Here is a 115343-nt window from a genome sequence, read left to right as displayed (position 1 = left end):
AAGGCCCAGCAGTCGGCATCATACTCGAAACCCGCCAGGGCATCGATGAACGTCTTGTCGGTAATGCTGTAGTTCAAACGACCCACAACCCCTAGACGCGGTGTGATCGGCCACTGACCGGAAAGTTCGATCTGGTTGATCGGCGTGACCGTCAATGCGGTTTGTCCCACCACCGGCGCGGGGTTTCGCAAGTAGCGGTAGTACACGTTGAACACCCGCCGCTCCCCCGGACGCCAGGTAATGCCGACATCCGAGCGGTTGAACTCCGACGTGCTGGGACTGTACTGCACTGCGCTGCTGAACGTGATGTTTCGGTACAGCAGCGCCGAACCGCCCACCAGGAAGTCGGACACCCCGGCATCTTCGGGCGTGCCGCCCGGCATCGTCACGAGCGACTTCGTGAAGTTGTAACGCTGCGCGTACCAGACGCGGGCGCGCTCCACGCCCGACGCATCGATCAGGCGCGAGGTCAGCGCCGCCGTCACGCGATTGGCATCCTGAATTCGGTCGACACCGACGAACGAGTTCTCGCTGAAGATTTCCGCGAGGTTGAAATCGGCCGTCGCACTATCGAAAATCGGAATGGAACTCTGATTACGATACGGCGTGTAGACGTAGAACAGGCGCGGTTCCAACGTTTGTCGCATGGCCGAGCCGAACAGGCTGACCGGGCGCTCGAACGTCAGCCCGGTATCCAGGCTGACGGTCGGCACCGTACGCGTGATCGACGAGTGCATCGTCGAGCTGTTCGGATAATCGACGTTATACGAGGCCGCGTTGAAGATAACCTTCGGCACGACAAAGTAGCCCGGCGTCAGGATCGGATAGCTCAACGTAGGCTGAGCATAGATACGCTCGCCGTTCGGTTGCCCCGTCGACGACGCGATCTGGAACCGGTTGTACCGGATCGGCATCGTGAAATCGAAGCCGTGGAAGTCCAGCTTGTTGTACGTTGCCGACAGTTCCGGCACCGATTCGTACTGCGGCGCCGTAGGCGCGAGCGTCTGATACTTCAGTACCCGGGCAAGGAACGACCAATTGCCGTAGGCCCACGTCAGGCCGGCTTCGCGGTTGTACACGCGCTGCACGCCGGTCTGGAAGTTGGTACCGGCGCCGAAATCGTCTGGATAGGTGTCGTCCGAAACCTTGGTGAAATTGACGTAGGCGTTCACGCCGTACGCGAGCGATTGGCTGTGCTGCCACGTGAACGTGTAACGGGCGTCCCCCGTCACGCGGTCCTTCGGCAGGTATTCGAGGTGGAACAACCCCGAATAGGTCGGCTCCAGGTAGCGGAAGTCGCCATTGAGCATCACACCGCGCTTGGTCATGAAGCGGGGCGTGATCGTCAAATCACGGTTCGGCGCGATGTTGAAGTAATACGGCGTGGCCAGCTCGAATCCCGTGCGGGACGACTGCGTGAAAGTCGGCGCCAGGAAACCCGAACGGCGCTCGTTCGATGTCGGGAACGACAGATACGGGCTGGCGAGAATCGGCACGCCCTGAAAGAACAGGATGCCGTTGTACGCCGTGCCTTCCTGTTGGTCCTGATCGAACTCGAACTCGGACGCCTTGATATACCAGGCCGGGGTCTTGCCGTCGTCCGTGCACGCGCATGCCGAATAGGTGCCGCGCTGCAGCGTCACCACGTTGCTGGCCTCGACGTCCGCGCGCTCCGACTTGCCGCCGCCGCCCGTCACAAGCCGGTAGGTCGGCGTGAGCATGTAGCCGTCGCCCGCGCCTGTGTACATATGCGCCTCAGGGCCAACGAACAGATTGCCCCCCTGCGACAGACGTGCATTGCCCCGCGCCACGACTTCGTCCGTATCCTCGTCGTACGTCAGGCGGTCGCCTTTGACGAACGAGCGATACTTGCGCGCCTCGGCGTCGCCGTCGACCGTCGCGTCCACGTTCGCACGGCCAGTGAGGTGCATGCCACGCACATACATCGGCACGTCGTCGCCAGCGCCCAATGGGTTGTCGACAAGCGCCGGCACCGTGCGCAACACCAGACCGTCGCTCGTGGCAATATCGGGAGGCGGGGCTTCCTGTGCGCCGGCGAGCGAACACCACACTCCTGGCAGGGAGAGCAGCAGTGCCAGCGGCTTGCGCCGCGCGCGCATCAGGCGCCGCAGCGAAGAAACATCATTCGTATGGACTTGTTTATCCGGCATGTACGCAAACAGCGTGACAATCGTGGCGCCGCTTGCGGGCAGCCAATCCCGCGTGTCTGCACGGCATGGCCGGGACATTCGGGACGGTCGATCGAGGTCGAGAAACAGGGTGTCGGGAAAACATGATCGGGTATTATATGGCAAGACGTTTACCGCCCCCATCATGACCGCACACCCCACCGCCTCCGCGAGCGTTTCCAACGCTTGCGCTTCGCTCCCGGAAGCCACCGATCCGCGTCTGCGAGCCCTCGGCGACTGGCTCGCCGGCGTGGCCGAACCGTTATCGCTCGACATGTCGCAGTGGGCGCCTGCATCGGCAGACGCCAGTTTCCGGCGCTACTTCCGCATCGGCAGTCACGACCCCGCGCATCCAAGCCTGATCGTGATGGATGCGCCACCGCCGCAGGAGGATTGCCGTCCGTTCGTGCACGTCGCCCAATTGCTTGACGACGCGGGGCTGCAGGCACCGAAAGTACTGGCCGAGGATCTCGCGCAGGGCTTCCTGCTGCTGACGGATCTCGGTCGCGAGACGTATCTCGACGTGATCGACGAGGACAACGCCCGTCCGCTCATGCGCGCCGCACTCGATGCACTGATCGTCTGGCAGAAAAGCTCGCGCCCGGGGGTGCTGCCCGCCTACGACCGGGCGCTGCTCCAGCGCGAACTCGATCTGTTCCCGGACTGGTACATCGGCAAGCATCTGAAGGTGGCACTCAGCGCGGAACAACGGGCAACGCTCGACGGCATCAATCGGCTACTGATCGACAATGCGCTCGCGCAACCCCAGGTCTTCGTTCATCGCGATTACATGCCGCGCAACCTGATGCCGGGCCTGCCGGGCACGACGGGGCCGGGGATTCTCGACTTCCAGGACGCCGTCTACGGCCCGCTGACCTATGACGTCATCTCGCTCATGCGCGATGCGTTCCTCAGTTGGGACGAGGAGCGTCAGCTCGACTGGCTCGCGTATTACTGGGAACGGGCCCGCAAGGCCGGCCTGCCGGTCGACGCCGACTTCGGCGAGTTCTATCGCCAGGCGGAATGGATGGGCCTGCAACGTCACCTGAAGGTGCTCGGCATTTTCGCGCGCATCAACTACCGGGACGGCAAGCCGCGCTATCTGGCAGACACGCCGCGCTTCATCGACTATGCCCGCAAGGTCGCCGAGCGCTACCGCCCGCTTCACCCGCTCGCCCAATTGCTCGACGCGCTGACCGGCCAGCAGGCAGGCGTGGGTTACACGTTCTGAGGCGCGCCGCATGAACGGGATGAAGGCGATGAAGGCGATGATCTTCGCCGCCGGACGCGGCGAACGCATGCGCCCGCTCACGGACGCAATGCCCAAGCCGCTGCTGCGTGTCGGCGGCAAGCCGATCATCGTCTGGCAAATCGAAGCGCTCGCACGCGCGGGCTTCACCGACATCGTCATCAATCACGCCTGGCTGGGCGAGCAGATCGAAGCCACGCTCGGCGACGGTCGCGCATTTGGCGTACGGCTCGCATACTCGGCCGAGGCTGAAGCGCTGGAGACAGCGGGCGGCATTGCGCAGGCGCGCCAGTGGCTCGAAGGGGCCGGGCCTGTGTTCATGGCGATCGCAGGCGATATTTTCACGTCGTTCGACTACGCGACGTTGCGCCCGCATGCCGACCGCATGGCAGCGCAGTCCGCTCCGGGCATGCATCTGGTGATGGTGCCGAACCCGCCGTTTCACCCGAGAGGTGACTTCGCGCTGGACACCGCCGGCAAGCTATATCTGCCCAATGCGGCCCCAGCAGCCGCTTGTGCGATGACGTTCGGCAGCATTGCGCTGTACGATCTACGCCTCTTCGACGGCATTGCCCCTGGCACCCGCATGGCGCTCACACCGTTGTACCAGCGCGCGATTGCCGCCGGACTGGCGAGCGGCGAGCGCTTCGACGGGCGGTGGGAGAACGTCGGCACCCCGGCGCAGCTCGCCGCCCTGGACGCCGAGGTACGCGCCCGGCACGGCGCGACGCCCGGCAGTAGAATCGCCTGACTACGCTTGAAATCGTCCGAACAGACCGAAATGGAGCCCGCGATGTCTGATTCCCCTTACCGTGCCCGCCGCGAGCGAGTCATCGAGCAGATGCGCAAGGCCGGTGGCGGTGTCGCCATCCTGCCGACGGCGCCGGAAGTGCCGCGCAACCGCGACAGCGACTTTCCCTATCGCCACGACAGTTATTTCTACTACCTTTCGGGCTTCACGGAGCCCGATGCGGTCGTCGTGCTCGATAGCCGCTCGGGTCATTCGACCCTGTTCTGCCGCGCGAAGAATGAAGAGCGCGAGATCTGGGACGGCTATCGCTACGGCCCCGAAGCCGCACGCGAGACCTTCGGCTTCGACGCCGCCTACCCCATCGACGAGATCGACGTGCGTGTGCCGCAACTACTGGCCGACGCCCCGGCGCTCTTCTACGCGCTCGGAACCTCGGCGCAGCAGGATCGTCAGGTCCGTCACTGGCTGAGCGCGGTGCGCGCACAAAGCCGCACGGGCGTATCGGCGCCGTCCGCCGCGCACGATATCCGTACGATTCTCGACGAGATGCGTCTGGTCAAGGACAGTGCCGAGCTCGACATCATGGCGCGCGCAGGCAAGATTTCAGCCGACGCCCATGTACGCGCGATGAAAGTGTCGCGTCCCGGACTGCGCGAATACCATCTCGAAGCCGAGTTGCTGTACGAGTTCCGCCGCAACGGCTCGCAATTCCCCGCGTACGGATCGATTGTCGCCACGGGCGCCAACGCAACGGTGCTGCACTACCGCGCAGGCGACGCCGAGCTGCGTGACGGCGAACTGTGCCTGATCGACGCCGCGTGCGAACTGGATGGCTACGCGTCCGACATTACCCGAACGTTCCCGGTGAATGGGAAGTTCACCCCGGCGCAACGCGAGCTGTACGACATCGTGCTCGCTTCGCAGCAAGCCGCCATCGACGCCACGCGCGCCGGGGTGCGCTTCGACGCCCCCCACGAGGCCGCCGTGCGCGTGCTCGCTCAAGGCATGCTCGACACGGGCCTGCTCAAACGCGATGCCGTCGGCAGCCTCGACGAGGTGATCGCCAACAAGTCGTTCAGCCGCTTCTACATGCACCGCACCGGGCACTGGATCGGCATGGATGTCCACGATTGCGGCGAGTACCGCGAAGACGCGCCCGATGGCCAACGTCCGTGGCGCACGTTGGCCGCGAACATGGTGATGACGATCGAGCCCGGCATTTACGTACGACCCGCGCCGGATATCGACGAGCGCTACTGGAACATCGGCATTCGCATCGAGGACGATGCCATTGTGACCGCCAACGGCTGCACGCTGCTCACACGCGACGTGCCGGTCGATGCCGACGAGATCGAAGCCCTGATGCGTGGCCGATGACCGACACTCACGCTCCCACGTCCTCGGCACACGCGATACACGCGATACACGCGATACACGCGACACGCGAAACGAACGAGCCTACTGCACCGACTCCGTCGATTGCGCGGCGCTTCGACGTGGCGATCGTCGGTGCCGGCCCGGTCGGCACCGCGCTGGCACTCATGCTGGCACAACGTGCGCCGCAGTTGCGCATCGCGCTTCTGGACGCGCGCGGCCCGCAGGCGGGTTATGACGACCCGCGCACGCTCGCGCTTTCGCATGGCAGCCGCGAAATCCTCGCGCGCGCCGGCGCATGGCCGCACGACGGCTCGGCCGTCGCCAGCACGCCGATTCGGCATATCCATGTATCGCAGGCGCATCGCTTCGGCAGCACGGAGATCGATCCTCTCGATCATGGCGTGCCCGCGCTGGGTTACGTGGTGCGGTACGGCGCGCTGATGCACGCCCTGGATACCGCCTTGTCGCATCTTCCCGCCCGCTTCGAGCATGCGCCGCGCGCACCCGCGTCGCCGGACGCGCCAGGGTTGCATCACTTCCGCCCCTTTCGGGCGATCGCGCTGCATCAGGACGCGGCGCAGGTCACGCTCACCGTCGGCACCTCGCTCGACGACCGCGCGCAAACGCTGCATGCCACGCTGGCCGTGAATGCGGAAGGCGGCCTGTTCGAGGGACAAACGGCCCGCCCTCGCCAACGCGACTACGGCCAGACCGCGCTGGTCGGCTTCGTCACGTGCGAGCGGCCGCGCGTCGGCTGGGCGTGGGAGCGCTTCACGCCCGGCGGTCCGCTGGCGCTGCTGCCGCTCGAAAACGGCTATGCGCTGGTGTGGTGCTGCTCGCACGACGAGGCGAAGCGTCGTCGCGAGATGGACGATGCACCGCTGCTTGCCGAACTGCATACGGCGTTCGGCGACCGTATGGGACGATTCACGTCGATTGTCGGCCGCGCGAGTTTCCCGCTGGGCCTCAATGCCCTCGGTCAGGTCGTCGATGGCCGGATCGCCGCCATCGGCAATGCGGCGCAAACGCTGCATCCGGTGGCTGGGCAAGGCCTGAATCTCGGCCTGCGCGACGCCTTCGATCTGGCCGACACACTCGTGCGCAACGCCCGCGACGGCGTGCCCGGCCCTGCGGCGCTCGCCGCCTTCGCCCGCCAACGCCGCGCCGACCGAGGCCTCACGATCCGCATCACGGACCTGCTGCCCCGCGTCTTCAGTATCGACGCCCCCCCTGTCTCCCTTCTGCGCGGCATGGCACTCGCCAGTCTAGATCTCGTCCCCCCCCTCAAAAATGCCTTCGCCCGTCAGATGATGTTCGGCCAGCGCGGCTGAGCGCCGCCATGACCATCGGGGCGGCCCGATAATTTGCACATTTTTTAGGCGACGGAAATGGGTTTTCGCAGTAAAATGCTCACTTTTTCCCGCCTTACCCCTCATCGTGCGTATCGGCCCCTACGAACTCCGCAACAACCTGTTCGTCGCCCCCATGGCGGGCGTGACGGATCGGCCGTTCCGCCAGTTGTGCAAGCGACTTGGCGCGGGCTACGCCGTCTCGGAAATGGTGGCCTCGAACGCACAGCTCTGGAAGAGCGAGAAGACGATGCGCCGCGCCAATCACGCAGGCGAAGTCGCCCCGATTTCGGTGCAAATTGCGGGCGCCGATCCGGCCATGATGGCCGAGGCCGCCCGCTATAACGTGGAGCGGGGCGCTCAGATCATCGACATCAACATGGGGTGCCCGGCCAAGAAAGTGTGCAACGTGGCCGCCGGGTCGGCCCTGCTGCAAAACGAGCCGCTCGTCGCCCGGATCGTGTCCGCCGTGGTCGGTGCCGTGGGTGATGTCGTGCCGGTCACGCTCAAGATTCGCACCGGTTGGGATCGCGAACACAAGAACGCCCTCACCGTTGCCCGTATCGCCGAAGACTGCGGCGTCACCATGCTCACCGTCCACGGGCGTACGCGCGCGGACCTTTATCACGGCGAAGCCGAGTACGAGACGATCACCGCCGTGAAGGCCGCTGCCCGCATTCCGGTCGTCGCCAACGGCGATATCGACTCGGCGCAAAAGGCCAGGCATGTGCTGGATATCACGGGCGCAGACGCCCTCATGATCGGCCGTGCCGCCCAGGGACGTCCCTGGTTGTTTCGCGACATCGAGCTGTTTCTCACGACGGGCGAAATCGCCTTGGCGCCGCGCGTCGACGAAATCCAGCAAATCATGAACGAACACCTCGAGGACCATTACGAGTTTTACGGGGAGTACACCGGTGTGCGAACCGCACGCAAACATATCGCATGGTATTCGCGCGGCTTGCCGGGGGCAGCCACGTTCCGCCAGCGTATGAATACGCTCGACACCACGCAGGAACAGTTGGCTGCGGTCAACGAGTTTTTCGAACAGCAGAAGGCGCACTCGGACCGTCTCTGCTATGAACAAGAATCGCCGAGGGAGCTATTAGCCGCATGAGCAAAACAAACATAGAACAATGCGTGCGCGACAGTCTGGATTCGTATTTCCGCGATCTGGATGGCGCACGGCCACACGATGTCTACGATATGGTCGTCTCGGTCGTCGAGAAGCCGCTGCTCGAGTTTGTGCTCGGCAAGGCCGATGGCAACCAGTCGCTTGCCGCTGAATACCTGGGGATCAACCGCAACACGCTGCGCAAGAAGCTGCAGCAACACGGCCTGCTCTAGCCGTTGCGCGAGGACCGGTGGCCATCGATGCGAGCCCGCCGTCCTCCCCATCGCGGGGTGCGCCCGATTCGATGACCTCATACTGCGCCCGCCCCTTTCGCCCAACTCGCCTGTTTTCGCCGCTTCACTACCGTCCGTCATGATTAAGCAAGCTCTCATTTCCGTCTCCGACAAGACCGGCATCGTCGACTTCGCCAAGTCGCTCGCTGCCCAGGGCGTGTCGATTCTCTCCACTGGCGGTACCGCCAAGCTGCTGGCGGAAGCCGGCCTGAAGGTGACCGAAGTGGCCGACTACACCGGCTTCCCGGAAATGCTCGACGGGCGCGTGAAGACGCTGCATCCGAAGGTTCACGGCGGCATTCTTGCCCGCCGCGATCTGCCCGAGCATATGGCCGCGCTCCAGAAGCACGACATTCCGACGATCGATCTGCTGGTCGTGAACCTGTATCCGTTCGTGCAGACCATCGCCCGCGACGACTGCTCGCTCGAAGACGCCATCGAGAACATCGACATTGGCGGCCCGACGATGCTGCGCTCTGCCGCGAAGAACCATCGCGATGTCACCGTGATCGTCGATCCGGCCGACTACGCCGTGGTGCTCGACGAAATGAAAGCGAACGGCAACACGGTCGGCTACGCCACGAACTTCCGTCTGGCGACAAAGGTGTTTGCCCACACGGCCCAGTACGACGGCGCGATCACGAATTACCTCACGAGCCTTGGCGAGTCGCTGCGTCACAGCGAGCGCTCTGCCTACCCGGGCACGCTGAACCTCGCGTACACGAAGGTGCAGGACATGCGCTACGGCGAGAATCCGCATCAGAGCGCCGCCTTCTACCGCGACATCATCACGCCGCCCGGCTCGCTCGCGAACTATCGTCAGCTCCAGGGCAAGGAACTGTCGTACAACAACATCGCCGATGCCGATGCCGCGTGGGAATGTGTCAAGACGTTCGATGCGCCCGCCTGCGTCATCATCAAGCACGCGAATCCGTGCGGCGTGGCTGTGGCCGCAACGCCCGCCGACGCCTATGCGAAAGCGTTCCAGACCGACCCGACGTCGGCCTTCGGCGGCATTATCGCGTTTAACCGCGAGGTCGACGAAGCCGCCGCGCAAGCGGTCGCCAAGCAGTTTGTCGAAGTGCTGCTCGCGCCGTCGTTCAGCGAGGCCGCGAAGCAAGTCTTCGCCGCCAAGCAGAACGTTCGTCTGCTGGAAGTGCCGCTCGGCAACGGTGTGAATCAGTATGACTTCAAGCGCGTTGGCGGCGGCCTGCTGGTTCAGTCCCCGGATGCAAAGAACGTTGCACCGCATGAACTGCGCGTCGTGACGAAGCGTCACCCGACGCCGAAGGAAATGGAAGATCTGCTCTTCGCCTGGCGCGTGGCCAAGTACGTCAAGTCGAACGCCATCGTGTTCTGCGCCGGCGGCATGACGTTGGGGGTCGGCGCCGGTCAGATGAGCCGTGTCGATTCGGCCCGCATCGCCAGCATCAAGGCCCAGAACGCTGGACTGTCGCTGAACGGCTCGGCGGTTGCCTCGGACGCCTTCTTCCCGTTCCGTGACGGCCTGGACGTGGTCGTCGACGCTGGCGCGACCTGCGTGATCCACCCGGGTGGGTCGATGCGCGACGACGAAGTCATCGCTGCGGCCGACGAACGCAACGTCGCCATGCTGATGACAGGCACACGCCACTTCCGCCACTAAGCGCTCGCCTCGATCCTCGATGGCCCTTGCCGGGCCATCGATACGCGACGAAGCGAAAGCATGCTCAGGACACCTGCGGGTGTCCTTTTTTGGGTCCCGCTGGACGATCGGCACCGGAACCGTATTCGGAGGCGTGTCGACGCAGGGGCCTCGGGATTTTTAACGGCGCGAGAGCGTCGTCAGGAAAACGTCGGCGGGACCCGCTTCGGCACGCAGTTCACAGGTCTCGTCGCCTTCGATGCGCAGCGCGTGGCCTGCAGGAGCGGTCATGGCCTGGCCGTCGCTGAACGTCGCCCGTACGCGCCCGTGCGTGCAGTAGAGAAAGGCGACGGCATCCCCCCCCGCCGGAAGCGCCCACCTCAGCGCGTCATTCTCCAGGCGATGTTGGGCCAGCGTATGCTGCCAGCCGACGCGGCGCGTCATGACGTTGAAGTCGTCGATCGGCACCCCGGCTGTATCGAGCAGCGGTGTGCAGCGCACGGCCAATTCGCCACCGAAGGCGCAGGGTGGCGTGCGCGTCGTGAGCGTAACGTCGGGACGGCCTTCGATATTGAGCGTGAGCGCCCCGCCCCGGACAATGGCGAGCGATCGGTCGATGCCCGCGAACACGGAGAACGGCCCCGGACTCGCGACCGTGGCCGTGCTGATTCGCCAATCGAAGCCGTCTTCACCGGGACATCGCGCTATTGCCAGTTCCGTCGTCACGCCCAGGCCGTTCTTCCACGGCATCTTCCGAAAATCGGCCGGGCCGAGCGCTTGTCGTTTTTTGGAACGCATTTGACGATTCCGCGCTTACTTGCGAACTTCGCCGTGTCCGAACACGACGTACTTCAGACTCGTCAAGCCTTCGAGCCCGACAGGGCCGCGCGCGTGAAGCTTGTCGTTCGAAATGCCGATCTCCGCGCCCAGACCGAATTCGAAGCCGTCGGCGAAACGCGTGCTCGCGTTGATGATCACGCTTGCCGAATCGACTTCGCGCAGGAACTGCATCGCCGCCGTGTAATCCTCGGTCACGATGGCGTCGGTGTGGTGCGAGCCGTAACGATTGATGTGCTCGATGGCCGGTGCAAGGCCGTCGACGATCCTGATCGCCAGCACCGGCGCCAGATATTCCGTCGACCAGTCTTCCTCGCTCGCCGCAACGACGCCACGCACGCCGGCTTCACCGAGCGCCGCCACGGTGCGTTCGCAACCGCGCAGCTCGACTTGCTTGCTTTGGAACATGCGCGCAATGGCAGGCAACTGATCGATGGCCCGCTGATCGACAAGCAGCGTCTCCATCGTGTTGCAGGTGCCATAGCGATGCGTCTTGGCGTTCTCGCAGATGTTCAGCGCCTTTGCCGGGTCGGCGCGGCCATCAACGTAGACGTGACAAATGCCGTCGAGGTGCTTGATCATCGGCACCCGGGCGTCCTGCATCAGACGTGCGATCAGGTTCTTGCCGCCGCGCGGCACGATGACGTCGACATACTCGGTCATCGTGATGAGCTCACCGACGGCGGCGCGATCGGGCGTGCTCACCACTTGCACCGCGTCGCCGGGCAAACCGCTCGCTGCGAGCGCTTCGGCGATCAGGGCGGCCAGCGCCGTATTGCTTTCGATGGCCTCGGAACCGCCGCGCAGAATGGTGGCATTGCCCGACTTGAGGCAAAGCGCTGCAGCGTCGATGGTCACATTGGGACGCGATTCGTAAATGATGCCGATGACACCCAGCGGCACACGCATCTGACCGACTTGAATGCCGCTCGGCTGCACGCGCACGTTGCCGATCTCGCCGATGGGGTCCGACAGTCCCGCAATCTGGCGCAGGCCTTCGATCATCGTGCGCAGCGCCTTGTCCGACAGCGTGAGGCGGTCGATGAATGCGGCGTCCTGACCGTTGGCTCGGGCCCGTTCGAGATCGCGACGGTTCACTTCCTGCAACTTTGTGCCATCTCGCTCGATGGCATCGGCAATCGCGAGCAGTGCGCGATTCTTGGCAGCGGTATCGGCACGCGCCATGGCGCGCGACGCCTCACGCGCGCGCCGGCCCAACGATTGCATGTAGGCTTGGATATTCATGTCGGTTCTGCAATTCTGTTGGCGACTCACTCGCCAGTGTGTTCGGTGGACGATCGGCGCAGGCAGCGGTCGAAAATTCAGACGGCACCACACAACGCGCCGCCGCTCATTCGCCAGATTGTCCGTCAATTACGGTGATCTTGCTGGCGCGGCTCCCGTGCTCCGGGAGCCGGCGTTGGCAGAAATTCGGGCGCGGTCTACGCGTGCACCGGGCGTGGTGCGCGAGCGGAGCGCGCCATCGGCGGTCGCTCGCCTGCGAGCAGCAGGCCGAGTTGCAGCATGCCGTCCCACGGATCGCCGGACAGACCGTCGGCCCGCAGCCCTTTGACCTGCCGGTCCAGACGGGCAGCCAATTGGAGTGCCTGAGCGAGTATGGCAGGCGTGACGCGGTTTGCTGCCTGTTCCATCAGGCGTTCTCGCGGCCCCCAGACCCGATACTCGCGCAATAGCATCGCGAGTGGCTTGCCTGCGGCCATCCCGCGCGTGATCTTGGCGAGCGTGCGGACTTCCTCGGTCAGCGCCCACAGCACGAGCGGTGCCGCTTCGCCCTCGCCGCGCAGACCGTCGAGCATGCGCACCAGCCGGGCGGCATCGCCGGCCAGCACGGCTTCGCTGAGTTTGAACACGTCGTAGCGCGCGACATTCATCACGGCATCCTGCACCTGCTCGAATGTGAGCACGCCCGTCGGGCCCGACGGATACAACAGACCCAGCTTCTGAATTTCCTGATGGGCCGCGAGCAGGTTCCCCTCGACGCGGTCCGCGATGAACTGCAACACGCGACGCCCCGGCTCACCGGACTCGACACGCTGTCCCTGTGCGGCGAGGCGCTGGGCGATCCAGTCCGGCAGGCGGATCCGGTCGACCGGATCGATCTTGATCGTGACGCCCGCGCGTTCGAGCGCTGCGAACCAATCCGATTTGGTGGCTGCGGCATCGAGACGGGGCAGCGTGACGATCGTCAGCACGTCGCCGTTCGCGGCATCGGCATGCGCCTTGAGCGCAGCGCCACCGTCCTTGCCGGGCTTTCCCCCCGGAATACGCAATTCGATGAGTTTTCGGTCGCCGAACAGCGACATCGACTGGCCTGCGTTAGCGAGCGCACCCCAGTCGAAACTGCGCTCGACACTGAGCACATCGCGCTCGGTGAACCCGCCCTTGCGTGCTGCCGCGCGTATGCGATCCACCGCCTCCTGGACAAGCAGGCTCTCGTCGCCATGAACCATATAGATTGGCGAGAGGGTTTTGGCGAGATGCGCGTCAAGCGCGTCGGGACGCAATTGCATGGTGACGAGGGTTACTCTTCCGGCTTCTTTGCCGGCATCGACTTCACGGCTTCCATGCGGCGGACGATCTGGTCGACAGCGTCTTTCTGCATGTCCCGGTTGAGCAATGCGGCTTCCGTGTCACGCGCCGACGTCTCGCTGTCGCTGTAAGGCAGATTGCGCGTCAGGCGAATCGTGCTCAACGGAATGATCGGTGTGCCGTCCGGCGTCACGAGTTGGAATGTGAACGTGCTGCGCATTTCGTACTCGCGCGCCTGGCCGTTGGCGTCGAGGCTGACGGCCGTGCGCGACGACGTCGCGTTCACGATTTCCAGGCGAGCGTCGGCGTCCTTCGGCTCCGTCACGACGACCGTCCCCTTGCTGCCGTAGCGAATATAGCGCGAGATGTCGGTCGCCATCTGACCACCGCCCGAGATGTACAAACGATGGAACGCATATTCGCTTGCGCCACGCAGTTGGAAACCGCAGGCGGACAGCGCCAACGCGCAGCCCAGCACTGCGATCCAGCCGAAGATCCTGCGCGCCGCACCGACGCCTCGTTGCCCGGATGTCATTTGCACGTGATGTGCCCTCTTGTCACCAAACGTCATTAAATCGTCGACCGACGGCACTGGCTGCCGCCTCAGACCACTACGTTCACGAGACGGCCCGGCACGACGATGACCTTCTTCACCGGCTTGCCCTCACCGAACTTGGTCGTCATTTCGTGCGCCAGCGCAGCCTGCTCGATGGCTTCGCGCGAAGCGTCCTTGGCTACGCGCACGGCGCCCCGCACCTTGCCCGCGACCTGCAATACGAGTTCGATTTCGTCTTGCACGAGCGCCGTTTCGTCGACTTCCGGCCATGGCGCATCCAGCAGATCACCCTGTTGCGCGGCATAGCCCAACTCGGCCCACAGGCCATGCGTGACGTGCGGCACCACCGGGTAAAGCACGCGCAGCAGAATGCCGTAGCATTCGCGCACCGCACCGGCACCCGCTGCCCCCTTGTCGCTCTCGATGGCGTTGAGCATCTTCATCGCCGCCGACACCACCGTGTTGTACTGCACCCGCTGATAATCGTAGTTGGCCTGCTTGAGCACGCCATGAATCTCGAGACGCAGCGCCTGCGCCGCCGGGTTCGCCGTATCGACGACGGCATCCGCCTGACGCAGCAGCGCTGCGTGCGACTGGCCGAAGCCCCACAAACGACGCAGGAAACGGCTCGCGCCCTCGACGCCGGCGCCCGACCACTCGAGCTGCTGCTCGGGCGGTGCCGCAAACATCACGAACAGACGTGCCGTATCGGCCCCGTACTGATCGATCAGCGACTGCGGATCGACACCGTTGTTCTTCGATTTCGACATCTTCTCGATGCCGCCGAGCGTCACGTCCGCGCCGTCGGCCTTCGACGTGGCACCGACCGGGCGGCCCTTGTCGTCGACCTGCACCTGAACATCGAGCGGGTTGAACCATGTCTTCTTGCCCGAGGCGTCCTCACGATAGAACGTCTCGTTGAGCACCATGCCCTGCGTGAGCAGGTTCTGCGCCGGCTCCTTGAAGCTCACCAGCCCCAGATCGCGCATGACCTTAGTCCAGAAGCGCGAGTACAGCAGGTGCAGAATCGCGTGCTCGATGCCGCCGATGTATTGATCCATCGGCATCCAGTAATTGGTGCGCGCATCGACCATCGTGTCGGCGTCCGGGCACGCATAACGCGAGAAATACCACGACGAGTCCACGAATGTGTCCATCGTGTCGGTCTCGCGGCGCGCCGGTTTGCCGCACTTCGGGCAAGTACACTTGAGGAAGGCCTCGGACTTGGCCAGCGGATTGCCGGTGCCGTCCGGCACGAGGTCCTCGGGCAGCACGACGGGCAGGTCCTTCTCGGGGACCGGCACCGCGCCGCACGACGCGCAATGAATGATCGGGATCGGCGTGCCCCAGTAGCGCTGGCGCGAAATCCCCCAATCGCGCAGACGGAACGTGACCTGCTTGTCGCCCACGCCCTGAGCCTTGAGATCTGCCGCGATGGCGTCGACGGCGGCCGCGAAGCCCAGGCCATCATACTTGCCGCTGTTGACCAGCGAGCCGCCTTCCTTGTCACCGTACCAGGCCTGCCAGGCGTCCGTCGAATAGGTCTCGCCCGGCACTGCGACGACCTGCTTGATCGGCAGGCCGTACTTGCGCGCGAATGCGAAGTCGCGCTCATCGTGGGCCGGCACGCCCATCACGGCGCCTTCGCCGTAACCCATGAGCACGTAGTTGCCGATCCACACTTCGACCTTGTCGCCGGTGAGCGGATGCGTGACGAAGAACCCCGTCGGCATGCCCTTCTTTTCCATCGTGGCGATGTCGGCTTCGGCCACGCCGCCCTGCTTGCATTCGGCGATGAACGCCTGCAGGTCGGAACGCTCGGCGGCCAGACGCGTCGCCAGCGGATGCTCGGCGGCAATCGCGCAGAACGTCACGCCCATGATCGTGTCGGCACGCGTGGTGAATACACGCAGCAGATGGCGCTCGCCGTCCAGCTCGTACGGGAAGCCGAAGTTCACGCCGAAGCTCTTGCCGATCCAGTTCTGCTGCATCACCTTCACGCGCTCGGGCCAGCCGAGATCGTCCAGGTCGCCGAGCAACTCGTCGGCATATTCGGTGATGCGCATGTAATACATCGGGATTTCACGCTTCTCGACGAGCGCGCCCGAACGCCAGCCGCGGCCGTCGATCACCTGCTCATTGGCAAGTACGGTCTGATCGATCGGATCCCAGTTCACGGTGCCGGTCTTCAGATAGACGACGCCCTTCTCGAGCATCTTCAGGAACAGCCACTGATTCCAGCGGTAATACTCCGGCTTGCAGGTGGCGACTTCGCGCGACCAATCGATCGCCAGGCCCATGGCCTGCATCTGCTTCTTCATGTACGCGATGTTGTCGTACGTCCACTTGGCCGGCGGCACGCCGTTGGCCATCGCCGCATTTTCAGCCGGCATGCCGAAGGCGTCCCAGCCCATCGGCATCAGTACGTTGTACCCGCGCATGCGCATCTGGCGGTACATCACATCGTTGATGGTGTAGTTGCGCACATGCCCCATATGCAGCTTGCCCGACGGATACGGCAGCATCGAGACGCAATAGAATTTCTGCTTGTCCGCGCGCTCGGTGGTCTTGTAGGCGTCGATCGCCTGCCAGTGAGACTGGGCGGAGGCTTCGACGTCGGCGGGAACGTATTTTTCTTGCATGATGGGTCGGCAGATAGGATTCGGCTCGGCTTCGACCCTGCCGGTGCGCGGCAGCGGGGCGCGCAGCACGTAGGCTTTTCGGGGCAAATCCGGGGAAAACGATGATTATAACGCCGCCGGCAGCGGATTCGGCGCGATGGTGGCGAGCGGATGCGACCTTGAGGCGACTTGGCCGTCGGCGCCAACCGACGCGTCGAGCCATCGGGGAGGGTGAGCGCGCGTGACGTCGGCGTCGTGGGCGACTGCCGGCACGTAGCCGAGTATCACGCTCGACGCCTCGATGCGCGACCGGCGATCCAGGCCGGACGCGAGTGCTGAATCAGCGCAGGCCCAGTACGTCCTGCATATCGAACAGGCCTGTCTCGTGTTGCGCGAGGAAACGGGCGGCGCGCAGTGAGCCCTGCGCGTATGACAGACGGCTCGACGACTTGTGCGTAATCTCGATGCGCTCGCCGATGCCGGCAAACAGCACCGTGTGATCGCCGACGATATCGCCGCCACGCACGGTGGCGAAACCGATGGTCGACGGATCGCGCTCGCCGGTCACGCCTTCGCGGCCGTAGACAGCGCACGTCTTCAGATCACGGCCCAGTGCATCGGCAACGACCTCGCCCATGCGCAGTGCCGTACCCGACGGGGCATCGACCTTGTGGCGGTGGTGGGCCTCGATAATCTCGATGTCGTAACCCGTGTTCAGAATCTTGGCGGCGATTTCGAGCAGCTTGAACGTGGCATTCACACCCACGCTCATGTTCGGTGCGAACACCACCGCCACGTGCTCGGCCCCTTCGGCCAGGCGCGCCTTGTCCGCGTCCGAAAAGCCAGTCGTGCCGACGATCATCTTCACTCCGTGCTTTTGGGCAGCGGCAAGATGCGCCAGCGTGCCCTCGGGACGCGTGAAATCGATCAGATATTGGGCGTTGGCAAGCGCAGCGTCGAGATCGGCGGTGATTTTCACCCCCGTCTCGCAACCTAGAAAGGCGCCGGCATCGTGGCCCAATGCCGGGCTGCCCTCACGGTCGAGCGCGCCGACGAGTTCGGCGTCGTCGGCCGCCAGTACGGTTTCGATCAGCATCCGGCCCATGCGGCCTGAGGCGCCAGCAATCGCAATCTTCATCATGGATGTCTTCAGTCGTCTGACAGCTTACTTGGGCATCGAGAACAAGCCGCCACCGGAGGTCACCCGCGGCGATGGGACAAGCCCTGTGCCCGTCGCCGTGGTCGCGCTGCCCGATGCACTGTCGGCGGCAGCGGGCTGAGCGTTGGACGAAGTGGCGGACGGCGATGCGGTGGTCGCTGCAGCGGCAGCCGTCGAAACGGGGGAACCGGGGGAAACGGCGGAAGCGGCAGAGGCGTCCGAGGCGGCAGGCGTGGCCGTCTGCGACGGCGCTACGTCCTCGGCGGCGGCGGCACTCGCCGTCGACGGTACCGGGGCGTCGGTCTTCACGGATTTGCCCTTCTGGCCATCGATTTCCTGCACCAATTGGTACTCGGTCGGCAGATTTTCGCCGCCCTCCCAGCGCGCCAGCGTGTCACCGTCGAAATACACCTTCAGATGGCGCTCCTGCACCACCGACGTGTTACCCCGCTTGAAATAGAAGACATAGTCCCAGCGGTTCGCGTGGAAGATATCCGTAAGTAGCGGTGTACCGAGCAGTTGGCGGACCTGATCGCGCGTCATACCGGCCTTGAGCTTGTCGTAGGCCTCCTTCGAGACGAAGTTGCCTTGCACGATGTTGATTCGATACGGCGTGACCACGCCGATCACTTTGTCGGTCACGCTGTCATACGTCGAGCAACCGGCCAGCACCAGGAATGCCGCCGCAGCGCAGACGGAGAACGGAAGGGAGAGATAACGACGCAAATCTGACTCGCTTTCAAAAAAATCGACCATGACTCCGGCACGCCGGGCGCGCCGCCACATCGCCCCCGTTGACGGATCAATCCGTCCCGTTTGCCCCGGTTTGCGCCCGGGCAAGGCAAAAAGGCATTATTATTGGGGCTGTATTGTACTCTAGGGACGTAGAGCGATGCCGAATCCCGCCGAACTGAAAAATATCGGACTGAAAGCCACGCTTCCGCGCCTCAAAATTCTGGAGATTTTTCAGAACAGCGAGGTGCGCCATTTAACCGCTGAAGACGTGTATCGTCATCTGCTCAATGAAAATCTCGATATCGGCCTGGCAACGGTGTACCGCGTCCTGACGCAATTCGAGCAAGCGGGACTATTGTCGCGCAGCAACTTTGAATCCGGCAAGGCCGTTTTCGAGCTCAACGAAGGGCGCCACCACGATCACCTGGTGTGCCTGGACTGCGGGCGTGTCGAGGAATTCTTCGACGCCGAGATCGAACACCGCCAGCAGATGATTGCCAAGAAGAGCGGCTTCGCGCTTCAGGAGCACTCGCTCGCGATGTACGGAAGCTGCACCAAGAATCCGTGCCCGCACCGTCAGAAGAACTAGGAATTGTTTTTCCGAAATGCCTTTCGATGGCCCCATTCTGAGATTTCTCCCGCAGCATAGCCGGCCTCCAATCCGAACGCTAACCCGCTTTGTCTATCGTAGACTCCGTCAAAGACGGTGAGACGCGGTGGTGCATGCCATCGCTTTGAAGCACCAATCCTTCATATGAATCACGAACAAGCTCCCAACGACATGGCACAGAGTGACGCAGACGAAATTTCGCTGGCGGATATTCTCGATTTTGCCCGCGACAACCTGAAAGTGATTGCCGGACTCGCCGTGCTGGGGGCCGCCATTGGCGTTGGCAGCACCTTTGCGCTTCAAAAGAAATGGGAAGGGAAGGTCACGCTACAAATTGGGCGTGCAGCTAGCGCCCCCGTTGCCGGCCCTGAAAGTCCGTTGATCGAATCGCCTCAGCAAACGATAGCGCGAATTGAGCTAAACGCGTTCCGCGACAATGTCGCAGGAGAACTATTTCCTCAGTTGAGAAACGACGCGAACGCGCTGCAAACAACAACCGCATGGAAGTCCTTGAAAGCGCGCGCGCTCCCGGGTACGGCGTACGTAGAGATTACAGGGCGCGGCACCTCACCTGAGCAAGCCGAGCAAGTGCTTAATGCTGCATCAAACCGAGTCGAAGCCGAACATGCGGCAATTCTCGAACGCACGCAAATGCTTCCGAAGCAGCAGTTGAGTTTCATTGATGCCGCCATCGCGGCGAACACCAAAGCCCAGGAACAGTTGAGTAAAGCACTCGCGAGTTCAAAGAATTCGGATTCGGTGATAGCGCTCGGCGCATTACAAAGCGCCCGGACGGAGCGCGCGACGCTCAACGAGAGCCGCTATCGTATCTCACAGATGCTTGCCCCGGATCAGTCCTACAACACTCGTGTTGTCAGTGCAACTCAAGTCGGCGTCAACGCGGTCTTTCCACGAAAGTTGTACTTTGGCCTCGGCGGTCTGATGCTCGGTGCCATCATGGGGGTTGTGATCGGACTGTGCCGCAAGGCATGCGTGCGTCGCGCATAAGCATCGGCCTCAGCGACCAAGCCGCTGCGCGCGCGTCAATGAAAAAAGCCGCTGTCTCACGACAGCGGCTTTTTTTCGTCGTTGGCGAACGCGATTACTTCGCGGACATCAGCGCCACGGTCGTGTCGAGCATGCGGTTCGAGAAGCCCCACTCGTTGTCATACCACGAGCTGACCTTCACCAGACGACCGGACACCTTGGTCAGCGTGCCGTCGAAGTTCGACGAAGCCGGGTTGTGGTTGAAGTCGACCGACACCAGCGGTGCCGTGTTGTACGTGGCAATGGCCTTGAGCGAGCCTTCCGCCGCGTCCTTCAGGATCGCGTTCACCTCGTCAACCGTCGTATCGCGCTTGGCAATGAACGAGAGGTCGACAATCGACACGTTGATCGTCGGAACGCGGATCGCGTAACCGTCGAGCTTGCCATTGAGCTCCGGCAACACCAGACCGACCGCCGAAGCAGCCCCCGTCTTCGTCGGGATCATGCTCATCGTGGCCGAACGGGCACGACGCAGGTCTTCGTGATAGACGTCGGTCAGCACCTGATCGTTGGTGTAAGCATGGATCGTGGTCATCAGCCCCGTTTCCAGACCGATCTTCTCATGCAGCGGCTTGACCAGCGGTGCCAGACAGTTCGTGGTGCAGGAAGCGTTCGAGATGACCGTATCGGTCGCCTTGAGCACGCCTTCGTTCACGCCGAACACGATGGTGGCGTCGACATCCTTGCCACCCGGGGCCGATATGATGACCTTCTTCGCGCCGCCCTTCAGGTGAGCGCTGGCCTTTTCCTTCGACGTGAAGAAGCCCGTGCACTCGAGCACGACATCCACGCCCAGCTCGCCCCACGGCAGTTCGGCCGGGTTACGGTTGGCCAGCACGCGAATCCTGTCGCCGTTGACGACCATGAAATCGCCGTCGACCGACACCGTGCCCGGGAACTTGCCGTGCGCCGTGTCGTATTGCGTCAGGTGAGCGTTCGTCTGTGCATTGCCGAGATCGTTGATGGCAACGATTTCGATATCGTGCTTCTTGCCACCTTCGTAATGGGCGCGCAGCACATTGCGGCCGATGCGGCCGTAGCCGTTGATAGCGACGCGAATGGTCATGGGGGTTTCTCCGTAAGGTCTAACGAAATCAGCCAAGCACGGACTTGACCGTCGCGACCACGTGGTCGACGGTGAAGCCGAAGTGTTTGAACAGCACGCCGGCCGGAGCCGACTCGCCAAAGGTGTCTATGCCGACCACGCCACCGTCCAGGCCGACATACTTATGCCAGTACGCCGTCACGCCGGCTTCGATGGCCACACGCGGCACCCCGCGCGGCAGCACGCAGTCGCGATACGCTTTGTCCTGACGGTCGAACACGTTGGCCGACGGCATGGACACGACACGCACCGCAATCCCCTCGGCAGCCAACGCGTCGGCGCCCTTGAGGGCCAGCTCGATTTCCGAGCCGGTCGCGATCAGCACGATCTGCGGATTCGGTACGTCGCGCAGCACGTAGCCGCCACGACGGATATCGGCAATCTGCGCATCGTCGCGCGAGACGAACGGCAGATTCTGACGACTGAGCACGAGGCTCGACGGACCGTCGTGACGCTCCACGGCAGCCACCCACGCGGCGGCCGTTTCCGTCGTATCGCACGGACGCCATACGTCCATGTGCGGAATCAGACGCAGGCTCGATACGTGCTCGATGGACTGATGCGTAGGGCCATCCTCGCCCAGACCGATCGAGTCGTGCGTGAACACGAAGATCGAGCGCAGCTTCATCAACGCCGCCATGCGCAGCGCGTTGCGGCTGTAATCGGAGAACGTCAGGAACGTGCCGCCAAACGGGATGTAACCACCATGCAGCGCAACGCCGTTCATGATCGCGCTCATGCCGAATTCGCGCACACCATAATTGATGTGATTGCCGAACTGAACGCCTTCTGCGTTGGCGCGCACGGCCTTGCTCGCCTTCCAGTTCGTCAGGTTCGAACCGGTCAGATCCGCAGAGCCGCCCAGGAATTCCGGCAGCACAGCGGCCAGGCCTTCAATGGCGAGTTGCGACGCCTTGCGCGTGGCGACCGTTTCAGCCTTCTCGTTGGTCTTGGCGATAAGTGCCGCAGCGGCCGACTTGAAGTTGCCCGGCAACTCACCCTTCATGCGACGCTCGAACTCGGCCGCTTCTGCCGGGAACTGGCTGCGATAAGCGGCAAAGCGCTCATTCCAGGCCGCTTCGGCTTGCTGCCCGGCGGCCTTGGCATCCCATGCGGCATAGACGTCGGCCGGCACTTCGAACGGCGCCAGATGCCAGCCCAGCGAAGCGCGCGTCGCCGCGATCTCGTCGGCCCCCAGCGGCGCGCCATGCACGTCGTGACCGCCTTGCTTGTTCGGTGCGCCCTTGCCGATCAGCGTCTTGCAGCAGATCAGCGTAGGACGATCCGATGTCTTGGCTTGAGCGATCGCGGCGTCGACGGCGTCGACATCATGACCGTCGATGCCGCGAATGACGTTCCAGCCGTACGCTTCGAAGCGCTTCGGCGTGTCGTCGGCAAACCAGTACTCGACGTCGCCATCGATCGAGATACCGTTATCGTCGTACAGCGCGATGAGTTTTTTCAGACGCAATGTGCCCGCGAGCGAGCAGGCTTCATGCGAGATGCCCTCCATCAGGCAACCGTCGCCCAGGAACGCATACGTGTAGTGGTCGACGATGTCGTTGCCCGCGCGGTTGAATTCCTTGGCGAGCAGTGCCTCGGCAAGCGCGAAGCCCACGGCATTGGTAATGCCCTGGCCCAGCGGCCCCGTGGTCGTCTCGACGCCTGGGGTGATGCCCACTTCCGGATGCCCCGGCGTCTTGCTGTGCAATTGGCGGAAGTGCTTCAGCTCGTCGATGGGCAGGTCGTACCCCGTCAGATGTAGCAGCGAGTAGATGAGCATCGAGCCGTGACCGTTCGACAGCACGAAGCGGTCGCGATCGAACCAATGCGGGTTGACGGGGTTGTGCTTGAGATGACGGCCCCACAGAGCAACCGCAATATCGGCCATGCCCATCGGCGCGCCAGGGTGACCGGAGTTGGCCTGTTGGACCGCGTCCATGGAAAGGACGCGAATGGCAGAGGCCATCAGCGCAGCGCTAGCAGGAGAGGAGTTCGTCATGGTGACCAGCAGGAAGAGCGGGCGTGCTCCATTGCCGCGAGCTGCCGCGCGAAATTCAAGTGCAGGATAAAGACGAGGATTTTACCAGATACGGCACTTGCCCGGGTTCTCTGCGGCGAACTTCCCCAATACGCGAGAATGTGGAATCATGCACAGAAGTCGCGTGATCGCCACACATTAGAGGAAGTTGCCTTGCCAATGACGGAAAAACAAGATGCCTCCGACGATGAACCGTCCTCCGTTGGACTGACGTACGCAGCGCCGCTTGGGATTTGGGCGGGTTACAGTTTCGCCGCCCACCCCGTATTCACCACGACGTCGGCCTGTCAGCACATCGAGATCGTGGATTTACCGGCCTTCGGCGCGCTCGGACGAGCATACCGGCTTGACGGCCGGTTCATGGCGTCGCTCGCCGACGCGCACATCTGCCACGAATGCATGGTGCACCCGCTATTGCTCGCGCACGGCAACGCCCGACGCGTGCTGGTGCTCGGCGGAGGCGACGGTGGCTCGGCGCGCGAAATATTGCGCCATGCGAGCGTGCGCGAAGTCGTCGTCGCCGAGTGGGACGCTCAGGTACCCGCCACGATCCTGCAGCATATGCCGGCGCTTCCCGACGGCGCCTTCGACGACCCTCGCACCACACTCATCGTCGGCGATGCGCGGGATCTCGTCGACGCGTCACTGGCTCGGGGCGACCGGTTCGATGCCGTGATCTTCGACCTGACAGACGCCGGCGGCGATGCGGCTGCGCTGCACGACGCGCCATTCTTCGCCAAGGTTCGTGCGTTGCTCAGCCCCAATGGCGGTATCGCCCTGCAATTGGGCGCGCCATGGTTCGAAGCCGATCAAGTGAGACGCATACTCGACGCGTTGCGCTCGGTGTTCAAATTCGTCCAGCCGATGACCGCCTATGTGCCGCTTTACGGCACGCTGTGGGCACTTGCGCTAGCCAGCGATTCACTGGATGTGCGCGGCCGCTCCGGCGGCGCCACGCCGGACACGCTGCGGACCCTGCGCCACTATTCGCTAACTCGCCATGCGATGCTGTTCGACATTCCGCCGGAATTGACAAGCGTACTTGGCGATTCAACGAGCCAGACGGGCGCGCGATAACGTGTGAAAACGTGCGATGACGTGCGATGGGTGAAACGAACCCGCGTTCCTTGTATATTGGGGACTCACCATCTCCGTCGGCGGCAACCCGTTCGCTCATTCGTCGTTCAGAACGTGCACGCGTTACGCCGCGCCGGCGGACTTACCGGAGCGCCGCTGTCATGCCCGATCCCCGCCCATCTCATGTGCCGTGGTTGACGCCCTATCTGACTGTACGTGACGCCAGCGCAGCGGCCACGTTCTATGCGCAGGCTTTCGGTTTCACGGTGCATGACATGGTGAACGACGATGGCGCAGTCATGCACGTCGAGATGTTTTATCACGGGCAGTTGATCGTGATGTTCGCCCCCGAGGGCGCCTTCGGCACGACGGCACGCACGCCACGCACCTCCGGTGTGGAAGCGCCACAGAGCTTCTATGTCTACGTAGAGGACGTCGATGCGTTGTATGCACGGGCGACCGGCGCCGGGGCGAAAGGGTTGATGGCACCCATTGACCAGTTCTGGGGCGACCGCTTATGCCAACTGGAAGATCCTGACGGATATCGGTGGGGTTTCGCCTGCCCGATTGCGCCACGCGGTTGAGCCTGCTCCCCGATGGCGTTGGGGTATGCTTCTGTTCCCGGCACCGCGCCCGACAGCCTTCCTCCGACTTCCGTCCGTATGCCTCGCTTTTTTATCGATGCGCCGTTGCACGCCCATGCATTGCTCGACCTTCCCGAGACCGTGGTCCGTCACGTTCAGGTATTGCGCCTGACGACGGGCGACGCCCTCACGCTTTTCGACGGCACTGGCGGCGAGTATCCCGCTGTGCTCACAACGCTGGAAAAGCGGCACGCCACGGCGCAACTCGGGGAATGCAATGTACGCGAGGCGGAGACGCCCTATCGCGTAACGCTCGCGCAGGGCATTGCTGGCGGCGACAAGATGGACTGGCTGATCGAAAAAGCGATCGAACTTGGCGTATCCGACATTCAGCCGCTTGCGACCGAGCGTTCGGTCATCCGCCTCGAAGGCGATCGCGCTGCGAAGCGGGTTGCGCATTGGCAGGCGCTTGCGCAAGCCGCCTGCGAGCAATGTGGACGCAATCGGGTGCCGCGCATTCTGCCGATCCGCCAGATCGGCGTCTGGCTGCGCGACCAGGACGCGATGACAGACTATGGGTGGCGTGTGCTATTGTCGCCCAGAGCAGACAGCGGTTTCGACTCGCTACCGCTGGAAGCCCCGTCTCGGCCGGGCGTTTTGCTCTTCGGCCCCGAAGGCGGGCTGTCGCCTCACGAAGAGGCGCACGCGCAGGAATGCGGTTTTGCGGCGATTCGCCTGGGCGAGCGTATCTTACGGACTGAAACGGCGGGTATTGCGGTACTCGCTGCTTTGGCTGCACGCTGGGGCGGTTGGTAAGCACAGATGATTCGACAATTGGCCTCTCAAGTCTGAAGGAGTAATCCTCATGGGTATCCTCGATTCCATTCTCGGTGGCATGTCCGGCAATCAGGCCGATGGCAATAACGGCGGCGGCAATACCAAGATGTTGCTGTTGATGGGCTTGTTGACGATGATCGCCAGCCGGTCCGGCGGCGCGCAACAGGGCCAGGGCGGTCAGAGCGGTGACATGCTCAGCTCGCTCGGGGGTGCCCTGAGCGGGATGCTGGGCGGTGGCGCGGCTGCCGGGGGGGCCGGTGGCGGCCTCGGTGGTCTGCTGGGTGGCCTGCTGGGCGGCGCGCAAGCTGCGCAGCCGACGCAGGCGGGCGGCCCGGCAACCCCTCCCGGCGATTTGATCGGCGCGCTGGGTGGACTGGGTGGTCTGACGCAGATGCTGGAAAACGGCGGTTTGGGCGACGCCATGCGCTCGTGGGTCGGTACCGGAAGCAACCAGGCGGTGTCGGCAGATCAGGTGAGCCAGGCGCTTGGCCCCAGCGGACACCTGGCGCAACTGGCCGATACGGCGGGCGTGAGCCAGGACGAGGCGGCGCAACAGTTGTCGTCCCTCTTGCCGGAGGTGATCAATCACCTCACGCCTAACGGCGACCTGCCCCAAGGTCAACTCGATTTGGCGAGTCTTGCGCAGCAATTCCTCGGCGGCCGTACGGGTTGAAACACGGCCGACCGGCTAAAAACGAAAAAAGGTCCGCGCTTGCGGACCTTTTTCTTGACGGCGGGGCACCGTGCCTGCCCGCAGCCGCAGTCTGATCGATGGCCTTAGAGAGGACTTCCGAGGCCACTCACCGCCGATTCGGGCCGATGGCCGTCAGGCAAACGAGTAAAACACGCGAAAACTGATGCGACGCTCCGCCCAGAACTCAGCGGCGTCGCGAAACACGTCGAGCAGGGTTTCGCGGCCGTCCTTGTCGAACTTCGTCACCACCGGCAATCCTTCGAGCACGACAACGAAACCGGGCTGCGGGCCGGCATGGTGCACCAGATCGGTGAGGCAGTCGTGCAACGCGTCGTAATTTTTTCCGAAATGCTTGGGAAACAGGAACGACGTGGCGATCGTCTCCAGCACCTCGGCCTTGCTTTGCGCTTGTGAACAATTGGCGTACAGGAAATGCTGTCCGAGTCGCTCGGCCTCTGCGGCCAATTCCGGCACGCGGAATGCGCGGATCGACTGCACGATATTCGGCCTGACGGTCTTGAAAAGACTCATATCTCCCTCTTCCGATAAGGTATGGCGGCGGCCGGCCCGTGCGACAGCATGCAGGCCCAGCACCTGCTTGAACAAGTTGCCCTCGCCCGCACCGAATGGCTCTGCCATAAGATCTTTCCCGCGTTCCTGTGCGAAAACCGGCTCACTCATACTGCTGTCATTCCCTTATGCGTCTAAAGCTGTTGTAGTGATCGTGGGTGTAGTAACACGGATCGACCACACGCTGGTCGCCGCCGCAAACAATGCGCCTGGCACCCCTATTGCGGGCACCGGGAGTCGGCACCGTGTATTCATGGTAATAGCCGCGCCGCATTTTGGGCAGCAGCTTTTCGTAGTTCCCAAACACAATGCCATCTTTGGCGTAGGGGAACGGCCCGCCCCGGGCAATCAGCGACAGCGTACGCTGCGCCTCGCGCGGCAACTCGGCAACGGACACCGTTACCGTTTGATCCGCGAGGTATGGCGCGGTTTCGCGCGCCACCGCGTTGGACCACAGTAAGACACTACCCGCCGCCGTCAGCGCCACGATGCCCCGGTGAAGCCAACGTGCCATGGTCATAGCGAGTCTGTCGCCCGCCGCCGTTTTGCGCTGCGGGCTAGTTCTGGTGGGTGAAGCCGTAAGGTTATCGCTATTGGTCCCGAGAATCAATGTCGGCTTACATTTTGCAACCAAACCATCCAACAAATAATTGAAAACAAAAGACTTTTTATTGAAGTGTGCGCACACACTCAAATATACGATGTGAAAACGCCTCACTGAAACGACAGATCGCCGCCCCGAACGGGTGCGGCGATCTGTCGATAACGTGTGCCGAACAGCGCCGAAACGCCGCGTGCACTCTCCGGGTCAGCGCGCCTGTTGCTGCGCTGCCGCATCGGCCACCACCAGGGCGGCCATGTTGATGATGCGGCGTACCGTGGCCGATTCGGTCAGGATATGCACCGGCGCGGCAGCCCCCAGCAGGATCGGCCCAATCGCAACGTTATTGCCCGCCGCCGTCTTGAGCAGGTTGTAGGCAATATTCGCAGCATCGATGTTCGGCATGACGAGCAGGTTCGCAGCACCGGTGAGTGTCGATTCCGGCATGATGCGCGCGCGAAGCGCCGGATCGAGGGCACAATCGCCGTGCATTTCGCCATCGACCTCCAGATCGGGCGCGCGTTCGTGCAGGATCGCCAGCGTTTCACGCATCTTGCGAGCGCAATTTGCGTCGCTGGTGCCGAAGTTCGAGTGCGACAGCAACGCGACCTTCGGCTGGATGCCGAAGCGGCGGATCTCTTCCGCCGCCATCAGCGTAATCTCTGCGAGTTCCTCGGCGCTCGGGTCCTGATTGATGTGCGTATCGACCAGGAAAATCTGCCGGTTCGGCAAAATCAGCGCGTTCATCGCGCCGTAGACATGGCCACCGGCGCGCTTGCCGATCACGCGATCAATGAAGTGCAGGTGCCGGCCCGGCGTCGATACCGTGCCGCAGATCATGCCGTCGGCCTCGCCCTTGCGCACCAGCATCGCGGCAATCAGCGTCGTGCGGCGACGCATCTCGACGCGCGCATACGACGCCGTCACGCCCATGCGGTTGGTCAGCTGATGATAGGTCTCCCAGTAATCACGATAACGCTCATCATGTTCCGGGTTGACGATGGTGAAATCGACCCCCGGCGTCAAGCGCAGGCCATATTGCTGAATCCGGTGTTCGATCACGGCAGGACGCCCCACCAAGACCGGCGTTGCGACGCGCTCGTCCACAAGCACCTGCACGGCGCGCAGAACGCGCTCCTCTTCGCCCTCGGCGAACGCAATGCGTTTCTTGTCGGCAGACACGCTGCGCGCCACCGAGAACAGCGGCTTCATCAAACCGCCGCTGTGGTACACGAACTGCTGAAGCGACTGCGAGTAGGCATCGACATCCGCGAGCGGACGGGTCGCGACACCGGCGGCCATCGCCGCTTCGGCCACGGCGGTGGCCACCTTGACCAGCAGTCGCGGATCGAACGGCTTGGGAATCAGGTATTCCGGGCCGAACGACAAGTTCTTGATCCCGTAGGCCGACGCCACGATATCGCTCTGCTCCTGACGCGCCAGCTCCGCCAGCGCGTTGACCGCGGCAATTTCCATCGAACGCGTAATCGTGGTGGCCCCCACATCGAGGGCACCACGGAAGATGAACGGGAAGCAAAGGACGTTGTTGACCTGGTTCGGATAATCGGTGCGACCGGTCGCCATCACGCAGTCCGGACGCGCTTCCTTTGCGAGTTCCGGCGTGATTTCCGGATTCGGGTTGGCCAGCGCGAAGATCAGCGGCTTGTCGCCCATCGTCTTGACCATTTCCGGCTTGAGCACGCCCGCGGCCGACAGCCCGAGGAACACGTCGGCGCCGACGATCACTTCGGCCAGTCCGCGCGCATCGGTCTTTTGCGAGAAGCGGATCTTCTCCGGGTCCATCAGTTCGGTGCGGCCCTCGTACACGACACCCGCCAGGTCCGTTACCCAGACGTTCTCGATGGGCAGCCCCATGTCGACGAGCAGGTCCAGGCAGGCCAGTGCGGCCGCGCCAGCGCCGGAGGTGACCAGTTTCACCGACTTCAGATCCTTGCCGACGACCTTCAGGCCGTTGATGAGTGCGGCGACCACCACGATGGCTGTACCGTGCTGATCGTCATGGAAGACCGGAATCTTCATGCGCTCGCGCAACTTGCGCTCCACGATGAAGCACTCGGGCGCTTTGATGTCTTCCAGATTGATGGCGCCGAAGGTCGGCTCCAGTGCCGCGATGATATCGACCAGCTTCTCGGGGTCCTTCTGGTCGATTTCGATATCGAATACGTCGATATTGGCGAACTTCTTGAAAAGCACGCCCTTGCCTTCCATGACCGGCTTGGCGGCCAGCGGGCCGATATCGCCCAAACCGAGCACGGCCGTACCGTTCGAGATCACGCCGACCAAGTTGCCCCGTGCGGTGTAGCGGGACGCATTGAGCGGATCGACGACGATCTCCTCACACGCAGCCGCAACGCCCGGCGAGTAGGCCAGCGCCAAATCGCGCTGGTTGAGCAACTGCTTGGTCGGTGCGATGGCAATTTTGCCGGGGGTGGGGAATTCGTGATATTCGAGCGCAGCTTCGCGCAGTTTTGGATCGATCGGCGTGGGCATGGGGAAAGGCTCGTGACGAACAGAATGGGTCGACGTTTCAGTGCGAATTGTAGCCCCATTTATTCACGTCATTTATGCAAAAAACGGATAAGGGCAGTACCTGCGCGGCACCGCTTCGCCGTCGATAGTGGCGAAAATTCCGCGCGAATACAACGCTGCAATGCACCATTCCATCTTTTTCAGACCAGGGATGAAACGCGACTCGGGTGTTATCCGAAACGTTCATGAGAAGCGGACTGAAATCACACCATCGCCGCTTTCCCTGCTTGGGGAAGCGGGGGGTAGCCACTTAGAATAGAAGCTCGCCCTGCGCATCACCGCATCGCCTCTCTTTACCCGCCTGTCGCTGCGTGTCCTCGTTGCATCGCCGTCGTTTCACAGCGCGATGTACCCGGGGCCGAGGCGGGCCATCGCGCCATCGCGCCGTTGCACATGACCACGACATCCACCTCCGCCTCGCCGCTGTCAGAGTTCTCGCTGATCGACCGCTTCTTCGCCGGGGCTACGCGCCAGGGGGCGCACGTAACGCTCGGCATCGGGGACGACTGCGCCCTGCTGCGCCCGCCGGCCGGCGAGCAGCTTGCGATTTCGACCGACATGCTCGTGGAAGGCCGCCACTTCTTTGCCGACGCCGATCCGCGCGCACTGGGTCACAAGACACTCGCCGTCAATCTGTCGGACCTGGCAGCGATGGGCGCACGGCCGATGGGATTCACGTTGGCAATCGCCTTGCCCGACAGCGATCCCGCCTGGCTCGCCCCGTTCGCCGAAGGCCTCGCCGCGCTGGCCGACCGCTATGCATGCCCACTCGTCGGGGGGGATACCACGCGCGGCCCACGCAATCTTTGCGTGACGGTCTTCGGCAGCGTACCGAACGACCAAGCCTTGCGCCGCGACGCCGCACGGCCCGGCGACGACATCTGGGTCTCAGGCACCCTCGGAGACGCCCGGCTGGCGCTCGGCGCGATGCGCGGCGAATGGTCGTTGCAGGACGCCGACCTCGCGCTCGCACGCCGCGCCATGGACTGGCCCGAGCCGCAGGTGGCGCTCGGCCTTGCGCTGCGCGGCGTTGCCCATGCCGCCCTGGACATCTCGGACGGACTGCTCGGCGATCTCACGCATATTCTGAAACGTTCGGGCATGCGGGCCCAAGTCAATGTCGACGACGTGCCACGCTCCTCCCTGCTGGCCGCACAATCGACCGAGATTGCACGACTTTGCACCCTGGCGGGCGGCGACGACTACCAACTGTGCTTCAGTGCAGACACTGCCCAACGACGCCGAATCGCGGCCATCGGGGACGAACTCAGCATACGCTTGACGCGTATCGGTACAATAGCGCTTCCCGACGCGCGCCAAGCGATCCTGCAGCTTCATGACCAGACTGGCGCGAGCGTCGCTGCCGACTTCAAAAGTTTCGACCATTTTCAATGAGCACTGATCAAACGGCCGCCGTCAACTCGGGCAGCGGCCCGCGCCGGCCGAACTCGCGCTTCCTGCTGTCGCACCCCGCGCATATTCTTTCGCTGGGCTTCGGCACCGGGCTCTCATCGTTCGCGCCCGGCACCGTGGGGACGCTTTTCGGTTGGGCGTCGTATCTGGTGCTCAATATGTACCTGACGGTCACCGGCTGGGGCGTGATGATCGCCGCCTCTGTGGTGGGCGGCATCTGGATCTGCGACTATACGGCGCGCAAGCTCGGCATCCAGGATCCGAGTGCCGTCGTCTGGGACGAAATCGTCGCGTTCTGGATCGTGTTGTTGCTCATTACCCCGGCAAGTTTCGTCGGGCAACTGGTGGCGTTCGTCCTGTTCCGCTTCTTCGATGCCGTCAAACCGCCACCAATCCGTTATTTCGACCGCACGGTGAAAGGCGGGTTCGGCATCATGCTGGACGATCTCGTCGCGGCGTTCTGCACGCTGCTCGTGATCGCGCTGTGGCGCTCGATCTGATCGGCCGCGCTCGCTGCTGCCACGCGATCCGCAGACAGCGTCGTGACGAGGACCTGCGGGTGTCTTGGTATCCGTTAAGTGATCGTTGCATAGACTTCTAGAAGGCGTCGTCCCGTGGTTTCCGAACAAAATCTTCTGGCCCAACTGTCGGTGAAAGTCGGCAATCGTCTGCGCGACGAGCGTCTCATGCTCACGACAGCCGAGTCGTGCACCGGCGGCCTCGTGGCCGCTGCGATCACCGATATTTCCGGCAGCAGCAACTGGTTCGAGCGCGGCTTCGTCACGTACTCGAATCAAGCCAAGTCCGAGATGATCGGCGTTCCGCCGGAGCTGATCGACAAGCATGGCGCGGTGAGTGAACCGGTGGCGCGCGCCATGGCCGAAGGCGCGCTTCTCAACAGTCGTGCGCAGATTGCCTTGTCGATCACCGGGGTGGCCGGCCCCGGCGGGGGCACCGCCGACAAGCCAGTGGGCATGGTGTGCTTCGGATGGAGCAATCGCCTCACGACCATCGTCGAGACGAAGCACTTCAAAGGCGATCGCACACAGGTGCGCAGTCAGGCCGCACAACATGCGCTACGCGGCGTCATCGAGTTGCTCGACAAGGCCGAGGCGTGAGCCTTAGCGCGTTCAACATCGCTCGACGATAGAACGAGGCCGACGCAGCGGACCCTCGGACACCGCCGTCGCCCCCATGAAAACAGCGCCTGCGCGTCATCCGCAAGGCGCTGTTTGCTTATCTGCCGACAACGACGGCGAGCGTGGGTGTCGTGCACCGATCGGACTGCCCCAACGTCGCGATGTCACGATGTCGCGATGTCACGGCATCGCCGCTGATCCGCGCATCGTGGCACACGCGGCACACGCGGCACAAAGACCGATCAGCGATACGCGTTGATGCTATCGCGCGTTGCCTGCGCAGCCCTCGCCGCAGCCGCAGCGAATTGCTCGTCGCGCGCGGCATAAATGATGGCGCGCGACGAGTTGATCATCATGCCGGTGCCATTCGCGGTGCGACCGGCTTTGACCGTCGCTTCGACATCGCCGCCCTGAGCGCCCACGCCCGGAATCAGCAGCGGCATATCGCCAACGATGCTGCGCACGGTGGCGATTTCTGCGGGGAACGTCGCGCCGACCACTAGACCGATCTGTCCGCTCGTGTTCCACGGCCCCGACGCCAGACGCGCCACCGTCTGATAAAGCGGCTTGCCATCGACATCGAGGAACTGCAGATCGCTGCCGCCCGGATTCGAGGTACGGCACAGCACGATGACGCCCTTGTCGGCGTGCGCCAGATACGGCTCCAGCGAATCGAAGCCCATATACGGATTCACCGTCACGGCGTCGGCGCGATAGCGCTCGAACGCCTCGCGCGCGTATTGTTCGGCGGTGCTGCCAATGTCGCCGCGCTTGGCATCGAGAATCACGGGCAGCCCCGGATGATCGGCGTGGATGTGTGCGATCAGGCGCTCGAGCTGCGCTTCGGCGCGATGCGCAGCGAAGTAGGCGATCTGCGGCTTGAACGCACACGCGTAGGGGGCGGTGGCATCCACGATCTCGCGGCAAAACTCGAAAATCGCGTCGGGCTGGCCTTGCAAATGCGCAGGGATGCGCGACGGCTCGGGATCCAGGCCCACGCAAAGCAGCGAATTGTTGCGTGTCCAGGCAGCGTTGAGAACTTCGGTGAATGTCATGACGGGGTTCCGGCGAGGTTCTGGCGGCGATAGGCCGGCGCAGGGTGATTCGATCTCGATTCCATCGAGCAAGGCCGCCATTTTACCTGCTCCGCGCCCACGCCCTGCACCGGCCCCACAATGGCGCCACGATGTCGGGCGTTGCGCAATACGCCTGCATGGCGCCGCCCCCTCAGTCGAGCCAACCGCGATGACGGAAATACAGGAACGGCGCGATCGCCGAGAGCACCATCAGACCGATGGCGAACGGATAACCGACCTCCCAACTCAACTCCGGCATCATGCGGAAGTTCATGCCGTAAATGCTGGCGATCAGCGTCGGCGGGAGAAATGCGACGGCCGCCACCGAGAAGATCTTGATGATCTTGTTCTGATTGATGTTGATGAAACCGATCGTGGCGTCCATCAGGAAGTTGATCTTGTCGAACAGATACGCCGTATGGTTATCGAGCGACTCGATATCACGCAGGATCTGCTTGCCCTCCTGGTACTGCTCGTCCTTGAGCATACGAGCGCGCATGAGGAACGACACCGCTCGGCGCGTATCCATCACATTGCGACGAATGCGGCCGTTCAAGTCTTCCTCGGCAGCGATGCTCTCAAGCGCCTTCGCGGCGTCTGCATCGGTGAGATTCTTGCCCAGCACCCGCTTGCTCACCGCCTCGAGCGCCGCGTACACCCCTTCGAGCGAATCGGCCGAATATTCGGCGTCGGTCGAATAGAGGTCGAGCAGCACGTCCATCGCATCGCGGACCGAGCCCGGCCGAATGCGCGCACGCATGCGCACCAGCCGGAACACCGGCAGGTCTTCGTCGTGGATCGAAATCAACAGGTCTTTGAGTGCCACGAACGCCACCGGCACGTTGCGCGATTGCTCTTCGTCGTCGAGCAGGAAATCCGTGCGGATATGCAGCACGCCACCGTCGTCTTCGTAATAGCGGGCCGACGCTTCGATATCGGTCACCTCGTCGCGTGACGGCAACTTGACGTTGTAGGCCTCTTCGACCCAGCGGCGCTCCTCTTCCGATTCGCTATGCAAATCGACCCAGACCGGGGAGACGCTGGCCAGGTCGCTGGGGTGGTCACAAGTCACCTGTTGCAGGCGGCCATGATGGATGACGAAGGCATTGATCAAGCGAAGTTCTCCCTGCTACGCGGCGACGCCAAGTGTAGCAGTCACGCGACCGTCACGCCAAGGGCGGCAGCCTGTGCGCCGCAGCGCGGGTGCCATCGTCTGTCGTCCGGCAACGGAATCGTTCGTAAGCATGCGCCTAAATTGCGGGATTCGAGTCGCACGATAGCAAACGACGGCGCGCACACCGAACCAATCCGCGCACTTTGCGTCAACCTTGATATTGGCGCGTTCGTGCGCCCGTCCATAGGGAGAATTTCAAATGACTGACGTCACGCCCCCGCTCGCGTCCTTCGATGCGGTGATGGGGTTTCTTGCAGCCAACGCGGTGCGTTATGGGCTGTCGTTCGTGCAGGCCGTGCTGATCCTGTTGATCGGCTTCTGGATCGCCAAGCGACTGGCGCGCTTCGTCCACCGCACACTGGGCCGCTCACCCCACTTCGACGCCACGCTCAAGCCGCTCATCGAGTCGGTCGTATTGTGGTCGGTGCGCGTCATCACCATTGTCGCGGTGCTTGCGCAATTCGGCGTGCAGACGGCGAGCATCATTGCGGTGCTGGGTGCGGCGGGACTGGCCATCGGTCTTGCACTGCAGGGCACATTGCAGAACATCGCCGCGGGAACAATGCTGCTCGTGCTGCGCCCGTTCCGCAATGGCGATTACATCACCGCAGGGACATCGGTCGCGGGCACGGTCGAAGAGATTGGTCTGTTCACGACCACGCTCACGAATGCAGATGGCATTTACGTCTGTGTGCCGAACAATCAGATCTGGGGTCAGCCGATCACGAATTTCAGCCGCAACGCCACGCGTCGCATGGAGGTCACCGTGGGCATTGCACTCGACGACGATCTCGACGCCGCCATGACCGCACTGCGTGAGCACGTGGCCGACGATGATCGGGTGCTCGACAGGCCGGCACCGGAAATCATGGTCAAGCAAGTCAGCGACAGCGCCGTGATCGTCAATGTGCGTGTCTGGTCGTTGCTGGGCAACTACTGGGGGCTGTACTGGGATCTCCAGCGTGGCGTGAAGGAAACCGTCGAGGGTGTGGGGTGCTCGCTCCCGTTCCCGACGCGCACCGTCATGCACATCCCTGCGCAGCCGATCCCGGACGCCGCACAATCGCGGCACTAGCGTTGCACTAGCGCGGCACCGATCAACCGCGCGAGCGCGTGCCGCGTTGGAGTGCGTCCGACGCCGTGTCGAACAACGCGGCGGGGCATACGCACACATCGGGCGAAGCAATGGGCACCGGCACCGTACCGCCGGCGTTCGCCGCGAAGGGGCGTGTTTGGGGCGTGTTTGGGGCGTTGGGGGCGTTTGGGGCGTTTGGGGCGTTTGGGGCGTTTGGGGCGTTGGGGGCGTTGGGGGCGTTGGGGGCGTTGGGGGCAGGTGGGGCGATAGCGGCGCGGCGCGCAAGGCCTACTGCGGCAACTCCGCCGCACCCATGCGACGCGCAATCACGCCGGCGCGTTGCGCGAGATACGGCGAATTGCGGTGAGTATCGTAATAGCGCGGACGTGGCAGCATCACCGCCAACCGTGCCGCTTGCCACGGCGAGAGCTTGGCCGCCGGAATGCCATAGTAGTAGCGCGCCGCCGCTTCGGCACCGAAAACGCCTTCGCCCCACTCCACCGAATTGAGATAGATCTCGAAGATTCGCTGCTTGTTCATCCAGAACTCGAGCATCCATGTGATGCTCAGCTCTTCGGCCTTACGCAGGTAGCTCTTCTCGCTCGACAGGAACAGGTTCTTGGCCAGTTGCTGGGAGATGGTCGAGCCGCCGGCGACGATGTGCCCCTTCTTCTGATTCTTCTCCCATGCGCCGAGCATTGCGTCGATCTCGAAGCCGTCGTGATTGACGAAGTTCGCGTCCTCGCTCGCGATGATCGCGCGCTTCAGATTGCGTGAAATCCGATCGTACGGCACCCATTCGTGCCTGAGCGTTGCCTGCGGATTCGTCTCGCGCAGTCGCGCCTCAGCCGCCCGCATGAACGACGTCGACTGGGGATCGAAGCGCACCCACCAGCCGATCTGCAGGAAGTAGTAAAGCTGCGTGGCCAGCACGCCCGCGACCAGGAGCGTGACGATGTAGGACGTCCATTGCCACGGGCCCCAACGGCGCTTGCGGGTCGTGTGCGAGGTGCGCGAGGTGCGCGAGGTGCGTCGCTGCGCGGCCATCGGAAGAATCAGCCTTTCGCGGCGAGCCGGGCGCGCAAGGCTGCGCGCACGACATCGGTCGACGGCCGCACGCCACGCCACACTGCGAACGCTTCGGCGGCCTGCTCGACTAGCATGCCCAGCCCGTCCGCCGCGCGCGCCGCACCCGCCGACAAGGCGTGCGTCATGAACACGGTCGGTTGCGCGCCGTACATCATGTCGTAGGCAAGCGATCCGGTCGCGTAGACGCCGGCGGGCAATGGCGGCACGTCTCCCTGAAGACTGCCTGCGGTGGCATTGATCACGACATCGAACGCCTTCGGAATCGCTTGCCAGCCGCCGCCAGCGAGTGCCACGCCATGGCGCTCGGCGTCCCGCGCGAACCGGGCGACGAGCTCGTCTGCGCGTCCCGCTGTGCGATTGGCGACGAAGAGCGCCGCCGGCCCCGCTTCGATCATGGGCAACATTGCCCCGCGCGACGCGCCGCCCGCGCCGAGCAGCAGCACCCGACGCCCTTTCAACGACACACCAAGCGATCCCTCGATGTCGCGCACGAGTCCCACACCATCGGTGTTATCGCCCGTGACGCCTTGCGCGTCGAACACCAGCGTGTTGACCGCGCCCGCAGCCTGCGCACGCTCGGTCAGACGATCCGCCAGCGCGTGGGCCTCGAGCTTGAACGGCACGGTGACGTTGGCGCCTCGGGCGCCCTGCTCGATAAAAGTGCGCACGGTGTCGGCAAACGCATCGAGCGGCGCGAGCAAACGCTCATAGGTGAGATGCTGCCCGGTTTCGCGGGCGAATTCGGCGTGAATGAACGGTGACTGGCTGTGTTCGACAGGATGACCGATCACGGCATAGCGATCGGCCGGCACGTCCCCGGATGGCATTTGGTTTGGCATCGTCGTCAAAGACTCGTCGCCTGGCGATTGCGCCGGCGTTGTTATTACGGGCATCGAATGCGGGGCTCGGCAGCGTCTCGGCCAACATCGATCCCCCGAAGATCGACCGTGCGGCACCATCGAACCCGCGAACACCGTGAATCCCGTTCATGTCACCGCATGGTACACGCGGCAATGGTACGGGCACCGCACGAACTGCGACCGTCGGCAGTCCCCCAATTCCTGGCGGACTGTCCTGTTTGGAAAACCCTCGCGATGTTGCAAACACCTGGACAGCCAACCGTCTCCGCACCCCACTGCATCGCAATGCAATGTCTTAGTGCGCCGTAGCGCCTGGCGGCGCAGCGAGGGTTTCGGTTTGCACTCCCTGACGCGAGAAGGTCATTCGCGTCACGATTTCGAGAATGTCGTAGCGCCGCTTCATTTCGGGGGAAAAGTCGCCAAATGGCGCACTGGCCTGCACGATCGCCACCGCTCGGCGGTCCAGATCGCGATTGCCGGAGCTTCGCGTGACTTCCACGCCCGCAACGTTCCAGCCGTCCTTGTGGTAGCCGAGCCCGCCACGCTGATTGACGTTGAGCGTGACGATCAACTCGCCATACAGACGCTCGCTGCCGATCTGCGGGAAGTGCTCCGTGCCGTAGCGCTCGACACGATGGCGCAGCGTATCGAAATAGCGTGCATACGCAACTTCGCGCGTATTGGCCGTGACCTGGCCGCGTTTCGGCCGCGTCTGATAGGCACGCAACTGCCGGTCGATTTCCGCTTGCAGACGGGCAATCTGCGGGTCGACGTTCTGGTCGTCGATCCCGCGCCCGAGTTGTCGCGCGTCGGCACGACTGCGCTGCGACGCCGGCGCGGCGGCATACTGGCTGCGCAGTTGCGAGAGCAGCTTCTCCTGCATCGTTTCCAGGTCGCTCACATGGCGCTGAATCTGAGCGACGGGGGCACCGTCGCGATCGACCGCGCGTGACGGGAGCGGCGACGTCGCGCGCTCGCCGTCGTGCTCGCCACCGCCCACGAGGTTGGCCTGCGCGAGCGCGGTCGCCTTCTCGGGAGCGGTGGCCGACTTCGCATTGACGAGGACCACGTCAAGCGGCGTGTCGGCGGTGTGCAACCGGAAACTGTCGGGCGCGACGAAATGCACCGCAAGCGCCAGCAGATGAACCAAGGCCGAAAATGCAAGACCCGTCGCAAGCGGATGCTCGCGCATGAACGACCATCCGCGACGACGTGCCTCGCCCAGATGACCGGAAGCGAACGCAGGTTTCAGCACGCCGGACTGACGGAAACGTCGCGAGCACCCGCCGCCGTCAGCGCGGCTGCCAGCGGCAATGGACCGTCCGCCGTGTCTTCGGATGGCAAGCCGGCCGTGGTCGCGTCGGCTGTCGCCAAAGCGGCCGCGTCGCCAGCAAGACGTTCAGTGCTTTCGTTACTTTCAGCACTCTCACCACCTTCAGCACTCTCAGCACTCTCAGCACTCTCAGCGCCCTCGGCACCTTCAGCCCCCTCGCCGCCCGCAGTGCCCGTGCCACCGTCACCTGCGCCGCCGTCACCTTCGTCATCGTCGTCGGCCGCGACGGTCTGGCTGGCGTCGAGCACCTGCGAGACGCGCACCGAAATGCTGAGCGTGACGACGTCGAGCGACAACACGTCGAGCATGATCTGCGTACCGCGCGCATGGGGCCCGAGGCCCAGCACGATCAGCGTGAGCGGAATATCGTTCAAACGCACGGTATCGCCCTTGAGCACGCTCGCCTGCACCTGCGACTTGTTCTCCTGAATCAGCCAGCGCAGACACCAGTAGCGCTCCATCCGGCTCTGGTGCTCGGCGTAGGCCGCATAAGCGGCTTCGAAACTCGACACGGTGACATACAGATCGGCGTCCTTCGGCTTGAAGGGTGCGGCCAGCTTGGCGGTCACACCATGACGCACGCAGGCAATCAATTGCCACTGATTCACCAGATCGACGTAGCGCCGCAGCGGCGACGTGCTCCACGCGTACTGCTCGACGCCGAGACCTTCGTGCGGCGCGGGCGAAGTCTGCATGCGCGTGCGGTTCACGCCGTACGCACGCTGTGCCCGATAGATGCCTGGCACGCCGCATTCGGCGAGCAAGCGTCCCCAGCGGCTGTTTGCGAGAATCGCCATCTCGGCGACGATCAGGTCCAGCGGTGCGCCCCGCTGGCGTTGCTTGATCGTGACCTGCTCGCCGTCGACGTAAAAATTGAAGTCGGTCTTGTTCTGCACTTCCGGGCGCAGGCCGTAACCGACGCGCGCGGCCTGACGCTTGTCGTAAAGCGACTGAGCGAACGGCCACAGCAGACGCAGCTCTTCCTTGTGCGGATAGTCGCCACTGCCGTCGGCCAGCGTCTCGGCCGTGATGATCGCGTCGAGTTCGTTATGACGCAGGTTCGCGGAGATCGGCACCCGTTCCGCATGCGTCTCCGTCGCGACGATCTCGTAGGTATCGGCCTTCACCACGACATACAGCGACAGCGCCGGACGCGCGCCCCCTTCGGCGAGCGTATAGGCTTCGACCACGGCGTCGGGCAGCATCGTGATCTTCTCGCCCGGTGCGTACACCGTGGACAGACGCACACGCGCTATCTGGTCGATGGGGTCGCCGCGCGTGATACCCAGCGCCGGCGCTGCAATGTGGATACCCACGCGCAGCAGGCCGTCGGGCAACACCTGCACCGAGAGGGCGTCGTCGATTTCCGTCGTCGTCGAGTCGTCGATGGAGAACGCCTGCACGTCGGCGAGCGGCAAATCGTCGCCGGGCAACGGCGTCGGTCCCAGGTCGGGGAAACCGGTGCCGCGCGGGAAATATTCATAGAGGAACGCCGCCTCGTGATACGCACGCGGCGACGCGATGCCGCCGCACGCCAGCATCACCTCGGCGTGCGTCTTGCCCAGCGCGATGGCGGCGGCGTCGAGCGCCTTCCACTCGATGCTGTTCTTGTCGGGACGGAACAGCAACAGCAGTTCCTTGCCCTTGAGCGCATCGGGCAGTGTGCCCGCGATCAGTTGATCGGCATAAACCGCTTGCAATTCCGCCTGCTGCTGCTTGCGGGCAAGCCCCGCGAGCGCGGCTTGCAGTTGTTCCTGCGGCGCACGTTGATACTGGCCGCGGCCCTTGCGGCGGAAATAGACCGGCGAAGCCTGCAGGGCGAGCGCCAGTCCGGCTTGTTGCGCAACGCTCGCGCCCTCACCGAAGTACTCGGCCGCAAGCGTCGGAAATGGAAACTCCTCGACAGGCGCGCATTCCCACAGGAAGCTCATGTCGATGTCCTGTGCGGCGGCCTGAGCCTGCGCGATCAGGTCGGCGGGAGAAGGCGACTCGAAACGCAGCAGCACGTCGCGTCCCTTGATCTTGCTGCGGCGTCCGCCGGGCAGCTCCACCTGATACGACTCACCCTGCTGCAACAACACCGTGCCAGCCTTGAAGCCGCCGGATTCCTCAAAAAAAATGTTCATGAAACAGCCATCGATCGCAATAGGCGACATTGTAGCCCGCCAATGTGCGGCGGTTTAGGGCAGAACGGGTAACCGCGTCATTCGCCCGCGAACGGGCCTGCGGTGCCGGGCGAAGGCGGAGCGTCGATGCCGGCGAAGCGCAGCACGTCGTCCATGTAATCGACAAAATCGGAAATCCCGTGGTCACTGCCCTCGATCAGCGTGAGTTTCGCCCCCGCGAACTTTGCCACCATGTCACGGTAATCGAGCGTCTGGTCGCCGGTCGCGGCCACGAGGTAGTAGCGTTCGGGGCGAGTGATCTGCGCCACGTCGAGCATGCGCAGTTCATCGAGATGACGCGGCTCGACCACGATGGTGCCGCCGCCGTGCCACATCGGCTGCTCGCCCAGCCATTTGCCGAGATCGTCGTACGGCCGAGTGGCCGGGTTGAGCAACACCGCGCGGCATCCGAGTTTCTCGGCCAGATACGTCGCATAGTAGCCGCCCAGCGAACTGCCCACGATGGTCAGCTCGTCGGCCCGCACGCCGGTCAGCAGACGCTGCGCGTCGACAACGGCGGCAAGCGGCGACGGCGGCAATTGCGGGCAGGCCCACGCGTGCCCCAGCCCAAGCCGATGCATGCGGGCGGCCATCAGTTGCGCCTTGAAGGAACGCGGCGACGACCGAAAGCCGTGTAAATAAAGAATCATGTGAGCCCCTGAGTAAACCGAGTCAGTGTGCGCAAACGGCAAAGGCGCGCATCTCAGGCGCGCGCCGCCAGTGCATCGAGCAATTTCTGGTGAATTCCGCCGAAGCCGCCGTTACTCATCACCACGATCTGGTCGCCCGGCTGTACGGCCGCGCTCACCGCGCGAACCAGTCCGTCGATATCGCTGAACGTCTGCGCACGCGCGCCAAGGGGTGCCAGCGCCTCGCTAAGATTCCAGCCAAGCGCGTCCTTGCCCGACGGCGCGCCGTACCCGAACACCAGGTCGGCATCCGCGAGACTGGCCGGCAGTTGCGCCTTCATCACACCGAGCTTCATCGTGTTCGAACGCGGCTCGAGCACCGCCAGAATGCGCTCGCTGCCTACGCGGCGGCGCAGTCCGGAAAGCGTCGTCTGAATGGCGGTCGGATGGTGCGCAAAATCGTCATAGACGGTCACGCCGGCCGCCACGCCCCGCACTTCCATACGGCGTTTCACATTCTGGAACTTGCCCAGCGAAGCCGCCCCCTGCTCTGGCGGCACACCGACGTGTCGTGCGGCGGCCAGGGCTGCCAGCGCGTTCATCCGGTTGTGCTCGCCCTGGAGCGGCCACTTCACCTCCCCGGCGGGCGTCGCCCCGTGATGGACCCAGAACGCTTCCTGTCCCGGCGCGAGCACATCGTTCGCCTGAGCGACATGCCACCCCTCGGCCACGCCAAAACGCTCGACCTCGCTCCAGCAGCCACGCGCCAGCACGCGCTCGAGCGCGGCTTCGCGACCGTTGACGATCAGTCGGCCCTGCCCCGGCACCGTGCGCACCAGATGATGGAATTGCGTCTCGATCGCCGCCAGATCCGGGAAGATGTCAGCATGATCGAACTCGAGGTTGTTCAAGATCGCCGTACGCGGACGGTAATGGACAAACTTCGAACGCTTGTCGAAGAAAGCGGTGTCGTATTCGTCGGCCTCGATCACGAAGAAATCGCTCTCGGTCAATCGCGCCGAAATGCCGAAGTTCATTGGCACACCGCCGACGAGGAAGCCCGGGTTGTACCCCGCATCGTCGAGAATCCAGGCAAGCATCGACGTGGTCGTCGTCTTACCGTGCGTGCCCGCTACGGCCAGCACCCACTTCTGCGACAGGACATGCTCGCCAAGCCATTGCGGACCGGACGTGTAGGGCAGATTGCGGTTCAGGATCTCTTCCATTAGCGCATTGCCGCGCGAGACAACGTTGCCGATCACGAACAGGTCGGGCTTGAGCGAGACCTGGTCGGCATCGAAACCCTCGATCAGCCGGATACCCTGCGCCTCGAGCTGGGTACTCATCGGCGGATAGACGTTGGCGTCGCAACCCGTGACGGTATGACCGGCCTGGCGCGCGAGGACCGCCAGACCGCCCATGAACGTGCCGCAGATGCCAAGAATATGAATGTGCATGGATGGGGAGCGTGGTGAGGACGGGCCGAACCCGTGCGGGAAATGGGGATGCTAAAGGGCTGCCAAAGGGGATGCCAAAACGCCAAGGGCTCCATTGTACCTGCGGCGTGCGCCGCAATGCCTTTCGGGTATCATCGTTCGCATGACACGCAAATCCTGGACCGACGCCCAACGCCTGCGCGAGGAAATCGCTCTGGTAGCCGCCCGCCTCATTGCCGAGGAGGGCGCCGACTACGCCAGCGCGAAGCGCAAGGCGGCGAAGCAGGTCACCGGGGAATCGCGAATTGCCGGAGAATTGCTGCCGGATAACGACCAGATCGAAGCAGAAGTTCGCGAATACGTCCAAACGTTCCTCTCCGAGACGCAGCCGGCCGAGTTGGCCCATCTGCGTCAGGTGGCGCTCACCGTCATGACGATGTTGGCACGCTATCGGCCGTACATCACCGGCGCCGTCTACAACGGCACGGCAACATCGCTATCCGACATCTATTTGCAGGCATTTTGCGACAACCCGAAGGAAGTCGCCATCGATCTGCTCAACCGGGGCATCGACTACGAAGTCTCGGAGAGTCGCCATTTCAATGGCCGCGGCATGGTCGAGACACTGAGTTTTCTGTGGCGTGAACGCCCTCAACGCGGTGAACCGGCGGGCATCCACCTGTCCCTGTATTCGCTTGACGACATGCGCGGCGCGCTCAAGGCCACCGACGGGAATGGCCGTCCCGTTCGCACCGATGCGAACGGTCTGCGTGCGTTGACCGCCGAAGCGACGGAGCACGAGACCAGTCCCTGAATGGCCGTCGGGCCGCTGCAGCATCACCGTCGAATCGCCACGCAATATTCACAATTTCCCACCGATTTTCATCTACCGTCTATTCCCGGCACTATCGTCTCTCATCCATCATGGCAAAACGCATTGTTATTCTGGTGATTCTGGCGCTCGCGGGACTGGCCGCCGGCTTCTGGTTCGGCCACCGCAACGCACAACCCACCGATGCACAGGATGCCGCCGTCGCCCAACTGCTCGCGACACGGCTCCCCGACCTGAGCGGTCACGAGCAAGCCGTCTCACAATGGCGCGGTAAAACATTGGTCGTCAACTTCTGGGCCCCGTGGTGCGGGCCTTGCGTGGAAGAAATGCCCGACCTTCAGTCACTTTCCAACGAATTCGGCGGAAAAAATGTCCAATTCGTGGGAATTGGCATCGATTCGGCACAAAATATGATTGCGTTCGAGCAAAAGGTGAAAGTCACTTATCCGCTGCTCGTGGCCGGCTTCGCCGGGACCGATCTGGCCCGCGCACTCGGCAACAAGGCCGGTGCACTCCCCTTTACCGTGGTGGTCGATCCCCAAGGTCACCTGCACTACCAGAAGCTTGGCCGCATCACATCGGATGAAGTCCGCGCGGCACTCAAACCCCTCATCTGACCCCACTGCTGGGAATCGGAATCGTGGGAAGCCCCGTCAGACGTGAGTGACAGGGCGCTATTTTCACCCCACTGGACAAAATCCACCAACTGGCGTTTAATTGCGCCCAATTTCGTGAAATTTGATTCGCCAATGCCTCATCGCATTCTCGTGCTCCACGGCCCCAACCTGAACCTGCTCGGTACTCGCGAGCCGGAGGTATACGGTCGCACGACGCTGGCTGACATCGATGCAGCCCTTGTGGCGCAAGCCACGACAGCGGGTGCCGAGGTGGCGACTTTCCAGAGTAATCACGAAGGCGCATTGGTTGACCGGATTCAGGCGGCGCGCGATGAGTCGATCGACTTCATCGTCATCAACCCTGCGGCCTACACCCACACCAGCGTGGCGATGCGCGACGCGCTGGCCGGTGTGGGCATTCCGTTCGTCGAGGTCCACCTCTCGAACGTCCATGCGCGTGAGGCCTTCCGGCATCACTCGTACTTTTCCGACATTGCGCAAGGCGTGATCTGCGGCCTGGGCTGGCGCGGCTACACTTACGCACTCGATTTTGCCCTGCGGCGACTCGCCGGCGGGTAGTCCTCTCATCCCCTATTTCCCTTCGCGGGGCGTTGCCCCCGCGTCGATTCCGAATTAAGGAGCTTCCTTCATGGATTTGCGCAAACTCAAGACGTTGATCGACCTCGTGGCCGAATCGGGTATTTCCGAGCTCGAAGTCACCGAAGGCGAAGGCAAGGTCCGCATCGTCAAGGCGCCCCCCCAATTGATCGCTGCCCCGATGCAGATGGCCATGCCGGCGGTCGCCCCGCAGGCCGCCGCGCAAGCTCCCGCTGCCTTGGCCCCCGCACCGGCGGCGGTTGCACCGGCCGTGCCGCAAGGTCATATCGTCACGTCGCCGATGGTCGGCACCTTCTACCGCGCCCCGTCGCCGGGCGCCGATCCGTTCGCCCAGGTCGGCGACTCGGTCAAGGAAGGTCAGACGCTGTGCATCATCGAAGCGATGAAGCTGCTCAACGAGATCGAGTCGGACAAGGCCGGCGTCATCAAGGAAATCCTCGTCGAGAACGGCCAGGCCGTGGAATACGGTCAACCGCTGTTCGTGATCGGCTAATGCCGGTTGTCGGACGCCCCGCCTGCGCGGCGGTGTGCCGCTCCGGCGGCACAAAGCGTCCGGCCCCGCTCCTCTCCCCTTTCGGGCAGGACTGCACATAATGTTTGAAAAAATCCTCATCGCCAACCGCGGCGAAATCGCTCTGCGCGTCCAGCGCGCGTGCCGCGAGATGGGCATCAAGACCGTCGTCGTCTATTCCGAAGCCGACAAGGAAGCGAAGTACGTCAAGCTCGCTGACGAAGCCGTCTGTATCGGCCCCGCTCCCTCGGCGCTCAGCTACCTGAACATGCCTGCGCTCATCAGCGCGGCAGAAGTCACCGACGCCCAGGCCATCCACCCGGGCTACGGCTTCCTGTCGGAGAATGCCGACTTCGCCGAGCGCGTCGAGCAATCGGGCTTCACGTTCATCGGCCCGCGCCCCGACACCATTCGCCTGATGGGCGACAAGGTCTCGGCCAAGCAGACGATGATCAAGACCGGTGTGCCATGTGTTCCGGGCTCGGAAGGCGCGTTGCCCGACGATCCGAAGGAAATCGTGCGTATCGCGCGTCAGATCGGCTATCCGGTGATCATCAAGGCCGCCGGCGGCGGCGGCGGCCGCGGCATGCGTGTGGTGCACACGGAAGCCGCGCTCGTGAACGCGGTCAACATGACCCGTGAAGAAGCGGGCCGCGCGTTCGGCAACCCGGAAGTCTATATGGAGAAGTTCCTCGAGAACCCGCGCCATATCGAAATCCAGATACTCGCCGACAAGCACAAGAATGCCGTCTGGTTGGGTGAGCGCGACTGCTCGATGCAGCGCCGCCATCAGAAGGTGATCGAAGAAGCAACCGCGCCGCTGATCGCTCGTCGTTCGATCGAGCGCATCGGCGACCGTTGCGCCGACGCCTGCAAGAAGATGGGCTACATCGGTGCCGGCACGTTCGAATTCCTGTACGAGAACGGGGAGTTCTATTTCATCGAAATGAACACGCGCGTGCAGGTCGAGCACCCGGTGACCGAGATGATCACGGGCATCGATATCGTGCAGGAACAGATCCGCATCGCGGCGGGTGAGAAGCTCGGCTACCGTCAGCGTGACATCCAGTTCCAGGGGCACGCCATCGAGTGCCGCATCAACGCCGAAGATCCGTTCAAGTTCACGCCGTCGCCGGGCCGCATCACGGCCTGGCACATGCCGGGCGGCCCTGGCATCCGTGTCGACTCGCACGCTTACAACGGCTACTTCGTGCCGCCCAACTACGATTCGATGATCGGCAAGTTGATCGCCTACGGGGCAACGCGCGATCAGGCGATCCGCCGCATGCGCGTGGCGCTGTCGGAAATCGTGATCGAAGGCATCCAGACGAACATCCCGCTGCACCGGGAACTGATGCTCGACGCCAAGTTTGTCGAAGGCGGCACCAGCATCCATTATCTGGAACAGAAGCTGGCGCAAAAGTCCGCCGTCGGCAGCAGTTAAGCCGTTGATCGGTTGTTAATCCTTTGTTAATCCGCAGGAATCGCTCGCTATGTATCGCGAACTCGTCGTAGAAGTTGCCCGCGCCCAGGCCGAGGCCCTGTCAGACGCCTTGCTCGACCTGGGCGTGCTGTCGGTCTCCGTGGAAGACGCGGACGCCGACACGCCCGACGAGCAACCGATGTTCGGCGAGCCGGGCCTGACCCCGCCGGACACCGCGTGGCAACATTCACGCGTGGTTGCATTGGTGGGGGAAGATCAGGACGCCGCCGTGCTGCTTGCGGCGGCCGTCAACGAATTGGGGCTCACCGAGTCGCCGGCATTCACGTTGCGTGACGTAGCCGAGCAGGATTGGGTGCGCCTGACCCAGTCGCAGTTCGAGCCGATGCAGATCGGCCAGCGTATCTGGGTCGTGCCGTCGTGGCACGAAGCGCCGGACACCGATGCCCTCATCCTCGAACTCGATCCGGGCCTCGCCTTCGGTACAGGTAGTCATCCGACTACCCGTCTGTGCATGGAATGGCTCGAACAACATGTCCAGGCCGGCGAGTCGTTGCTCGACTACGGTTGCGGCTCCGGCATTCTGGCAATTCTTGCGCGCAAGTGCGGGGCCGATCCGGTCATCGGCATCGACATCGATCCGCAGGCGGTCGAATCCGCTCGCTACAACAGCGAGCGCAATCACGCGGCGGTCGAATACGGGCTGCCCGACGACCTGCGCGACGGTCAGTTCAATATCGTGGTCGCCAACATCCTGTCGAATCCGCTCAAACTGCTCGCGTCGATGCTCACCTCGCGCGTGGCGCCGGGCGGACGGCTCGCGCTGTCGGGCGTGCTGGAACGGCAAGCGGACGAGGTGATTGCGGCCTATGCGCCCTACATGAAGTTGTCGGTGTGGCGCGCGTACGATGGCTGGGTCTGCCTGCACGGGCAGGCCGCCCGCTAAGCCGCAGACCGCGCGCCGAGTCCCATGACCCTGCCCTCGCGCGTTCTCGCCACCCGCTGTCCGCAATGCCATACCGTCTTTCGCGTCGTCGCGGATCAGCTCAAACTGCGTGACGGCCTCGTGCGTTGTGGCCATTGCCGCGAGGTGTTCGACGGGCGTGCCTATCTTTGCGAGCCGCCCGGCGATGCGCCCGAGACGGCCATCACCGAGGCGATGCACGCTTCAGTTGCACCGCCCGCCGGCACCGACGCCGACGACGCCGACGCTAAAGCAGGCGAAGTCAGTGCGTCCGATATGACGGCGGAGTGGCCTGCATCGCCCGCATCGTTCCACGCGCCCGGCGCCCCCGCCGATGTGCCTGGCACAGCGCCGGCACCGACCGTCGAACCGACTGCGCCCACCGAAAGACCGCCGGTGCCCGAGATGCTCACGCCGACGGCGATCGCTGCACTGCTGGGCACGCCCGACGAAAGTCGCGCTCAGATGCGGCATGGCTCGGGGCGATACATCGACGACGACGATTCAACCGTCCTCTCGGCGCCTACTGCGACGACGCCGCGTGCCCAGGCGCCCGCGCCGTCCGGCCACCCTGCACGCGAAAAGCATCGGCGCGTCGGGCGAATGATCTGGCGGGTGTTGCTCGCGCTGGCCGTCATCGGTGCGCTCGTCCAGTGGGCGTGGATCGAACGCGCCGCGCTTGTCGACCGCGTTCCCGCATCGCGCAGCTTATTCGCGGTGCTTGGACGCCCAATGCACGTAACGATTGCACTGCCGCGTCAACCGGACAGGGTTCAGATCTCGAGCGTGACGCTGGTCACCGACGCACCGGGGGCGACCGATGTGGCGACTGACGCGACGGCCGATGCGACGACTGATGCGGCGGCCGCGACAGCAGGCAATGCCGCGAGCGCGGTCACGGCGAGCGATGCCGTGCCGATGACGCTCACGGTGTTCATCCGCAATCAGGCAGGCTACGCCGTTGCCTGGCCGTCGCTCGAACTCACGCTCTCGGATATCGACGGCAAGCCGGTCGTGCGACGCGTTTTTGCGGCCCGCGACTATGTTACCGATACGACACAGCGCGAGACCGGTCTGGCGCCACACAGCGAACGCACGATTCGGTTACGATTATCGGCGCAGGCAGCGCTAGCCAGTAACTACCGGGTGCTCGCGTTCTATCCGTGATAGCGCTGTTGCACTCAACCTAGGAGATATTGATGTCCCAAGTCACACTCGGGGGCAACCCCATCGAAGTTGACGGTCAGTTCCCGCAGAAGGGGCAGACCGCGCCGGCATTTTCGCTGGTCAATGCCAAGTTGCAGGACGTCTCGCTCGACGATTTCGCGGGCAAGCGCAAGGTGCTCAACATCGTGCCGAGTCTCGACACGCCGACCTGCGCCACCTCGACCCGCAAGTTCAACGAAGCCGCCGGCAAGCTCGAGAACACCGTCGTGCTCGTGATCTCGGCCGACTTGCCGTTCGCGATGAGCCGCTTCTGCGCCACCGAAGGACTCAACAACGTCGTCACGCTCTCGACCATGCGCGGCCGCGAGTTCCTCAAGAACTATGGCGTGGCGATCACCACCGGCCCGCTCGCTGGGGTGTCGGCCCGTGCCGTCGTCGTGCTGGACGCCGATAACCACGTCGTCCATGCCGAACTCGTGCCCGAGATCAAGAACGAGCCGAACTACGACGCAGCGCTCGCCGCACTGTCGTAAGCCACGGCAGTGCATCTGGCCCGCCCGGTTCCACCGGTGCGCGCCGGATCGCGGTGCCCGCGCCCGCGCAAACGATTGCGTTGGCCATCTCTTTCAACCAGCGGCACAAGACAGCGCAACCGGCCAGCCGTCTGCAGTCCTTTTTTGCCCTGCTTACCTTTCGCAAGGACTCATCCCGTGACTACCGTGATCTGCGGCTCACTCGCCTACGACAACATCATGACGTTCGAAGGCCGCTTCGGCGAGCACATCCTGCCCGATCAGGTACACATCCTGAACGTGAGCTTCCTCGTGCCGACGATGCGCCGCAACTTTGGCGGTTGCGCCGGCAACATCGGCTACAGCCTGCATCTGCTGGGCGGCTCGCCCGTGGTCATGGCTACCGTCGGTGAAGACGGCGCCGCCTACATCGAGCGCTTCCAGTCGCTCGGCATGACGACGGAGTTCGTGCGCACGGTCGCGGACAGCATGACCGCCAACGCCATGATCACCACCGATCTGGACAACAACCAGATCACTGCCTTCCATCCGGGCGCCATGATGTTCTCGACGCGTAACCGCGTGGCCGATGCCAACGGCGCCACGCTCGGCATCGTCGCGCCGGACGCCCCTGACGCCATGCTCACCCACGCCGAAGGATTCGCGGCCGCAGGCGTGCCGTTCATGTTCGATCCGGGCCAGGGCCTGCCGCTGCTCTCGCCCGACGTACTGCGTCGCATGGTGGAACTCGCAACGTATCTTGCGGTCAACGACTACGAAGCCAAGCTCCTCTGCACGAAGACCGGTTGGTCGATGGACGACCTCCAGTCGCGTGTCGAGGCACTTGTCGTCACGCGCGGAGAACACGGGGCCCTGATCTTCGCCGACGGCAAGCAGCACGACATTCCCGCCGTGACCGCCAAGCGTGTCGTCGACCCCACCGGGTGTGGCGACGCCTTCCGTGGCGGGTTGCTGTACGGCATCGAAAAGGGTCTCGACTGGCCGACCACCGGCCGCCTGGCCAGCCTGATGGGTTCGCTCAAGATTGCCGAGCAAGGCCCGCAGACGTACGCCCCGACACGCGCTGAGATCGAGGCACAATTTGAAGAAGCGTTCGGCCACCGCTTCGAATGACACTAGGAAAGGCACAACGATGGCACGACTGACCACACCGCTCATTATTCTCACTGCCGCGGCTTCGCTCACCCTGTCCGCCTGCACGGCGTTCGGTCCGAGCAATTCTGCGAGCGTCTACAGCAGCCGCCAGGCGCAACGCGAACAGATCGTGCGCATGGGTACGGTCGAATCGGTGCGTCCGGTCACGATCGATAGCAGCAACGGCGACCCGGGTGTGCTCGGCGTGGTCGGCGGCGGAGCGCTGGGCGCCGTTGGCGGCAGCGCCATCGGCGGTGGCCGCGGTTCGATTGCGACGGGCATTATCGGTGGTCTGATCGGCGCCGTTGCCGGGCAAGCCGTCGAAAGCCGCATGAGCAAGAAGGCGGGTTTGGAGATCACCGTGCGACTCGACAATGGCGAGCTGCGCGCGATCACGCAGGACGCCGACGAAGCGTTCCAGCCGGGTCAGCGCGTGCGTCTGCTTTCCAGCGGCGGCGTGACACGTGTAACGCACTGAGTCTCGCGCATGCACTGATGCGCGCAGTACTCGCCGAGTCGATCACGCATCGCTCGGGCGCAGATGCATCACTCGGGCGGCATATGCCGCCCGTTTTCATTTCTGCCATGAAAAAACCCGCTGTAACGATCGCTCATCACAGCGGGTTTCGGATCGAGTAGGCCTACTCGATCAAAAGACACCTAAGTGCCTTGGTTCCTGCATCGGCACTCGAATTACGGACGGCTGCCGGTCGGGAACGGCCATGCGGCTGCCGGGTTCAGCGCGGTCTTCGGTGCAGCCGGAGCCGCAGCAGGCGCAGCGGCAGGCTTGGCGGCGACCTTCTTCACTGCCGGCTTCTTGGCAGCAGCAGGCTTCTTCGCAGCCGGCTTCTTCGCAGCAACCTTCTTGACGGCAGCCTTCTTCGCAGCCGGCTTCTTGGCAGCAACCTTCTTCACGGCTGCCTTCTTCGCGGCCGGCTTCTTGGCGGCAACCTTCTTCACCGCGGCCTTCTTGGCTGCCGGCTTCTTGGCGGCGACCTTCTTGACCGCTGCCTTCTTGGCGACCGGCTTCTTGGCGGCAACCTTCTTCACCGCTGCCTTCTTGGCGACCGGCTTCTTGGCGGCCACCTTCTTCACCGCAACCTTCTTGGCTGCCGGCTTCTTGGCGGCGACCTTCTTCGCTGCCGGCTTCTTGGCAGCGACAGCCTTCTTCGCGACCGGCTTCTTAGCAGCCACAGCCTTCTTCGCGACCGGCTTCTTGGCGGCGACAGCCTTCTTCGCTACCGGCTTCTTGGCAACAGCCTTCTTGGCTGCGGGTTTTTTCTTAGCAGTAGTAGCCATCACTTTGCTCCTTAACGTGAGAGATCACTCAAACAAAACCACCTGAGAAGGAAACCCGACCACCGTGCGGTGAACTGCCGGCGAGCGGGCTATTCATCGGCGTACGCATCGGACATCGACGGCTTACGCTAATGAATTCGGCGCTGCGCGCATGACGCTGACCGTGAGTGGTCACGCGCGCAAAAAAATTGCCGGCGACATTGCCGCCAGCAATTCGATTGTCTTGAGAAAGGGGATTCGCCAGATTCTTCGGGGGGTAGCTTGCCTGTCCCGTCATCGGGATGGAGGAGATTGCGATAGCGGATAAGCGATACTGCTTGCTATGCACCAAGGTTTTTACGCTCCGTAACTACCAGCTCTCTGTCGCGGGAGGAAAGCAATGTGCTTTCGTGTGTTCATCGAGACTGCAATTTATTTGAGCGAATAATAATTCTTTTGTGATGCGATGTTAATACTTTGCGCGTAAAAAAGCGCACAACGTTCGTGACGAAGAAGTCAATCTGTTGTATTTGATGCACATCGCACACGCACGTCAGTGCATGCGAAGCGATGAAGACGACGTGCGAGTGAGGACGGTGTGCGTGACTTGCGCCTTCTCTTCGGCGTCTCTCACTGCTAGTCACGCGTGCTGCACGCACACACACCACCCTCTCGAAACCCGCATGGATACTGGCTTTGCAGCCAGCACCCAACATCTCACGCTCGACTCAGTCCCAGCTCAGTGCGCCACCGGTCTGGTATTCGATCACGCGTGTTTCGAAGAAGTTGCGCTCCTTCTTCAGATCGATCATCTCGCTCATCCACGGGAACGGATTCTCTTCGTTCGGATAGAGTGCCTCGAGACCGATTTGGGAACAACGACGGTTCGCGATGAAGCGCAGATAGCTCTTGAACATGCCGGCGTTCAGACCGAGCACGCCGCGCGGCATCGTGTCTTCAGCGTAGCGATACTCCAGTTCGACCGCCTTCTTGAACAGCTCGCGAATCTCTTCGCGGAACTCGGGCGTCCACAGGTTCGGGTTTTCCAGCTTCACCTGGTTGATCAGATCGATGCCGAAGTTGCAGTGCATCGACTCGTCGCGCAGGATGTACTGATATTGCTCTGCAGCACCGGTCATCTTGTTCTGGCGGCCCAGCGCGAGAATCTGCGTGAAGCCGACGTAGAAGAACAGACCTTCCATGATGCAGGCGAACACGATGAGCGAGCGCAGCAGTTTCTGATCGGCTTCTTGCGTGCCGGTCTGGAACGACGGATCTGCCACGACTTCGATGAACGGGAGCAGGAACTCGTCCTTGTCGCGAATCGACGGCACTTCGTGATACGCGTTGAAGATCTCGCCTTCGTCCAGACCCAGGCTCTCTACGATGTATTGATAGGCGTGCGTGTGGATAGCCTCTTCGAAGGCCTGACGCAGCAGAAACTGTCGGCACTCCGGTGCAGTGATGTGACGGTAGGTGCCCAACACGATATTGTTCGCGGCGAGCGAGTCGGCCGTCACGAAAAATCCGAGGTTGCGCTTGATGATGCGGCGCTCGTCTTCGGTCAGGCCGTTCGGATCCTTCCACAGGGCGATGTCGCGCGACATGTTGATTTCCTGCGGCATCCAGTGGTTCGCGCAACCGGCCAGGTACTTCTCCCAGGCCCACTTGTACTTGAAGGGCACCAGTTGGTTCACATCCGTCGTGCCGTTGATCACGCGCTTGTCGGAGGCGCTCACGCGACGCGTCGACTGCGACGCGATCACACTCGGGGTATCCCCTTGCGTGCCGAGCATGTTCGAGGCAGTCGCAGGGGCTGGCGCCGCAGCAGGGGCAGCCGATTTGGCCGTGGTGGTGTCTTCTTCCCAGTTCAGCATAGGGTCTCAGTCCGTTCAGGTTGATGCGATGCACACACGAAGCGCGCATCGCCGAAGTGACAGATCAGCCGTTCGCGTGCGAAGGCTGACAAAAAAAGCTCGATCCGGCGACCGGCAATCCATCGCCGTCGGCGCGAAGGCCACCGGGAAAATTGCCGTGGGTCGGGGAGGATGCAGATGCGCAATTGCGCAGTTGGGGACAACAACGACGAGGCGAGAGCCGCAACAACATCATGACCTCCCGACGTCGAATTGAATGACTCCAATTTAGCACAATTACGTCACTCATTCCAGCACGCCACACTAGATATAGTGTCGCACCGCACGATGACCACTATACCTAGTGTCTAGCGGTATTCCCTAGGTCACGGACATCTGGCGGCGCGGGACCGGCATCTTGCCATGAAACGGCGTTGCGCGACAGCGATTGTGGCGCGTCGAAACGGGGTGGCGTCACATTGGCGTATCCTGTCGCGACGGCCGACCGGAACACCCGATGCCGGCGCAAACTATCGCTAGACGTCGACGAAGGAGAGACCGACGATGACATTCGCAGGCACCGATGGGACACAGAGGCCGGCAGGCTCGCTGGGCCCGACACCGCTCACCCTCACACCCGGCAAACCGATCCGCCTCTCGCAGGGCTCGCTCGTCGCCGAGGTTCAGCCGAGCTGTGGCGGCCGGCTTGCGAGACTCGCTCGCCGCGACGCGCATGACGCGCTCTTCGACTACCTCGTGCCGCTCGGCAGCGAGCCGTTCGCGTCGGACGAATGGCCAAAGGCCGGTGCATTTCCGATGCTGCCGTACACCAACCTGTTGCGCGACGACACGCTGCACTGGCGGGACCGCACGATCGCCGTTCGCGAATCGCCGGCCGCGTCGAGTTCGCTGCACGGTTGGGGGTTGCGTCGCGTATGGGATGTGGTCGACGAAAGCCCGGAGTGCTGCGTATTGCAACTCGACTGTCCGGCACAACCCGAATGGCCCTGGCAATATCAGGCGTATCTCTCGGTGACGCTCGACGAGCAGGGCGTCGACATGCAATTGTCGATCACCAATCTCTCGACGCAGGACATGCCCGCCGGTCTCGGGCTGCATCCCTACTTCCACTGGCCGGCCGGCGCTCGACTCACCTTCGCGTCGGAGGCGATCTGGCGTTCTCCGTCCGAGGACATTCGGTGGCCGAGCGAGCAACGCGTGCATGTGGGCGAGATGGAAGTGGTGTCGGTGGGCGGCGGACTCGATACCGGCGGGCGCTCCACCTGGTTCGCCGAAGTGCCGGTCGAGTCAGGCCGATTCGACGCGCGCATCGACTATGCCGGCGGCCTGCGCTCGGCCACGGTGCGCAGCAGCGATGCCACTTGGCTCGTGATCCACTCGCCTGCCGGACGTCCCTACCTTTGCCTGGAACCGTCGACGCATCGGGTCGGCGAGTTCGACGACGATCACGCCGTGGTGTCGCACGGGCAGACGCTCGAACTGTCGATGCGCATCGATCTGACCTGAGCGCTAGGCGAGCCGACCCCGCAAGAAAAAACCCCGTCGACCCGAAAGGGCGACGGGGTTTTTCACGATGCCGGGTGCCGCTTGCGGCACCGCGACACGCTCACCTTACTGGCAAGCCTCGCACTCTTCGAAGCCCGGATCGCCCGGACGCATCGTGCACACCGCACCCTCGGCGTCAGGCATCGGCTGGGCCAGCGGCGAGGTCGGCTCGGCCGTGAAGCCCCCCGACATACCGCCGGAACTCGGCACCGCGTTCAGCGCGCCGTGGCTCACCGTCGACTTCTCGACGTGCGTCGCCGCCATCGTACGCAGGTAGTACGTGGTCTTCAGCCCGCGCGTCCATGCCAGCTTGTACGTCTCGTCGAGCTTCTTGCCCGAAGCGCCCGCCATGTAGATGTTGAGCGACTGCGCCTGATCGATCCACTTCTGACGACGCGACGCCGCCTCGACCAGCCACTTCGGCTCGACTTCGAACGCCGTGGCATAGATCTCGCGCAGATCGGCCGGCACGCGGTCGATGCGCGCCAGCGTGCCGTCGAAATACTTCAGATCGGCGACCATCACTTCGTCCCACAGCCCCCGGGCCTTCAGGTCACGCACCAGATACTCGTTGACCACTGTGAATTCGCCCGACAGGTTCGACTTCACATACAGGTTCTGGAACGTCGGCTCGATACACGCCGAGACCCCGATGATGTTCGAGATCGTCGCGGTCGGCGCGATGGCCACGCAGTTCGAGTTGCGCATGCCGTACGAGGCAATGTGCTTGCGCAGGCTGTCCCAATCGAGCGTGCTCGAGAGGTCGACGTCGATATAACCGCCTCGCGCTTCGGCCAGCAGCGCCAGCGAATCTTGCGGCAGGATGCCGCGATCCCACAGCGAACCCTTGTACGACGAATACTGACCCCGTTCCTTGGCCAACTCGGACGACGCCCAGTAGGCGTAGTAGCACACGGCTTCCATCGAACGATCGGCGAATTCGACCGCGGCGTTCGAGGCATAAGGCGTACGCAACAGGTGCAGGCAGTCCTGGAAGCCCATGATGCCCAGGCCCACCGGACGGTGATGCAGATTCGAATTGCGCGCCTTCGCCACCGCGTAGTAGTTGATGTCGATGACGTTGTCGAGCATGCGCATCGCCACGCGGATGGTGCGCTGCAGCTTTTCGTGATCCAGTTCGTAACCGTCTGCGGTCTGCTTCAGGTGAGCCACGAGGTTCACCGAGCCGAGATTGCACACGGCGATTTCCGTCTCGCTCGTGTTGAGCGTGATTTCCGTGCACAGGTTCGACGAGTGCACCACGCCCACATGCTGCTGCGGCGAGCGGATGTTGCACGGGTCCTTGAACGTGATCCACGGATGACCGGTTTCGAACAGCATGCCCAGCATCTTGCGCCAGAGGGCTTGCGCCGGAACCTTCTTGAACAGCTTGATCTCGCCGCGTGCGGCCTTGTCTTCGTAGGCGGTGTAAGCCTGCTCGAACGCCTTGCCGTACTTGTCGTGCAGATCCGGGCAGGTCGAGGGCGAGAACAGCGTCCACTCGGCGCCTTCCATCACGCGCTTCATGAACAGATCCGGAATCCAGTTCGCGGTGTTCATGTCGTGCGTGCGACGACGGTCGTCGCCGGTGTTCTTGCGCAGCTCGAGGAATTCTTCGATGTCCAGGTGCCACGTTTCCAGGTAGGCGCACACAGCGCCCTTGCGCTTACCGCCCTGGTTCACCGCCACCGCCGTGTCGTTGACCACCTTCAGGAACGGCACCACCCCCTGGCTCTTGCCGTTCGTGCCTTTGATGTGCGAGCCGAGCGCGCGAACCTGCGTCCAGTCGTTGCCCAGACCGCCGGCGAACTTCGAGAGCAGTGCGTTTTCCTTGAGGGCTTCGTAAATGCCTTCCAGATCGTCCGACACCGTGGTCAGGTAGCACGACGAGAGCTGCGAGCGACGCGTGCCCGAGTTGAACAGCGTCGGCGTCGAGCTCATGAAGTCGAAGCTCGACAGAATCCGGTAGAACTCGATCGCACGCGCTTCGCGCTCGACTTCATTGAGCGCCAGCCCCATCGCCACACGCATGTAGAACGCTTGCGGCATTTCGATGCGGTGACCGTCGATATGCAGGAAGTAGCGATCGTAGAGCGTCTGCAGGCCCAGATAGTTGAACTGCAGATCGCGCGATGCGTCGAGCGCGGCGCTCAGCTTGCCCAGATCGAACGAGAGCAGTTGCTCGTCGAGCAGTTCGGCATCGACACCCTGCTTGATGAAGCGCGGGAAATACTCGATGTAGCGCGCGGCCATTTCGCCCTGCGGCACTTCTTCGCCGAGAATTTCGCGGCGGATCGTGTGCATCAGGATACGGGCGGTAACCTGGCTGTACGCCGGCTCTTTCTCAATGAGGGTACGCGAAGCGAGAATCGCCGAGTCGTAGACTTGCGACAGCGGCACGCCGTCGTACAGGTTCTTGATCGTCTCGGTCAGGATCGGCTCGGCATCGACTTCGTCGCCGAGATTTTCGCAGGCCGCCTGCACGACGCCGCGCAACACCGCCATATCCAGCTCACGCGTCACGCCGTTGTCGCTGACACGCAATACCGGGGCGTCGGGTGTGGCGACTTCATGCGCAGTCTCGACCGCGTGAGCGCGCTCTTGCGAACGCTTTTCGCGGTACAACACATAGGCGCGCGCCACGTTGTGCTCGCCCTCGCGCATGAGCGCGAGTTCGACCTGATCCTGGATGTCTTCGATGTGGAACGTGCCGCCGTTCGGGCGGCTGCGCACCAGCGCGCGCACGACGCTTTGCGTCAGTTGCTCCACGAGTTCCCGTACGCGCGCCGAAGCCGCGCCCTGCCCGCCGTTCACGGCGAGGAACGCCTTGGTCACGGCGATCGCGATCTTCGACGGCTCGAAACCCACCACCGCGCCGTTGCGTCGAATCACTTTGAAGTCGGCGTTCGTCGCCGGCTCGAATGCGCCCGTCGTCTGGGGCGCCGACGCACCCGCGCCACTGCCAGCGGTCGCGGCAGGCGTCGGGGTCGGGCGGGTGAGGTTTTCGTTGGTCTGCATGTAAAAACTCCCGTTCCAATGAGATGGTGCTGTTAGCGCGCCTTTACCAGTGCTACGTCCGGCAAAATTGCGCCCTTGGGGGCGCCGATGGAGCGAAGTGCTGACACCGCACGACCGACGGACGGCCAAGGGTTCGAGGTGTCCGCTGCACGGCTTTGCTGCTGTGCCGCCCCGCAAAATCCCGCAGGACAAGCACGGTATTGATGGTGATTGCATTCTGTGCCGAACCTGACATCAACCACTAGATGTAGTGGTCGGCACTTGAATTGACACTAAGTATAGTGGAGATGACGCACTCCGCAAACCCAAAAATTTCTCTCGCCGGGAAGGCCCGTGGCATCGCCGTGTCAAGCAAAACCTGTCCCCGGATGGGGATTAATCGGCCCGCTGAAACGGCAGCGCGCCAGGACTCAGGTTCGCCATTCGGCGCAATCGCTGCCACTCGAAATGCGGTCCCGGATCGGTCTTCCGGCCCGGCGCGATATCGGCATGTCCGGCCACGGCTCGAATCGGATAATGCTGAAGCAGCGCTCGCGTGAGGGCCGCTAACGTAACGTACTGCGCCGCCGTGAACGGGCGGTCGTCGGTGCCCTCAAGCTCCACGCCGATCGAAAAATCGTTGCAGCGTGTTCGCCCTTCGAACGACGAGGCCCCCGCATGCCACGCCCGCGCGTCGCACGACACGAACTGCTGCAATGCGCCATTTCGTCGCACCAGAAAGTGCGACGAGACATGCACACCGCGAATCTCGTCGAAGAACGGATGCGCATCATGGTCAAGCCGGTTCTGGAAGAACGCCGCGATTTCGCCGCCCCCGAATTGTCCCGGCGGCAACGAGATGTTGTGCACCACCAGCAGGTCGGTGGGCATTCCCTCAGGCCGCATGTCGAAGTTGGGCGATGGCAGATGCTCCGCCTCCCGGACCCACCCGTACGCGTCGAGCGTAAGCACTGCGCCAGTGTCCGGCGCGTTCATGCGGCACCTCGCGGGTGAGGCAGATGTCGGGCACGTGTCTCGTCCCGGTCACACGACCGGGACCCAACACCAGGCGAAGCAGATGACGGGGACATGACGGGCACGGCGAACTCCCGTGGGGCGAGGGGCGCCATTGTAGCCCACTTGGCGTCGCGTTGTCGGCGACACGCCCGACGCGTGCCGCGCAGCGCCAGGCCGTGCGGCGCCGACGTCACGTCGACCGTTATCCCGACCCAATGGCAGCCGACCAAAGAAGAAGCCTCCCGCCTGACCTGGCCGAGAGGCTTCCGTGGGCGTGACCACGCCCGGGGATGGTGTCGAACTCGTGTCGTGCGACACGCGCACCACCCCGCGCCGCTCACAGGTGCGGCGCCTTTGGCCGTCGCCGGCCGGTAAAACCCGTCTCCTTCGCCAACGCTGTCGTCGCTATCGATCCTGTCGCCTCACTTGCGTGCCTCTCACCGCTGTCCCACGCTTCGGCCGCCTGTGACTGATCGCCAACGCTCAAGGAAAAGCCGGAATCGCCGACTCGACCCCTTCCATGTGAGCTTCGGGGTGATGCACCTTGAGCATCTCGCGAATCTCGTCGACGCGGCTCACGCGCACATCCACCATGAGCAGGATCATGCCTCGCTCGAGCGGCTCGCGAAACGCCTTGAGCCGGGAGTTCGGCACCGAGACACCGATCATGCTCGACACCCAGGCGCCAAAGAGCGCGCCGAGCGGCGCCGTCACGATCATCAACTCCCATTGGGGACGCGTGCCCACGATGGGGAAAAACGCCGCGACTGCACCGACTGCCAGACCACAGAAGCCACCGATCACGAGCCCGGCTTCGGCGCCGTGCACGATATCGGAAGTCTGTAGCAGGTTAGCCTCGTGCAGTCCCTCCAGGTCCATTTCGTCACGCGCCATGAAGTGGATATGGCGTTCTTCGACCCGAGCAAGCAGCAAATCGCTCATCGTGCGCTGCGCACTCGCCAGATCGGGAAGCAGGAAATACATCCGTCTGCGCATTAGCATGTTGCGCCCTCCTGTCGTCGCGCCCCTTCGTTATGGTTGTGGTGAACGGGGTCCGTGACTTCAGTTTTAGTTCATATGACAGGCATGCGCAAGCCGGCACGCGCGCATGCCGTGCCGGGAACGGCAGCAAGGTTGGTCGTTGCTGCGCGGCGTGGCCGCGCAGCGGGTCTCAGACGCGGCGATCGCGCGTGAGATAGGCATCGCGGTGTGCGCCGCTGCAGAAGTGCTTGCCGCCAGCGCTCGCGATGGCCTCGCTCTCGGGCAGGTAGGTATCGCACTCGCTGCACCGCACCATGCGCTCGGCAGGCGGCAACGACCGTCGCGCGTTCGTGCGCGTATCGTTCGCGGGCGGCGGGCGCATGCGATCGGCATTGCGCTTGCGCTCGTTTTGTCGCATCCACCAAGTGCCCGCAATCAGCAGGACCAGTAACAGCAGGATATTGCGCATCGCGCTTCAAGTCTCCGTCATGCGATGCAGCACCACCTCAAGCACGAAGCGAGAACCGACATACGCCAGCAACAGCGCCACGAACGACGCCAGAACCCAACGCAGCGCAACCTTGCCGCGCCACCCATAAAAATGCCGGCCGAGCAGCACCGCGCCGAACATCAGCCACGACACCACCGCGAACACGGTCTTGTGATCGATGCGCACCGCGCGCCCGAACAGCGCTTCGGAGAACATCACACCGGAGATCAGCGTCAAGGTCAGCAACACGAACCCTGCACCGATCAGCCGGAACAACAGCTTTTCCATCGTCAGCAGCGGCGGCAGCGTCTCCAGCCAGCGCGCGAGCCAGCCCGTCGCCTCGCCGCTGCGCGACGGATGCAGGTGTCGCTCGGCGTAGATCATCAGCAACGCGTGCAGCGCCGCCAGCGCGAACAGCCCATAGGCCATGTTGGCGATGATGAAGTGCGCCTTGAATATCGGTTCCGCCGCAAAGCCCAGAATTCGCACATCCGGAAAAATCATCGGCAACACACAAGCGACGGCAGCCACGGGTGTGACCATCAGTCGCAGGCTGTCGAGCGGAAAGAAGAAGCTCTCGATCCAGTAAATCCCGACCGAGAGCCACAGCATGGCCGAGAGCATGTACGCGAATCCGAAGTGCATGCTGTCGGCGCGAAAGATCGTCTGATGCAGCAACACGCCGTGCAGCACGAGCGTGACGAACAGCGAAAGCTGCATCGGCCAACGCGAGGGCGTGCCTGCAACCGGCGCAGGCGCGACCTGTCCGCCCGCCAGCGAGAGGGCCGCATCGCGCCGGTATCCTTGCCACGAACAAACCGCCAACCCGGCGTAGAGGATGGCGGTCAGCGCATACAGTAAAATAGTCATGTTTGAAGTTTACACCAGCCCATGACGGGCGCGCTGCCGTACCCGCCACTGTCCCCCTCCGAGGCCGCAAGGCCGGTGAGCAGGGCCATTGCGGGTCTTACAGGATACGTTTCATGCTCGACAATCTCACTACGCGCCTCGCCAAGGTCGTCAAGACGCTGCGCGGCGAAGCTCGCCTGACCGAGGCCAACACGCAGGAAATGTTGCGCGAAGTGCGTCTCGCCATGCTCGAGGCCGACGTCGCGCTGCCTGTGGTCCGCGACTTCATTGCCAAGGTGAAGGAAAAGGCGCTCGGCGAGGAAGTCATTTCCAGCCTCTCGCCGGGCCAGGCGCTCGTGGGCGTGGTGCAGCGTGAATTGACCGCGCTCATGGGGGGCGATTACGACGGCCGTGCCGCCGAACTCAATCTCGCGACCACCCCGCCCGCCATCATTCTGATGGCCGGCCTGCAAGGCGCCGGTAAAACGACCACCGTCGGCAAGCTCGCCAAGCTGCTGCGCGGACAGAAAAAGAAGGTCCTCACGGTTTCCACCGACGTCTATCGCCCCGCCGCCATCGCCCAGTTGGAGACGGTGACGCAGCAGGTCGACGCCGACTTCTTCCCGTCGCAACCGGATCAGAAGCCGGTCGACATCGCCCGCGCGGCGGTCGATTGGGCCCGACGCCATCACCATGACGTGCTGCTCGTCGATACGGCCGGCCGCCTGGGTATCGACGAAGCGATGATGCAGGAAATCAGCGCCCTGCACGCCGAGTTGAAACCGATCGAAACGCTGTTCGTGGTCGACGCGATGCTCGGCCAGGATGCCGTGAACACCGCCCGCGCCTTCAACGACGCGCTGCCGCTCACCGGCGTGGTCCTCACCAAACTCGACGGTGACTCGCGCGGCGGTGCGGCGCTCTCGGTGCGCCACATTACCGGCAAGCCGATCAAGTTCGTCGGCGTGGGTGAAAAGCTCGACGGCCTCGAAGTCTTCCATCCGGATCGCATGGCGAACCGGATTCTCGGCATGGGCGACATTCTCGCGCTCGTCGAGGAAGCGCAACGCGGCGTCGACGTGCAGGCCGCGCAAAAGCTCGCCGAGAAGGTCAAGAAGGGCGGCGACTTCGACCTGAACGACTTCAAGGCGCAGATCGGCCAGATGAAGAACATGGGCGGGCTCTCGTCGCTCATGGACAAGCTGCCCGCGCAATTCCAGGCGGCTGCCAGCCAGACCAATATGGACCAGGCCGAGAAGCAGGTGCGCCGCATGGAAGGCATCATCAATGCAATGACGCCGTCCGAGCGTGCCAAGCCCGAGCTGATCAAGGCGAGCCGAAAGCGCCGCATCGCCGCCGGTGCGGGCGTTCAGGTGCAGGAGGTCAATCGCATGCTCAATCAGTACGACCAGATGCGCACCATGATGAAGAAGCTCAAAGGCGGTGGCATGATGAAGATGATGCGCAGCATGAAAGGCATGATGCCCGGTATGCGCTGAACGCGCCCTATCTCGTGGCGGTCCGGTCATGCCAACGGGCTTTCCGTATATACTCCGGGCCGCAAATAGCGACATCTCCCCGCAACACGTTCCACAGGGTCGCCCCATATGAACCGCGAAGAAGCCCTCGAAGTATTCCGTAATTCCGAAGAAATCGTCTCGGCCGGCGAGGTGGACACGTCCATCGACACGATGGCCACGGCCATCAAGAACGCCATCGGGGACGAATTCCCCATGGTGCTCTCGGTCATGGGCGGCGCGGCCGTCTTCACCGGCATGCTGCTGCCGCGTCTGGACTTCCCTCTGGAGTTCGACTACATCCACCTCTCCCGCTACAACAACACCACGACGGGCGGTGCGATGCAGTGGCGCGTGGCGCCGCGCGATTCGGTGCGCGACCGCGTGGTGCTCGTGCTCGACGACATTCTCGACGAAGGTGCCACGATGGCGGCGATTCGCGACCGGATCCTGGAGATGGGCGCCTCGAAATTCTACAGCGCCGTGCTTTGCGAGAAGATCCTGACCAAGGACAAGCCGTCCCACCCGGATTTCTGCGGCTTCACGGTGCCCGACCGCTACGTCTTCGGCTGCGGCATGGACGCCAAGGGCTACTGGCGCAACCTGCCGGCCATCCGTGCGCTGACCACGCCACGCTGAACACGCCGCGCTGAACACCCCGGCGGGACTGCGGATATCCCGGAATAACAGCACAGGGGCCTGTGCTGCACAACACCCTGAACGTTGGAGGTCAATCCAATCTTTGGGGTGTTTTCATGTCCGACGCCGTTTCGGGTATCGCGTCAGAACTGGCCCACGAAGATCCTGACCCCCTTGAGGATCATCTCGACCGAGATCGCCACCAGAATCAGTCCCATTAGACGCTCGAACGCCGCCACCACGCGCGAGCCGACCCATCGCTCGATGCGATCGGCGAGCAGCAACACCACCGCGCAGACGGCCATCGTCACGCATAGCGCGATGACCCATTCGAGCATGCGCCCCGGTTGCTGCGACACGAGCAGCATGACGGTCGCGAGCGCCGAGGGGCCGGCCAGCGCCGGAATCGCCAACGGCACAATGAGCGGCTCGCCCGCGTCGGGCAGCGAGCCCTGATCGGGACGCGGAAAGATCATGCGCAGCGCGATCAGGAACAGCACAATGCCGCCGGCCAACTGCAACGACAGGTCGGTGAGACTCATCATGCGCAAGAAGCGATCCCCCACCAGCATGAAGAGCAGCAGGATCGCAAACGCAATCAGCACCTCGCGCACGATCACCCGACGCCGTCGATGTGCCGGCACGTTCTTCAACGCGTTCACGAAGATCGGGATATTGCCGAACGGATCGGTAATGAGCAGCAACAGCACGGTGGCTGACGCGAACGTGTATTCCATACTGACAACGCTTCCGGATGTGACAACGGCAGCCGCCGGGGCGACTGCCGTCAGGTCTTGCCAAAGGGGGCGGGCAGCGAGCGATGCAACGCCGGCGAAAGCCCGCCGGCGCGCCGCACCGCCCGCGCTCAGACGGCCTTGGCCGCGCGCACCTTGCCGATGACGACGTCCGCCACGGACGCAACGTCGAGCAATTGGGCTTGCGCGTCGCGGCGGCCCTGATACTCGAGCTTGCCTTCCTTCAGGCCACGGTCGCCGATCACCACACGATGCGGCACGCCGATCAGTTCCCATTCGGCGAACATCACGCCGGGGCGCTCGCCACGGTCGTCGAGAATGACATCGATCCCCGCAGCCAGCAGGTCTTCGTAGACCTTGTCGGCGGCGGCACGCACGGCATCGCTGCGATCGTAGCCCATCGGGCACAGCACCACCTCGAACGGCGCAATCGATTCCGGCCAGATAATGCCGCGATCGTCGAAATTCTGTTCGATGGCCGCGCCGAGAATACGCGTGATGCCAATGCCGTAGCAGCCCATTTCCATCGGCGCGGGCTTGCCTGTCTCGTCGAGGAAGGTCGCATTCATGGCATCCGAGTATTTGGTGCCCAACTGGAACACGTGCCCCACTTCGATGCCACGGCACAGGTCAATCTCGCCCTTGCCATCCGGCGAGAGGTCGCCGGGCACGACATTGCGCAGATCGGCCACGACTTCCGGCTCGGGCAGATCGCGCCCCCAGTTCACGCCGGTGATGTGGAAGTCGACCTCGTTCGCGCCGACCACGAAGTCGCTCATCTTTGCGACCGTGCGATCGACCACGAGCTTGACCGGCTGCTTCGTGCCGATGGGACCCAAGTAACCCGGCGGCGTGCCGAACCGATCGACGATCTCGGCCTCGCTGGCGAAGCGAAAGCCCGCCAGCCCCGGCACCTTGCTCGCCTTGATCTCGTTCAGGTCGTGATCGCCGCGCAACAGCAGCAGCCAGACGGTCGTGCCGGTGTCTTCGCTGTCGGTGGCGAGCACAATCGACTTGACCGTGCGCGCCAGCGGGATCGAGAGCAGTTCCGCGACGGCTTCACACTTGGCCTTGCCGGGCGTGGCCGTCTTGGTCAGCGCCTCGGCGGGCGCGGCACGCTCACCCTGAGGGGCAAGCGCCTCGGCCATTTCGACATTGGCCGCATAGTCGGACGCCGGGCAGTAGGCTATGGCGTCTTCACCGGTCTCGGCAATCACGTGGAATTCGTGCGAGCCGGAACCGCCAATGGAGCCATTGTCTGCCACCACGGCGCGGAACGTCAGGCCCAGGCGCGTGAAGATGCGTACGTAGGCGTCGAACATCTTCTGATAGGAAACCTGCAGGCCAGCACGGTCCTTATCGAAGGAGTAGGCGTCTTTCATGATGAACTCGCGCCCGCGCATCACACCGAAGCGCGGACGAATCTCGTCGCGGAACTTCGCCTGCACCTGATAGAAGTTCACGGGCAGTTGGCGATAGCTCTTGATCTCGCGGCGGGCGATGTCGGTCACGACTTCCTCGTGGGTCGGGCCGACGACGAACTCGCGGTCGTGGCGATCCTTGAGTCGCAGCAATTCCGGACCGTACTGCTTCCAGCGCCCCGACTCCTGCCACAGTTCGGCGGGCTGGACGGCCGGCATGAGCAGTTCGAGCGCACCGGCTCGGTTCATTTCTTCGCGGACAATGGCTTCAACCTTGCGGATCGAACGCAGGCCGATCGGCAGGTAATCATAGATACCGCCGGCCACGCGGCGAATCATGCCGGCGCGCATCATCAGCTTGTGGCTGACGATCTCGGCGTCGGCGGGCGCTTCCTTGAGGGTGCCGATGAAGAAACGAGAGGCTTTCATGCAGATTTCCGGGAAAAATGAGGGTCAACGGCACGCACAGCGGTTCGGGGTGTTGCCGGGAACGGGACCGGGGCATGCCCCAACAGGGAGGCAGCCGCCGAGACACCCGCCGGCCGTACGCGCCGCCCCGGTCACCCGAGCCGCCGCCGGCCGCCGCGCCGGTGATTATCTGTTTATAATCGAAGCAATTTTAAAGGATTCAAGGGTGGTTGTATGCTTGACCGTGAAGGCTTTCGCCCGAACGTCGGCATCATCCTCTTAAACGCACGCAATGAAGTGTTCTGGGGCAAGCGGCTGGGCGAGCACTCCTGGCAGTTCCCGCAAGGCGGCATCAAGTACGGCGAAACGCCTGAACAGGCCATGTTCCGAGAATTGCACGAGGAAACCGGGCTAAAGCCAGAACACGTCAAAGTCATCGGTCGCACACGCGACTGGCTGCGTTACGAGGTGCCGGACAAATTCATCAAGCGCGAAGTGCGCGGACATTACCGGGGCCAGAAGCAGATCTGGTTCCTGCTGCGCATGGTCGGTCGCGACTGCGATATCTGCCTGCGCGCCACCGAGCACCCCGAGTTCGACGCCTGGCGCTGGAACGAATACTGGGTGCCGCTCGACGCAGTGATCGAGTTCAAGCGCGAAGTCTATCAACTCGCCCTGAATGAGCTCTCGCGCTATCTGCGGCGCTCGGCGATGCGCCCTGCGCAAGATCGGCGACGTTTTCCGCGCGCCGGAGCGCGCATCGGTGAATTACCGCCGGGCGCCACAGTTGCGCAGAATGTACAGGAGGAGCGCTACGGCGGCGGTGACGACAGCGCCGACGAATCCGCAGGCGCAGCCACTGCCGGCGCGCCGGCCCAGAAGCACTGAACCGGTCTGCCGCCAGCGTGTCCCATCACGGGTCGCGGGCGTCGTGCCCGCGCCCTCGTTTGACCTGGCGTCCTTCGGGATGCCGCGCGGATTGTCCGCTTTCGTTCATCAGCCGTCCAACCGACTACTCGACCCCACATCCCATGCGTTCTTCCTCCGCTCGCCGCGCCCCGCGCCTCGCCGCCCTGGCCCCTCTGGCCGCACTGGCGCTGATTGCCGGCTGTAGCAGCATGTCGCAGCAACCCACCCAGGACCTCGACGAATACCTCGCTCAGCAGCAAGCGACCAAAGGCAAGTGGAAGGAAGCAGCCTTCGTCATGCCGACGAAGGCCCCGCAAGATGCCGATCTGGTGAGCTTCCCCACGCTGCCGAACGCCACGCTCGATTACTCGATCGACGCAAAGTCCGTGCAGGTGACCGATGACGGCGTGGTGCGCTACGTCGCCGTGATCCGCAGCAAGCAAGGCGCACGCAACGTCTTGTACGAGGGCATGCATTGCGCGTCGTTCGAGTCGCGTCTGTACGCAACCGGCCGCCCGGACGGCACATGGGTTTCCGCGCGCAACAGTGAATGGCGTCCGATCCGCCCCTACGGCGCGACGGCCTATCAGGGCATCCTGTACCGCGACTATCTCTGCCGTGACAAAACGCCGCTGGGCACCGCCAGCGAGATCGTGCAGAACCTGCGCTACCCGAAAACCGATCCGAACTATCGTTGATCGCGCGATGGACGGTTGCCGTCCACCCACCTTCAGCACCATGAAAAAACGCCGGTCACGTGCTACGTGCCGGCGTTTTGCCTGTCCGATGCGAGGCGCGCGCCCCGCCCAACGTTTCAGCGCAAGATCAGATTGTCGCGATGGATCAGCTCGGGCTCGTTCGCGAAGCCCAGTACCTGCTCGATATCACTGCTCGGATGACGGCGAATCAGACGCGTTTCCGATGCACTGTAATTCGACAGCCCGCGCGCGACTTCATGACCGGCCTCGTCCACGCAGGCAATCACTTCGCCCCGCGCAAACGTGCCTTCAACGTCGATTACGCCGATCGGCAGCAAGCTCTTGCCCTCTTCAATCAGTTTCTTGCACGCGCCCGCGTCGATCACCACCCGCCCACGCACCTGCAAATGGTCTGCCATCCACTGCTTGCGGGCCGTGAGCACCGCCGTGCGTGCCACCAACTGCGTACCGATGGCCTCGCCACTCGCCAGACGCACGAGCACGTCGGCCTCGCGCCCCGAAGCGATCACGGTATGCGCCCCGCTGGTCGCGGCACGCTTGGCCGCGAGAATCTTGGTCAGCATGCCACCGCGGCCAATATTGGAGCCCGCACCGCCGGCCATCGCTTCCAGACGCTCGTCCCCCGCCTCGGCTTCGTGCACGAACTCGGCATCCGCATGCTTGCGCGGATCGGCCGTGTACAGGCCCGATTGATCGGTCAGGATGACCAGCGCGTCGCCGTCGATCAAATTCGTCACGAGCGCGCCCAGCGTGTCGTTGTCGCCGAATTTGATTTCATCGGTCACGACCGTGTCGTTCTCGTTGATGATCGGCACCACCCCCAGACGCAGCAAGGTCAGCAAGGTCGTTCGTGCGTTCAGATAGCGCTCGCGGTCGGCGAGATCGGCATGCGTGAGAAGAATCTGTGCGGTTCGTACCCCGTACTCCGCGAAACGGGTCTCGTAGACCTGCGCCAGGCCCATCTGGCCCACGGCAGCCGCGGCCTGCAGTTCGTCGATGGCCTTCGGACGACGCACCCAGCCCAGACGCTGCATCCCCTCCGCAATCGCGCCCGAACTGACGAGCACCACCTGCTTTGGCGAGCGAGCCTCGCCACCTTGGCGCAGCGCGGCGATCTGTTGAGCCCATCGCGCAATCGCGACATTGTCCAGCCCGCGACCATCGTTGGTCACGAGACTGGATCCCACTTTCACCACGAGCCGCCTGGCATCGGCGATGACCGAACGCATGGAACTGGATTCTCCTGCGAATGTACTGGGAAGACAGGCTGCGACAGCAGCCCGACCGCCGGCGTTGGCGCAATCGTCCCGAGATGCCCGACCGATCCGACGGTTCCGACGGATCCGACAAGCAGCCACATCGCCAGCGTTTGAGTGAGGTGGAGTTTACGCCTTTGGCGTGTCGTCCGGGGGCGTTGGCGGTGTTGCGTCAGCCACGGGGGCCGTGCTGCCCTCGCGAAAGCGCGGGTCCAGCGCGGCGTCTTCCATGGCCTCTTCGACGGCGCCGCGCTGTTGATACAGATACTCCTGCACCGCCAGACACAGCTTCTCGCAGCCCTCGCCCGTCAAGGCGGAGATCTCGAAGGTCGGACCGTCCCACCCGTAGCGCTTCAGGAAGTCGGCGACGCGCTCGGCGCGTTCCGCCTCAGGCAGCATATCGACCTTGTTGAGCACCAGCCAGCGAGGCTTCTGGAACAACTGCTCGTCGTACTTCTGCAACTCGAGAACGATGGCCTGGGCGTCCGCCACCGGATCGACACCTTCGTCGAACGGCGCGATGTCCACGATATGGAGCAACAAGCCGGTACGTTGCAAGTGACGCAGGAACTGATGCCCGAGGCCTGCGCCTTCGGCAGCGCCTTCGATCAGACCGGGGATGTCCGCAATCACGAAGCTCTTGCCCGGCGCGGTGCGCACGACCCCCAGATTGGGGTGCAACGTCGTGAACGGGTAGTCTGCGATCTTCGGACGCGCATTCGAGACCGACGCGATAAACGTCGACTTGCCCGCGTTGGGCATGCCGAGCAGACCGACGTCTGCGAGCACCTTCAGCTCGAGCTGGAGCATGCGACGCTCGCCCGGTTTGCCTTCCGTCTTCTGACGCGGCGCGCGGTTCGTGCTCGACTTGAAATGGAGGTTGCCCAGACCGCCCGCACCACCTTGCGCGAGCACGACTTCCTGACCATGTTCGGTCAAGTCGGCGATCGTCTCGCCCGTGTCCATGTCGCTGATGATGGTGCCGACCGGCATGCGCAGGTAGATGTCCTCGCCGCCCTTGCCGTAGCAATCCGAGCCTCGACCGGATTCCCCGTGCTTCGCGAGATGCTTCTTCGAATACCGGTAATCGATCAGGGTGTTGATATTGCGATCCGCCACGGCAAACACGCTGCCGCCGCGACCGCCGTCGCCGCCGTCGGGTCCGCCGAACGGAACGAATTTCTCACGGCGCATCGATGCCGAGCCATTGCCGCCGTTCCCGGCGATCACCTCGATACGCGCTGCGTCAATGAATTTCATGTAGGTTCGTTTCGCTCAATCGACCGTCCGCAGACGATCCTAACACTGTCAGATGGCCCGCCCCGGGCGCCGAATTCGCTGCACACAGGCGGGAAAAACAAAAAAGGCTCCGCATGAGAGCGGAGCCTTTTGGTGGCAAAAGGCTTAGCTTACGCTGCCGGCACCACGCTAACCACTTGCTTCTTCGCTGCGCCCTTGATGGCGAATTGCACATGACCGTCGGTCAGCGCAAACAGCGTGTGGTCCTTACCGATACCGACGTTTTCGCCGGCATGCATACGAGTACCGCGTTGGCGAACGATGATGCCGCCAGCCAGGATCGCCTGACCGCCGTACACCTTCACGCCGAGGCGCTTCGACTCGGAATCGCGGCCGTTACGGGACGAACCGCCTGCTTTTTTGTGTGCCATGACTTAACTCCTTACCTAGCTCGATCGATTAGCCGTTGATGCTGTCGATGCGCAGCTCGGTGTAGTTTTGGCGATGGCCTTGACGCTTTTGGTAGTGCTTGCGACGGCGCATCTTGAAAATCTTCACCTTGGGGTGACGACCTTGGGCGATAACGGTAGCCTTGACGGAAGCCCCACTGACCAACGGCGCACCGAACTTAATCGATTCGCCCTCGCCTACGGCGAGAACCTGGTCGATGGTGATTTCTGCGCCAATGTCAGCCGGTATCTGTTCTACTTTGAGTTTTTCGCCAGCAGCAACCTTGTATTGCTTGCCGCCGGTTTTTATGACCGCGTACATTGTTGAACCTCACTCATAAACAAGAGAATTTTCCGTGCAGGCCGAGGGTCCCGAAAGGACTCGACTTTCCAGCCCATCACACCGCTGCAGACCGTCATACCGAAGTATTTTCGGACTTGACGCAGAGAATGCGCGCACGAAAACCGGGGATTATACAGACTTTATCCTTTTGCGTCAAAGACTTCCGTGAAACCGGTCAATCTGCGGGGCTGGTCCCCGAAAGTCGCCGCGCCCACTATATAATTTGGGGCGAATTTTTCCTCACCCGAGCCTTGTCTTGACTGCTTCGACTTCTCCCCAGAACGTACTGGCCGCCATCGCCGACGACATGCGTGCCGTCGACCAGCTTATCCGCCATCGGCTGGCCTCCGAGGTGGTCCTGATCAATCAGATCTCGGAGTACATCATCAACTCGGGCGGCAAACGACTGCGCCCGGCGTTGCTGTTGCTCGTGTCGGGTGCGCTTGGCGTCACGTCGCCGCATCGCTTCGAGTTGGCGGCAGTCATCGAGTTCATCCACACGTCAACGCTGCTGCACGACGACGTTGTCGACGAATCCGACCTGCGCCGCGGCAAGCAAACGGCGAATGCGCTGTTCGGCAATGCGGCATCGGTCCTGGTGGGCGACTTCCTGTATTCGCGCTCGTTCGAAATGATGGTGAGCGTGGACAACATGCGCGTGATGCAGATTCTCGCGCGCGCGACCAATGTGATCGCCGAAGGTGAAGTGCTGCAGTTGCTGAACATGCACGACCCCGACGTTGACGAAGCACGCTATCTCCAGGTCATCAAATACAAGACCGCCACGCTGTTCGAGGCCGCGACGCAACTCGCTGCCGTGCTCGCCAACGCCGACGCCCAAATCGAAGCGGCCGTGCGGGAATACGGCGGGCGACTCGGCACCGCATTCCAGTTGATGGACGACTGGCTCGATTACGCAGGCGACACCGACGCGATGGGCAAGAACGCGGGCGACGATCTGCGCGAGGGCAAACCGACGCTGCCGCTCATTCATGTCTTGCAACATGGCACCGCTGAAGAGCGCGCGCTCGTACGTGAAGCCATCGAGAACGGCGGCACCGATAAGTTCGATCCGATTCTCGCCGCGATCACCCGCACCGGCGCACTCGACTACACGTTGGCGCGTGCCAAGGAAGAGGCCGACGCCGCAGCACAGATTATTTCCACACTCCCCTCTTCCCAATACAAAAATAGCCTGCTAGAATTGTGTTCTTACTCGATAGCGCGACGCACTTAACGGCGAAGCAGCAGTATCGAAGCGGGGTGTAGCTTAGCCTGGTAGAGCGCTACGTTCGGGACGTAGAGGCCGGAGGTTCGAATCCTCTCACCCCGACCACGATTTCCTTTGCTCGCGAGCAAAGCAAAAAAACCGCCGGACGTGTCCGGCGGTTTTTTTATGTCCGCTGCATTTGTCGTCCGTACGAATCACGCTATCCCAGCGCGCCGACGACGCTCCTCGAATGTCTCGGAGTCCATCGCGACGGCTCGCTTGAAGTCGGTCCGCCGGACGACGCGCGCGACGGGTTCATCCCCTCTGATATAGTGGCAACTCATTGTCACCCCCGCGCGCTTCGCGCACCCACACGCTTGGAAGCCTTGCCCTTATGGGCGCAGATTTGCGCCGTCGCCCTCCTGATCGTCTGCTCGGGATTCTTTTCCATTTCCGAAACGAGCATGATGGCGCTCAACCGTCATCGGCTGAAACATCTGGTACGGATGAACGTACACGGTGCCAAGGCGACGCAGGGGCTTCTCGCCCGCACCGAGGACCTGCTCTCGACGATCCTCGTCGGCAATAACGTCATCAACACCGTCGTTCCGGTACTCACCACATCGGTTGCGGTGCGCTATTTCGGAAACGACGCGCTCACCCTGTCGCTTGCGACGGCGCTGATCGCGTTGCTTATCATTATCTTCGCCGAGATCGGCCCGAAGATTGTCGGTGCAACGTATCCCGAACGCATCGCGTTACCGGCCAGCACGATGCTCAAGCCGATCGTGACGGTGGCTACACCGCTCGTATGGGTACTCAATGGCTTCGTGCGCGGCATGTTGCGTATGCTGCGCATCGACACGCGCCGTGCAGCCAGCGAAGCGCGCCTCTCTACGGAGGAGTTGCGAACCATCGTGCTCGAGGCCAGCAATTACATGCCGACCAAGCCGCGCAGCGTGCTGCTCAACCTGCTCGATCTCGAGAACATCACGGTCGACGACGTGATGGTGCCGCGCGCGCGTATCGAGGCGCTCGATATCTCGGCGCCGCTCGACACAATCCTCTCGCAGCTCGAGACCTGCTATCACAACAAGTTGCCGGTCTACGACGGCGACATCGATCGCATCGTCGGCATTCTGCCGGTACGCCGCACGCTTGCGGCCCTGCGGCACCCGGACGACCTCTCTGCGGATACGTTGCGCGCGTTGCTTGTCGAGCCGTATTTCATCCCCAGCGATACGCCTGCGCTGCGTCAGCTCCAGTACTTCCAGGAGAACCACCGGCGCGTGGGACTGGTCGTCAACGAATACGGCGAAGTCGAAGGACTGCTGACCACCGAAGACATCATCGAGGAACTCATCGGTGAGTTCACGACAAGCGTGCCGGGCACGGGCGGAAGCCGCTCAGGCTGGACGTCGGACGACGATTGCCTGGTCAGCGGCGGTGTGGGGCTGCGCGATCTGAACCGCCGGCTGGGTCTGCATCTGCCGACCGATGGACCGAAGACCCTCAACGGCCTGATCCTCGAAGTGCTGCGTGAAATTCCGGAAGCGGCCGTTAGCCTGGAAGTCGGTGGCGTGCGCATGGAGATCGTGCAGATCGACAATCAGGCGATCAAAATGGTGCGTCTGTTCAAGCCAAGCGCACGATCGGCGTCACACGGTTGAGTCGCACCCGCTCACTTCACGTGACGTCCGCCCATTTTTCGGGCAATTCCGATTGAGCCACCCCGGGGTTTTGACGAGACTGTAGCTTCACGCAGCACTCGTCAAACCCCGTCATGTCATTTCACGTTTCCGAATCCGCAGACACCGCGACGCTGCCCAACGAGCGCGCCGCCGTCACGGCGTCCGCCGAGTCGCGCGGTCCGCGCGAAGCCGCCACGCCGTTGCAGCTACTCGATCAGATGCTGGGCGAGGCCGTCCGGGCGGGCGCGTCCGACGTGCATTTCGAACCGATGGCACAACGCTTTCGCGTTCGATTGCGCATCGATGGCCATCTGCAAGAGCACGGCGATGTGCCCTTGCCGTGGCGCGACATGCTCGTCTCGCGACTCAAGGTGCTCGCCAATCTGGATATCGCACAGAAGCGTCTGCCGCAGGACGGGCGCATGGTCTGGCGCGAAGCGGGCGAACCGGTGGAGTGCCGCGTGAGCGCGCTGCCGACGCTGCACGGCGAGAAGCTTGTCGTGCGCTTGCTCGACGGTGCCAAGGTCCCGCTCTCGCTGGAAGGGCTCGGCTACACGCCGACGCAATATCTTGCGCTCACGCGTGCGATTGCCCGTCCGCACGGCATGGTTCTGTTGACCGGTCCAACGGGGAGCGGCAAGACCGTCTCACTCTACAGTTGTCTGCGCCGAATCAACGACACGTCGCGCAACATCGTCACCATCGAAGATCCGGTGGAGATTCGCTTGCCGGGTGTCACTCAAGTCAATGTCAATGAGCGCGCCGGGCTGGATTTCGCCACGGCCCTGCGCGCATTTCTCCGGCAAGATCCCGACGTGCTCGTCGTCGGCGAGATCCGCGACGCGCAAACCGCCGAGATTGCCGTACAGGCGGCGCAGACCGGACACCTTGTCTTCGCGACCGTTCATGCGAACGATGCGCCCAGCACCCTCGCGCGATTGTTCGACCTCGGTGTGGCGCCGTTCAACCTGTCGTCGACACTGCTGCTCATCAGCGCACAACGGCTACTCCGACGACGATGTCCGGCGGGATGCGAGCCCGGCCGCGCGCCGACAGCCGCCACACGGACCGGACACCCCTGCATGCGCTGCCACGGCACCGGCTTCGCCGGGCGCATTGGCGCGTTTCAAGTGATGCCGATCAGCGCAGCACAGGCGGCCAACATCGCGCAGGCCCGCAGTCCGCACGATCTGGCCGCACAAGCACAAAGCGAGGGTGTCATGACCCTGCGTGAGGCGGGACGCTGGCATGTCGCCACGGGCACCGTCAGCGAGGAGGATGTCGATGCGACGACCCCTGATTGAGTTCGACCCACAGCGCACGTGGCGCCGTGCCGCGCACCGATCGACGCGTGGATGGCGCGTACTTTCGGGGCCATCGCGCCGAAAATTGCCCTACGCCGCAACGCACCGAGGTCGCCCATGCAGCGTATGACGCAGCCCCGCCGTTGGCACTGGCAAGGTCGCGATGCCGACGGACAGCGTCGTCAAGGCGAGGTGATCGCCCACGGCGAAGCCGCCGCGCGTCTGATGTTGCGCGACCCGCGCCTGACGGTCACGCATCTGCGTCCTGGGCGCAGATACACGCCGGCGGGACGCGTCGGCACCGCAGACGCCACCGACCTGGTCCGGCGTCTCGCCACGCTGTTGGGCGCGGGCGTTACGCTCACGGCAGCGCTCGACATACTCGCACGCGGTGCCCACGCGCGAGGGCTCAAGCGGCTGGCGTCCGACATTGGGCTGGAGGTCGGGCAAGGGCACCCGCTGGCGCAGGCCATGGCCCGGGCCGGCCATCGATTCAGCACCGTCGATTGTCAGTTGATAGCGGCCGCTGAATTGAGCGGGCAACTCGGCCCGACGCTCGCTCGCCTGAGCGCACACTACGATCACGCGCGAAGCGTGCGAGAGAAACTCCAGCGTGCGCTCGCCTACCCGTCGACGGTGTTGGTCGTCGCGCTGGCGGTCGTGGTCGCGTTGCTGCATTGGGTGATCCCGGAGTTCGAGCGCCTGTTTGCCAGTGCCGCTGGCGGGGGCATGCCCCTGCCGCCGCTCACGCGATGGCTCATCGATATCTCACGCGCGTCGCTCACGAACGGGCCATGGCTACTGGCCGCCCTGGGGGCCGCAGGGTTGGTCATGGCCGCGGCATTGCGGCGCAGCACACGCGCGCGACATCTCCGGGATCGCCTGATCTTGCGGCTGCCGGGCGCGGGCAAGATCATCCGCATGTTGAGCGCCGCACGATGGGCCAGAACGCTTGGCACATTGCTTGACGCGGGCGTCGCCCTCCCCGACGCGATGGACGCCGCCGCGAGCGCATGCGGCAATCTCGCGATGCAGCGTGCGGCGCATGACGTGCATCGCGCAGTTTCACGCGGCGCGCGCCTTGCGACGTCGCTCGAGGCCGATGCGCGCTGGCCGCTGGTCATCGCACAACTGAGCGTGATCGGCGAGGAATCGGGTACACTCGGGCGCATGCTCAATCAGGCCGCAGGCCTGCTCGACGAAGAGGCCTCGCATGCGCTGGTCAACGCCTGCGCGACGCTGGAACCCATGATGATTACGTTTCTCGGCCTGCTGATCGGCGGCATGGTCCTCGCCATGTATCTGCCGATGTTCCAACTCGGATACGGTGTCGCATGAACGGTTACGCAGAGCCGCTGCTTGTCGATTGGCTGGCGCAGTTGCAACCTCACTGGCGCCTCGTCCTCTTCGCGGCGTTGGGCGTCGTGGCCGGGCTTGGCCTCGATGTGATCGTGCGACGTGTGCCGGTCGCTGTTGAACGGGCCTGGATCGAGGAGATGCGGGCTGCGGACGCGGCGAACGCCTCACCGCTTCGCGCCCCCTCGCATCAGACCGACCTGCCCGCCGAGACGATGGCGCTCGCGTCCCCCGTCGCCAGGTCGCCATCACCCACCCTGTCACCCAACCCGTCTCCCACCCCGTCTCCCATTACCGTATCGCCACGCCGCTGCCAGTTGTCGCTCCTCAGCGGTGTGCTGAGCGCCGCCATTGCGTGGCGCTTCGGCCCCACCTGGCAGAGCGTCGGCGCACTCGGACTCGTCTGGACGCTCGTCGCGCTCGCGTACATCGACCACGACACCCAGCTCCTGCCCGACATCCTGACGCTGCCGCTGCTGTGGGCTGGCTTGCTGTGCAATCTGCGGCACTGGTTCGCGGCGCTCCCGACGGCGGTCATTGGGGCCGCGCTCGGCTATCTGAGTCTGTGGGCCCTGTACTGGGTGTACTGGTGGCTTCGACGCCGGGAGGGCATGGGCTTCGGCGACTTCAAGCTATATGCTGCGCTGGGCGCATGGTTCGGCTGGACCGCGTTGCTGCAGATCCTGACGCTCGCCTGCCTACTCGCCATTGTTGTCGCGGGCAGCGCATGGCTCACCGGACGCTTGCGCAGCGATCAAATGTTTCCGTTCGGGGCTTTTCTCGCAGCGGCGGGCATCATCACGCTTTTCGGCGGCAACGGATTGATGATCTGGATCGGAGGAACGCCATGACTTACGCCATCGGCCTGACCGGGGGCATCGGCAGCGGCAAGACGACGGTGGCCAATCTATTCGCCACGCACGGCATCGCCATCATCGACACCGACGCCATCGCGCACGGCATTACCGCCCCAGGCGGCGCGGCCATGCCTGCGATCCGGCGCGAGTTCGGCGACGCCTTCGTGGCCCCGGACGGCTCGCTCGACCGCGCGCGCATGCGCGAAGCCGTCTTCACCGACGACGCAGCGAAAGCCCGTTTGGAGGCCATTACCCATCCCCTGATCCGCACGGAGTGCGAGCGGGCTGCCGCGCAGGCGCCAGGGCCCTATCTGATTTTCGTCGTGCCTCTGTTGGTGGAATCCGGCACGTGGCGTGAGCGCGTGCAGCGCGTGCTCGTCGTCGACTGCTCAGAGGAAACGCAAATCGCGCGCGTCATGTCGCGAAACCGGTTCGCGCGCGAACAGGTGCAGGCGATCATGGCGCGCCAGGCAACGCGTGCACAGCGGCTCGCCACAGCCGACGACGTTATCGACAACGACATCCAGCACGCGCCGCTCGCGCCGCAGGTCGACCGATTGCATGCAGCGTATCTGAAGCTCGCGGCGCAGGCAGGTGGCCGTTGATCGACGTCCGTGGCCCCGTTTATCGCACGCGTCGTACGGGCCACCCTCGATTGAGCGCCCACTCGCGTTGCGCCTCAACAGATTCCGGCATTAGAATGTCGCCATTACGCTGAAAAGCGCCAACTTCTGGGCCGACGCGCTTGATCCTGTACGAATATCCGCTCAACGAACGCATTCGCACGCTGCTTCGGCTAGAAGAGCTGTTCGGGCGCTTTGCCTTTTTCGTCGCGCAGGATCAGCCGCTCGATCACCATGCGGCGCTGATCACGATGTTCGAGATCGCCGACATCGCCGGGCGCACCGATCTGAAGAACGAACTGGTCAAGGAACTCGACCGGCAACGTCAGACGCTGACGACCTATCGCGGCAATCCCGATATCGCCTCCGACGCGCTCGAACAGTTCATCGGTGAAGTCGAGCAAGCCATTGCTAATCTCAATCAGATTCCCGGCAAGCCCGGCCAGCATCTGAACGACAACGAATGGCTTGCGAGCATACGCAGTCGCTCGGTGATACCGGGCGGCACGTGCCGCTTCGACCTGCCGTCGTATTACGCGTGGCGGCATAACGACGCCGAACAACGGCGTCGCGACATCGACAAGTGGATCGGCCCGCTGCTGCCGATACGCGAGGCGATCAACATCGTGCTGGGCCTTGCCCGCGAGTCAGGTCACGCCAGCAAGGCCATGGCGCAGCAAGGCAGCTACCAGCAAATGCTGACGGGGCGCGTCTATCAACTCATGCAGGTGCGTGTCGTGCCCGAACTGCGCGTCATTCCCGAAGCCAGCGCCAACAAATACATGCTCTGGGTGCGCTTCACCACTCAGGACGGCGATCTGAAGCCGCGTCCGGTCGACAGCGACGTGCCGTTTCTGCTGACACTCTGCAATCTGTAAGCCCATGACGACTGTCGTCAACTGTCCGACTTGCGGCAAAAAGGTGGTTTGGGGACCGCAGGCCAAATTCCGCCCCTTCTGCTCGGCGCGTTGCAAGCAGATCGACATCGGCGCGTGGGCGGCGGAAAAGTACACCATCCCCGCCGCGTCGCCGGACGACCCTTCGCAAGACGCTCCGCTCGATCCGACACAGGGCTGACGCGGTAATACGTTACGAAAGCAATCGGTCGAACCCAACGCAAAAGGCACCCTTCGGGGTGCCTTTTGCATGTTGGTGCATGTCTGGAGGAATAGCGCATCGCAGGCTTGCCGACAACCCGGCGACGCCGCTCACCGCTATGACTTCGCGGCGATCTCCTCGGCGAGCCACGTCAGCGGCGGCAGCGCGGCCGGCAGCAGCGGCTCGACGCTCACCGGCGGACGCTCCCACGCCAACGCCTGCCCTTCCTTGCCATGCGGCTCGCCCTTCCATGCCGTCACTTTGCAGAAATGCAGGCGCACGTAGGCATGGGGATAATCGTGTTCCAAAACACGCCACGGGGCGCATCGCTCGACCGTCACACCCAGTTCCTCGTGCAACTCGCGCGCGAGCGCTGCGGCAACCGACTCGCCCGCTTCGAGCTTGCCCCCTGGAAATTCCCAATAACCGGCGTACGGCTTCCCGGCGGGACGCTGACCGAGGAGCACCGTGCCATCGGGGCGCACCATCACGCCAACGGCCACTTCCGTGATGAGACGCCCATCGGGCGCATAGCGTTTCGATTCTGTCATATCACTGCGCGATAACTGCGGATTTTATGATCGGACGAGCAAGGCGCGAGCGATGCATCCAAACGCCCGCTCGCCGAATCGTTACGATGCGTGCGAGGCGCTACGCTGCTTGCCCGCCCAGTCGCGCGCAAACTGGAACGCCACGCGGCCCGAACGCGAACCGCGCTCCAGCGCCCAAATCAGGGCCTCGTGACGCGCATCGTCAGTTTGATCGGCCGGCACACCGAAATGTTGCAACCAGTGACCGACGATCGTCAGGTAGTCGTCCTGCTTGAACGGATAGAAGCTCACCCACAGCCCGAAACGCTCGGACAGCGAGATCTTTTCCTCGATCACTTCGCCAGGATGAATCTCACCGTCCTCGGTATGGCGATAACTCTCGTTATCCTTCATGTATTCGGGCAGCAGGTGACGGCGATTCGACGTCGCATAGATCAGCACGTTGTCGGACTGTGCAGCGACCGAGCCGTCGAGCGCCACCTTCAGGGCCTTGTAGCCCGACTCGCCGTCTTCGAACGAGAGGTCGTCGCAGAACACGACAAAGCGCTCGGGACGCTGCGAAATCAGATCGACGATATCGCCCAGATCGACAAGGTCATCCTTGTCGACTTCGATCAGGCGCAGGCCTTCCGGGGCGTACTGATTCAGGCAGGCCTTGATGAGCGACGACTTGCCCGTGCCGCGCGCGCCGGTGAGCAGCACGTTGTTGGCGGGCTCGCCACGCACGAATTGGCGGGTATTCTGCTCGATCAACCCTTTTTGGCGCTCGATGTTCTGCAAATCGCCCAGCGTAATGCCGGACACGTGTGCCACGGGCTGCAGAAACCCGCGCCCCTGTTTCTTGCGCCAGCGAAACGCCACGGCGGCATTCCAGTCGATCTCGGGAGCGCCGGGGGGCAGCAGCACCTCCAACCGGGCCAGCACGCCTTCCGCGCGCGTAAGAAACTGCTCGAGCTTGTCCATGCTTGGAAATCCCTGCGCCGCTCAGGGGCGCGTGTGCCGACGCTTCGTCGTGTTGTCGTTTCCTGTCGCTGTGCGTTGCGGTGCTTTTGCCACTCGCCAACGATGTGCCGGCATTGCCGGCCACTTCCACCGACGCATGGCCGATGCCGGTCGGGCGTCGGCCTTCTGCGCCAACGGCCCGGTCTCCGGTGAGAGACGCGCAGCCGTCGCGTCAGGGCTCAGGAGCGGTAATCCGCGTTGATGCTTACGTAGTCGTGCGAGAGGTCGCACGTCCACAACGTTGTGGCGGCGTCGCCGCGGCCGAGCACCACACGGACCGTGATCTCGCTTTGCTTCATCACGCGCTGCCCGTCTTCCTCACGGTATTCGGCATTGCGGCCGCCCGCGCGGGCGACCAGCACGTCGTCCAGATAGAGGTCGATCTTGCTGACGTCGAGGTCGTTCACGCCCGCATAGCCGATTGCGGCCAAAATGCGGCCCAGATTCGGATCGGACGCGAAGAACGCAGTTTTCACCAGCGGCGAATGCCCGATGGCGTAGGCAATCTGACGGCACTCGGCCACGTCGCGACCGCCTTCGACCGTCACGGTGATGAATTTGGTCGCCCCTTCACCGTCTCGCACGATGAGCTGCGCCAGCTCCTGCGAGATCGACAGCAAGGCGTCACGGAATGCGGCGAAGGCCGGCGTGTCGGTGCTGGCAATTTCCGGCAGATCGGTTTGGCCGGTGGCCGCTACGATGAACGAGTCGTTGGTGGACGTATCGCCATCGATGGTGATGGCGTTGAACGAGCGGTCCGCGACGTACTTCACGAGCGCGTCGAGCACCGGTTGCGCCACGCGTGCGTTGGTGCCAACGAAGCCGAGCATGGTCGCCATGTTCGGCTTGATCATGCCCGCCCCCTTGCTGATCCCCGTCAAAACGAGGGTCTTGCCATCGATCACGATCTCGCGCGACGCCGCCTTGGGCAGCGTGTCGGTCGTCATGATCGATTGGGCGGCCTCGTACCAGTGCGCGGGCGCCAGATTGGCGATGGCCTGCGGCAGGCCGGCGACCAGACGGTCGACCGGCAGCGGCTCGAGAATCACGCCCGTCGAGAACGGCAGAATCTGGTTCGAATCGACTGACAACAGCTTGGCCAGCGCATCGCACGTGGCGCGTGTGGCCACCATGCCCGGCTCGCCAGTGCCTGCGTTGGCGTTACCCGTGTTGACGACAAGCGCGCGAATGCCCGCGTGCGCGGCCAAATGCGCCTTGCATACCGTCACCGGTGCGGCGCAAAAGCGGTTCGTCGTGAAAACGCCGGAAACCGTGCTACCGGCGGCCAGTCGCATGACCAGCACGTCCTTGCGGTTCGGTTTGCGGATATTGGCTTCGGCCCAGCCCAGTTCGACGCCCGGAACGGCGCGAAGTTGAGAGGCTTCGATCGAGGGGAAATTGACGGCCATGTGGGTTCGCCCGCGAGAGTTAAGCGTTACAGCGCCCGCCCTGACGATGTCGGCACGACACGCCGCCGGGGCGGCGGTTGATCGGTGCGGCCGGTCGAAAAACCGGCGCTGCAAACGACGCGGCGCCGTTCATGAGTCGGCGCCGCGTCGATCGGTTCACATCTTAAGACAGTTTGCCGTGGCAGTGCTTGAATTTCTTGCCGCTGCCGCACGGGCACGGATCGTTGCGGCCCACCTTCGGCAACAAGTCGTTGCCTGCCGCCGCTGCGCCCGCCGCGTGGGCGAGTGCCGCGATCACCGGACGACCGGCGTCTTCATCGACTTCGCCGCCGACCGTCTCGAGTTCGTCGTGCTTGAACTCGATATTGATGAGCCCGCCTGCGTTTTCATCGAGCGACTCCGTCGCCTGCTCAAGCTCTTCCTGCGACTGGATGCGCACGTTCATGATGACGCGTGTGACTTCCAGCTTGATGGTCTCGAGCAATTGCGCGAACAGCTCGAACGCTTCGCGCTTGTACTCCTGCTTCGGATTCTTCTGCGCATAACCGCGCAAATGGATCCCCTGGCGCAGGTGGTCGAGCGCCGCCAGATGCTCGCGCCAGTTCGAATCCACGCTCTGAAGCATGACCGAGCGCTCGAAACCGGAGAACGACTCGCGCCCCACCTGTTCGACCTTGGCGTTGTAGGACGCTTCGGCCGCTTCCATGACTTCCTTGAGGATATCGTCGTCGTCGACTTCGTCCGAGCCCTCGATACGCGACTGCAGTGGCAGATCGAGCTGCCACTCTTCGCGCAGCACGGTCTCCAGCGTCTTCAGGTCCCACTGCTCTTCGACCGTGCCGACCGGCACATGGGTCCGCACCAGATCCTGGAACACGCTCTGACGCATGCCCGCAATCGTTTCGGAGACGTCTTGCGCCTCGAGCAGTTCATTGCGCTGCTGATAGATCACCTTGCGCTGGTCGTTGGAAACGTCGTCGTACTCCAGCAGTTGCTTGCGCACGTCGAAGTTGCGCGCTTCGACCTTGCGCTGCGCCGACTCGATCGAGCGTGTGACGATACCCGCCTCGATGGCCTCGCCTTCCGGCATCTTCAGGCGATCCATGATCGCGCGCACGCGGTCACCCGCGAAAATGCGCAGCAGCGGATCTTCCAGCGACAGATAGAAACGCGACGAGCCGGGATCGCCCTGACGCCCCGAACGACCGCGCAACTGGTTGTCGATACGACGCGATTCGTGACGCTCGGTGCCGATGATGTGCAGACCGCCAGCCGCCTTCACCTGCTCGTGCAGGCCCTCCCACTCGTCCTGCAACTGCTTGATGCGGGCTTCCTTGTCGGCGTCCGACAGACTTGCATCCAATTCGATGAAGGACGACTGCTTCTCGACGTTACCGCCCAGCACGATGTCGGTACCGCGACCGGCCATGTTCGTGGCGATGGTAATGACACCCGGGCGGCCCGCCTGTGCAACGATCTCGGCTTCGCGAGCGTGCTGCTTGGCATTGAGCACCTGATGCGGCAACTTTTCGCGCGTGAGGAGTTGCGAGAGATATTCCGACGTCTCGATCGACGTCGTGCCCACGAGCACCGGCTGCCCCCGCTCCACACAATCGCGGATGTCCTTGATGACGGCGTCGTACTTTTCCTTGGACGTCTTGTAGATCTGATCCTGACGATCGATCCGCTTGGGGTTGCGGTTGGTCGGGATCACGACCGTCTCGAGACGGTAGATTTCGTTGAATTCGAACGCTTCCGTGTCTGCCGTGCCGGTCATGCCCGACAGCTTGCCGTACATGCGGAAGTAGTTCTGGAACGTGATCGAGGCGAGCGTCTGGTTCTCGTGCTGGATCGAGACGCGCTCCTTCGCTTCCACCGCCTGATGCAGACCTTCGGACCAGCGACGGCCGGCCATCAGACGGCCGGTGAACTCATCGACGATGACGATCTCGTCGTTCTGCACCACGTAGTGCTGATCCTTGTGGAACAGCGTGTGCGCGCGCAATGCGGCGTACACGTGATGCATGAGCGTGATGTTCTGCGGCGCGTAGAGACTGTCGCCCTCGGCGATCATGCCCCACTCGGCCAGCAGTTGCTCAGCCTTCTCGTGACCGCGCTCGGTCAGGAACACCTGACGCGCCTTCTCATCGAGCGTGTAGTCGCCCGGCACTTCCACGCCTGTACCGTCCGATTTCTCTTCACCGATCTGGCGCTCGAGCATCGCCGGCAAGCGATCCATCTTCACATACAGCTCGGTGTGATCTTCGGCCTGACCGGAAATGATGAGCGGCGTGCGTGCCTCATCGATCAGAATCGAGTCCACTTCGTCGACGATGGCGTAGTTCAGTGTCCGCTGGACTCGCTGCTCGGTCTCGTAGACCATGTTGTCGCGCAAGTAGTCGAAACCGAACTCGTTGTTCGTGCCGTACGTAATGTCGGCCGCGTAAGCGGTCTGCTTCTGATCGTGCGCCATCTGCGACAGGTTGATACCCACCGACAGACCCAGGAAGTTATAGAGACGCGCCATCCACTCGGCGTCGCGCTGCGCCAGGTAATCGTTGACGGTCACGACGTGCACGCCCTTGCCCGAGAGCGCATTCAGATAGGCGGGCAACGTTGCGACGAGCGTCTTGCCTTCGCCCGTGCGCATTTCGGCGATCTTGCCGTAGTGCAGCACCATGCCGCCGATCAGCTGAACGTCGAAGTGGCGCATCTTGAGCACGCGCTTGCCAGCTTCACGGCACACGGCAAACGCTTCGACGAGCAGCGAATCCACGCTCGCCCCCTGGGCGATACGTTGCTTGAATTCCTCAGTCTTGCCGCGCAGTTGCTCGTCGCTCAGTTGGGCGATCTGCGGCTCGAGGGCGTTAATCGCCGTGACGGTTTTCTGGTACTGCTTGATGAGCCGCTGGTTGCGGCTGCCAAATACTTTTTTAAGAAGACCGGGAATCATCGGATCACTGGTTAGGGCGGCAAATGTCGTTCGCAATCGTGCAGACGGTCAGCGCGCGGAAGCTCACCCGCCGGACTCGTAGCCCATGGGTGTGCCAACCGCGCGATGCGCGTGCGCGTTGCGGGTCACCGGCGTTAGGCACTGGGGCCTCGCGCCGGTTCGATACCTATACTGCGAAAAATGGATTCTAGCATGCTGTCGCAGCACATCCCGGCGGTCCCTGACGCCGGTAGTTCGGTGTTTTCGGAGGTCCGGGCGCAGGCGACGCCCGATGGCGGGGTAAAATAGGGGCAATCTCTGTCTCATCATATGAAACGACCCAAAGCATCTCGCGTTGCCCGCCCGCTGACCGACCTTCTGTGCGCATCCGACGGCGCCGGTTCGCTGCTGGTCGCCGCCGAACAGCTCGGTCGACTGGAACGGGACGTTCACGCGCTGCTGCCTGCCGCGCTCACCGCCAGTGTGCGGCTTGCGCCGCCGCGCGACGGGGCGCTGGTGTTCCTCGTCGCCAACAACGCGCTTGCGGCGCGCCTGCGCCAGCAGACGCCGTCGCTGATCGAGGGTCTCGCTACGCGCGGCTGGCTGATCCGCACGATCCGCATCCGTGTGAGTATCGCGGCGCCCGAGCCGCAAAAGCCCCCCAAAGAGGCCAGACTGTCTCGCCAGGGCCTCGTCAGTCTGCGCGACCTGCGCGACGCGCTTGAACCGTCTCCACTTCGTGATGCGCTCGCCCGTCTCGTCGCCCGGCACTCTTACGGCGGTCCGCGCAAACCCTGACCCCGGTCGGGGCCGCCACAACGCTTCGCCAAATCGAGATACCCATATCTGTCGCCCGTCAAATAAAAAACGCCGGGAATTCCGGCGTTTTCGTTTGGTTACATCCACGCCGCGAGATGCGACGCTGTGCGCAGGCAGCTTACGCGAACTGCGTCTGCGGTTCGAACTGGAAGCCGCGCGGCGCGTCCTCGGCATGCTCGAACGTAACGATCTCGTAGGCGTCTTGGGCGAGAAGCTCGCGCAATAGCTGGTTGTTCAGACCGTGCCCCGACTTGTACGCCGTGTAAGACGCCAGCAGCGGGTGGCCAATCACGTAGAGATCGCCGATCGCGTCAAGCATCTTGTGTTTGACGAACTCGTCGTCGTAACGCAGACCGTCGTTGTTCAGAATACGGTACTCGTCGAGCACGATGGCGTTGTCCATGCTGCCACCGCGCGCCAAGCCCAACTCGCGCAGCATCTCGACTTCATGCGCAAAGCCGAACGTGCGGGCGCGCGCGATTTCCTTGGCGTAAGACGTTTCCGCAAAATCGACCTCGAGCGCCTGGCCCGTGCGATCCACCGCCGGGTGACGGAAATCGATCGTGAACTTGAGCTTGAAGCCCTCGTACGGATCGAGACGGGCAAACTTGTCGCCTTCGCGAATCTCGACCGGCTTCGTCACACGAATGAATTTCTTGGCCGCAGCCTGCTCTTCGATGCCCGCCGACTGAATCAGGAAAACGAACGTCGCAGCACTGCCGTCCATGATCGGAATTTCTTCGGCCGTCACATCGACATACAGGTTGTCGATGCCCAGCCCCGCACACGCCGACATCAAGTGTTCCACGGTGGACACCCGCGCACCATCCTTCTGCAACACCGACGCAAGACGCGTGTCGCCAATCGCCATTGCCGAGGCCGGAATCTCCACCGGAGGATTCAGGTCAGTGCGGCAAAAGACGATGCCCGTATTGGGCGGCGCCGGGCGCAGCGACAACTCGACCTTGCGACCGGAGTGCAAGCCGATGCCGACTGTCTTGGCGATGGATTTGAGAGTGCGCTGCTTGAGCATGCTATTTATTTAAACTATCGTGCGCTAAGGATCATAGAGTCAATTATATCAGATTGGCCCCTTCATCGCTGTGCCACAAACACAACGCTTCGTTACTAAACATTTTGAATTCTGCCCCCATCGGTACGTCTACGCCCATACGGAGAACAGAAATGGGCCATTTCGCTTGTCGATATCGGACTCAAGGCCGGGCGCGATGCCTTTTTCGGGGCACCCCGGCCGCTGCGACGGAGGCATGCCGCAGCGGCCGGGGGTACAGACTCGCGAGACCGGGTCCGGGACATCGAACGTTTACCCGTAACGTTCGTCGTCTGCGATGCGTTGACACCTCTTGCGACTCTGGCTGTCGCAGCCACAAGGCATCTTCCGACATCGCAACCTTGCTCTCTCGTCATTCGGACTCGTCTTGCGGCGCGCCTTCCCCACGCCAAAAGGCATGGTCATTGGAGCGACGCCGAATCCTCACGACGACCTGCGTAGGTCTCGCGATTCCCAACAAGGTGCGGCGGCGCCAGGCACTGGCACCTGGCCCGCGCGCAACCGTCAGTCGGCTTGCTTGCGCAGGAAGGCCGGAATGTCGTAAGTATCGACGCCCTTTTCCTGCAACGCGGCAACGTGCGAGGCTGCATTCTCGCGCGTGCTGCGCCACACCGCCGGCGTATCGAGCGCGCCGTAGTCCGTACCGCCCGCCTGACCGACGCTCGGCACATGGCCGCTGGCGATCGGCATGTTGTCGGTACCGGTCTTGAGCAACGTCATCGGTGCGGCGGCCTTCTTGGCGACCGCACGGCCCAGGCCGGTCGCCACCACGGTCACACGCAGGGCATCGCCCATCTTGTCGTCGTAGACGGTACCGAAGATCACGGTGGCGTCTTCGGCCGCGTAGCTCTTGATGGTGTTCATCACTTCACGCGTTTCCGACAGACGCAGCGAACGCGACGCCGTGATGTTGACCAGCACGCCACGCGCGCCCGACAGGTCCACGCCTTCAAGCAGCGGACTTGCCACCGCCTGCTCGGCGGCCAGACGCGCACGATCGACACCGGCAACGGTGGCCGTACCCATCATGGCCTTGCCTTGCTCGCCCATCACCGTCTTCACGTCTTCAAAGTCGACGTTCACCAGACCGTCGACGTTGATGATTTCGGCAATGCCGGCCACGGCGTTGTGCAGTACGTCATCGGCGCACTGGAAGCACTTGTCCATCTCGGCATCGTCGCCCATGACTTCGAACAACTTGTCGTTGAGCACGACGATCAGCGAGTCGACGTTGTCTTCCAGTTCCTGTGCGCCGGTCTCGGCCACGCGCATGCGCTTTCCGCCTTCGAACTCGAACGGCTTCGAGACCACGCCCACGGTCAAAATGCCCATTTCCTTGGCGATCTGCGCCACGACCGGTGCCGCCCCCGTGCCCGTGCCGCCGCCCATGCCGGCGGTGATGAACACCATGTGTGCGCCACGCAGCGCGTCGGCCACGCGCTCGCGGGCTTCGTCAGCCGCAGCACGGCCCATCTCCGGCTTGGCGCCCGCACCCAGACCGGTCTTGCCGAGCTGAATGCTCACGCTGGCCTGCGAGCGGCCCAGTGCCTGAGCGTCGGTGTTCATGGCGATGAATTCCACGCCTTGCACACCACGGTTGATCATGTGCTGGACGGCATTGCCGCCAGCGCCACCAACACCCACCACCTTGATGATGGTGCCGTTGGTTTCCGTTTCCAACATTTCGAAGTTCATAGCGCCTCCAGTGAAATAAAAGCAGATCCGGTACTGCTGGCCACGTGCTGCTCGGGTAAGCCGCGCGTGTTTTCAGTCCCGAATCCACGCCCCTCAAAAAACACCGTTAAAAATTGCTGAAGAACCAATCGCGCATGCGCGTCCAGACCTGATTCGCTTGCCCCGACTGCACCGCGACCTTGCGGCCGCGCATGCGCTGGGAACGTCCTTCGAGCAGCAGGCCCATCGCCGTTGCGTAGCGCGGGCTTCGCACCACGTCGGCAAGACCGCCCGCGTACTCGGGCACACCAATGCGTACCGGCTTGAGGAAGATGTCCTCGCCCAGCTCGACCATGCCCGGCATCATTGCCGCACCGCCGGTGAGCACAATGCCCGAGGACAACAGTTCTTCGTAACCCGACTCGCGCACCACCTGCTGCACCAGCGAGAACAATTCCTCGACACGCGGCTCGATCACCGCCGCCAGCGCCTGACGCGACAGCGTGCGCGGACCGCGCTCGCCCAGCCCCGGCACTTCGATCATCTCGTCGGGGTCGGCCAACGACTGCTTGGCGATGCCGTGCTGAATCTTGATGTCTTCCGCGTCTGGCGTCGGCGTGCGCACGGCCATCGCGATATCGCTCGTGATCTGATCGCCCGCAATCGGAATCACCGCCGTGTGACGAATCGCGCCTTCGCTGAAGATCGCGATATCGGTCGTGCCACCGCCGATGTCGATCAGCACCACGCCCAGTTCCTTCTCGTCTTCGGTGAGCACCGAAATGCTCGACGCCAACGGCTGCAGAATCAGATCGTTCACTTCGAGGCCGCAACGGCGCACGCACTTCACAATGTTCTGCGCCGCAGACACCGCGCCGGTCACGATATGCACCTTGACTTCCAGGCGGATGCCGCTCATGCCGATCGGCTCGCGCACGTCCTCCTGACCGTCGATGATGAATTCCTGCGTGAGGATATGCAGCACCTGCTGGTCGGTCGGGATGTTGATCGCCTTGGCCGTCTCGATCACGCGCGCCACATCGGTCTGCGTGACCTCCTTGTCCTTGATCGCCACCATGCCGCTCGAGTTGAAACTGCGGATGTGACTGCCGGCAATGCCCGTGAACACGTTGGTAATCTTGCAGTCGGCCATCAGCTCCGCTTCTTCGAGCGCACGCTGAATGGACTGCACCGTGGCCTCGATGTTCACGACAACGCCCTTCTTCAGGCCGCGCGATTCGCTTTGGCCGAGGCCAATCACTTCATAGCGGCCTTCAGGGCGGAGTTCGGCCACCACCGCCACGACTTTCGACGTGCCGATATCGAGGGCGACCAACAGATCCTTGTAATCTTTGCTCATAGCGTGTGTAAGTCCTGAAGTCTCACTGGCTTCGCTTCTGCCGCACGGCAGGTCGCACAACGGCCGGCTTTTGCGAATCCCGCTTTTGCACCGGTGTCGCGGCAAGTTTCTTGGCCTGATCCTCGCTCAAGAAACGCATGCCCGCCGCACGCACTGCAAAACCGTTCGGGTACCGCAGATCGGCATACTCGATCTGATTTCCCCAGCGCGCCGCTACCTGCGGATACGCCTGTACGAAACGCCGACTGCGCGTGGCGAGGGTCTCGGGCGAACGCTCCCGCCCCAGCGCCAGTTGCAGTCCCCCCGCGAGCCGAACGCTCCATGCATAACGCGTCGACAGCGTGACCGCTTCGGGTTTCAGTTTCAGCGGTGCGAACCACCGCACGAAGTCGTAGTACCGCGCGGTCACATCCTTTTCGCTGCCCGGCGGACCCGCAAACTCGGGCAGCTTGCCGTTGTCCTCGGCTTCCGCCAGGTTCGCCGCGAACAGCTCGCCGTCCACACTCACCAGACGGCCGTCGTTCCATGTGGCCAGCGGCTTGTATTCCTCGAGCGTCACCGCGAGTCGGTTCGGCCAGACGCGCCGCACGCTCGCATGACGCACCCAGGGCACGGCCTCGAACGCGGCTCGTGTCGCGTCCAGATCGATCGTGAAGAAGTTGCCCTTGAGCCGCGAAACGGCGTTCGCGCGCAAGGTCGGACCGTTGATGTGGGACACGTCCCCATCGATCTGGACCGCCTTGAGCGTAAAGATCGGCCGCTGAATCAGCCAATGCCCGCCCGCTGCGAGCGCCGCCAGCACGACAAGTGCGACGAGCGCACTCGCGATGGCGTTGAGCAGGCGTACGTTGTGCCACATGGCGATTTGCGTTCCGTATCGAGGCGTTCTTCAACGCGTTCAAGGTTTTACTCGGGTTTCCACTGCGCGTTCGGATGCAGATCGAGCGTCGCAGTTGCCAAAATTTCGACCACCAGGTCTTCGTACGACAGGCCCGCCGCTCGCGCCGAGATCGGCACCAGCGAGTGGCCGGTCATGCCCGGCGACGTGTTGATCTCAAGCAGGAACGGTTTGTTGTCACGCTTGCGCAGCATCACATCGGCGCGCGCCCAGCCACGGCAGCCGAGCACGAGGTAGGCGCGCAACACGAGGCGCTGCACTTCTTCCTGCAACGACACCGACAGCGGCGGCGGACATTCGTAACGCGTGTCGTCCTTGAAATACTTGTTCTGGTAGTCGTAGTTCGCGTCCGGCGCCACGATGCGGATCACTGGCAGCGCACGCGCGGCGGCCGCGCCCTTGGTGCCCACGCCGAGCACCGGCACGGTCAACTCGTCGCCATCGATGAACTCTTCGGCGAGAACGTCCGGATCGAGTACGGCGGCCTTCTCATAGGCGGCCTTCAGTTGCGACGCCTCGGTGACTTTCGTCAGACCGATGGTCGAGCCTTCACGCGAGGGCTTCACGATGAGCGGCAGGCCGAGGTCGCGGGCAACGGCATCGAAGTCGCTCTCGGCGTCGAGCATCGCAAAGCGCGGCGTCGGCAGCCCTTCGTTGATCCATACCCGCTTGGTCATTTCCTTGTCCATCGCCAGCGCGGAGGCCAACACGCCGCTGCCGGTATAGGGAATGCCCAGGTGTTCGAGCGCGCCTTGCAACGTGCCGTCTTCGCCGTACCGGCCATGCAGCGCGATGAACACGCGTTCGAACTTCTGCGCAGCGAGCGCCGCCAGGTCGTGCATGCCGGTATCGAAAGCATGCGCATCCACACCGCGCGAGCGCAGCGCTTCGAGCACACCGTTGCCCGAAATCAGCGAGATCTGACGCTCGGCCGAACGCCCGCCCATCAGGACGCCTACCTTGCCGAAACGTTTCGGATCGAAAGCACTCACGTCAGACTCCTTGCTCAACTTGCAGCTTGCCGGGCACCGCGCCGATGGAGCCGGCACCCATGGTGATAACGACGTCGCCCGCACGGGCGACCTGCAGAATGGCGTCGGGCAGTTGCGCAACGTCTTCCACGAAGACCGGTTCTACCTTTCCTGCCACGCGCAACGCGCGCGCCAGTGCGCGACCGTCGGCCGCCACGATGGGCGCCTCACCGGCCGAATAGACTTCGCCGAGCACAACCGCGTCGGCCTCGGAGAGCACCTTCACGAAGTCTTCGAAGCAGTCGCGCGTGCGCGTGTAACGGTGCTGCTGGAAGGCCAGGACAATACGGCGTCCCGGGAAAGCGCCGCGTGCGGCGGCGAGCGTCGCAGCCATCTCGACCGGGTGATGACCGTAGTCGTCGATCAGGGTGAACGTGCCGCCGCCGCTGGCCTTCGGCAGCGCGATATCGCCGTAGCGCTGGAAACGTCGGCCCACGCCGTGGAATTCGGCCAGCGCCTGCTGGATCGCGGCGTCGGGCACTTCGAGTTCGGTCGCAATCGCAATCGCCGCAAGGGCATTGCGCACGTTGTGCTCGCCGGGCAGATTCAGCGTAATGTCGAGCGGCGCGGCACCGTCGCCGAACCGGCGCAGCACGGTGAAGCGCATCTGTCCGGCGTGCGCGCGCACGTCGATGGCGCGCACCTGCGCGTCCTCCGACAGGCCGTATCGCACGATCGGCTTCGAGACGAACGGCAGAATTTCGCGCACGTTCGGGTCGTCCACACACAGCACGGCGATCCCATAGAACGGCAGACGCTGCGTGAAGGCGACGAACGATTGCTTCAAGCGAGCGAAGTCGTGTCCGTACGTGTCCATGTGATCGGCATCGATGTTGGTGACGACTTCGATGACCGGATTGAGATTCAGGAACGAGGCGTCCGATTCGTCGGCCTCGACCACGATGAAGTCGCCCGTGCCCAGCTTGGCGTTCGCCCCGGCGCTGTTCAGACGGCCGCCGATCACGAACGTCGGATCGAGCCCGCCCTGCGCGAGCACGCTCGCCACGAGACTCGTCGTGGTTGTCTTGCCGTGCGTGCCGGCAATGGCGATGCCTTGCTTCAGGCGCATGAGTTCCGCGAGCATCAGCGCGCGCGGCACGATGGGAATCTGGCGGGCACGGCCCGCGAGCACTTCCGGGTTATCGGCCGTGATGGCGGTGGACACGACGATGGCGTCCGCGCCCTCGATATGCTCGGCCGCGTGCGCGTGTGCGATGCGCGCGCCAAGGCCGGCGAGGCGTCGCGTCACGGCGTTGTCGCCGAGATCGGAGCCGCTCACCTGGTACCCCAGATTGAGCAACACCTCGGCAATCCCGCTCATGCCCGAGCCGCCAATGCCGACGAAGTGAATGTGTTTGACGATGTGTTTCATTTCAATCCTTGACCAGGGCCGCGCACACGCGCGCCACTTGTTCGGTGGCGTCCGGCTTGGCGAGCGCTCTGGCTTTCTCTCCCATCGCGAGCAGCGATTCGCGCGTCTGACGGCGCAACCACTCGGCCAGGGTCTCGACCGACAGCTCGCGCTGGTCGATCAGCGTTGCCGCGCCCTTGTCGGCGAGAAAACGCGCATTCGTTGTCTGATGGTCGTCGACCGCGTGCGGGAACGGCACGAAGAGCGCCGCCACGCCGGCCGCCGCCACTTCGGCCACCGTCATCGCGCCTGCCCGGCAGATCACCAGATCCGCCGCCGCGTACGCCGCGACCATGTCGTCAATGAACGGCACCGCGTCGACCGTCACCCCCGCTGCGGCATAGTTCGCCTGCAGCGCCTGAATATGTTTGACGCCTGCCTGATGCGTGACCTGCGGACGACCTTCACGCGGCAGCTTCGCGAGCGCCTTCGGCACGATCTCGTTGAGCACCGTCGCGCCGAGGCTGCCGCCCACCACGAGAATGCGCAGCGCGCCGGTGCGTGCGTTGTAACGCTCGGCCGGTGGCGCCATCTCGTCAAAGTCCGCACGAATGGGATTGCCGACCCATTCGCCGCCGGCGATGGTGTCCGGGAATGCGAGCAGCACCTTGTCTGCCACACGCGCGAGCACCTTGTTCGCCATCCCTGCCACCGAGTTCTGCTCATGCAGCACGAGCGGGCGCCCCAGCAGCGACGCCATCATCCCCGCAGGGAAAGTGATGTAGCCGCCCATGCCGAGCACCACGTTCGGCTTGACACGACGCATGGCCCCGAGGCTCTGCCAGAGGGCGCGCAGCAGCGTGAGCGGCAGCAGCAGCTTCGTCATCGCCCCTTTGCCGCGCAGGCCGCCGAACTTCACGAACTCCATCGGAATGTCGTACTTCGGCACGAGCGTCGCTTCCATGCCGTTCGCATTCCCGAGCCAGACCACGCGCCACCCCTGCACACGCAGGAAGTTCGCGACCGCGAGCCCCGGGAAGACGTGACCGCCCGTGCCGCCGGCCATGACCAGCAGCGTGCGCGTCTTCGTTTCCGGTGCCGGCATCGCGGTAGCGCGCTCGGTCATACTTTTCCTCCCCGCATCAGCACGCGGTTCTCGTAGTCCACCCGCAGCAGAATCGCCACGGCCACACAGTTGAGCAAGATGCCCGAGCCGCCGTAGCTGACCAGCGGCAGCGTGAGCCCCTTGGTCGGCAGCAGGCCCAGATTCACGCCCATGTTGATGAACGTCTGCGCAGCGAGCCATACGCCCACGCCCTTCGCGAGCAAACCGGCGAACGTGCGCTCCAGCGCCAGTGCCTGACGGCCGATCTCGAACGCGCGGCGCACCAGCCAGTAAAAGAGCAGGATGACGATGAACACACCGACGAAGCCGAATTCCTCACCAATCACCGCGAGGATAAAGTCGGTATGGGCTTCCGGCAGGTAGTGCAGCTTTTCGATGCTGCCGCCCAGCCCCACGCCGGTCCATTCCCCGCGTCCGAACGCGATGAGCGAGTGCGTGAGCTGATAGGCCTTGCCCAGCGCGTAGTCTTCTCGCCAGGGATCGAGGTACGCGAAAATCCGCTCGCGACGCCACGGCGACAGCCAGATCAGCATGGCAAACGTGCCTACGGCTGTGAGCGCCAATCCGCCGAAGAGACGGCCGTTCACGCCGCCGAGGAACAGCACGCCCATCGCGATGGCCGCCACCACCATGAACGCGCCCATGTCCGGCTCGAGCAGCAGCAGCATGCCGACGAACACGACGGCGATACCCATCGGCAGAAAGCCCTTGCGGAAGCTCTGCATGAACTCCTGCTTGCGTACGGTGTAGTTCGCGGCGTAGAGCGTAACCGCGAGCTTCATGATTTCCGACGGCTGGAGGTTGAGCATCCCGAAGGGAATCCAGCGCTTCGAGCCGTTCACCCCCTTACCCACGTGGGGAATCAGCACGATCACGAGCAACATCAGGGCCAGCAGGAAGACCTTCGGCGCGAGCTTGTCGAGCGTCTTGACCGGGATGCGCAGCGTGATGAACGCCGCGACCAGTCCAATCGTGAGCGAGATGATGTGACGGGCGAGGAAGTGATACGTCGAGTAACCGCTGTACTTGGGCGAGTCCGGCAGCGCAATCGACGCCGAATACACCATCACCAGGCCCAACGACAGCAGCGAAAGCACCACCCACACGAGCGCGTGGTCGTATTCGAGCATGCGCGAGCGGGTCGGCTTGATGCTGCCGAGCGTGCGGTTCGCGGCCTGGGTCGCGGCGCCCGGCGCGGGGGCCGTACCGGCACCGGCGAAGCCGGCCTGACGCTTCTTGCTGAAGAACGACTTGATACGGTTCATAGCATCACTCCAGCGTCGGCGGCCAAATCCACCACGGTGTCGCGAAATACCTGCGCGCGATGCTCGTAGTTACGGAACATATCGAAGCTCGCGCAGGCCGGAGAGAGCAGCACCGCGTCACCCGGTTGCGCCCGCTTCGCGGCTTCGCGCGTGGCGTCCTCGAGCGTCGGGGCATCGATCAGATCGACCCCCGTGTCGGCGAGCGCTTCGCGCAGCCGCGGCGCGTCGCGGCCGATCAGCAACACGGCGCGCGCATGATGTGCGACGGGATTCGCGAGCGGCGAGAAGTCCTGCCCCTTGCCCTCGCCTCCGACGATCAGAAGCAGCCGCTTCTGCAGGCCGTTGATGGCGGCGACCGTCGCGCCGACGTTGGTGCCTTTGCTGTCGTCGTAATACTCGACTTCGTTGACGGTCCCCACAAGTTGCACGCGATGCGGCTCGCCCGGGTATTCGCGCAGGCCGTGCAGCAGTTTGGCCATCGGCAGATCGATCGCGCGGGCAAGCGCGAGCGCCGCCAGTGCATTTGCGGCGTTGTGCTGACCACGGATACGCAGGGCATCGGCCGGCATGAGACGCTTGCCGACGACTTCGACCGCCGCATCCACCGCACCCGCCTTGCGGCGCTTCGGCGTCGGCGGTGCTTCGTCGCGCGTGAAGCCCTCGACCAGCCACACCATGCCCCCCTCCGTCTCCAGTCCGAAGTCGCCCACGGCATCGGGCTTGTCCGTACCGAAGGTCACGACGCTGGCTTCGGCGGTGGCGAATGCCATCACGCGAGCATCGTCGCGGTTGAGCACGCGAACGGTCTGCGCACCGAAGATGCGGGCCTTGGCATTGGCATAAGCGTCCATGTCGCCGTGCCAGTCCAGATGGTCCTGCGTGATATTGAGAATGGCGGCCGCATCGGGCGCGAGGGAATGCGTCGTTTCCAGCTGGAAGCTGGAGAGTTCGAGCACCCAGACATCAGGCAGCGTGGCATCGGCAATGCACTCGCTCAGCCGGTCGAGCGCCGACGGGCTGATATTGCCCGCCACGGCCGTGCGTTTTCCGGCGCGCCGGCACAGCAGCCCCGTCAGACTCGTCGTCGTGGTCTTGCCGTTCGTGCCGGTAATGGCCAGCACCTTGGGCGCATAGCCGCTCGTCGCCTGCATGTGACGCAGCGCCTGCGCGAAGAATTCGATTTCGCCCCACACGGGAATGCCACGTTCGCCGGCCTCGGCGAGCAGCGCCGCCACGTCGGCGGCAAGTGGCGAGAGACCGGGGCTGATGCCGATCAGCTCGATATCGTCGAGCAGTGCGTCGATTTGCTCGGCAAACGCGCCGCCGATGAACTCGGCCTGCGCGGCGTCGGCGCGCAACGCGAGAACGTTCGGCGGGGTTTCCGACGAGGCAAAGCGCGTATCGGCCGCACGCACGCGGCAGCCGTAACGCGCGCACCAACGCGCCATCGCCAGGCCGGACTCTCCCAGACCCAGGATCAGGACACGCGGTTGCCAGGATTCACCCAACTTCTCGCCAAACACGTCGCTCGTTCCTCTTGATCGATTCAAACAACCTGCACATGCACCGCTTCAACGACACCGACATCTCGCTATCGGCACGGGCGCTCGCCTCTTGAGTCCCGCGTCGCAACCATGTCGCTTTCCTTGGTCTTGTCAGCGCAGCTTCAGCGTCGACAGGCCGATCAGTACCAACATCAGCGTGATGATCCAGAAGCGAACCACCACCTGCGTTTCCTTCCATCCCGACAATTCGAAGTGGTGATGCAGGGGCGCCATCTTGAAGATGCGCCGCCCTTCTCCGAAGCGTCGCTTGGTGTACTTGAACCACGTCACCTGCAACATCACCGACAGGGTCTCCGCGACGAACACGCCACCCATCACGAATAGCACGACTTCTTGCCGCACGATCACGGCCACCGTGCCGAGCGCGCCGCCGAGCGCCAACGCGCCTACGTCGCCCATGAACACCTGTGCCGGGTGCGTGTTGAACCATAGGAACGCAAGCCCCGCCCCCGACATCGCCGAACAGAACACGAGCAACTCGCCCGCACCCGGAATGTGTGGGAACAGCAGGTACTTCGAGTAGACGACGTTGCCCATCACGTAGGCGAACACGCCGAGCGCCGCACCGACCAGCACGACCGGCATGATGACCAGACCGTCGAGACCGTCCGTGAGGTTAACGGCGTTGGACGAGCCGACGATGACAAAGTACGTGAGCCCAATGAAGCCGAACACGCCCAGCGGGTAGCTCATCGACTTGAAGAACGGCACGATGAAGTCGGCCTTCGGCGGCAGATTGAGCGGGAAGCCGTTGCGCACCCAACTGATGAACAGCTCGAAGACCTTCAAATTGCTCGTCTCGGACACCGAGAACGCCAGATAGATCGCCGCAAACAACCCGATGACCGATTGCCAGAAGTACTTCTCGCGCGACGACATGCCGCGCGGGTCCTTGAAGACAACCTTCCGGTAATCGTCGATCCACCCGATGATGCCGAAGCCCAGCGTGACGGTCAGCACGATCCAGATGAACCGATTGCTCAGATCCGCCCAGAGCAGCGTGGCGACGGTGATGCCGATGAGAATCAGCACGCCGCCCATCGTGGGCGTGCCCGATTTCACGAGGTGTGTCTGCGGGCCGTCGGTACGCACAGCCTGGCCTACCTTCATTTCGGCGAGCTTGCGGATGACCATCGGCCCGAACGCGAGCCCGATCACCAGCGCCGTGAGGCTTGCCATCACGGCCCGAAACGTCAGGTAGTTGAACACGCGCAAATAGCTCGCATCCGCTTGCAGCCATTGCGCTAACGTCAGCAACATTCCATCAATCCTTTATCACTTGGCCGGGGCGTTGCCGCCCCCGCTTTCACTCGTCGCGCGCAACTGCTCGAGCACGCGCTCCATCCGCATGAAGCGGCTTCCCTTTACCAATATCGTTGCTGGCGCGCTCAGCGTGGCTATCAATTCGGCCACGAGCGGCGCGACATCCGCCGCGTCTGAAAAATGCGTACCACCATCGCCGAAGGCCACAACGCTCGCTTGCGTCTGCTCCCCCATTGCCAGCAAACGGTCGATACCGCGCTGCGCGGCGTACTCGCCCACTTCGCGGTGAAACGCCGGACCGTTGTCGCCCACTTCGCCCATGTCGCCCAGCACCAGCACCTGCGGCGCCGGGGTTTGCGCCAGGACGTCGATGGCGGCCCGGACCGAATCGGGGTTCGCATTATAGGTGTCGTCGATCAAGGTGACGCCCGCGAGCGGTCCCCTGGAGAGCGTTGACACCTGCAGACGGCCTTTGACGGCAGAAAACGCTTCGAGTGCCCGCACGATCGAGCCAATGTCGACATGCGCGCCCAGGGCACAGGCAATTGCGGCCAGGGCATTGCGCGCGTTGTGCTCGCCGAGCAGCGGCAACGCGAGCGAAAACTCACCGGCCGGCGACGCCACACGCAGCACACGCGTGGCGACGTCGTAGCGTCCCGAGACGGCAGCGCGCATATCGAGCGCGAAATCCAGCACGCGGCGATGGCCTGCGATTTCGCGCCACATCGGCGCAAACTCGCTCTCGGCCGGGAACACCGCCACGCCGTCGTCGGCCAGCGCCGCCAGCACGGCCGAATGCTCTTCGGCGACGGCGGCCACGCTCACCATGAATTCCTGATGTTCGCGCTGTGCGTTGTTGATGACGGCGACCGTGGGCTGCGCGATCTTCGCGAGATACGCCGTTTCGCCCGGGTGATTCATGCCCAGTTCGAGCACCGCCAGCTTGTCGCTGCCTTTCAGGCGGAACAGCGTAAGCGGCAAGCCGATGTCGTTGTTCAGGTTACCGGCGGTCGCCAGACGCGCGTCGGCGCCGACCGCCTCGGCAAAGATCGCCGAGATCATTTCCTTGACGGTCGTCTTGCCGTTACTGCCGGTGACGGCAACCACGGGGATCGAAAAACGGCGGCGCCACGCGGCCGCCAGTTCGCCCAGCGCGATGCGCGTATCCGGCACCATCAGGGCCGGCGTCTCGAAGCCTTCGGGCAGGCGCGACGCGACCACCGCAGCAGCGCCTGCGCGCACCACGTCGTCCAGGAAGTCGTGCGCATCGAAGCGCTCGCCCTTGATCGCCACGAAGAGATCGCCCGGCTGTACCGCACGGCTGTCCGTCACGATGCGCGCAAAAGCGGTAGACGGCGCGCCCGCTACACGCGCATCGGTCACGGCGGCTTGGGCGTCGCTCAGTTGCCACATCGTCATTCGCCACCTCCGCGCACTGTGGTCGCACGCGCGGCGAGTGCCAGACGCGCATGCTCCTGGTCGGAGAACGGCCGTTTCTTTCCCATAATTTCCTGCGTACTTTCGTGTCCCTTGCCCGCAATGAGCACCACATCGGCGGCCTGCGCACCGCGCACTGCCTGAAGAATCGCGCTCGCCCGGTCTTCGATACGGCGCGCCGCATCAGGTTGCGCAAGTCCGGCAGCGATTTGCGCCATGATGTCGGCCGATACTTCGGTGCGCGGGTTGTCGCTCGTGAGCACCACGGCGTCGGCCAGACGCTCGGCCACCGCCCCCATTTGCGGACGCTTGCCTGCATCGCGGTCACCGCCGCAGCCGAACACGCACACGAGCTTGCCGCCACGCGCTGCCGCCACCGGGCGCAATGCGTCGAGCGTCTTGTCGAGCGCGTCGGGCGTATGCGCATAGTCGATGACGACCAGCGGCTGCCCCGGCTGCCCGATCTGCTCCATGCGCCCGGACACGGGGGTGAGCGTTGCAAGCCCGGCAATGGCGGCGTCTTGCGGCACACCGGCGGCCAGCGCCGCGCCCAGCACGGCGAGCGCGTTGCTCACGTTGAACTCACCGATGAGCGGCACGGTGATCTGCTGGCTGTGGTCTTCGATATGCAGCGTGAAGCGCGTACCGGCCGTCGTCGCGCGGATATCCTCTGCCCGCAGCACGGAGTTGCCATACGCCGACACCGTGTCGCCGCGAATGCCGTATTCGAACACCGGCGTCTTGCCGGCGAGATGCGCGAGCAGGCGCTGCCCCATCGCATCGTCTCGATTGATGACGGCGGCCTTCAGGCCCGGCCAGTCGAACAGGCGTGCCTTCGCCGCCTCGTATTCGGCCATCGTCCCGTGGTAATCGAGATGGTCTTGCGTCAGATTGGTAAAGACGGCGATGTCGAATGCCACGCCGTTCACGCGTCCCTGATAGAGGCCGTGCGACGAGACTTCCATCGCGACCGCCGCCGCCCCCTGCGCACGCAGGTCGGCCAGGCTGCGTTGCAACTGAACCGCATCGGGCGTCGTGAATCCTGTCGCCGACAGGTGGCCAGGGAAGCCACTGCCCAGCGTGCCGATGACGGCACTTCGGGTGCCCGCCTTCGACAGCAACTGCGCGAGCCATTGGCTGCACGATGTTTTGCCGTTGGTGCCGGTCACGCCCAACATTGTCATGGCGACGCTCGGCTCGCCGCACCAAAGCGCCGCCAGCGGGCCCGCGAGCCAGTCAAGTCGTGGCACGCCGAATTCCGGCACGTTGGCGGGGCTCGCCAGCGATGCCGGCCAGGTGAAGCCGTCGCTCTGCCAAAGCACTGCGGCGGCGCCGCGCTCCACGGCATCGGCGATGAAGCCTCGGCTGTCGGCGCCTTTGACCGCGTACGCGACGAATACGTCGCCGGCCGTCACACGGCGGCTATCGGCTTGCAGCGTTGCGCCGGCCGGCACCGTACGGCGCAGCCAATCCCACGCCTGCGTGAGCGTGGCGCGCTCGGCGGTGTCCGCGATCATGCCGAGCGTGGCATTGGTCGCCGGGGTTTGCGGCGTCGGGGTCACGGTGCCCATGGCTCGCTCTCCTCCACCTTGTCGCTCACCACGAGCTTCGTCACCGGCGAATCCGGCACCACGTTCAACGCGCGCAGCGTGCCGCCCACAATGGCGGCAAACGCCGGACCGGCGGCCACGCCGCCGTAGTGCGAACCACGCCCCGGCTCGTCAAGCGTGACGGCCACGATGATGCGCGGCTCCGACATCGGCGCCATGCCGACGAACGATGCGCGGTATTTGCTCTTGTCGTATCCCTTGCCCGATTGCTTGTACGCGGTCCCGGTCTTGCCGCCGACGCGATAGCCGATGACTTGCGCGCGCGTGGCGGTGCCGCCGGGCGACGTCACCATTTCGAGCATCTTGCGCACTTCACGCGCCGTTGCCGGGGAAATGACCGGCGTGCCCTTCACCACGCTGCCATCCGTCTTATAGATGGAGATCGGCAGCAGTTCGCCGTCGTGCGCAAATACAGTGTAGGCGCGGGCGAGTTGAATCAGCGAGGCCGACAGGCCATACCCGTAGCCCATCGTCGCCTGCTCGATCGGACGCCAGCTCTTGGCTGGACGCAACCGCCCTGCCACGGCGCCGGGGAAGCCGATCTTCGGCGCCTGGCCCAGGCCCACGCTCGTGAACATGTCCCACATTTCCTGCGGCTTCATCTGCAGCGCGATCTTTGCGGTGCCGATATTGCTCGACTTCTGGATGACGCCGGCCGTGGTGAGCATGCCGTAGTCGTGCGTGTCGGTGATGGTCGCGCCGAAGAAATTCGCCCGGCCCGTGGTCATCACCGTGGAAGTCGGCTTCACATGACCGTTCTCGATCGCGGCGGCGATGGTGATCGGCTTCATGATGGAGCCGGGTTCGAACGTGTCGGTAATGACGCGGTTGCGCAGTTGCGCACCGGTCAGGTTCTTGCGATTGTTGGGGTTGTATGTCGGGAGATTCGCGAGCGCGAGCACCTCGCCCGTGCGCACGTCGAGCACCACGGCGCTACCGGCCTTCGCGCCGCTGCGCTCGATGGCGTCTTTCAGTTCGCTGTAGGCGAGGAACTGAATCTTGCTGTCGATCGAGAGCGTGATGTCGTGACCGTCGCGCGGCTGGGCCAGGATATCGAGCCCCTCGACCACACGGCCCAGACGGTCCTTGATGACGCGACGGCTGCCGGGCGTGGCGGCCAGATCCTTCTGCATCGACAGTTCGACGCCCTCCTGTCCGACATCTTCGACGTTCGTGAAACCGACCACGTGCGCCGCGATTTCGCCTTCCGGATAGAAGCGCTTGTACTCCTTGCGCTGATACACGCCGGGGATATCCAGATCGGCGACCTGCTTGGCCACGTCCGGCAGCACCTGGCGCTTCACATAGACGAAGCTCTTCTCCTGGTTGAGTTTGCGGCGCAGATCCGGCTCCCCCATTTCGAGCAATCGGGCGAGTTGGCGAATCTGCTGTGTCGAGAGGTCGTCGGGTACGTCTTCGGGAATGGCCCAGATGGCCTTGACGGGCAGACTGGTGGCCAGCACCTGTCCGTTACGGTCGAACACTTTGCCGCGCGTGGCGGACATCTCAAGTGTGCGTTCGTAACGGCTCTCGCCTTGACGTTGATAGAAATCGTTGCCCGGCCCCTGAATCCAGAAAGCGCGCGCGACCAGCGACGCGAACGCGCCGAAGATCACAAAGACGAGCATCTTCGAGCGCCACATCGGCAGACGCACGGACAGGACCGGACTGGCCGTGAACTGCACGTCCTTGGTCTTGGCCTTGGCGTCCTTGCGGCGACTCATCGCTGGCCTCCGCTCGCAGGGGCAGACGCGGCGCTCGCGGTCGGCACCGGCACGTCCACCATGGCGCCGGTACCGCCGGCCGGCGCAGACAGGTATTGCGTAAGGCCCGGCGAGACGGCCTGCATCTTCAAGTCATTGCGCGCAACGCTTTCGATGCGGGCACTCTTGCTCTGCGCGCTCTGTTCGTACTGGAGTCGGTCCCAGTCCTGCAGCAGTTGATGCTCGAGCGTCTGCTCGCGATTGAGGTCCACGAACGTACCGCGCGCCCGATACTGGGCGTTGATCAGCGACAATGCGCAGGCAATGAGGAGGGCGAGCAGAAGCATATTGAGCCGGCTCATGTCGACACCCGCTCCATGACCCGCATGATGGCCGAGCGTGCTCGCGGGTTCGCCTCCACCTCAGCGGCGGATGGCTTGATCTTGCGGCTGGACTTGAAGGGCGGCTCGGGGATTTCGTGGGCGCGCAAGGGGATGCGGCGATCCACCGCCGGCGCGCTCGTGCGCGCTTGCACGAAGCGCTTCACGATGCGGTCCTCCAGCGAATGAAAGCTGATCGCCACGAGTCTGCCTCCCGTTTCAAGAACATCGGCTGCCACGTCGAGCGCTATCTGCAGGTCCGCAAGCTCTTGATTGACGTGAATCCGTAGAGCCTGAAAGGTGCGTGTTGCCGGGTCCTTGCCCTTCTCACGGGTCTTGACGGCGCCCGCCACGATCTCGGCAAGCTCGCGTGTGCTGACGAGTGGACCGAGGCGATCGGCGTTTGCCCGGCGAGCAACAAGCGCCTTTGCAATCTGAAAAGCAAACCGTTCTTCCCCATAGTCCTTGATGACCTCCGTCATGTCTTCCAGCGTTGCCCGGGCCAGCCAATCGGCGGCCGACTCACCGCGCGTGGGATCCATGCGCATGTCGAGCGGCCCGTCGAAACGAAAACTGAATCCGCGCGCGGGGTCGTCGAACTGCGGCGACGAGACGCCCAGATCCAGCAAAACCCCCGACACCTTGTCGATACCGCGCCGGGCCATCGCTTCGCGCAACGTCGCGAAGCTGTCGTGCTCAATCGAAAATCGCGGATCGGCAATTTTTGCCGCCTCCGCGATCGCTTGGGGGTCCTTGTCGAACGCGATCAACCTCCCCCTGGCGCCCAGCCGCTCCAGAATCCGGCGACTGTGCCCGCCGCGGCCAAACGTGCCGTCGACGTAGACGCCGTCATCGCGCCACAGCAAGGCATCCACGGCCTCCTCCAGCAGGACCGTGCGGTGCTGCATTTCCGTTTCCACCGCGTGCGCCATGCTCGTTGGACCACCTGATCTATCAAAAAGTGAAGTTCTTCAGTGCTTCCGGCATACCCTGCGCCATCGCCGCCAGTTCCTTGGCGGCATACGTCGCGGCATCCCAGAGTTCAAAGTGACTGCCCATGCCCAGCAGCATGACTTCCTTGTCCATGCCCGCAGCGGCACGCAACTCGGGCGCCACCAGGACACGGCCGGCCGAATCCATCTCGACGTCGGCTGCGTTGCCCAGGAAGATGCGTCGCCACCAGTGCGCGTCCATCGGCAGTGCGGCGATCTTGCCGCGGAAGATCTCCCATTCGGGACGCGGGAACAGCAACAGACATCCGTCGGGGTGCTTGGTGATCGTGACCTTGCCTTGCGCATCGCCTTGCAGCACGTCACGATGCCGGGCCGGAATCGACATCCGTCCCTTCGCATCGAGTGAAAGTGCCGAGGCTCCCTGAAACACGTGCGCTCCCGTGAGATTTCGTCCGCCTGCCCGTCATGCCGAAAGAGAAAGATTTCGTGCCCTACACCACACAAAAATACACTTTCTCACACTATTTCCCACTTTAGAGGAGAGTGTTTGGCCGGTCAAGCGTTTCACCCGTTTTTCAGAGGTAATTTGTCAGACAGAACAATGACTTAGCTCACTTTCCTAAAGCCAGAAAACGGAATTTTGTCAGGAAAATTAAAGACATAACCGCGATAGTGAAAGTGGAACCTCAGACTTTCGGCCTTGCCTCGCGGAAAGCCCGCCATCGTTATCGATAGCGGGTAGTGCGCGCTCACGCCGCGCCCAAGCGCGGTAATCACCGGCCGGCAGGCATTGCGCGAGGCGGATCGACAGGGGGAGGCAGGGGTCAGTCGGGGAGGGTTCAGACGCTCTATATATAGTAGGCAGTCGTCGTCATGACCTTGGCCGCTGCGCGCATGACACGCTGCACCGGCACTGGCAACTCGACTCCACCGGCATCGCGCGCGGCTTGGCCGTGTTCGATTTCATCAAGACGCATCTGATCGACGATGGCACGCGAGCGCAGGTCGTGCGGCGGCAAGTCATTGAGGTGACTATCGAGATGGTGCTCGACCTGGCGCTCCGTCTCCGACACGAAGCCCAGGCTTATCTTGTCGCCGCACTTGCCTGCGACGAAGCCGATGGCGAACGCCCCCGCATACCAAAGCGGGTTGAGCAGGCTCGGGCGCGAGCCGAGTTCCGAGAGACGGTGCGCCGTCCACGCGAGGTGATCCTCTTCCTCTTTGCCGGCATGGGCGAAGGCTGCCCGCAGGGCCGGACGCTTCGTTGCCAGCTTCTGCGCCTGATAAAGCGCCTGAGCACAGACCTCCCCCACGTGATTCACGCGCATGAGGCCCGCTACGTGGCGGCGCTCTTGCGACGTCAATGCGTCGTCGTCGATCGACGCCCCCGTTACCGCAGACGCATCGGTCGCGCTAGTAGAGGAAGCGACACCAGGTGTCGGGCGAGACGCTCGGGTGACGCCTGCGATCGCTCGCAGCCCCCGGTCAAGTTCAGAGATCAGGCTATCGGAAAACATCAGACTTTCAGCTCACTTCAATATTTCACAATGCGGAACAAACGGTCATTCTTTCGCGTTCACCGCCGAGGATACGCGCCTTTGCCCGGCGTGCCTTGCGCGGACGCAAACGCGCGAAAGCCCCACTGGAAGCCGGTTTCCGGGCTGTTGCGTAAACGAAACAAAGGGCACCGCAAACCCGCGCAAAACCGGCCTTTTCCTTTGCCGGCCACAGTGAATTTGTTACATTACGTCCAACTTCTCGCGAAGTTGATTAGCAAGGACGTTATCACTAGTGACCTTGTTAAACAAATCTCACAATCCTTTGGAGATCACTCAATGAAAAAGTCGCTTCTCGCTCTGGGTGTGCTCGGCGCATTCGCTGGCGTCGCTCACGCACAAAGCAGCGTGACCCTGTATGGTATCCTCGACGGCGGTCTGACCTACGTCAACAAGACGGGCTCGCTCGGTGGCACCTCGGCCAAGAACATTTCGCTCAACAGCGGCAACCTGCAAGGTTCGCGTTGGGGCCTGAAGGGTGCTGAGGATCTCGGCGGCGGCCTCAAGGCAATCTTCGTGCTGGAAAGCGGCTTCAACCTGAACAACGGCATGTCGGCACAAAACAGCCGTCTGTTCGGTCGTCAAGCCTACGTTGGTCTGAGCAGCGCAACGGCAGGTACGGTCTCGATCGGTCGTCAGTACGACTCCGTGGTCGACTTCGTCGGTCCGTTCGCTTCGGGTAGCCAATGGGCAACGTATTCGGGCGCTCACCCGTTCGATAACGACAACCTGAACAACTCGTTCCGTATCAACAACTCGATCAAGTACACGACCGCCAACTACAACGGCTTCAGCGCTGGCGCTCTGTACGGCTTCTCGAACTCGGCTAGCACTGGTGCTGCCGGCACGGGCTTCGCGAACAACCGTGCATGGTCGGTTGGTATGGGCTACGCCAACGGTCCGTTGACCTTGGGCGCTGGCTACTTGTACCTGGGCGCACCGGGCAGCAACGGCTCGGGCGTGCTGCTGACCGGCGACCAAAACGCCGCAATGACGGCAGGCGGTCTGGCCACCAGCGACAAGGCATACATTGCCTCGGCAGGCGGTTCGTACGCTTTCGGTCCGGCTACGGTCGGCCTGGTGTACAGCCACAGCAAGTATGACTACGTTGGCGGCGGCAGCTGGAAGTTCGACAACGTCGAACTGAACGGCAAGTACATGCTGACCCCGGCTCTGCAACTGGGCCTGGCTTACACGTACACCTGGACGAAGCTGGCCTCGGGCACGACCGACGTGTCGCCGAAGTACCACCAAGTCAACCTGGGCGTCGACTACTTCCTGTCGAAGCGCACGGACACGTACCTGGTTGGTCTGTGGCAACACGCCAACAACGATGCTCCTGGCGGCGCATCGATGAACGGCCAAGGGTTCGCGAACGGCACGAACCAGTTCGCCGTTACGGCGGGCGTGCGTCACAAGTTCTAAGCTGACAGTTACTGTCACTTAGGCTTTGACGAAAGGGCACCTTCGGGTGCCCTTTTTTTATTGAGTCGTGTGTTGCCCAAACCCTCGGCGTGCGGCGTCTGCACCAGGACCCCGTAACGCCCCCAACTTGACCCAGGGTTTATTTCAAACCTAAAATTTCCATACTGTAAATTTCACTTCACCCGCCATGAGCCTCGTCGACGCCGACTCTCTCGATCTCGAAACCCGAGCCCACGATCGCGAGCACGATGCTCTGCGGCTATGGCTGCGGCTGCTCACCTGCGCCAACATGATCGAGACGGATATTCGCTCGCGCTTGCGGCAGGAATTCGATTGCACGTTGCCACGTTTCGATTTGCTCGCACAACTCGATCGACACCCTGAGGGGCTGAAAATGGGGGAGCTGAGCAAGCGCATGATGGTCACGGGAGGGAACGTCACCGGCATTACCGATCAGTTGGAGAAGGAAGGCTGGGTGACACGCCAGACGGTCGCCAACGACCGGCGTGCCTTTCTGATCAAGCTCACCTCGCGCGGCAAAAAGGCATTTTCCGACATGGCCCGCGCGCATGAGCAGTGGATCGAGCAACGTTTGGGGAAGTTGCCGGAAGATAGGCAGCAGCAACTTTACATGCTGCTGGGTGACTTGAAGTCGGTGATTGCCTGACGATAGAGCGTCGTTCTGGTCGATCCGAAACGGCGACACGCATGCTCAACTGTCGCCCTTCGCCTTTCGTCCGTTGCTCATCACCCATCACCCATCACCCATCACCCATCACCCGCCACCCGCCACCCGTCACCCGTCACCCGTTGCTCATCACCCGTTGCTCGTCGGGGCAAGTTTTGCAGGTCGCGCGCAACATGTCTATCGACCGGCCTGAATCGGTGTGTCCAACGAAGTACGTGCAACGGCCGCCGCTGGCGTGCTGTCCAGCGCAGCGAGCTCTGCGTTACGTTCTTTCGCCGGTCGTTTCGACATGGCTTTGACGGCAGCGTAGAACGTCGGCAAGTCGTCATGCGACTGCGCCAGTAACACCATGAACGCCGGTACCCATTGGTTGTAGGTAGCGAAGGAACCAATTTTGGCGTTGTTCAAATGGGTGGCGAACCAAGGATCGAACCCTTTGTATCCCCCCCAAGATGTCTTCATCGCTTCATAGTCGGCACGCAACCCGGCAAACAACGCATCCTTGCCCGCCCTTTTCTGTATATCCGTCTCGGCGCTACCGTACAGCGTTTCAAGACGCTTGCGATAGCTGTCCACCAGTTGACGAAACTGGCGCCGGCGCGCGTCGTACCGCTCATACTCCATAGCGGCGTCTGGGTGTTCTGACAACCAGCGCTGCACCCCCACGGTTTCCACCGTCACGGCGAAGGACTCGTTGAATGCGGTATCCCCTCGAACAAACAGGATTTGATGCGCGAGTTCGTGGAAGATCATACGCGCGACTTCCGCCCGGGGAAGATAGATGAACGTGTTGAGCAATGGGTCGTCGAAGTAGCCCAGCGTAGAATATGCCGGAATTCCCGCGACGAACGTTTCCCAGCCATCTCGATGCAACTCGTCCGCGTATGCCTCGGCGGATTCGCGGGAGTAGTATCCCCGGTACTCGACGCACCCGACGACCAGCAGGCAGGATTCGCGGAGCTTCAATGACAGCGAAGGCGCAGCGAAGACGTTATAGACGACGAAAGGTCGCTTCAGGTCCGCATAGCTGCGATAACTGCCGTTATCCGGCTCATCGAGCGCCGACACTGCGTAACTGCGAATTTGCTCGGCCTCAATAAGACGGGCGCGCAAACGCGGGGCAATCGTTGGCTGGGCCAGCAAATCTGATACGGGTCGCGCCTCATGCAACACCGTGAAGTGACCGTCAATCGACTGCGCGTAATAGCCGATCTGGCTGCATCCTCCAAGACCGATCAGCATTCCCCATCCAGCCGCCAGTACTACGGCAGCCCGGAATCTCCATCGCTCGAACATGGGGAGCATCGCACACAGGATCGGCATTGGAGGCTGCCTCGGCGTTCTCTCGAAATTGACGGACCTTATGGGGCGGGGGCGACGTCGACCAGGCAATCGTAGAAGGTGGGCGCCCGCCCAAGATCGGTGAGCTGCTGGCTCGTGACTTCATTGGCGTTCTTGCCGTCCGGCGCGAGCTTTTTCCACCAGATCGACAGCCCGACGACAACGCCTTCGCGCGCTCTGTCCGTCACCCGCGCCTTGGCGGTCAAGGTCCCCCGATCGTTGAAGATGCGCACCTCGACACCATCGACAATGCCTCGCGAAGCGGCGTCCGAGGGATGAATATCCAACGTTGGCTCTCCCACCGAAGCCCGAAGGCTATCGACGTTTACAAAGCTCGAGTTCAGGAAATTGCGCGCCGGGGGAGAAATCATCGCAAGCGGAAAGCGGGCGGCCAACGCCGGATTGCTGGCGACTGACTCATATGGCGGCACCCAATCGGGCAACGGGTCAAAGCCCTCCTGCAACAGGCGCTCGGAATAAAATTCGCACTTACCGGACGGCGTGTAGAACTGCCCGTTGGCAAACGGCGCTTCCGGAAGGTCGTAGCGAATCCACCCATTCCGTTTGAGGGTTTCCCAGTCGCTGCCAGCCATCCGAGCGTCGCTCCATCGAACCGATTGCTCGGCCAGTTGGTCGTCGGTGTCGGAGAAACAGGCGTCCTGCCACGCCATGCGCCTGGCCAGCAGACGAAATATCTCGGAATTGGGCTTGGCTTCGCCCAGTGGTGCAATTGCCGGATTGTTCGCCAGCAGATAGGTATGGCCGTAGGCCTTGTGAATATCCAAATGTTCGAGCTGCGTCGTGGCGGGCAACACGAAGTCTGCATAATCAGCGGTATCGGTCTGGAAATGCTCCAGCACGACGGTGAAGAGATCTTCGCGGCCGAAGCCTGCAGCGACCTTGCTCGACTCCGGCGCCACCGCAACAGGGTTGCTGTTGTAGACCACCAGGGCCTCGATTTTCGGCCCGAACGAATCGTCGCCCGGATGGCAAAGCGCGTCGCCGATCACACTCATGTTCACGACGCGAGCCGGCTTGTCCTGACGCGGCCTCAGATCGGGACGCGCCAGCGCCACGGCATCCACAGGGGCGTAACCCGACGTCGACATGAGCATGCCCCCGGCCGGGTCGCGCCAGGCACCGATCAGCGCGGGCAGACACGCAACAGCACGCGTCGCCTGCCCCCCGCCTTTGGCGCGCTGCATGCCGTAGTTCAGTCGGATGGCTGCGGGCTTCGCGCTTGCATATTCGCGCGCCAACGTGGTGATTGTTGCTTCGTCGATACCGCAGATTTCGGCGACGCGGGCGGGCGTATAACGTCGCACACGCTCCTTGAGCTGTGCGTAGCCCACGGTGTGTCGTGCAATGTATTCGTGATCGACCCGATCCTCTGCGATCAGAACATGCATCATGCCCAATGCCAACGCTGCGTCTGTGCCCGGTAGCAATGCAATATGCTGGTGGCATTTTTCGGCGGTGAGCGATCGATAGGGATCGATCGCAATCAGCTTCGCGCCGCGACGCTTCGCCTCTTGCGCAATCGCCCAGAAATGCACGCTCGACGTGATCGGATTGCTGCCCCAGATAAGAATCAGCTTGCTGTCGACGAAGTGTTCGACATGCATGCCAACGCCAGCCCCGTACGTGTAGCGCAGCCCTGCTGCTCCCGCACTCGCACAGATGGTGCGATCGAGCTCGGACGCCCCCAGTTTATTGAAGAATCGCGCGGCCATCGACTCGCCCTGAACGAATCCCATGGTGCCCGCATAGCTATATGGAAGAATCGCTTCCGGCTCTCGCGCCGCGATCTCGCCAAGACGGGCGGCGATCTCATCGAGCGCCTCGTCCCAACTGACTTCCACGAATTGCCCTCGGCCTTTCGGGCCGACGCGCTTGAGCGGGCGCAACAAGCGATCCGGATGGTAAGTGCGTTCGGTGTAACGCGAGACTTTCGTACACAAGACGCCCTTGGTCGTCGGATGGTCGGGATCCCCCTGGACCTTGATCGCAACGCCATTCTCCACCGATACGTGCAACGCGCAGGTGTCGGGACAATCATGCGGGCAGGCGGCCCGAACGACGTGGGTGCTGGTCGTCATGCAACGATTCCTCTCGTGACCGAATTGCTGCGTTCGCCAACAGTGCGACGCTGGCGATATTGTATTACGTTCATTCCCGCCGCATTCCACCGAAAGGACGCTTACGACCGATTCCAGACGTGTCCGAGGCCGCACTCGGGCGCTTCCTACCCAAGATGTCAGACCTGGCTATTAGGGGTAAGATGAACCCTTGTGCTCAGCAGGAAGCCCCGTTATGAAGCTCATCCCGGAAATCGACGCCGCTCGTGGCGAAATTCAGACCATCCGCCGCGACATTCACGCGCACCCCGAACTATGTTTCGAAGAGAAGCGCACGTCGGATGTGGTCGCCGACACGTTGACACGATGGGGTATCCCCATTCATCGCGGACTTGGCAAGACGGGTGTCGTTGGCATCATCAGAAATGGCAGCAGCGACCGCGCAATCGGTCTGCGCGCCGATATGGATGCCTTGCCGATTCGTGAGGCCAATACGTTCGAGCATGCGTCGAAGCATGAGGGCAAGATGCACGCCTGCGGTCACGACGGTCACACGGCCATGCTGCTTGCCGCGGCGCAATATCTTCAGAAGCACCGCAATTTCGACGGCACGGTCTATCTGATATTCCAGCCGGCAGAGGAAGGCGGCGGCGGGGCCCGTGAAATGATCAAGGATGGCCTGTTCGAGCGCTTCCCCATGCAGGCGGTGTTCGGCATGCACAACTGGCCCGGCGTGCCGACCGGTACGTTCGCCGTGACGCCTGGTCCGATGATGGCCTCGAGCAACGAGTTCAAGATCACGCTTCGCGGCAAGGGGACCCACGCTGGCATTCCAAACGCCGGCGTCGATCCGGTGATTGCGGCCGTTCAGGTGGCGCAGGCGCTGCAGAGCATCATCACGCGCAATAAGCGGCCGATCGACGCCGCCGTGCTATCCATTACGCAGATCCATGCGGGTGACGCAACGAACGTCGTTCCCGATCTGGCATGGTTGGGCGGCACGATTCGCACGTTTTCCATCGAGGTTCTGGATCTCATTGAGACACGTCTGCGCGAGATTTCCGAGTTCGTTGCCAAAGGGCTTGGCTGCTCGGCGGAAATCGAGTTCCTTCGCAATTATCCGCCGACGATCAACGATCCGGGCATGGCGGCGTTGTGCGCCGACGTGATGCGCGAGGTGGTCGGCAACGAGAACGTCAACGACAAGGTCGAGCCGACGATGGGCGCGGAGGACTTCTCGTTCATGCTTCAGGAGAAGCCGGGCGCTTACGTCTTCATTGGGAATGGCGATGGCGTGCACCGAGACGCAGGCCATGGCCTCGGACCGTGCAATCTGCACAACGCGAGCTACGACTTCAACGACGATCTGCTGCCGCTCGGCGGCACCTACTGGGTCAAGCTCGTCGAAACGTATTTCGGACGCAATCGATAAACAGCTTTGTTCACCGGGTCGTCAGGGTGACAACGAAAAAGCCGGCAAGGGGAATTTGCCGGCATTTTTTTCCTTGATGAACGCGATATCGCACTACTTGGCGGCGGTCGTCGTGGGTATTCCGTCCGTCTCCAGGCGAATGTCGCCGTACCACGCGGTGAATTTCGATCGGGTATTGTCGCCGTCGCTCATGATGGCGACGCCAATCAGACGGCCCGGAGGTTCGCCAAATGCGCTTTCATAATCCTTGGCGATGTCGCGAGAATACGTTTGCCACTTCCCAAGGTTTTCGCCGCCACGTTCGACGACGATGGAGCGAATGCGACCGGTATGAGGATTGGCCACGACTTCGTCAGGTGTGAATTTGTCATGTCCCCACGTGTACATCAGTGTCGCGAACGGTAATTCGCGGCCGCTGACCATGCGCGCCAGTTCGCGGTGTAGATGGTCTTGTACGGCGAGTCTCGCAGGATCGCCATCGAACGCGAGCGCGATGCGAACGGGAGCATCGTCGAATCGCTTCGTACGAATGTCCGCGTGCACGGGTAGCGCATCCGCGCGCCAGCGCCACGTGAGCGTGGCACCGGGGTATACAGGGATGTCGAGCTTCTGCGCCACGCCCGACGCAGATCCATCGACGGTGGCTCGAATCACAACAACGCCGTCGTTATCGATTGTCTGTTCGTAATGGGTTAGCCGCTTGTTGCGTGTGACGAGATAGGTCTCCCACTGGGGAGGCAGCCCCTGCGGCGTCACTGCGGCAGAAAGGGGGGCAATCTCGGTGCTCTCTGCCGACAGCGTTTGCGTCGAGGCGTCCTTTGACGATGTCCCAAGCGACGCACAGCCCCCCATTACCCCGCTCATGATGGTGGCGTAAATACACACGCCGCCGACACGCCACTTCGCACTGCGCTTGCATCGATCTTGATTTACCACTCGTTTCGCTCCACGAACTTCCGCTAACCCTGTGGCCGAATGCTAAGCGAGAAATCGACATCGATCTACCCGAAATTTCCCATCATGACGGCAGCACAGCGCGTTGCGAGCCGAATGGGGAATGGCGTATGAGGTGCCATATGAGGTGATGTGGGTGCAGAAAAGCAAAAACCCCTTGCTGCGCGTTGCAGCAAGGGGTTTTTAGGGGGAGCCTGACGATTACCTACTTTCACACGGGTATCCGCACTATCATCGGCGTGGAGTTGTTTCACGGTCCTGTTCGGGATGGGAAGGGGTGGTTCCAACTCGCTATGGTCATCAGGCATAACTTG

The 115343-nt window shown here is 63.2% G+C and carries 103 protein-coding genes, 1 tRNA gene and 1 rRNA gene (1 of these 105 running past the window's edge); 45 read left to right on the top strand and 60 right to left on the bottom strand.

What is annotated here, in order from left to right:
- Positions 1–2171, bottom strand: partial view of an LPS-assembly protein LptD gene (locus ACE3UG_RS07590; protein ID WP_374621835.1) — the 5' portion only. 187 nt of this gene lie to the left of the window's left edge; only the first 2171 of its 2358 coding nucleotides appear in the window; it begins with the start codon at positions 2169–2171; its stop codon lies beyond the left edge, outside the window.
- Positions 2172–2334: 163 nt separating this feature from the next.
- Here ACE3UG_RS07590 and ACE3UG_RS07585 point away from each other — a divergent pair, with 163 nt between their 5' ends.
- The 7 genes from ACE3UG_RS07585 to purH all read left to right on the top strand — a co-directional run bounded on the left by ACE3UG_RS07585 (position 2335) and on the right by purH (position 9967).
- Complete coding sequence (locus tag ACE3UG_RS07585; RefSeq protein WP_374621832.1) at positions 2335–3420, top strand: aminoglycoside phosphotransferase family protein; 1086 nt, start codon at positions 2335–2337, stop codon at positions 3418–3420.
- A gap of 28 nt (positions 3421–3448) precedes the next feature.
- Positions 3449–4189, top strand: a complete 741-nt coding sequence (murU, locus tag ACE3UG_RS07580) for an N-acetylmuramate alpha-1-phosphate uridylyltransferase MurU (protein WP_374622068.1) — start codon at positions 3449–3451, stop codon at positions 4187–4189.
- Between the two features lie 42 nt (positions 4190–4231).
- Positions 4232–5566, top strand: a complete 1335-nt coding sequence (locus ACE3UG_RS07575) for an aminopeptidase P N-terminal domain-containing protein (protein ID WP_374621829.1) — start codon at positions 4232–4234, stop codon at positions 5564–5566.
- The gene (locus tag ACE3UG_RS07570; RefSeq protein WP_374621826.1) at positions 5563–6897 is read left to right on the top strand and encodes a UbiH/UbiF/VisC/COQ6 family ubiquinone biosynthesis hydroxylase; all 1335 of its coding nucleotides are present in this window, start codon (positions 5563–5565) and stop codon (positions 6895–6897) included. The genes ACE3UG_RS07575 and ACE3UG_RS07570 overlap by 4 nt, the downstream gene beginning before the upstream one ends.
- Positions 6898–7003: 106 nt before the next feature.
- Complete coding sequence (gene dusB, locus ACE3UG_RS07565; RefSeq protein WP_374621823.1) at positions 7004–8032, top strand: tRNA dihydrouridine synthase DusB; 1029 nt, start codon at positions 7004–7006, stop codon at positions 8030–8032.
- The gene (locus tag ACE3UG_RS07560) at positions 8029–8262 is read left to right on the top strand and encodes a Fis family transcriptional regulator (RefSeq protein WP_010803993.1); all 234 of its coding nucleotides are present in this window, start codon (positions 8029–8031) and stop codon (positions 8260–8262) included. Before dusB ends, ACE3UG_RS07560 begins: the two co-directional genes overlap by 4 nt.
- Before the next feature lie 139 nt (positions 8263–8401).
- On the top strand, positions 8402–9967 hold the full coding sequence (gene purH / locus ACE3UG_RS07555; protein WP_374621819.1) for a bifunctional phosphoribosylaminoimidazolecarboxamide formyltransferase/IMP cyclohydrolase: 1566 nt from the start codon (positions 8402–8404) through the stop codon (positions 9965–9967).
- 159 nt (positions 9968–10126) lie between these two features.
- On the opposite strand, the gene ACE3UG_RS07550 is transcribed toward purH, so the two are convergent.
- The 7 genes from ACE3UG_RS07550 to ACE3UG_RS07520 all read right to left on the bottom strand — a co-directional run bounded on the left by ACE3UG_RS07550 (position 10127) and on the right by ACE3UG_RS07520 (position 18425).
- Complete coding sequence (locus ACE3UG_RS07550) at positions 10127–10744, bottom strand: HutD family protein (RefSeq protein WP_374621817.1); 618 nt, start codon at positions 10742–10744, stop codon at positions 10127–10129.
- A gap of 15 nt (positions 10745–10759) precedes the next feature.
- Positions 10760–12028, bottom strand: a complete 1269-nt coding sequence (locus ACE3UG_RS07545; RefSeq protein ID WP_374621814.1) for a glutamate-5-semialdehyde dehydrogenase — start codon at positions 12026–12028, stop codon at positions 10760–10762.
- A 197-nt stretch (positions 12029–12225) separates the two neighbouring features.
- Positions 12226–13314: a DNA polymerase III subunit delta gene (holA, locus tag ACE3UG_RS07540; protein ID WP_374621812.1), complete on the bottom strand. Its 1089-nt coding sequence runs from the start codon at positions 13312–13314 to the stop codon at positions 12226–12228.
- 11 nt (positions 13315–13325) lie between these two features.
- Positions 13326–13868, bottom strand: a complete 543-nt coding sequence (lptE, locus tag ACE3UG_RS07535) for an LPS assembly lipoprotein LptE (RefSeq protein ID WP_374622066.1) — start codon at positions 13866–13868, stop codon at positions 13326–13328.
- Positions 13869–13936: 68 nt separating this feature from the next.
- A complete protein-coding gene (gene leuS / locus ACE3UG_RS07530) occupies positions 13937–16531 on the bottom strand; it encodes a leucine--tRNA ligase (protein WP_374621809.1) in 2595 nt (864 codons plus the stop codon).
- Positions 16532–16850: 319 nt separating this feature from the next.
- Positions 16851–17648, bottom strand: a complete 798-nt coding sequence (dapB, locus tag ACE3UG_RS07525; protein ID WP_374622064.1) for a 4-hydroxy-tetrahydrodipicolinate reductase — start codon at positions 17646–17648, stop codon at positions 16851–16853.
- Between the two features lie 27 nt (positions 17649–17675).
- Entirely contained in the window at positions 17676–18425 is a 750-nt protein-coding gene (locus tag ACE3UG_RS07520; protein WP_374621806.1) for an outer membrane protein assembly factor BamE, read from the bottom strand.
- A 136-nt stretch (positions 18426–18561) separates the two neighbouring features.
- Between ACE3UG_RS07520 and fur the strand changes: the two genes are divergently transcribed.
- Complete coding sequence (gene fur / locus ACE3UG_RS07515) at positions 18562–18993, top strand: ferric iron uptake transcriptional regulator (protein WP_374621804.1); 432 nt, start codon at positions 18562–18564, stop codon at positions 18991–18993.
- 165 nt (positions 18994–19158) lie between these two features.
- On the top strand, positions 19159–20022 hold the full coding sequence (locus tag ACE3UG_RS07510) for a hypothetical protein (RefSeq protein WP_374621801.1): 864 nt from the start codon (positions 19159–19161) through the stop codon (positions 20020–20022).
- 94 nt (positions 20023–20116) lie between these two features.
- Here ACE3UG_RS07510 and gap read toward each other — a convergent pair whose 3' ends face one another.
- Positions 20117–21127 (bottom strand): type I glyceraldehyde-3-phosphate dehydrogenase, encoded by a 1011-nt coding sequence (gap, locus tag ACE3UG_RS07505; protein ID WP_374621799.1) that lies wholly within the window; start codon positions 21125–21127, stop codon positions 20117–20119.
- A gap of 28 nt (positions 21128–21155) precedes the next feature.
- Entirely contained in the window at positions 21156–23168 is a 2013-nt protein-coding gene (gene tkt / locus ACE3UG_RS07500; protein WP_374621797.1) for a transketolase, read from the bottom strand.
- Between tkt and ACE3UG_RS07495 the strand changes: the two genes are divergently transcribed.
- The 4 genes from ACE3UG_RS07495 (at position 23094) to ACE3UG_RS07480 (ending at position 26378) form a co-directional block, all read left to right on the top strand.
- Positions 23094–24284, top strand: a complete 1191-nt coding sequence (locus tag ACE3UG_RS07495) for a polyamine aminopropyltransferase (protein ID WP_374621794.1) — start codon at positions 23094–23096, stop codon at positions 24282–24284. The genes tkt and ACE3UG_RS07495 overlap by 75 nt on opposite strands.
- Before the next feature lie 161 nt (positions 24285–24445).
- Positions 24446–24868: a VOC family protein gene (locus ACE3UG_RS07490; RefSeq protein WP_374621791.1), complete on the top strand. Its 423-nt coding sequence runs from the start codon at positions 24446–24448 to the stop codon at positions 24866–24868.
- A 78-nt stretch (positions 24869–24946) separates the two neighbouring features.
- Positions 24947–25684, top strand: a complete 738-nt coding sequence (locus tag ACE3UG_RS07485) for a 16S rRNA (uracil(1498)-N(3))-methyltransferase (RefSeq protein WP_374621788.1) — start codon at positions 24947–24949, stop codon at positions 25682–25684.
- Positions 25685–25733: 49 nt separating this feature from the next.
- Positions 25734–26378 (top strand): YidB family protein, encoded by a 645-nt coding sequence (locus tag ACE3UG_RS07480; protein ID WP_374621785.1) that lies wholly within the window; start codon positions 25734–25736, stop codon positions 26376–26378.
- A 153-nt stretch (positions 26379–26531) separates the two neighbouring features.
- Here the strand turns inward: ACE3UG_RS07480 and ACE3UG_RS07475 are convergent, their stop codons facing one another.
- The 3 genes from ACE3UG_RS07475 to ACE3UG_RS07465 all read right to left on the bottom strand — a co-directional run bounded on the left by ACE3UG_RS07475 (position 26532) and on the right by ACE3UG_RS07465 (position 30081).
- Positions 26532–27080: a barstar family protein gene (locus tag ACE3UG_RS07475; RefSeq protein WP_374621782.1), complete on the bottom strand. Its 549-nt coding sequence runs from the start codon at positions 27078–27080 to the stop codon at positions 26532–26534.
- Positions 27081–27087: 7 nt separating this feature from the next.
- Positions 27088–27483: a ribonuclease domain-containing protein gene (locus tag ACE3UG_RS07470; protein ID WP_374621779.1), complete on the bottom strand. Its 396-nt coding sequence runs from the start codon at positions 27481–27483 to the stop codon at positions 27088–27090.
- A gap of 294 nt (positions 27484–27777) precedes the next feature.
- Positions 27778–30081, bottom strand: coding sequence for an NADP-dependent malic enzyme (locus ACE3UG_RS07465; RefSeq protein WP_374621776.1), 2304 nt, complete (start codon positions 30079–30081; stop codon positions 27778–27780).
- 432 nt (positions 30082–30513) lie between these two features.
- On the opposite strand from ACE3UG_RS07465, the gene thiL reads away from it, so the two are divergent.
- The 3 genes from thiL (at position 30514) to ACE3UG_RS07450 (ending at position 32651) form a co-directional block, all read left to right on the top strand.
- The gene (gene thiL / locus ACE3UG_RS07460) at positions 30514–31515 is read left to right on the top strand and encodes a thiamine-phosphate kinase (protein WP_374621774.1); all 1002 of its coding nucleotides are present in this window, start codon (positions 30514–30516) and stop codon (positions 31513–31515) included.
- Positions 31512–32033, top strand: a complete 522-nt coding sequence (locus ACE3UG_RS07455) for a phosphatidylglycerophosphatase A (protein ID WP_374621772.1) — start codon at positions 31512–31514, stop codon at positions 32031–32033. Before thiL ends, ACE3UG_RS07455 begins: the two co-directional genes overlap by 4 nt.
- A 114-nt stretch (positions 32034–32147) precedes the next feature.
- Complete coding sequence (locus tag ACE3UG_RS07450; RefSeq protein ID WP_374621769.1) at positions 32148–32651, top strand: CinA family protein; 504 nt, start codon at positions 32148–32150, stop codon at positions 32649–32651.
- Between the two features lie 263 nt (positions 32652–32914).
- On the opposite strand, the gene pyrF is transcribed toward ACE3UG_RS07450, so the two are convergent.
- Positions 32915–33727, bottom strand: a complete 813-nt coding sequence (gene pyrF, locus ACE3UG_RS07445) for an orotidine-5'-phosphate decarboxylase (RefSeq protein WP_374621766.1) — start codon at positions 33725–33727, stop codon at positions 32915–32917.
- A 172-nt stretch (positions 33728–33899) separates the two neighbouring features.
- Complete coding sequence (gene corA / locus ACE3UG_RS07440) at positions 33900–34862, bottom strand: magnesium/cobalt transporter CorA (protein WP_374621763.1); 963 nt, start codon at positions 34860–34862, stop codon at positions 33900–33902.
- 259 nt (positions 34863–35121) lie between these two features.
- Here corA and ACE3UG_RS07435 point away from each other — a divergent pair, with 259 nt between their 5' ends.
- Positions 35122–35997, top strand: a complete 876-nt coding sequence (locus tag ACE3UG_RS07435; protein ID WP_374621760.1) for a mechanosensitive ion channel family protein — start codon at positions 35122–35124, stop codon at positions 35995–35997.
- Positions 35998–36285: 288 nt separating this feature from the next.
- Here the strand turns inward: ACE3UG_RS07435 and mtgA are convergent, their stop codons facing one another.
- The 6 genes from mtgA to mpl form a co-directional block, all read right to left on the bottom strand.
- Complete coding sequence (gene mtgA, locus ACE3UG_RS07430; RefSeq protein ID WP_374621758.1) at positions 36286–37044, bottom strand: monofunctional biosynthetic peptidoglycan transglycosylase; 759 nt, start codon at positions 37042–37044, stop codon at positions 36286–36288.
- Between the two features lie 8 nt (positions 37045–37052).
- Complete coding sequence (aroE, locus tag ACE3UG_RS07425) at positions 37053–37925, bottom strand: shikimate dehydrogenase (RefSeq protein ID WP_374621755.1); 873 nt, start codon at positions 37923–37925, stop codon at positions 37053–37055.
- 316 nt (positions 37926–38241) lie between these two features.
- Complete coding sequence (locus tag ACE3UG_RS07420; protein WP_374621752.1) at positions 38242–39201, bottom strand: energy transducer TonB; 960 nt, start codon at positions 39199–39201, stop codon at positions 38242–38244.
- Positions 39195–41405, bottom strand: coding sequence for a ribonuclease catalytic domain-containing protein (locus tag ACE3UG_RS07415; RefSeq protein WP_374621750.1), 2211 nt, complete (start codon positions 41403–41405; stop codon positions 39195–39197). Before ACE3UG_RS07415 ends, ACE3UG_RS07420 begins: the two co-directional genes overlap by 7 nt.
- A 77-nt stretch (positions 41406–41482) precedes the next feature.
- The gene (locus ACE3UG_RS07410; RefSeq protein WP_374621747.1) at positions 41483–42094 is read right to left on the bottom strand and encodes a YqiA/YcfP family alpha/beta fold hydrolase; all 612 of its coding nucleotides are present in this window, start codon (positions 42092–42094) and stop codon (positions 41483–41485) included.
- 53 nt (positions 42095–42147) lie between these two features.
- A complete protein-coding gene (mpl, locus tag ACE3UG_RS07405) occupies positions 42148–43530 on the bottom strand; it encodes a UDP-N-acetylmuramate:L-alanyl-gamma-D-glutamyl-meso-diaminopimelate ligase (RefSeq protein WP_374621744.1) in 1383 nt (460 codons plus the stop codon).
- 142 nt (positions 43531–43672) lie between these two features.
- On the opposite strand from mpl, the gene ACE3UG_RS07400 reads away from it, so the two are divergent.
- From ACE3UG_RS07400 to ACE3UG_RS07355, 10 genes are all read left to right on the top strand, one after another.
- Positions 43673–44323, top strand: a complete 651-nt coding sequence (locus ACE3UG_RS07400) for a UDP-N-acetylmuramate--alanine ligase (RefSeq protein WP_374621742.1) — start codon at positions 43673–43675, stop codon at positions 44321–44323.
- A gap of 110 nt (positions 44324–44433) precedes the next feature.
- Positions 44434–44958, top strand: coding sequence for a TlpA family protein disulfide reductase (locus ACE3UG_RS07395; protein ID WP_374621739.1), 525 nt, complete (start codon positions 44434–44436; stop codon positions 44956–44958).
- Between the two features lie 132 nt (positions 44959–45090).
- Positions 45091–45537, top strand: a complete 447-nt coding sequence (gene aroQ / locus ACE3UG_RS07390) for a type II 3-dehydroquinate dehydratase (protein WP_374621737.1) — start codon at positions 45091–45093, stop codon at positions 45535–45537.
- A gap of 70 nt (positions 45538–45607) precedes the next feature.
- Positions 45608–46069, top strand: a complete 462-nt coding sequence (accB, locus tag ACE3UG_RS07385) for an acetyl-CoA carboxylase biotin carboxyl carrier protein (protein WP_374621734.1) — start codon at positions 45608–45610, stop codon at positions 46067–46069.
- Between the two features lie 100 nt (positions 46070–46169).
- Complete coding sequence (accC, locus tag ACE3UG_RS07380) at positions 46170–47531, top strand: acetyl-CoA carboxylase biotin carboxylase subunit (RefSeq protein WP_374621731.1); 1362 nt, start codon at positions 46170–46172, stop codon at positions 47529–47531.
- A 49-nt stretch (positions 47532–47580) separates the two neighbouring features.
- Positions 47581–48474 (top strand): 50S ribosomal protein L11 methyltransferase, encoded by an 894-nt coding sequence (prmA, locus tag ACE3UG_RS07375; protein WP_374621729.1) that lies wholly within the window; start codon positions 47581–47583, stop codon positions 48472–48474.
- A 24-nt stretch (positions 48475–48498) separates the two neighbouring features.
- Positions 48499–49659 (top strand): DUF3426 domain-containing protein, encoded by a 1161-nt coding sequence (locus ACE3UG_RS07370; RefSeq protein WP_374621727.1) that lies wholly within the window; start codon positions 48499–48501, stop codon positions 49657–49659.
- Between the two features lie 32 nt (positions 49660–49691).
- Positions 49692–50192 carry a thiol peroxidase gene (tpx, locus tag ACE3UG_RS07365; RefSeq protein WP_374621724.1) on the top strand — a complete coding sequence of 167 codons (501 nt, stop codon included), beginning with the start codon at positions 49692–49694 and terminating at the stop codon, positions 50190–50192.
- A 177-nt stretch (positions 50193–50369) separates the two neighbouring features.
- Positions 50370–51305 carry a carbohydrate kinase family protein gene (locus ACE3UG_RS07360; RefSeq protein WP_374621722.1) on the top strand — a complete coding sequence of 312 codons (936 nt, stop codon included), beginning with the start codon at positions 50370–50372 and terminating at the stop codon, positions 51303–51305.
- A gap of 19 nt (positions 51306–51324) precedes the next feature.
- On the top strand, positions 51325–51804 hold the full coding sequence (locus ACE3UG_RS07355; protein ID WP_374621719.1) for a hypothetical protein: 480 nt from the start codon (positions 51325–51327) through the stop codon (positions 51802–51804).
- A 215-nt stretch (positions 51805–52019) separates the two neighbouring features.
- On the opposite strand, the gene ACE3UG_RS07350 is transcribed toward ACE3UG_RS07355, so the two are convergent.
- The 3 genes from ACE3UG_RS07350 to ACE3UG_RS07340 form a co-directional block, all read right to left on the bottom strand.
- Positions 52020–52625 carry a histone H1-like DNA-binding protein gene (locus ACE3UG_RS07350; RefSeq protein WP_374621716.1) on the bottom strand — a complete coding sequence of 202 codons (606 nt, stop codon included), beginning with the start codon at positions 52623–52625 and terminating at the stop codon, positions 52020–52022.
- Between the two features lie 28 nt (positions 52626–52653).
- Complete coding sequence (locus ACE3UG_RS07345) at positions 52654–52956, bottom strand: hypothetical protein (protein ID WP_374621713.1); 303 nt, start codon at positions 52954–52956, stop codon at positions 52654–52656.
- 376 nt (positions 52957–53332) lie between these two features.
- The gene (locus ACE3UG_RS07340) at positions 53333–54481 is read right to left on the bottom strand and encodes a ribonucleotide-diphosphate reductase subunit beta (RefSeq protein ID WP_374621711.1); all 1149 of its coding nucleotides are present in this window, start codon (positions 54479–54481) and stop codon (positions 53333–53335) included.
- A 543-nt stretch (positions 54482–55024) separates the two neighbouring features.
- Between ACE3UG_RS07340 and ACE3UG_RS07335 the strand changes: the two genes are divergently transcribed.
- Positions 55025–55987 carry a hypothetical protein gene (locus ACE3UG_RS07335; RefSeq protein WP_374621708.1) on the top strand — a complete coding sequence of 321 codons (963 nt, stop codon included), beginning with the start codon at positions 55025–55027 and terminating at the stop codon, positions 55985–55987.
- A gap of 105 nt (positions 55988–56092) precedes the next feature.
- On the opposite strand, the gene ACE3UG_RS07330 is transcribed toward ACE3UG_RS07335, so the two are convergent.
- The 5 genes from ACE3UG_RS07330 to ACE3UG_RS07310 all read right to left on the bottom strand — a co-directional run bounded on the left by ACE3UG_RS07330 (position 56093) and on the right by ACE3UG_RS07310 (position 62381).
- On the bottom strand, positions 56093–59044 hold the full coding sequence (locus ACE3UG_RS07330; RefSeq protein ID WP_374621705.1) for a ribonucleoside-diphosphate reductase subunit alpha: 2952 nt from the start codon (positions 59042–59044) through the stop codon (positions 56093–56095).
- Positions 59045–59419: 375 nt separating this feature from the next.
- On the bottom strand, positions 59420–60019 hold the full coding sequence (gene ampD, locus ACE3UG_RS07325) for a 1,6-anhydro-N-acetylmuramyl-L-alanine amidase AmpD (protein WP_374621702.1): 600 nt from the start codon (positions 60017–60019) through the stop codon (positions 59420–59422).
- Between the two features lie 504 nt (positions 60020–60523).
- Positions 60524–61036 (bottom strand): DUF1269 domain-containing protein, encoded by a 513-nt coding sequence (locus tag ACE3UG_RS07320; protein ID WP_374622061.1) that lies wholly within the window; start codon positions 61034–61036, stop codon positions 60524–60526.
- 175 nt (positions 61037–61211) lie between these two features.
- Entirely contained in the window at positions 61212–61490 is a 279-nt protein-coding gene (locus ACE3UG_RS07315; RefSeq protein ID WP_374621699.1) for a PP0621 family protein, read from the bottom strand.
- A gap of 6 nt (positions 61491–61496) precedes the next feature.
- A complete protein-coding gene (locus tag ACE3UG_RS07310) occupies positions 61497–62381 on the bottom strand; it encodes an inner membrane protein YpjD (RefSeq protein WP_374621696.1) in 885 nt (294 codons plus the stop codon).
- Positions 62382–62494: 113 nt separating this feature from the next.
- On the opposite strand from ACE3UG_RS07310, the gene ffh reads away from it, so the two are divergent.
- Positions 62495–63859 carry a signal recognition particle protein gene (ffh, locus tag ACE3UG_RS07305; RefSeq protein ID WP_374621693.1) on the top strand — a complete coding sequence of 455 codons (1365 nt, stop codon included), beginning with the start codon at positions 62495–62497 and terminating at the stop codon, positions 63857–63859.
- 108 nt (positions 63860–63967) lie between these two features.
- Complete coding sequence (locus ACE3UG_RS07300; RefSeq protein ID WP_374621690.1) at positions 63968–64516, top strand: hypoxanthine-guanine phosphoribosyltransferase; 549 nt, start codon at positions 63968–63970, stop codon at positions 64514–64516.
- A gap of 143 nt (positions 64517–64659) precedes the next feature.
- Here ACE3UG_RS07300 and ACE3UG_RS07295 read toward each other — a convergent pair whose 3' ends face one another.
- Complete coding sequence (locus ACE3UG_RS07295; RefSeq protein ID WP_374621687.1) at positions 64660–65253, bottom strand: MarC family protein; 594 nt, start codon at positions 65251–65253, stop codon at positions 64660–64662.
- A gap of 128 nt (positions 65254–65381) precedes the next feature.
- Positions 65382–67121: a proline--tRNA ligase gene (locus tag ACE3UG_RS07290; RefSeq protein WP_374621684.1), complete on the bottom strand. Its 1740-nt coding sequence runs from the start codon at positions 67119–67121 to the stop codon at positions 65382–65384.
- Between the two features lie 213 nt (positions 67122–67334).
- Here ACE3UG_RS07290 and ACE3UG_RS07285 point away from each other — a divergent pair, with 213 nt between their 5' ends.
- The gene (locus ACE3UG_RS07285; RefSeq protein WP_374621681.1) at positions 67335–67988 is read left to right on the top strand and encodes an RNA pyrophosphohydrolase; all 654 of its coding nucleotides are present in this window, start codon (positions 67335–67337) and stop codon (positions 67986–67988) included.
- A gap of 143 nt (positions 67989–68131) precedes the next feature.
- The gene (locus ACE3UG_RS07280; protein ID WP_374621678.1) at positions 68132–68707 is read left to right on the top strand and encodes a CNP1-like family protein; all 576 of its coding nucleotides are present in this window, start codon (positions 68132–68134) and stop codon (positions 68705–68707) included.
- 116 nt (positions 68708–68823) lie between these two features.
- Here the strand turns inward: ACE3UG_RS07280 and proB are convergent, their stop codons facing one another.
- The 4 genes from proB to rplU all read right to left on the bottom strand — a co-directional run bounded on the left by proB (position 68824) and on the right by rplU (position 71994).
- Positions 68824–69957, bottom strand: coding sequence for a glutamate 5-kinase (proB, locus tag ACE3UG_RS07275; RefSeq protein WP_374621675.1), 1134 nt, complete (start codon positions 69955–69957; stop codon positions 68824–68826).
- A gap of 156 nt (positions 69958–70113) precedes the next feature.
- Positions 70114–71244, bottom strand: coding sequence for an Obg family GTPase CgtA (gene cgtA / locus ACE3UG_RS07270; RefSeq protein ID WP_374621672.1), 1131 nt, complete (start codon positions 71242–71244; stop codon positions 70114–70116).
- A 149-nt stretch (positions 71245–71393) separates the two neighbouring features.
- Positions 71394–71654 (bottom strand): 50S ribosomal protein L27, encoded by a 261-nt coding sequence (gene rpmA, locus ACE3UG_RS07265; protein ID WP_374621669.1) that lies wholly within the window; start codon positions 71652–71654, stop codon positions 71394–71396.
- Between the two features lie 28 nt (positions 71655–71682).
- Positions 71683–71994 carry a 50S ribosomal protein L21 gene (gene rplU / locus ACE3UG_RS07260; protein ID WP_010803930.1) on the bottom strand — a complete coding sequence of 104 codons (312 nt, stop codon included), beginning with the start codon at positions 71992–71994 and terminating at the stop codon, positions 71683–71685.
- A 328-nt stretch (positions 71995–72322) separates the two neighbouring features.
- On the opposite strand from rplU, the gene ACE3UG_RS07255 reads away from it, so the two are divergent.
- From ACE3UG_RS07255 to yacG, 9 genes are all read left to right on the top strand, one after another.
- On the top strand, positions 72323–73252 hold the full coding sequence (locus ACE3UG_RS07255; RefSeq protein WP_374622059.1) for a polyprenyl synthetase family protein: 930 nt from the start codon (positions 72323–72325) through the stop codon (positions 73250–73252).
- A 22-nt stretch (positions 73253–73274) separates the two neighbouring features.
- Positions 73275–73351, top strand: a tRNA-Pro gene (locus ACE3UG_RS07250).
- 251 nt (positions 73352–73602) lie between these two features.
- Positions 73603–74895, top strand: a complete 1293-nt coding sequence (locus ACE3UG_RS07245; protein ID WP_374621664.1) for an HlyC/CorC family transporter — start codon at positions 73603–73605, stop codon at positions 74893–74895.
- 113 nt (positions 74896–75008) lie between these two features.
- Positions 75009–76220, top strand: a complete 1212-nt coding sequence (locus ACE3UG_RS07240; protein WP_374621661.1) for a GspE/PulE family protein — start codon at positions 75009–75011, stop codon at positions 76218–76220.
- 117 nt (positions 76221–76337) lie between these two features.
- Positions 76338–77558 (top strand): type II secretion system F family protein, encoded by a 1221-nt coding sequence (locus ACE3UG_RS07235; protein WP_374621659.1) that lies wholly within the window; start codon positions 76338–76340, stop codon positions 77556–77558.
- Positions 77555–78427, top strand: a complete 873-nt coding sequence (locus ACE3UG_RS07230) for an A24 family peptidase (RefSeq protein ID WP_374621656.1) — start codon at positions 77555–77557, stop codon at positions 78425–78427. Before ACE3UG_RS07235 ends, ACE3UG_RS07230 begins: the two co-directional genes overlap by 4 nt.
- Positions 78424–79038 (top strand): dephospho-CoA kinase, encoded by a 615-nt coding sequence (coaE, locus tag ACE3UG_RS07225; RefSeq protein ID WP_374621653.1) that lies wholly within the window; start codon positions 78424–78426, stop codon positions 79036–79038. Before ACE3UG_RS07230 ends, coaE begins: the two co-directional genes overlap by 4 nt.
- Positions 79039–79178: 140 nt before the next feature.
- Positions 79179–79934: a cell division protein ZapD gene (zapD, locus tag ACE3UG_RS07220; RefSeq protein WP_374621650.1), complete on the top strand. Its 756-nt coding sequence runs from the start codon at positions 79179–79181 to the stop codon at positions 79932–79934.
- Positions 79935–79938: 4 nt separating this feature from the next.
- Positions 79939–80133, top strand: coding sequence for a DNA gyrase inhibitor YacG (yacG, locus tag ACE3UG_RS07215; protein WP_374621647.1), 195 nt, complete (start codon positions 79939–79941; stop codon positions 80131–80133).
- 137 nt (positions 80134–80270) lie between these two features.
- Here yacG and ACE3UG_RS07210 read toward each other — a convergent pair whose 3' ends face one another.
- From ACE3UG_RS07210 to secA, 4 genes are all read right to left on the bottom strand, one after another.
- The gene (locus ACE3UG_RS07210; protein ID WP_374621644.1) at positions 80271–80705 is read right to left on the bottom strand and encodes an NUDIX domain-containing protein; all 435 of its coding nucleotides are present in this window, start codon (positions 80703–80705) and stop codon (positions 80271–80273) included.
- A gap of 81 nt (positions 80706–80786) precedes the next feature.
- Positions 80787–81668 (bottom strand): ATP-binding protein, encoded by an 882-nt coding sequence (locus ACE3UG_RS07205; RefSeq protein WP_374621642.1) that lies wholly within the window; start codon positions 81666–81668, stop codon positions 80787–80789.
- Positions 81669–81886: 218 nt separating this feature from the next.
- The gene (argJ, locus tag ACE3UG_RS07200; protein WP_374621639.1) at positions 81887–83116 is read right to left on the bottom strand and encodes a bifunctional glutamate N-acetyltransferase/amino-acid acetyltransferase ArgJ; all 1230 of its coding nucleotides are present in this window, start codon (positions 83114–83116) and stop codon (positions 81887–81889) included.
- A 163-nt stretch (positions 83117–83279) separates the two neighbouring features.
- Positions 83280–86069 carry a preprotein translocase subunit SecA gene (gene secA, locus ACE3UG_RS07195; RefSeq protein ID WP_374621636.1) on the bottom strand — a complete coding sequence of 930 codons (2790 nt, stop codon included), beginning with the start codon at positions 86067–86069 and terminating at the stop codon, positions 83280–83282.
- A 309-nt stretch (positions 86070–86378) separates the two neighbouring features.
- Between secA and ACE3UG_RS07190 the strand changes: the two genes are divergently transcribed.
- On the top strand, positions 86379–86846 hold the full coding sequence (locus ACE3UG_RS07190) for a DciA family protein (protein ID WP_374621633.1): 468 nt from the start codon (positions 86379–86381) through the stop codon (positions 86844–86846).
- Between the two features lie 139 nt (positions 86847–86985).
- Here ACE3UG_RS07190 and lpxC read toward each other — a convergent pair whose 3' ends face one another.
- The 17 genes from lpxC to coq7 all read right to left on the bottom strand — a co-directional run bounded on the left by lpxC (position 86986) and on the right by coq7 (position 107072).
- A complete protein-coding gene (gene lpxC, locus ACE3UG_RS07185; protein WP_374621630.1) occupies positions 86986–87900 on the bottom strand; it encodes a UDP-3-O-acyl-N-acetylglucosamine deacetylase in 915 nt (304 codons plus the stop codon).
- Positions 87901–88443: 543 nt separating this feature from the next.
- Complete coding sequence (gene ftsZ / locus ACE3UG_RS07180; protein WP_374621627.1) at positions 88444–89634, bottom strand: cell division protein FtsZ; 1191 nt, start codon at positions 89632–89634, stop codon at positions 88444–88446.
- Positions 89635–89740: 106 nt separating this feature from the next.
- Complete coding sequence (gene ftsA / locus ACE3UG_RS07175) at positions 89741–90973, bottom strand: cell division protein FtsA (protein ID WP_150612150.1); 1233 nt, start codon at positions 90971–90973, stop codon at positions 89741–89743.
- Positions 90974–90995: 22 nt separating this feature from the next.
- A complete protein-coding gene (locus ACE3UG_RS07170) occupies positions 90996–91832 on the bottom strand; it encodes a cell division protein FtsQ/DivIB (RefSeq protein WP_374621624.1) in 837 nt (278 codons plus the stop codon).
- Between the two features lie 47 nt (positions 91833–91879).
- The gene (locus ACE3UG_RS07165; RefSeq protein WP_374621622.1) at positions 91880–92863 is read right to left on the bottom strand and encodes a D-alanine--D-alanine ligase; all 984 of its coding nucleotides are present in this window, start codon (positions 92861–92863) and stop codon (positions 91880–91882) included.
- 1 nt (position 92864) lies between these two features.
- Positions 92865–94274, bottom strand: a complete 1410-nt coding sequence (gene murC, locus ACE3UG_RS07160) for a UDP-N-acetylmuramate--L-alanine ligase (RefSeq protein WP_374621619.1) — start codon at positions 94272–94274, stop codon at positions 92865–92867.
- 1 nt (position 94275) lies between these two features.
- Entirely contained in the window at positions 94276–95379 is a 1104-nt protein-coding gene (gene murG, locus ACE3UG_RS07155) for an undecaprenyldiphospho-muramoylpentapeptide beta-N-acetylglucosaminyltransferase (protein ID WP_374621616.1), read from the bottom strand.
- Positions 95376–96644, bottom strand: a complete 1269-nt coding sequence (ftsW, locus tag ACE3UG_RS07150; RefSeq protein WP_374621613.1) for a putative lipid II flippase FtsW — start codon at positions 96642–96644, stop codon at positions 95376–95378. The genes murG and ftsW overlap by 4 nt, the downstream gene beginning before the upstream one ends.
- Entirely contained in the window at positions 96641–98167 is a 1527-nt protein-coding gene (murD, locus tag ACE3UG_RS07145; protein WP_374622057.1) for a UDP-N-acetylmuramoyl-L-alanine--D-glutamate ligase, read from the bottom strand. The genes ftsW and murD overlap by 4 nt, the downstream gene beginning before the upstream one ends.
- Positions 98168–98299: 132 nt before the next feature.
- Entirely contained in the window at positions 98300–99469 is a 1170-nt protein-coding gene (mraY, locus tag ACE3UG_RS07140; RefSeq protein ID WP_374621610.1) for a phospho-N-acetylmuramoyl-pentapeptide-transferase, read from the bottom strand.
- A 15-nt stretch (positions 99470–99484) separates the two neighbouring features.
- Positions 99485–100891 carry a UDP-N-acetylmuramoyl-tripeptide--D-alanyl-D-alanine ligase gene (murF, locus tag ACE3UG_RS07135; RefSeq protein ID WP_374621607.1) on the bottom strand — a complete coding sequence of 469 codons (1407 nt, stop codon included), beginning with the start codon at positions 100889–100891 and terminating at the stop codon, positions 99485–99487.
- Positions 100888–102426 carry a UDP-N-acetylmuramoyl-L-alanyl-D-glutamate--2,6-diaminopimelate ligase gene (locus ACE3UG_RS07130; RefSeq protein ID WP_374622055.1) on the bottom strand — a complete coding sequence of 513 codons (1539 nt, stop codon included), beginning with the start codon at positions 102424–102426 and terminating at the stop codon, positions 100888–100890. Before ACE3UG_RS07130 ends, murF begins: the two co-directional genes overlap by 4 nt.
- Before the next feature lie 41 nt (positions 102427–102467).
- A complete protein-coding gene (locus ACE3UG_RS07125) occupies positions 102468–104243 on the bottom strand; it encodes a peptidoglycan D,D-transpeptidase FtsI family protein (RefSeq protein WP_374621604.1) in 1776 nt (591 codons plus the stop codon).
- Positions 104240–104584 carry a cell division protein FtsL gene (ftsL, locus tag ACE3UG_RS07120; RefSeq protein ID WP_374621601.1) on the bottom strand — a complete coding sequence of 115 codons (345 nt, stop codon included), beginning with the start codon at positions 104582–104584 and terminating at the stop codon, positions 104240–104242. The genes ACE3UG_RS07125 and ftsL overlap by 4 nt, the downstream gene beginning before the upstream one ends.
- Positions 104581–105534 carry a 16S rRNA (cytosine(1402)-N(4))-methyltransferase RsmH gene (rsmH, locus tag ACE3UG_RS07115; protein ID WP_374621598.1) on the bottom strand — a complete coding sequence of 318 codons (954 nt, stop codon included), beginning with the start codon at positions 105532–105534 and terminating at the stop codon, positions 104581–104583. Before rsmH ends, ftsL begins: the two co-directional genes overlap by 4 nt.
- A gap of 22 nt (positions 105535–105556) precedes the next feature.
- On the bottom strand, positions 105557–105985 hold the full coding sequence (gene mraZ, locus ACE3UG_RS07110) for a division/cell wall cluster transcriptional repressor MraZ (RefSeq protein WP_374621595.1): 429 nt from the start codon (positions 105983–105985) through the stop codon (positions 105557–105559).
- A gap of 418 nt (positions 105986–106403) precedes the next feature.
- Complete coding sequence (coq7, locus tag ACE3UG_RS07105; RefSeq protein ID WP_374621592.1) at positions 106404–107072, bottom strand: 2-polyprenyl-3-methyl-6-methoxy-1,4-benzoquinone monooxygenase; 669 nt, start codon at positions 107070–107072, stop codon at positions 106404–106406.
- A 318-nt stretch (positions 107073–107390) separates the two neighbouring features.
- On the opposite strand from coq7, the gene ACE3UG_RS07100 reads away from it, so the two are divergent.
- Positions 107391–108536 (top strand): porin, encoded by a 1146-nt coding sequence (locus ACE3UG_RS07100; protein ID WP_374621589.1) that lies wholly within the window; start codon positions 107391–107393, stop codon positions 108534–108536.
- Between the two features lie 187 nt (positions 108537–108723).
- Positions 108724–109203 carry a MarR family winged helix-turn-helix transcriptional regulator gene (locus ACE3UG_RS07095; protein WP_374621587.1) on the top strand — a complete coding sequence of 160 codons (480 nt, stop codon included), beginning with the start codon at positions 108724–108726 and terminating at the stop codon, positions 109201–109203.
- Between the two features lie 198 nt (positions 109204–109401).
- Here the strand turns inward: ACE3UG_RS07095 and ACE3UG_RS07090 are convergent, their stop codons facing one another.
- Both ACE3UG_RS07090 and ACE3UG_RS07085 read right to left on the bottom strand, forming a co-directional pair.
- Positions 109402–110466 carry an aminopeptidase gene (locus ACE3UG_RS07090; RefSeq protein WP_374621584.1) on the bottom strand — a complete coding sequence of 355 codons (1065 nt, stop codon included), beginning with the start codon at positions 110464–110466 and terminating at the stop codon, positions 109402–109404.
- A gap of 119 nt (positions 110467–110585) precedes the next feature.
- Positions 110586–112664, bottom strand: coding sequence for a molybdopterin-dependent oxidoreductase (locus ACE3UG_RS07085; protein WP_374621581.1), 2079 nt, complete (start codon positions 112662–112664; stop codon positions 110586–110588).
- Between the two features lie 214 nt (positions 112665–112878).
- Between ACE3UG_RS07085 and ACE3UG_RS07080 the strand changes: the two genes are divergently transcribed.
- Complete coding sequence (locus ACE3UG_RS07080; protein ID WP_374621578.1) at positions 112879–114075, top strand: M20 aminoacylase family protein; 1197 nt, start codon at positions 112879–112881, stop codon at positions 114073–114075.
- Positions 114076–114168: 93 nt separating this feature from the next.
- Here ACE3UG_RS07080 and ACE3UG_RS07075 read toward each other — a convergent pair whose 3' ends face one another.
- Both ACE3UG_RS07075 and rrf read right to left on the bottom strand, forming a co-directional pair.
- Entirely contained in the window at positions 114169–115011 is an 843-nt protein-coding gene (locus tag ACE3UG_RS07075) for a DUF3047 domain-containing protein (protein WP_374621575.1), read from the bottom strand.
- Positions 115012–115221: 210 nt separating this feature from the next.
- A 5S ribosomal RNA gene (gene rrf / locus ACE3UG_RS07070) occupies positions 115222–115334 on the bottom strand.
- Positions 115335–115343 lie beyond the last annotated feature (9 nt).

This window comes from Pandoraea sp. (assembly GCF_041919235.1).
In the GTDB taxonomy this organism is placed as follows: Bacteria; Pseudomonadota; Gammaproteobacteria; order Burkholderiales; family Burkholderiaceae; genus Pandoraea.
The sequence above is the reverse complement of the archived record's forward strand: the minus strand, read 5'-3'. Positions and strand labels throughout refer to the sequence as shown.

What these genes read in the sequence shown, in the direction of transcription:
- ACE3UG_RS07585 (WP_374621832.1), top strand. Translation starts at nt 2,335, where the DNA reads ATGACCGCACACCCCACCGCCTCCGCGAGCGTTTCCAACGCTTGCGCT.
- murU (WP_374622068.1), top strand. Translation starts at nt 3,449, where the DNA reads ATGAAGGCGATGATCTTCGCCGCCGGACGCGGCGAACGCATGCGCCCG.
- ACE3UG_RS07575 (WP_374621829.1), top strand. Translation starts at nt 4,232, where the DNA reads ATGTCTGATTCCCCTTACCGTGCCCGCCGCGAGCGAGTCATCGAGCAG.
- ACE3UG_RS07570 (WP_374621826.1), top strand. Translation starts at nt 5,563, where the DNA reads ATGACCGACACTCACGCTCCCACGTCCTCGGCACACGCGATACACGCG.
- ACE3UG_RS07560 (WP_010803993.1), top strand. Translation starts at nt 8,029, where the DNA reads ATGAGCAAAACAAACATAGAACAATGCGTGCGCGACAGTCTGGATTCG.
- purH (WP_374621819.1), top strand. Translation starts at nt 8,402, where the DNA reads ATGATTAAGCAAGCTCTCATTTCCGTCTCCGACAAGACCGGCATCGTC.
- ACE3UG_RS07550 (WP_374621817.1), bottom strand. Translation starts at nt 10,744, where the DNA reads ATGCGTTCCAAAAAACGACAAGCGCTCGGCCCGGCCGATTTTCGGAAG.
- ACE3UG_RS07545 (WP_374621814.1), bottom strand. Translation starts at nt 12,028, where the DNA reads ATGAATATCCAAGCCTACATGCAATCGTTGGGCCGGCGCGCGCGTGAG.
- holA (WP_374621812.1), bottom strand. Translation starts at nt 13,314, where the DNA reads ATGCAATTGCGTCCCGACGCGCTTGACGCGCATCTCGCCAAAACCCTC.
- lptE (WP_374622066.1), bottom strand. Translation starts at nt 13,868, where the DNA reads ATGACATCCGGGCAACGAGGCGTCGGTGCGGCGCGCAGGATCTTCGGC.
- leuS (WP_374621809.1), bottom strand. Translation starts at nt 16,531, where the DNA reads ATGCAAGAAAAATACGTTCCCGCCGACGTCGAAGCCTCCGCCCAGTCT.
- dapB (WP_374622064.1), bottom strand. Translation starts at nt 17,648, where the DNA reads ATGAAGATTGCGATTGCTGGCGCCTCAGGCCGCATGGGCCGGATGCTG.
- ACE3UG_RS07520 (WP_374621806.1), bottom strand. Translation starts at nt 18,425, where the DNA reads ATGGTCGATTTTTTTGAAAGCGAGTCAGATTTGCGTCGTTATCTCTCC.
- fur (WP_374621804.1), top strand. Translation starts at nt 18,562, where the DNA reads ATGCCGAATCCCGCCGAACTGAAAAATATCGGACTGAAAGCCACGCTT.
- ACE3UG_RS07510 (WP_374621801.1), top strand. Translation starts at nt 19,159, where the DNA reads ATGAATCACGAACAAGCTCCCAACGACATGGCACAGAGTGACGCAGAC.
- gap (WP_374621799.1), bottom strand. Translation starts at nt 21,127, where the DNA reads ATGACCATTCGCGTCGCTATCAACGGCTACGGCCGCATCGGCCGCAAT.
- tkt (WP_374621797.1), bottom strand. Translation starts at nt 23,168, where the DNA reads ATGACGAACTCCTCTCCTGCTAGCGCTGCGCTGATGGCCTCTGCCATT.
- ACE3UG_RS07490 (WP_374621791.1), top strand. Translation starts at nt 24,446, where the DNA reads ATGCCCGATCCCCGCCCATCTCATGTGCCGTGGTTGACGCCCTATCTG.
- ACE3UG_RS07485 (WP_374621788.1), top strand. Translation starts at nt 24,947, where the DNA reads ATGCCTCGCTTTTTTATCGATGCGCCGTTGCACGCCCATGCATTGCTC.
- ACE3UG_RS07480 (WP_374621785.1), top strand. Translation starts at nt 25,734, where the DNA reads ATGGGTATCCTCGATTCCATTCTCGGTGGCATGTCCGGCAATCAGGCC.
- ACE3UG_RS07475 (WP_374621782.1), bottom strand. Translation starts at nt 27,080, where the DNA reads ATGAGTGAGCCGGTTTTCGCACAGGAACGCGGGAAAGATCTTATGGCA.
- ACE3UG_RS07470 (WP_374621779.1), bottom strand. Translation starts at nt 27,483, where the DNA reads ATGGCACGTTGGCTTCACCGGGGCATCGTGGCGCTGACGGCGGCGGGT.
- ACE3UG_RS07465 (WP_374621776.1), bottom strand. Translation starts at nt 30,081, where the DNA reads ATGCCCACGCCGATCGATCCAAAACTGCGCGAAGCTGCGCTCGAATAT.
- thiL (WP_374621774.1), top strand. Translation starts at nt 30,514, where the DNA reads ATGACCACGACATCCACCTCCGCCTCGCCGCTGTCAGAGTTCTCGCTG.
- ACE3UG_RS07455 (WP_374621772.1), top strand. Translation starts at nt 31,512, where the DNA reads ATGAGCACTGATCAAACGGCCGCCGTCAACTCGGGCAGCGGCCCGCGC.
- pyrF (WP_374621766.1), bottom strand. Translation starts at nt 33,727, where the DNA reads ATGACATTCACCGAAGTTCTCAACGCTGCCTGGACACGCAACAATTCG.
- ACE3UG_RS07435 (WP_374621760.1), top strand. Translation starts at nt 35,122, where the DNA reads ATGACTGACGTCACGCCCCCGCTCGCGTCCTTCGATGCGGTGATGGGG.
- mtgA (WP_374621758.1), bottom strand. Translation starts at nt 37,044, where the DNA reads ATGGCCGCGCAGCGACGCACCTCGCGCACCTCGCGCACCTCGCACACG.
- aroE (WP_374621755.1), bottom strand. Translation starts at nt 37,925, where the DNA reads ATGCCAAACCAAATGCCATCCGGGGACGTGCCGGCCGATCGCTATGCC.
- ACE3UG_RS07415 (WP_374621750.1), bottom strand. Translation starts at nt 41,405, where the DNA reads ATGAACATTTTTTTTGAGGAATCCGGCGGCTTCAAGGCTGGCACGGTG.
- ACE3UG_RS07410 (WP_374621747.1), bottom strand. Translation starts at nt 42,094, where the DNA reads ATGATTCTTTATTTACACGGCTTTCGGTCGTCGCCGCGTTCCTTCAAG.
- mpl (WP_374621744.1), bottom strand. Translation starts at nt 43,530, where the DNA reads ATGCACATTCATATTCTTGGCATCTGCGGCACGTTCATGGGCGGTCTG.
- ACE3UG_RS07400 (WP_374621742.1), top strand. Translation starts at nt 43,673, where the DNA reads ATGACACGCAAATCCTGGACCGACGCCCAACGCCTGCGCGAGGAAATC.
- ACE3UG_RS07395 (WP_374621739.1), top strand. Translation starts at nt 44,434, where the DNA reads ATGGCAAAACGCATTGTTATTCTGGTGATTCTGGCGCTCGCGGGACTG.
- aroQ (WP_374621737.1), top strand. Translation starts at nt 45,091, where the DNA reads ATGCCTCATCGCATTCTCGTGCTCCACGGCCCCAACCTGAACCTGCTC.
- accB (WP_374621734.1), top strand. Translation starts at nt 45,608, where the DNA reads ATGGATTTGCGCAAACTCAAGACGTTGATCGACCTCGTGGCCGAATCG.
- accC (WP_374621731.1), top strand. Translation starts at nt 46,170, where the DNA reads ATGTTTGAAAAAATCCTCATCGCCAACCGCGGCGAAATCGCTCTGCGC.
- prmA (WP_374621729.1), top strand. Translation starts at nt 47,581, where the DNA reads ATGTATCGCGAACTCGTCGTAGAAGTTGCCCGCGCCCAGGCCGAGGCC.
- ACE3UG_RS07370 (WP_374621727.1), top strand. Translation starts at nt 48,499, where the DNA reads ATGACCCTGCCCTCGCGCGTTCTCGCCACCCGCTGTCCGCAATGCCAT.
- tpx (WP_374621724.1), top strand. Translation starts at nt 49,692, where the DNA reads ATGTCCCAAGTCACACTCGGGGGCAACCCCATCGAAGTTGACGGTCAG.
- ACE3UG_RS07355 (WP_374621719.1), top strand. Translation starts at nt 51,325, where the DNA reads ATGGCACGACTGACCACACCGCTCATTATTCTCACTGCCGCGGCTTCG.
- ACE3UG_RS07350 (WP_374621716.1), bottom strand. Translation starts at nt 52,625, where the DNA reads ATGGCTACTACTGCTAAGAAAAAACCCGCAGCCAAGAAGGCTGTTGCC.
- ACE3UG_RS07340 (WP_374621711.1), bottom strand. Translation starts at nt 54,481, where the DNA reads ATGCTGAACTGGGAAGAAGACACCACCACGGCCAAATCGGCTGCCCCT.
- ACE3UG_RS07335 (WP_374621708.1), top strand. Translation starts at nt 55,025, where the DNA reads ATGACATTCGCAGGCACCGATGGGACACAGAGGCCGGCAGGCTCGCTG.
- ACE3UG_RS07330 (WP_374621705.1), bottom strand. Translation starts at nt 59,044, where the DNA reads ATGCAGACCAACGAAAACCTCACCCGCCCGACCCCGACGCCTGCCGCG.
- ampD (WP_374621702.1), bottom strand. Translation starts at nt 60,019, where the DNA reads ATGAACGCGCCGGACACTGGCGCAGTGCTTACGCTCGACGCGTACGGG.
- ACE3UG_RS07320 (WP_374622061.1), bottom strand. Translation starts at nt 61,036, where the DNA reads ATGCGCAGACGGATGTATTTCCTGCTTCCCGATCTGGCGAGTGCGCAG.
- ACE3UG_RS07315 (WP_374621699.1), bottom strand. Translation starts at nt 61,490, where the DNA reads ATGCGCAATATCCTGCTGTTACTGGTCCTGCTGATTGCGGGCACTTGG.
- ACE3UG_RS07310 (WP_374621696.1), bottom strand. Translation starts at nt 62,381, where the DNA reads ATGACTATTTTACTGTATGCGCTGACCGCCATCCTCTACGCCGGGTTG.
- ffh (WP_374621693.1), top strand. Translation starts at nt 62,495, where the DNA reads ATGCTCGACAATCTCACTACGCGCCTCGCCAAGGTCGTCAAGACGCTG.
- ACE3UG_RS07300 (WP_374621690.1), top strand. Translation starts at nt 63,968, where the DNA reads ATGAACCGCGAAGAAGCCCTCGAAGTATTCCGTAATTCCGAAGAAATC.
- ACE3UG_RS07295 (WP_374621687.1), bottom strand. Translation starts at nt 65,253, where the DNA reads ATGGAATACACGTTCGCGTCAGCCACCGTGCTGTTGCTGCTCATTACC.
- ACE3UG_RS07290 (WP_374621684.1), bottom strand. Translation starts at nt 67,121, where the DNA reads ATGAAAGCCTCTCGTTTCTTCATCGGCACCCTCAAGGAAGCGCCCGCC.
- ACE3UG_RS07285 (WP_374621681.1), top strand. Translation starts at nt 67,335, where the DNA reads ATGCTTGACCGTGAAGGCTTTCGCCCGAACGTCGGCATCATCCTCTTA.
- ACE3UG_RS07280 (WP_374621678.1), top strand. Translation starts at nt 68,132, where the DNA reads ATGCGTTCTTCCTCCGCTCGCCGCGCCCCGCGCCTCGCCGCCCTGGCC.
- proB (WP_374621675.1), bottom strand. Translation starts at nt 69,957, where the DNA reads ATGCGTTCGGTCATCGCCGATGCCAGGCGGCTCGTGGTGAAAGTGGGA.
- cgtA (WP_374621672.1), bottom strand. Translation starts at nt 71,244, where the DNA reads ATGAAATTCATTGACGCAGCGCGTATCGAGGTGATCGCCGGGAACGGC.
- rpmA (WP_374621669.1), bottom strand. Translation starts at nt 71,654, where the DNA reads ATGGCACACAAAAAAGCAGGCGGTTCGTCCCGTAACGGCCGCGATTCC.
- rplU (WP_010803930.1), bottom strand. Translation starts at nt 71,994, where the DNA reads ATGTACGCGGTCATAAAAACCGGCGGCAAGCAATACAAGGTTGCTGCT.
- ACE3UG_RS07255 (WP_374622059.1), top strand. Translation starts at nt 72,323, where the DNA reads ATGCGTGCCGTCGACCAGCTTATCCGCCATCGGCTGGCCTCCGAGGTG.
- ACE3UG_RS07240 (WP_374621661.1), top strand. Translation starts at nt 75,009, where the DNA reads ATGTCATTTCACGTTTCCGAATCCGCAGACACCGCGACGCTGCCCAAC.
- ACE3UG_RS07235 (WP_374621659.1), top strand. Translation starts at nt 76,338, where the DNA reads ATGCAGCGTATGACGCAGCCCCGCCGTTGGCACTGGCAAGGTCGCGAT.
- ACE3UG_RS07230 (WP_374621656.1), top strand. Translation starts at nt 77,555, where the DNA reads ATGAACGGTTACGCAGAGCCGCTGCTTGTCGATTGGCTGGCGCAGTTG.
- coaE (WP_374621653.1), top strand. Translation starts at nt 78,424, where the DNA reads ATGACTTACGCCATCGGCCTGACCGGGGGCATCGGCAGCGGCAAGACG.
- yacG (WP_374621647.1), top strand. Translation starts at nt 79,939, where the DNA reads ATGACGACTGTCGTCAACTGTCCGACTTGCGGCAAAAAGGTGGTTTGG.
- ACE3UG_RS07210 (WP_374621644.1), bottom strand. Translation starts at nt 80,705, where the DNA reads ATGACAGAATCGAAACGCTATGCGCCCGATGGGCGTCTCATCACGGAA.
- ACE3UG_RS07205 (WP_374621642.1), bottom strand. Translation starts at nt 81,668, where the DNA reads ATGGACAAGCTCGAGCAGTTTCTTACGCGCGCGGAAGGCGTGCTGGCC.
- argJ (WP_374621639.1), bottom strand. Translation starts at nt 83,116, where the DNA reads ATGGCCGTCAATTTCCCCTCGATCGAAGCCTCTCAACTTCGCGCCGTT.
- secA (WP_374621636.1), bottom strand. Translation starts at nt 86,069, where the DNA reads ATGATTCCCGGTCTTCTTAAAAAAGTATTTGGCAGCCGCAACCAGCGG.
- ACE3UG_RS07190 (WP_374621633.1), top strand. Translation starts at nt 86,379, where the DNA reads ATGAAACGACCCAAAGCATCTCGCGTTGCCCGCCCGCTGACCGACCTT.
- lpxC (WP_374621630.1), bottom strand. Translation starts at nt 87,900, where the DNA reads ATGCTCAAGCAGCGCACTCTCAAATCCATCGCCAAGACAGTCGGCATC.
- ftsZ (WP_374621627.1), bottom strand. Translation starts at nt 89,634, where the DNA reads ATGAACTTCGAAATGTTGGAAACGGAAACCAACGGCACCATCATCAAG.
- ftsA (WP_150612150.1), bottom strand. Translation starts at nt 90,973, where the DNA reads ATGAGCAAAGATTACAAGGATCTGTTGGTCGCCCTCGATATCGGCACG.
- ACE3UG_RS07170 (WP_374621624.1), bottom strand. Translation starts at nt 91,832, where the DNA reads ATGTGGCACAACGTACGCCTGCTCAACGCCATCGCGAGTGCGCTCGTC.
- murC (WP_374621619.1), bottom strand. Translation starts at nt 94,274, where the DNA reads ATGAAACACATCGTCAAACACATTCACTTCGTCGGCATTGGCGGCTCG.
- murG (WP_374621616.1), bottom strand. Translation starts at nt 95,379, where the DNA reads ATGACCGAGCGCGCTACCGCGATGCCGGCACCGGAAACGAAGACGCGC.
- ftsW (WP_374621613.1), bottom strand. Translation starts at nt 96,644, where the DNA reads ATGAACCGTATCAAGTCGTTCTTCAGCAAGAAGCGTCAGGCCGGCTTC.
- mraY (WP_374621610.1), bottom strand. Translation starts at nt 99,469, where the DNA reads ATGTTGCTGACGTTAGCGCAATGGCTGCAAGCGGATGCGAGCTATTTG.
- murF (WP_374621607.1), bottom strand. Translation starts at nt 100,891, where the DNA reads ATGACGATGTGGCAACTGAGCGACGCCCAAGCCGCCGTGACCGATGCG.
- ACE3UG_RS07130 (WP_374622055.1), bottom strand. Translation starts at nt 102,426, where the DNA reads ATGATCGCGGACACCGCCGAGCGCGCCACGCTCACGCAGGCGTGGGAT.
- ACE3UG_RS07125 (WP_374621604.1), bottom strand. Translation starts at nt 104,243, where the DNA reads ATGAGTCGCCGCAAGGACGCCAAGGCCAAGACCAAGGACGTGCAGTTC.
- ftsL (WP_374621601.1), bottom strand. Translation starts at nt 104,584, where the DNA reads ATGAGCCGGCTCAATATGCTTCTGCTCGCCCTCCTCATTGCCTGCGCA.
- rsmH (WP_374621598.1), bottom strand. Translation starts at nt 105,534, where the DNA reads ATGGCGCACGCGGTGGAAACGGAAATGCAGCACCGCACGGTCCTGCTG.
- coq7 (WP_374621592.1), bottom strand. Translation starts at nt 107,072, where the DNA reads ATGTTTTCCGATAGCCTGATCTCTGAACTTGACCGGGGGCTGCGAGCG.
- ACE3UG_RS07100 (WP_374621589.1), top strand. Translation starts at nt 107,391, where the DNA reads ATGAAAAAGTCGCTTCTCGCTCTGGGTGTGCTCGGCGCATTCGCTGGC.
- ACE3UG_RS07095 (WP_374621587.1), top strand. Translation starts at nt 108,724, where the DNA reads ATGAGCCTCGTCGACGCCGACTCTCTCGATCTCGAAACCCGAGCCCAC.
- ACE3UG_RS07090 (WP_374621584.1), bottom strand. Translation starts at nt 110,466, where the DNA reads ATGCTGATCGGTCTTGGAGGATGCAGCCAGATCGGCTATTACGCGCAG.
- ACE3UG_RS07085 (WP_374621581.1), bottom strand. Translation starts at nt 112,664, where the DNA reads ATGACGACCAGCACCCACGTCGTTCGGGCCGCCTGCCCGCATGATTGT.
- ACE3UG_RS07080 (WP_374621578.1), top strand. Translation starts at nt 112,879, where the DNA reads ATGAAGCTCATCCCGGAAATCGACGCCGCTCGTGGCGAAATTCAGACC.